This is a genomic window from Komagataeibacter xylinus (genome assembly GCF_004302915.1).
In the GTDB taxonomy this organism is placed as follows: domain Bacteria; phylum Pseudomonadota; class Alphaproteobacteria; order Acetobacterales; family Acetobacteraceae; genus Komagataeibacter; species Komagataeibacter xylinus_C.
In genome coordinates this window covers 114,147-218,545 of sequence record NZ_QQBI01000003.1, presented here as the reverse complement: position 1 = coordinate 218,545, position 104,399 = coordinate 114,147, and the positions used below count along the sequence as shown (strand labels likewise).

Annotated in this window: 105 protein-coding genes, 4 tRNA genes and 1 pseudogene (1 of these 110 only partly in view); 77 read left to right on the top strand and 33 right to left on the bottom strand. The window is 64.9% G+C overall.

The window, feature by feature from the left end; all coding sequences use genetic code 11:
• Window positions 1–128: 128 nt before the first annotated feature.
• Genes DV027_RS03805 through DV027_RS03795 form a run of 3 tightly spaced genes read right to left on the bottom strand, consistent with a single transcriptional unit; the run spans window position 129 to window position 2,466 of the window.
• A complete protein-coding gene (locus DV027_RS03805; protein WP_207303406.1) occupies window positions 129–995 on the bottom strand; it encodes a CDP-alcohol phosphatidyltransferase family protein in 867 nt (288 codons plus the stop codon).
• A gap of 6 nt (window positions 996–1,001) precedes the next feature.
• Window positions 1,002–1,679: a phosphatidylserine decarboxylase gene (locus DV027_RS03800; RefSeq protein ID WP_130730596.1), complete on the bottom strand. Its 678-nt coding sequence runs from the start codon at window positions 1,677–1,679 to the stop codon at window positions 1,002–1,004.
• 34 nt (window positions 1,680–1,713) lie between these two features.
• Window positions 1,714–2,466, bottom strand: a complete 753-nt coding sequence (locus tag DV027_RS03795; RefSeq protein WP_130730606.1) for a methyltransferase domain-containing protein — start codon at window positions 2,464–2,466, stop codon at window positions 1,714–1,716.
• 93 nt (window positions 2,467–2,559) lie between these two features.
• Between DV027_RS03795 and gloB the strand changes: the two genes are divergently transcribed.
• On the top strand, window positions 2,560–3,291 hold the full coding sequence (gloB, locus tag DV027_RS03790; RefSeq protein WP_130730605.1) for a hydroxyacylglutathione hydrolase: 732 nt from the start codon (window positions 2,560–2,562) through the stop codon (window positions 3,289–3,291).
• A gap of 229 nt (window positions 3,292–3,520) precedes the next feature.
• The gene (gene phaR / locus DV027_RS03785; RefSeq protein ID WP_130730595.1) at window positions 3,521–4,057 is read left to right on the top strand and encodes a polyhydroxyalkanoate synthesis repressor PhaR; all 537 of its coding nucleotides are present in this window, start codon (window positions 3,521–3,523) and stop codon (window positions 4,055–4,057) included.
• 17 nt (window positions 4,058–4,074) lie between these two features.
• Here the strand turns inward: phaR and DV027_RS17370 are convergent, their stop codons facing one another.
• The 6 genes from DV027_RS17370 to DV027_RS03760 form a co-directional block, all read right to left on the bottom strand.
• On the bottom strand, window positions 4,075–4,233 hold the full coding sequence (locus DV027_RS17370; RefSeq protein ID WP_165399097.1) for a hypothetical protein: 159 nt from the start codon (window positions 4,231–4,233) through the stop codon (window positions 4,075–4,077).
• A gap of 105 nt (window positions 4,234–4,338) precedes the next feature.
• A complete protein-coding gene (locus DV027_RS03780; protein ID WP_130730594.1) occupies window positions 4,339–5,082 on the bottom strand; it encodes a lysophospholipid acyltransferase family protein in 744 nt (247 codons plus the stop codon).
• A 76-nt stretch (window positions 5,083–5,158) separates the two neighbouring features.
• Window positions 5,159–5,788: a YdcF family protein gene (locus tag DV027_RS03775; RefSeq protein ID WP_130730593.1), complete on the bottom strand. Its 630-nt coding sequence runs from the start codon at window positions 5,786–5,788 to the stop codon at window positions 5,159–5,161.
• The gene (locus DV027_RS03770; protein ID WP_130730592.1) at window positions 5,785–6,729 is read right to left on the bottom strand and encodes a cell division protein FtsX; all 945 of its coding nucleotides are present in this window, start codon (window positions 6,727–6,729) and stop codon (window positions 5,785–5,787) included. Before DV027_RS03770 ends, DV027_RS03775 begins: the two co-directional genes overlap by 4 nt.
• Complete coding sequence (locus DV027_RS03765) at window positions 6,729–7,400, bottom strand: cell division ATP-binding protein FtsE (protein WP_130730591.1); 672 nt, start codon at window positions 7,398–7,400, stop codon at window positions 6,729–6,731. The genes DV027_RS03770 and DV027_RS03765 overlap by 1 nt, the downstream gene beginning before the upstream one ends.
• A gap of 20 nt (window positions 7,401–7,420) precedes the next feature.
• Window positions 7,421–7,828, bottom strand: a complete 408-nt coding sequence (locus DV027_RS03760) for a hypothetical protein (RefSeq protein ID WP_130730590.1) — start codon at window positions 7,826–7,828, stop codon at window positions 7,421–7,423.
• A 133-nt stretch (window positions 7,829–7,961) separates the two neighbouring features.
• Here DV027_RS03760 and DV027_RS03755 point away from each other — a divergent pair, with 133 nt between their 5' ends.
• The 11 genes from DV027_RS03755 to DV027_RS03705 all read left to right on the top strand — a co-directional run bounded on the left by DV027_RS03755 (window position 7,962) and on the right by DV027_RS03705 (window position 21,782).
• Window positions 7,962–8,555, top strand: coding sequence for a chemotaxis protein CheW (locus DV027_RS03755; RefSeq protein ID WP_130730589.1), 594 nt, complete (start codon window positions 7,962–7,964; stop codon window positions 8,553–8,555).
• Window positions 8,552–9,946 (top strand): CheR family methyltransferase, encoded by a 1,395-nt coding sequence (locus DV027_RS03750; RefSeq protein ID WP_130730588.1) that lies wholly within the window; start codon window positions 8,552–8,554, stop codon window positions 9,944–9,946. Before DV027_RS03755 ends, DV027_RS03750 begins: the two co-directional genes overlap by 4 nt.
• Entirely contained in the window at window positions 9,946–10,497 is a 552-nt protein-coding gene (locus tag DV027_RS03745; RefSeq protein ID WP_130730587.1) for a chemotaxis protein CheW, read from the top strand. Before DV027_RS03750 ends, DV027_RS03745 begins: the two co-directional genes overlap by 1 nt.
• 6 nt (window positions 10,498–10,503) lie before the next feature.
• Entirely contained in the window at window positions 10,504–12,186 is a 1,683-nt protein-coding gene (locus tag DV027_RS03740; protein WP_130730586.1) for a methyl-accepting chemotaxis protein, read from the top strand.
• Between the two features lie 11 nt (window positions 12,187–12,197).
• Window positions 12,198–14,300, top strand: a complete 2,103-nt coding sequence (locus DV027_RS03735) for a hybrid sensor histidine kinase/response regulator (protein WP_130730585.1) — start codon at window positions 12,198–12,200, stop codon at window positions 14,298–14,300.
• Window positions 14,297–15,397, top strand: a complete 1,101-nt coding sequence (gene cheB / locus DV027_RS03730; protein ID WP_275100968.1) for a chemotaxis-specific protein-glutamate methyltransferase CheB — start codon at window positions 14,297–14,299, stop codon at window positions 15,395–15,397. Before DV027_RS03735 ends, cheB begins: the two co-directional genes overlap by 4 nt.
• 9 nt (window positions 15,398–15,406) lie before the next feature.
• A complete protein-coding gene (locus DV027_RS03725; protein WP_130730584.1) occupies window positions 15,407–17,269 on the top strand; it encodes a response regulator in 1,863 nt (620 codons plus the stop codon).
• Between the two features lie 38 nt (window positions 17,270–17,307).
• Window positions 17,308–19,269 (top strand): response regulator, encoded by a 1,962-nt coding sequence (locus DV027_RS03720; protein WP_130730583.1) that lies wholly within the window; start codon window positions 17,308–17,310, stop codon window positions 19,267–19,269.
• Between the two features lie 71 nt (window positions 19,270–19,340).
• A complete protein-coding gene (gene hslV, locus DV027_RS03715; RefSeq protein WP_130730582.1) occupies window positions 19,341–19,934 on the top strand; it encodes an ATP-dependent protease subunit HslV in 594 nt (197 codons plus the stop codon).
• Between the two features lie 2 nt (window positions 19,935–19,936).
• Complete coding sequence (hslU, locus tag DV027_RS03710) at window positions 19,937–21,250, top strand: ATP-dependent protease ATPase subunit HslU (protein ID WP_130730581.1); 1,314 nt, start codon at window positions 19,937–19,939, stop codon at window positions 21,248–21,250.
• 85 nt (window positions 21,251–21,335) lie between these two features.
• The gene (locus tag DV027_RS03705) at window positions 21,336–21,782 is read left to right on the top strand and encodes a SufE family protein (RefSeq protein ID WP_130730580.1); all 447 of its coding nucleotides are present in this window, start codon (window positions 21,336–21,338) and stop codon (window positions 21,780–21,782) included.
• Window positions 21,783–21,877: 95 nt separating this feature from the next.
• On the opposite strand, the gene DV027_RS03700 is transcribed toward DV027_RS03705, so the two are convergent.
• Window positions 21,878–22,087 carry a heavy-metal-associated domain-containing protein gene (locus DV027_RS03700; protein WP_130730579.1) on the bottom strand — a complete coding sequence of 70 codons (210 nt, stop codon included), beginning with the start codon at window positions 22,085–22,087 and terminating at the stop codon, window positions 21,878–21,880.
• Window positions 22,088–22,309: 222 nt separating this feature from the next.
• Between DV027_RS03700 and DV027_RS03695 the strand changes: the two genes are divergently transcribed.
• Window positions 22,310–22,570, top strand: a complete 261-nt coding sequence (locus DV027_RS03695) for a hypothetical protein (RefSeq protein ID WP_207303405.1) — start codon at window positions 22,310–22,312, stop codon at window positions 22,568–22,570.
• Window positions 22,571–23,233: 663 nt separating this feature from the next.
• Here the strand turns inward: DV027_RS03695 and hpnR are convergent.
• Complete coding sequence (gene hpnR, locus DV027_RS03690) at window positions 23,234–24,778, bottom strand: hopanoid C-3 methylase HpnR (RefSeq protein ID WP_130730578.1); 1,545 nt, start codon at window positions 24,776–24,778, stop codon at window positions 23,234–23,236.
• Window positions 24,779–25,162: 384 nt separating this feature from the next.
• On the opposite strand from hpnR, the gene DV027_RS03685 reads away from it, so the two are divergent.
• A complete protein-coding gene (locus DV027_RS03685; RefSeq protein ID WP_130730577.1) occupies window positions 25,163–25,477 on the top strand; it encodes a hypothetical protein in 315 nt (104 codons plus the stop codon).
• Between the two features lie 76 nt (window positions 25,478–25,553).
• Here DV027_RS03685 and DV027_RS03680 read toward each other — a convergent pair whose 3' ends face one another.
• Entirely contained in the window at window positions 25,554–26,114 is a 561-nt protein-coding gene (locus tag DV027_RS03680) for an HNH endonuclease (protein ID WP_078524470.1), read from the bottom strand.
• A 223-nt stretch (window positions 26,115–26,337) separates the two neighbouring features.
• Between DV027_RS03680 and gluQRS the strand changes: the two genes are divergently transcribed.
• The 3 genes from gluQRS (at window position 26,338) to DV027_RS03665 (ending at window position 29,718) form a co-directional block, all read left to right on the top strand.
• Window positions 26,338–27,216: a tRNA glutamyl-Q(34) synthetase GluQRS gene (gene gluQRS / locus DV027_RS03675; protein ID WP_130730576.1), complete on the top strand. Its 879-nt coding sequence runs from the start codon at window positions 26,338–26,340 to the stop codon at window positions 27,214–27,216.
• Window positions 27,217–27,277: 61 nt separating this feature from the next.
• Window positions 27,278–28,480, top strand: coding sequence for a pyridoxal phosphate-dependent aminotransferase (locus DV027_RS03670; protein ID WP_130730575.1), 1,203 nt, complete (start codon window positions 27,278–27,280; stop codon window positions 28,478–28,480).
• 11 nt (window positions 28,481–28,491) lie between these two features.
• Entirely contained in the window at window positions 28,492–29,718 is a 1,227-nt protein-coding gene (locus tag DV027_RS03665) for a pyridoxal phosphate-dependent aminotransferase (RefSeq protein WP_130730574.1), read from the top strand.
• A gap of 90 nt (window positions 29,719–29,808) precedes the next feature.
• Here the strand turns inward: DV027_RS03665 and DV027_RS03660 are convergent, their stop codons facing one another.
• A complete protein-coding gene (locus DV027_RS03660; RefSeq protein ID WP_130730573.1) occupies window positions 29,809–30,291 on the bottom strand; it encodes a hypothetical protein in 483 nt (160 codons plus the stop codon).
• A gap of 24 nt (window positions 30,292–30,315) precedes the next feature.
• Window positions 30,316–30,966 (bottom strand): hypothetical protein, encoded by a 651-nt coding sequence (locus DV027_RS03655; protein ID WP_130730572.1) that lies wholly within the window; start codon window positions 30,964–30,966, stop codon window positions 30,316–30,318.
• Between the two features lie 406 nt (window positions 30,967–31,372).
• Here DV027_RS03655 and DV027_RS03650 point away from each other — a divergent pair, with 406 nt between their 5' ends.
• Window positions 31,373–31,948, top strand: coding sequence for a gluconokinase (locus tag DV027_RS03650; protein WP_130730571.1), 576 nt, complete (start codon window positions 31,373–31,375; stop codon window positions 31,946–31,948).
• Between the two features lie 6 nt (window positions 31,949–31,954).
• Here the strand turns inward: DV027_RS03650 and DV027_RS03645 are convergent, their stop codons facing one another.
• Window positions 31,955–32,527 carry a cob(I)yrinic acid a,c-diamide adenosyltransferase gene (locus DV027_RS03645; protein ID WP_130730570.1) on the bottom strand — a complete coding sequence of 191 codons (573 nt, stop codon included), beginning with the start codon at window positions 32,525–32,527 and terminating at the stop codon, window positions 31,955–31,957.
• A gap of 197 nt (window positions 32,528–32,724) precedes the next feature.
• Complete coding sequence (locus tag DV027_RS03640; RefSeq protein WP_130730569.1) at window positions 32,725–33,294, bottom strand: DUF4142 domain-containing protein; 570 nt, start codon at window positions 33,292–33,294, stop codon at window positions 32,725–32,727.
• Window positions 33,295–33,581: 287 nt separating this feature from the next.
• On the opposite strand from DV027_RS03640, the gene DV027_RS03635 reads away from it, so the two are divergent.
• Together DV027_RS03635 and DV027_RS03630 are read left to right on the top strand one after the other, a co-directional pair.
• Window positions 33,582–33,959, top strand: coding sequence for a DUF423 domain-containing protein (locus DV027_RS03635; RefSeq protein ID WP_130730568.1), 378 nt, complete (start codon window positions 33,582–33,584; stop codon window positions 33,957–33,959).
• Window positions 33,956–34,909: an SAM-dependent methyltransferase gene (locus tag DV027_RS03630; protein WP_130730567.1), complete on the top strand. Its 954-nt coding sequence runs from the start codon at window positions 33,956–33,958 to the stop codon at window positions 34,907–34,909. The genes DV027_RS03635 and DV027_RS03630 overlap by 4 nt, the downstream gene beginning before the upstream one ends.
• Here the strand turns inward: DV027_RS03630 and DV027_RS03625 are convergent.
• The 4 genes from DV027_RS03625 to DV027_RS03610 form a co-directional block, all read right to left on the bottom strand.
• The gene (locus DV027_RS03625) at window positions 34,881–35,177 is read right to left on the bottom strand and encodes a hypothetical protein (protein ID WP_130730566.1); all 297 of its coding nucleotides are present in this window, start codon (window positions 35,175–35,177) and stop codon (window positions 34,881–34,883) included. The genes DV027_RS03630 and DV027_RS03625 overlap by 29 nt on opposite strands.
• A 91-nt stretch (window positions 35,178–35,268) precedes the next feature.
• Window positions 35,269–36,942: a M3 family oligoendopeptidase gene (locus DV027_RS03620; protein ID WP_130730565.1), complete on the bottom strand. Its 1,674-nt coding sequence runs from the start codon at window positions 36,940–36,942 to the stop codon at window positions 35,269–35,271.
• Window positions 36,943–36,991: 49 nt separating this feature from the next.
• A complete protein-coding gene (locus tag DV027_RS03615; protein ID WP_130730564.1) occupies window positions 36,992–38,932 on the bottom strand; it encodes an OPT family oligopeptide transporter in 1,941 nt (646 codons plus the stop codon).
• A gap of 10 nt (window positions 38,933–38,942) precedes the next feature.
• Window positions 38,943–39,521 (bottom strand): hypothetical protein, encoded by a 579-nt coding sequence (locus tag DV027_RS03610; RefSeq protein WP_130730563.1) that lies wholly within the window; start codon window positions 39,519–39,521, stop codon window positions 38,943–38,945.
• A 251-nt stretch (window positions 39,522–39,772) separates the two neighbouring features.
• Between DV027_RS03610 and ispH the strand changes: the two genes are divergently transcribed.
• The 18 genes from ispH (at window position 39,773) to leuB (ending at window position 55,707) form a co-directional block, all read left to right on the top strand.
• A complete protein-coding gene (ispH, locus tag DV027_RS03605) occupies window positions 39,773–40,771 on the top strand; it encodes a 4-hydroxy-3-methylbut-2-enyl diphosphate reductase (protein WP_078524456.1) in 999 nt (332 codons plus the stop codon).
• A gap of 13 nt (window positions 40,772–40,784) precedes the next feature.
• A complete protein-coding gene (locus tag DV027_RS03600) occupies window positions 40,785–41,756 on the top strand; it encodes a homoserine kinase (protein ID WP_130730562.1) in 972 nt (323 codons plus the stop codon).
• A complete protein-coding gene (rnhA, locus tag DV027_RS03595) occupies window positions 41,753–42,253 on the top strand; it encodes a ribonuclease HI (RefSeq protein ID WP_130730561.1) in 501 nt (166 codons plus the stop codon). Before DV027_RS03600 ends, rnhA begins: the two co-directional genes overlap by 4 nt.
• Window positions 42,250–42,972 (top strand): ABC transporter ATP-binding protein, encoded by a 723-nt coding sequence (locus tag DV027_RS03590; protein ID WP_130730560.1) that lies wholly within the window; start codon window positions 42,250–42,252, stop codon window positions 42,970–42,972. Before rnhA ends, DV027_RS03590 begins: the two co-directional genes overlap by 4 nt.
• Window positions 42,973–43,200: 228 nt before the next feature.
• The gene (locus tag DV027_RS03585) at window positions 43,201–43,980 is read left to right on the top strand and encodes an ABC transporter permease (RefSeq protein ID WP_130730603.1); all 780 of its coding nucleotides are present in this window, start codon (window positions 43,201–43,203) and stop codon (window positions 43,978–43,980) included.
• A gap of 183 nt (window positions 43,981–44,163) precedes the next feature.
• Window positions 44,164–45,069, top strand: coding sequence for a nucleoside hydrolase (locus DV027_RS03580; protein ID WP_130730559.1), 906 nt, complete (start codon window positions 44,164–44,166; stop codon window positions 45,067–45,069).
• 182 nt (window positions 45,070–45,251) lie between these two features.
• On the top strand, window positions 45,252–46,214 hold the full coding sequence (pstC, locus tag DV027_RS03575; protein WP_130730558.1) for a phosphate ABC transporter permease subunit PstC: 963 nt from the start codon (window positions 45,252–45,254) through the stop codon (window positions 46,212–46,214).
• A gap of 1 nt (window position 46,215) precedes the next feature.
• Window positions 46,216–47,124, top strand: coding sequence for a phosphate ABC transporter permease PstA (gene pstA / locus DV027_RS03570; RefSeq protein WP_130730557.1), 909 nt, complete (start codon window positions 46,216–46,218; stop codon window positions 47,122–47,124).
• Window positions 47,121–47,906 (top strand): phosphate ABC transporter ATP-binding protein PstB, encoded by a 786-nt coding sequence (gene pstB / locus DV027_RS03565; protein WP_078524450.1) that lies wholly within the window; start codon window positions 47,121–47,123, stop codon window positions 47,904–47,906. The genes pstA and pstB overlap by 4 nt, the downstream gene beginning before the upstream one ends.
• A 145-nt stretch (window positions 47,907–48,051) precedes the next feature.
• The gene (locus tag DV027_RS03560) at window positions 48,052–48,588 is read left to right on the top strand and encodes a Spy/CpxP family protein refolding chaperone (protein WP_130730556.1); all 537 of its coding nucleotides are present in this window, start codon (window positions 48,052–48,054) and stop codon (window positions 48,586–48,588) included.
• 197 nt (window positions 48,589–48,785) lie between these two features.
• Window positions 48,786–50,180, top strand: coding sequence for a signal recognition particle protein (gene ffh, locus DV027_RS03555; protein ID WP_061272112.1), 1,395 nt, complete (start codon window positions 48,786–48,788; stop codon window positions 50,178–50,180).
• A 58-nt stretch (window positions 50,181–50,238) separates the two neighbouring features.
• Window positions 50,239–50,583, top strand: coding sequence for a 30S ribosomal protein S16 (gene rpsP / locus DV027_RS03550; RefSeq protein ID WP_010506467.1), 345 nt, complete (start codon window positions 50,239–50,241; stop codon window positions 50,581–50,583).
• A 40-nt stretch (window positions 50,584–50,623) separates the two neighbouring features.
• On the top strand, window positions 50,624–51,175 hold the full coding sequence (gene rimM, locus DV027_RS03545) for a ribosome maturation factor RimM (protein WP_130730555.1): 552 nt from the start codon (window positions 50,624–50,626) through the stop codon (window positions 51,173–51,175).
• Entirely contained in the window at window positions 51,172–51,918 is a 747-nt protein-coding gene (gene trmD / locus DV027_RS03540) for a tRNA (guanosine(37)-N1)-methyltransferase TrmD (protein ID WP_130730554.1), read from the top strand. The genes rimM and trmD overlap by 4 nt, the downstream gene beginning before the upstream one ends.
• Window positions 51,919–51,949: 31 nt before the next feature.
• Complete coding sequence (rplS, locus tag DV027_RS03535; RefSeq protein WP_130730553.1) at window positions 51,950–52,345, top strand: 50S ribosomal protein L19; 396 nt, start codon at window positions 51,950–51,952, stop codon at window positions 52,343–52,345.
• A 137-nt stretch (window positions 52,346–52,482) separates the two neighbouring features.
• Complete coding sequence (gene leuC / locus DV027_RS03530; protein WP_130730552.1) at window positions 52,483–53,886, top strand: 3-isopropylmalate dehydratase large subunit; 1,404 nt, start codon at window positions 52,483–52,485, stop codon at window positions 53,884–53,886.
• A gap of 2 nt (window positions 53,887–53,888) precedes the next feature.
• Window positions 53,889–54,512: a 3-isopropylmalate dehydratase small subunit gene (gene leuD / locus DV027_RS03525; RefSeq protein ID WP_130730551.1), complete on the top strand. Its 624-nt coding sequence runs from the start codon at window positions 53,889–53,891 to the stop codon at window positions 54,510–54,512.
• 76 nt (window positions 54,513–54,588) lie between these two features.
• Window positions 54,589–55,707, top strand: a complete 1,119-nt coding sequence (gene leuB / locus DV027_RS03520) for a 3-isopropylmalate dehydrogenase (protein ID WP_130730550.1) — start codon at window positions 54,589–54,591, stop codon at window positions 55,705–55,707.
• A 153-nt stretch (window positions 55,708–55,860) separates the two neighbouring features.
• Here leuB and DV027_RS03515 read toward each other — a convergent pair whose 3' ends face one another.
• The 4 genes from DV027_RS03515 to def are packed head-to-tail and all read right to left on the bottom strand — an operon-like array spanning window position 55,861 to window position 58,310.
• Entirely contained in the window at window positions 55,861–56,598 is a 738-nt protein-coding gene (locus DV027_RS03515) for a response regulator (RefSeq protein ID WP_130730549.1), read from the bottom strand.
• Window positions 56,595–57,143, bottom strand: a complete 549-nt coding sequence (locus tag DV027_RS03510) for a MarR family winged helix-turn-helix transcriptional regulator (protein WP_165399096.1) — start codon at window positions 57,141–57,143, stop codon at window positions 56,595–56,597. The genes DV027_RS03515 and DV027_RS03510 overlap by 4 nt, the downstream gene beginning before the upstream one ends.
• Window positions 57,144–57,159: 16 nt before the next feature.
• Complete coding sequence (locus DV027_RS03505) at window positions 57,160–57,783, bottom strand: COQ9 family protein (protein WP_130730548.1); 624 nt, start codon at window positions 57,781–57,783, stop codon at window positions 57,160–57,162.
• Window positions 57,780–58,310: a peptide deformylase gene (gene def / locus DV027_RS03500; RefSeq protein WP_130730547.1), complete on the bottom strand. Its 531-nt coding sequence runs from the start codon at window positions 58,308–58,310 to the stop codon at window positions 57,780–57,782. Before def ends, DV027_RS03505 begins: the two co-directional genes overlap by 4 nt.
• Before the next feature lie 239 nt (window positions 58,311–58,549).
• Between def and rpsU the strand changes: the two genes are divergently transcribed.
• Window positions 58,550–58,753, top strand: coding sequence for a 30S ribosomal protein S21 (gene rpsU / locus DV027_RS03495; RefSeq protein WP_010506446.1), 204 nt, complete (start codon window positions 58,550–58,552; stop codon window positions 58,751–58,753).
• 90 nt (window positions 58,754–58,843) lie between these two features.
• A complete protein-coding gene (locus DV027_RS03490) occupies window positions 58,844–60,241 on the top strand; it encodes a sensor histidine kinase (RefSeq protein ID WP_130730546.1) in 1,398 nt (465 codons plus the stop codon).
• Window positions 60,242–60,264: 23 nt separating this feature from the next.
• Here the strand turns inward: DV027_RS03490 and DV027_RS03485 are convergent, their stop codons facing one another.
• On the bottom strand, window positions 60,265–60,834 hold the full coding sequence (locus DV027_RS03485; RefSeq protein WP_130730545.1) for an outer membrane protein assembly factor BamE: 570 nt from the start codon (window positions 60,832–60,834) through the stop codon (window positions 60,265–60,267).
• A 183-nt stretch (window positions 60,835–61,017) separates the two neighbouring features.
• On the opposite strand from DV027_RS03485, the gene DV027_RS03480 reads away from it, so the two are divergent.
• The 7 genes from DV027_RS03480 to DV027_RS03450 all read left to right on the top strand — a co-directional run bounded on the left by DV027_RS03480 (window position 61,018) and on the right by DV027_RS03450 (window position 65,530).
• Window positions 61,018–61,548 carry a YceD family protein gene (locus DV027_RS03480; RefSeq protein ID WP_130730544.1) on the top strand — a complete coding sequence of 177 codons (531 nt, stop codon included), beginning with the start codon at window positions 61,018–61,020 and terminating at the stop codon, window positions 61,546–61,548.
• A 171-nt stretch (window positions 61,549–61,719) separates the two neighbouring features.
• Complete coding sequence (rpmF, locus tag DV027_RS03475; RefSeq protein WP_010506434.1) at window positions 61,720–61,923, top strand: 50S ribosomal protein L32; 204 nt, start codon at window positions 61,720–61,722, stop codon at window positions 61,921–61,923.
• A 166-nt stretch (window positions 61,924–62,089) separates the two neighbouring features.
• Window positions 62,090–63,178 (top strand): phosphate acyltransferase PlsX, encoded by a 1,089-nt coding sequence (plsX, locus tag DV027_RS03470; protein ID WP_110568861.1) that lies wholly within the window; start codon window positions 62,090–62,092, stop codon window positions 63,176–63,178.
• 89 nt (window positions 63,179–63,267) lie between these two features.
• Window positions 63,268–64,239 (top strand): beta-ketoacyl-ACP synthase III, encoded by a 972-nt coding sequence (locus DV027_RS03465; RefSeq protein ID WP_130730543.1) that lies wholly within the window; start codon window positions 63,268–63,270, stop codon window positions 64,237–64,239.
• 99 nt (window positions 64,240–64,338) lie between these two features.
• Window positions 64,339–64,662, top strand: a complete 324-nt coding sequence (locus DV027_RS03460; protein WP_130730542.1) for an integration host factor subunit alpha — start codon at window positions 64,339–64,341, stop codon at window positions 64,660–64,662.
• A complete protein-coding gene (locus DV027_RS03455) occupies window positions 64,659–65,372 on the top strand; it encodes a MerR family transcriptional regulator (protein ID WP_130730541.1) in 714 nt (237 codons plus the stop codon). Before DV027_RS03460 ends, DV027_RS03455 begins: the two co-directional genes overlap by 4 nt.
• An 84-nt stretch (window positions 65,373–65,456) precedes the next feature.
• Window positions 65,457–65,530: transfer RNA gene (locus DV027_RS03450), tRNA-Pro, on the top strand.
• Window positions 65,531–65,622: 92 nt separating this feature from the next.
• Here DV027_RS03450 and DV027_RS03445 read toward each other — a convergent pair.
• The 3 genes from DV027_RS03445 to DV027_RS03435 form a co-directional block, all read right to left on the bottom strand.
• Window positions 65,623–66,768, bottom strand: coding sequence for an AI-2E family transporter (locus DV027_RS03445; protein ID WP_130730540.1), 1,146 nt, complete (start codon window positions 66,766–66,768; stop codon window positions 65,623–65,625).
• Window positions 66,769–66,842: 74 nt separating this feature from the next.
• A complete protein-coding gene (locus DV027_RS03440) occupies window positions 66,843–68,927 on the bottom strand; it encodes a S9 family peptidase (RefSeq protein ID WP_130730539.1) in 2,085 nt (694 codons plus the stop codon).
• A 25-nt stretch (window positions 68,928–68,952) separates the two neighbouring features.
• The gene (locus tag DV027_RS03435; protein ID WP_130730538.1) at window positions 68,953–69,804 is read right to left on the bottom strand and encodes an NUDIX hydrolase; all 852 of its coding nucleotides are present in this window, start codon (window positions 69,802–69,804) and stop codon (window positions 68,953–68,955) included.
• 129 nt (window positions 69,805–69,933) lie between these two features.
• Between DV027_RS03435 and DV027_RS03430 the strand changes: the two genes are divergently transcribed.
• The 5 genes from DV027_RS03430 to DV027_RS17365 all read left to right on the top strand — a co-directional run bounded on the left by DV027_RS03430 (window position 69,934) and on the right by DV027_RS17365 (window position 75,718).
• Complete coding sequence (locus DV027_RS03430) at window positions 69,934–71,757, top strand: ABCB family ABC transporter ATP-binding protein/permease (RefSeq protein ID WP_130730537.1); 1,824 nt, start codon at window positions 69,934–69,936, stop codon at window positions 71,755–71,757.
• 101 nt (window positions 71,758–71,858) lie between these two features.
• Complete coding sequence (locus DV027_RS03425; RefSeq protein ID WP_130730536.1) at window positions 71,859–72,125, top strand: hypothetical protein; 267 nt, start codon at window positions 71,859–71,861, stop codon at window positions 72,123–72,125.
• A 178-nt stretch (window positions 72,126–72,303) separates the two neighbouring features.
• The gene (gene rpmB / locus DV027_RS03420; RefSeq protein WP_061272153.1) at window positions 72,304–72,603 is read left to right on the top strand and encodes a 50S ribosomal protein L28; all 300 of its coding nucleotides are present in this window, start codon (window positions 72,304–72,306) and stop codon (window positions 72,601–72,603) included.
• 206 nt (window positions 72,604–72,809) lie between these two features.
• Entirely contained in the window at window positions 72,810–74,897 is a 2,088-nt protein-coding gene (fusA, locus tag DV027_RS03415) for an elongation factor G (RefSeq protein ID WP_130730535.1), read from the top strand.
• Window positions 74,898–75,547: 650 nt separating this feature from the next.
• Window positions 75,548–75,718 (top strand): hypothetical protein, encoded by a 171-nt coding sequence (locus tag DV027_RS17365; protein ID WP_165399095.1) that lies wholly within the window; start codon window positions 75,548–75,550, stop codon window positions 75,716–75,718.
• A gap of 294 nt (window positions 75,719–76,012) precedes the next feature.
• Here DV027_RS17365 and DV027_RS03410 read toward each other — a convergent pair whose 3' ends face one another.
• Window positions 76,013–76,903: an MBL fold metallo-hydrolase gene (locus tag DV027_RS03410; protein ID WP_130730534.1), complete on the bottom strand. Its 891-nt coding sequence runs from the start codon at window positions 76,901–76,903 to the stop codon at window positions 76,013–76,015.
• Window positions 76,884–79,688, bottom strand: coding sequence for a phosphoenolpyruvate carboxylase (locus DV027_RS03405; protein ID WP_130730533.1), 2,805 nt, complete (start codon window positions 79,686–79,688; stop codon window positions 76,884–76,886). Before DV027_RS03405 ends, DV027_RS03410 begins: the two co-directional genes overlap by 20 nt.
• Before the next feature lie 157 nt (window positions 79,689–79,845).
• Here DV027_RS03405 and DV027_RS03400 point away from each other — a divergent pair, with 157 nt between their 5' ends.
• The 9 genes and pseudogenes from DV027_RS03400 to DV027_RS03360 all read left to right on the top strand — a co-directional run bounded on the left by DV027_RS03400 (window position 79,846) and on the right by DV027_RS03360 (window position 87,845).
• Complete coding sequence (locus DV027_RS03400) at window positions 79,846–81,141, top strand: DUF445 domain-containing protein (protein WP_130730532.1); 1,296 nt, start codon at window positions 79,846–79,848, stop codon at window positions 81,139–81,141.
• Between the two features lie 121 nt (window positions 81,142–81,262).
• A pseudogene (locus DV027_RS03395) lies at window positions 81,263–81,717 on the top strand (SUF system Fe-S cluster assembly regulator).
• 19 nt (window positions 81,718–81,736) lie between these two features.
• Window positions 81,737–83,227: a Fe-S cluster assembly protein SufB gene (gene sufB, locus DV027_RS03390; RefSeq protein WP_110568847.1), complete on the top strand. Its 1,491-nt coding sequence runs from the start codon at window positions 81,737–81,739 to the stop codon at window positions 83,225–83,227.
• Between the two features lie 15 nt (window positions 83,228–83,242).
• Window positions 83,243–84,016 carry a Fe-S cluster assembly ATPase SufC gene (gene sufC, locus DV027_RS03385; protein ID WP_061272166.1) on the top strand — a complete coding sequence of 258 codons (774 nt, stop codon included), beginning with the start codon at window positions 83,243–83,245 and terminating at the stop codon, window positions 84,014–84,016.
• Window positions 84,013–85,287, top strand: coding sequence for a Fe-S cluster assembly protein SufD (gene sufD, locus DV027_RS03380; protein ID WP_130730531.1), 1,275 nt, complete (start codon window positions 84,013–84,015; stop codon window positions 85,285–85,287). The genes sufC and sufD overlap by 4 nt, the downstream gene beginning before the upstream one ends.
• Complete coding sequence (locus DV027_RS03375) at window positions 85,287–86,537, top strand: aminotransferase class V-fold PLP-dependent enzyme (protein WP_130730530.1); 1,251 nt, start codon at window positions 85,287–85,289, stop codon at window positions 86,535–86,537. Before sufD ends, DV027_RS03375 begins: the two co-directional genes overlap by 1 nt.
• Window positions 86,538–86,546: 9 nt before the next feature.
• Entirely contained in the window at window positions 86,547–86,975 is a 429-nt protein-coding gene (sufU, locus tag DV027_RS03370; RefSeq protein WP_130730601.1) for a Fe-S cluster assembly sulfur transfer protein SufU, read from the top strand.
• Window positions 86,976–86,982: 7 nt separating this feature from the next.
• Window positions 86,983–87,444 (top strand): SUF system Fe-S cluster assembly protein, encoded by a 462-nt coding sequence (locus tag DV027_RS03365; RefSeq protein WP_130730529.1) that lies wholly within the window; start codon window positions 86,983–86,985, stop codon window positions 87,442–87,444.
• Between the two features lie 20 nt (window positions 87,445–87,464).
• Entirely contained in the window at window positions 87,465–87,845 is a 381-nt protein-coding gene (locus tag DV027_RS03360; protein ID WP_130730528.1) for a HesB/IscA family protein, read from the top strand.
• 104 nt (window positions 87,846–87,949) lie between these two features.
• Here the strand turns inward: DV027_RS03360 and DV027_RS03355 are convergent, their stop codons facing one another.
• The 3 genes from DV027_RS03355 to DV027_RS03345 form a co-directional block, all read right to left on the bottom strand.
• Window positions 87,950–89,224: a class I SAM-dependent RNA methyltransferase gene (locus DV027_RS03355; protein WP_130730527.1), complete on the bottom strand. Its 1,275-nt coding sequence runs from the start codon at window positions 89,222–89,224 to the stop codon at window positions 87,950–87,952.
• Window positions 89,225–89,235: 11 nt separating this feature from the next.
• Window positions 89,236–90,816, bottom strand: a complete 1,581-nt coding sequence (locus DV027_RS03350) for a DEAD/DEAH box helicase (protein WP_130730526.1) — start codon at window positions 90,814–90,816, stop codon at window positions 89,236–89,238.
• 214 nt (window positions 90,817–91,030) lie between these two features.
• On the bottom strand, window positions 91,031–91,483 hold the full coding sequence (locus tag DV027_RS03345) for a CopD family protein (protein WP_130730525.1): 453 nt from the start codon (window positions 91,481–91,483) through the stop codon (window positions 91,031–91,033).
• Window positions 91,484–91,618: 135 nt separating this feature from the next.
• Here DV027_RS03345 and DV027_RS03340 point away from each other — a divergent pair, with 135 nt between their 5' ends.
• The 15 genes from DV027_RS03340 to nuoF all read left to right on the top strand — a co-directional run.
• Window positions 91,619–93,082 (top strand): NAD(P)H-hydrate dehydratase, encoded by a 1,464-nt coding sequence (locus tag DV027_RS03340; RefSeq protein WP_130730524.1) that lies wholly within the window; start codon window positions 91,619–91,621, stop codon window positions 93,080–93,082.
• A gap of 81 nt (window positions 93,083–93,163) precedes the next feature.
• Window positions 93,164–93,248: transfer RNA gene (locus DV027_RS03335), tRNA-Leu, on the top strand.
• A 97-nt stretch (window positions 93,249–93,345) separates the two neighbouring features.
• On the top strand, window positions 93,346–94,683 hold the full coding sequence (gene tig, locus DV027_RS03330) for a trigger factor (protein WP_130730523.1): 1,338 nt from the start codon (window positions 93,346–93,348) through the stop codon (window positions 94,681–94,683).
• Window positions 94,684–94,947: 264 nt separating this feature from the next.
• The gene (locus tag DV027_RS03325; protein WP_061272180.1) at window positions 94,948–95,583 is read left to right on the top strand and encodes an ATP-dependent Clp protease proteolytic subunit; all 636 of its coding nucleotides are present in this window, start codon (window positions 94,948–94,950) and stop codon (window positions 95,581–95,583) included.
• Window positions 95,584–95,717: 134 nt separating this feature from the next.
• Entirely contained in the window at window positions 95,718–96,977 is a 1,260-nt protein-coding gene (gene clpX, locus DV027_RS03320) for an ATP-dependent Clp protease ATP-binding subunit ClpX (RefSeq protein WP_078524412.1), read from the top strand.
• A 162-nt stretch (window positions 96,978–97,139) separates the two neighbouring features.
• Window positions 97,140–99,635: an endopeptidase La gene (gene lon / locus DV027_RS03315; RefSeq protein WP_130730522.1), complete on the top strand. Its 2,496-nt coding sequence runs from the start codon at window positions 97,140–97,142 to the stop codon at window positions 99,633–99,635.
• Between the two features lie 181 nt (window positions 99,636–99,816).
• Window positions 99,817–100,104: an HU family DNA-binding protein gene (locus DV027_RS03310; protein ID WP_061272185.1), complete on the top strand. Its 288-nt coding sequence runs from the start codon at window positions 99,817–99,819 to the stop codon at window positions 100,102–100,104.
• Between the two features lie 83 nt (window positions 100,105–100,187).
• Window positions 100,188–100,262 (top strand) — tRNA-Val (locus tag DV027_RS03305).
• Between the two features lie 34 nt (window positions 100,263–100,296).
• Window positions 100,297–100,373, top strand: a tRNA-Asp gene (locus DV027_RS03300).
• A 292-nt stretch (window positions 100,374–100,665) separates the two neighbouring features.
• Window positions 100,666–101,031 carry an NADH-quinone oxidoreductase subunit A gene (locus tag DV027_RS03295; RefSeq protein WP_061272187.1) on the top strand — a complete coding sequence of 122 codons (366 nt, stop codon included), beginning with the start codon at window positions 100,666–100,668 and terminating at the stop codon, window positions 101,029–101,031.
• A gap of 23 nt (window positions 101,032–101,054) precedes the next feature.
• Window positions 101,055–101,636, top strand: coding sequence for a NuoB/complex I 20 kDa subunit family protein (locus tag DV027_RS03290; RefSeq protein WP_061272189.1), 582 nt, complete (start codon window positions 101,055–101,057; stop codon window positions 101,634–101,636).
• Window positions 101,637–101,727: 91 nt separating this feature from the next.
• On the top strand, window positions 101,728–102,294 hold the full coding sequence (locus DV027_RS03285; RefSeq protein ID WP_408884446.1) for an NADH-quinone oxidoreductase subunit C: 567 nt from the start codon (window positions 101,728–101,730) through the stop codon (window positions 102,292–102,294).
• A 4-nt stretch (window positions 102,295–102,298) separates the two neighbouring features.
• Window positions 102,299–103,555 carry an NADH-quinone oxidoreductase subunit D gene (locus DV027_RS03280; protein ID WP_130730520.1) on the top strand — a complete coding sequence of 419 codons (1,257 nt, stop codon included), beginning with the start codon at window positions 102,299–102,301 and terminating at the stop codon, window positions 103,553–103,555.
• A gap of 5 nt (window positions 103,556–103,560) precedes the next feature.
• The gene (locus tag DV027_RS03275) at window positions 103,561–104,211 is read left to right on the top strand and encodes a complex I 24 kDa subunit family protein (protein ID WP_130730519.1); all 651 of its coding nucleotides are present in this window, start codon (window positions 103,561–103,563) and stop codon (window positions 104,209–104,211) included.
• A gap of 5 nt (window positions 104,212–104,216) precedes the next feature.
• Window positions 104,217–104,399 carry the 5' portion of an NADH-quinone oxidoreductase subunit NuoF gene (nuoF, locus tag DV027_RS03270; protein WP_130730518.1) on the top strand. 1,143 nt of this gene lie beyond the right edge of the window, so the window shows 183 of its 1,326 coding nt (coding positions 1–183); it begins with the start codon at window positions 104,217–104,219; its stop codon lies off the right edge, out of view.

Sequence of the window (104,399 nt, the reverse complement as noted above, 5' to 3'; positions counted from 1 at the left end):
ACAGACAGATCATTCGCAGCCATGATCCATCTCACCGCCGCAATCATCAATTCACGTTAATTCCCAACAGGCCCCAAAAAGCTTCAGGAAACGCCGCCCTGTTGAAAAAAGGCGGCGCCTTCCCTGTATCAGGCCGGGCTGTGGGGCGCGGGCTCGTCACTTTCCTGCAGGTCTTCCGCTGCGCGGCGCAGGCGGTGAAAGCTGCGCCGGCTGATGGGCAGGAGCAGGAGGTAGATCACGCCTGCCGCAGCCAGCGCACCCCATGGCTCGGCAATCAGGATGGCGGCATAGGCCCCTGTGCCCAGCATGGTGGGCAGGATGAACGGCGAAGGCACCTTGAAGTTCTTGAACGACCACACCGGCAGCGTCGATACCAGCAGGAAGGCCGTGCCGCTGAGCGTCAGCGCGGGCATGAGCGGGTCGCGGGTGAGGTCATACAGCCAGCCAAGGTGCAGGCGCTGCGCCTCCAGCCCCAGAAAGAGCGGAAACAGCGCCAGTCCCGCACCCGCTGGCGCGGGCACGCCGGTAAAGAAATTGGCGGCGTATTTGGGCTGGTTGGCGTCATCATCAAGGCTGGCGTTGAAGCGGGCGAGCCGCAGCGCCATGCAGACCGTGAACATGATGCACGGAATGTAGCCAAACCGCCCCCCCTCGTGCAGTGCCCACAGGTACAGCACGAAGGCGGGTGCCACCCCGAAGCACAGGAAGTCGGACAGGCTGTCGAACTCCGCGCCAAAGCGGCTGGTGCCGCGCAGGAGCCGCGCGATGCGACCGTCAAGCCCGTCGATGCATGCGGCAATCAGGAGGGCCGTGGCCGCGCCGCCAAACCGCCCCTCCAGCCCGAATCGCATGCCCGTCAGCCCCGCGCACAGGCCGAGCATGGTCATGAGGTTGGGGATCATCCGGTTGAACGACAGGCCCCGCACGCGGGGGCGCTGGCGTTTTTTCAGCCTGCGGATGCGGCGTGACCGGTTGGCGGGGGGGGGAACTGCCATAACCGCTTAAAGCCGCGCCATCACGGTCTCGCCGCCGATCATGGTCTGGCCCACCTCGACAAGCGGGGCCACGTCGGCGGGCAGGTACAGGTCGGTGCGCGAGCCAAAGCGGATCAGGCCAAAGCGCTCGCCGGTTTCATACTGCATGCCTTCCTCCGCATCGCACAGGATGCGGCGCGCGATCAGCCCCGCGATCTGCACCACGGCAAGCTGCCGCCCGTCCTTGAGCGTAAGGCGCAGGGCATTGCGCTCATTGAGCTCGGATGCCTTGTCAAGGCTGGCATTGAGGAACTGCCCCGCATGATACGACACGCGCGTGACCGTGCCCGCGATGGGCATGCGGTTCACATGCACGTCAAGCACCGACAGGAAGGTGGCGATGCGCCACACCGGGGCATCGCCCATGTCGAGTTCCGGCGGCGGCGCCACTTTCTCGATCGAGACGATATGCCCATCCGCCGGGGCCACGGCCACGTTGGCTTCGGCCGGGGTGACGCGCTCGGGGTCACGGAAGAAATACAGGCAGAACCCGAAGAACAGGCCACTGGCCGTACCAAGCAGCTTGGTTGCCCGCCACGGCAGCAGCCGCCCGATCACGGCGCCCGCGCCGGACGCGAGCAGGAAGGGGCGCGCAGCCGGGTGCGGCGGGGCAAGGACAAGCTTGAGGGATTGAATTAGCGACATGGGACAATGTTCATGGAGATTCCCGCAAAATTGGTCAAGTATCCTGCGTGTTCCCACCCCGCGGGCGGTGGGCGATGCTGCGTGAAAACAGCCGCGCGGGCCGCAGCCGCAGCCCGGCGGGCATGATCGTGGCCGGGCGGGTGGGCACGCCTGCATAGATGTCCTTCACCGCCTCGATCATGCACACGCCGCCAAGGCGGGGGAAGAGGGTGCGCCCCGTCCATTCCGCCATGGTGGCGGGGCCCGCGGGGCATGGACCGGCGGGGGGAATGTAGAGGGCATCCTCATGGCGCTCGGCGCGGAAGCAGGCATTGGCCAGCCAGCGGTCGATCTGGCGGCGCGAAAAGGGCGTGCCCTGCCCGAAGGGTGAATTGTCCGTATGCGCCCACAGTCCGGCCCGGTTGGGCACGATGAGCAGCAGCGCGCCGTCATCCTTGAGGATCTTCCACACCTGGCGCAGCAGGGTGTTCTTGTCCTCGCTGGTTTCAAGCGCGTGGATCATCAGGATGCGGTCGAATTTCAGGTCATCAAAGGGCAGGCTGTCGCCCCGGGCCACGCAGTCGCGCCCCTGCCACGGCCCGCCCTCGCGCGTGACAGGCGCGTCGAGCCTGGCCGAGAAGCAGGGCTGCCCGGGCCGGTCCCATAGCGGCAGGAAGGGCAGGGCATAGCCAAGCCCGAGCATGTGCCCCCGTGACCCCTCGGGCCAGAATCCGGCCATGCGCTGGCCAAGCAGCCGGGCGGCCATCTGGCCCCGGCGGGAAGCATAAAAGCTTGCGGCGGTGTGCATGTTGGCGCCCATGGGTGTTACACTAACAGGCTGCACGCGGGCATGCCATGCCCATGGCGTGGCAGGAGATCAGGTTACATGGAGGGACATGTCATGGCACGGAAACTCTCGATCAGGGCGATTCCCATCCTGTCGGACAATTACGCCTGGTTCGTGCATGATGGCCCGGCAGGCCCCGCTGGCATGATCGACCCCGCCGAGGAAGCGCCGCTCGTTGCCGCCATTGATGAAGCGGGCGGGCGGCTGGACATGATCTTCCTCACCCACCACCATGCCGACCATATTGCCGCAGCCGAGGCGCTGCGCCAGCGTTATGGTGCGCGGATCGTGGGGGCGGCGGTGGATGCGTACCGCCTGCCGCCGCTCGATATCGCGGTGCGCGATGGCGATGTGGTGGCGTTTGGCACGCAGCAGGTGCAGGTGATTGCAACCCCGGGCCACACGGCGGGCGAGGTATCGTATTATTTCCCCACGGGGCCTGCGCTGTTCTGTGGCGATACGCTGTTCAGCATGGGCTGCGGGCGTCTGTTCGAGGGCACGCCGGCTGACATGTTCGCCTCGCTGCGCCGCATCGATGCCCTGCCCGGTGAAACGCTGTTGTGCTGCGGGCATGAATATACGCAGTCAAATGCGCGTTTCGCCCTGCATGTCGAGCCTGGCAACCCCGCCGTGCAGGCGCGCGCGGCCGAGGTCGCCAGCCTGCGGGCGCGTGGCCTGCCCACCCTGCCTGTCCGGCTCGATGAGGAGCGTGCGACCAATCCCTTCCTGCGCGCGCCCGACGTGGCGACGCTGGGCAGGCTGCGCAAGGAAAAGGACAGTTTCTGACATAATACGTCATGAACGCAATGCGCCGGGCATGGAAAGCCTGTGCGTGGCGCTCCGGCGGGGCAGGACAGGCCGTTTTGTCAGGGCGGAAATGAAGGTTTTATGACACGGCTCATGGTCGGGGCGCGGGTTATGCCCTAAAGGGAAGGGGCACGCCTCACGCCAGGGCGTCCGCGCGGGGCGCCGGGGCCCCTCGGCCCGGTTCCCGCGCCATGTGAAAGGAAGGCATGTGTCGGTCTCTTCTGCTCCCGTCGTCATCAAGAAATATGCCAACCGGCGGCTGTACGATACCGAAGTGTCGGCATACATCACGCTCGAGAACCTGATCGACATGGTCAAGCTCGACCGTGCCTTTGTCATTCTCGACGCCCGCACCGGCGATGACATTACCCGCGGCGTGCTCGCCCAGGTGATGCTCGAGGAGGAAACGCGCGGCCGCGCCATGCTGCCGGTCGCCTTCCTGCGCCAACTCATCCGCTGTTATGGCGACAGCAGGCAGGGCGAGGTATCCGACTACCTCGAGCGCATGATGGGTGAATTCATGGACCGCCAGGCTCCGGATGCGGCAGGCGACGGGCTTGAGGCGCTGGGCCAGGAGCAGGCCGCCGTGGTGCGGCAGGCCATGTCGCTGTTCACCTCGCTTTACGCGGTGGAACGCGCGGGCAACCGCACGGTGGAGAACCTGTTGCAGGAAATCATGGACCTGCGCCAGCAGGTGGAAACATTGCGCGGCCAGCTTGCGGGCAGTTCCCCCACGGCGGACTGATAGGCAGCGGTTCTTTTTTACGCAGCCCCGATCAGCCCGGTCCGGACCATCTGCCGCCGGGCATCCTGCCGTGCTGGCGGGGCGATGATGGTGGAATGCCACGGGCAGCCCTGGGCAATCCATCTGGCGCGAAGCTGCGCGTGCGTGAACCTGGCATCCCCATAACCGAACGGCATGCCGCGGCACGGGCAGATTTCAAACGAGGAACAGCCATACGCATCATAGGCAGGCTTGCTCAGGTCAGGAGAGCCGCAGGCCTGGCCAGGTATGACGTGGCCCTGTCACGCGCTCGTGGTGGCCGGGGAGGCCGCGCTGGGCACGGGCAGCCCGTTCTGCGTGCACAGATCCTGCCACGCGCTGCCAATGGCAGGCAGCAGTTGCGCACGCTTCAGCCCCGCGGGCAGGGGCCTGCCCACCACGATGTGAATGGTGCCCGGCGTCTTGACCAGCGCCTTTGGCCCCCAGTGCAGCCCCGCATCGGTCGCGACCGGAATGACCGGCAGGCCGGTATGCGCCGAGAGGGCGGCAATGCCCGGTTGCAGCTTTATCGCAGCGCCAGGCGGCGTGCGCGTGCCTTCGGGGAAGATGATGATCTGCCGCCCTTCCTTCGCTGCGCGGTCGGCCTCGGCCAGCAGGGCGCGCAGTGCTTTGGCCCCGGCATTACGGTCCACGCCGATCATGCCGGTCAGGCGCAGCATGGGGCCAACGAGCGGAATGCGCTCAAGCTCGCGCTTCATGACATAGGTGGGCAGCGGCACGATGTTCATCCACGCGAATGTGTCGAACATGGACTGGTGCTGGCATGCCAGCAGGCATGGGCCGGGCGGCAGGTGCTCGAGCCCGCTCACCTGTATGTCGATGCGGCAGATGCGTTCCAGCCCGCGCAGGGTCAGCCCGGTCCACAGCTTGGCGTAGGCCAGCGCGTATTTTTTGCCGCACAGCCGGATGGCGAAGGCCGCGATGCCCATCACGAGGGTCAGCACGACAAAATACAGGTTGAACACGAAGGCGCGCAGTACGGTCATGGGGCTAACAGGTCCATCGGGGGTGGTTCAGCGCTACCCTAACACCAGAAAACGCGGCCTGCGACAAGCCGCCCGCTTACCCCATGGGGGCTATGGGCCGCGTGTCGGCATGGTGGAGCAGGCCGTGCAGCGGGCGGGTCAGGCGGGCGATGTCAAGGCAGGCGAGCAGCCATTTGTCATATTCCACCACCATGAGCCGGATCGTGCCGGGGTGCAGCGGGTGGCGCAGGGCAGGCGAGCGGATGGGGTAGCCATACAGGCGCACGCCGGGCACGGTGCGCGCGATCTCGAGCATGGCGCGGCGGATATGGTAGCCTGCGGTGACCACGATCACGCTTTTCATGCCGTATTCATGCACCCATGCGGCGGTTTCATCCGCATTGCCCAGCGTGGAGGCGGCCCGGTGGCCCAGTGTCGTATGCATCCACAGCGCCAGGGGCACGGGAGGGGGCTGGTGGCGCAGGAAATCACCCAGCGTTGCATGCCGGTCCACGCCCGAAATCAGCAGCCGGTCCCCATAGCCCTGCGCCAGTAACTGCAGCGACTGCTCGATGCGGCCCTGCCCGCCGGTCAGCGCCACGATGCCATCGGCATGCGGGGGCACGGCGGCCGGGCGGCGGGCATCGACAATGAACCAGCCCAGCCCCGCGCACCACGCGGCAAGGCCCAGCAGGCCCGGCAGCAGCAGGCGGCGCAGGCGTGTCATGGCAGGCGGCGCAGCCAGGCCCGCACGGTCAGTTGCGTCGTGGCCCAGCCGGTCAGCCCGGCTGCGGGTGGCACGATCACGAGCATCCACAGCAGGGCAGGGGGCAGCAGGGCGCTCCATGCATGCAGGTCGCGCCAGTCGGGGGCGGTAGCGGGCGCATCGCCCATGGCGGTGAAGGGCGCTGCGAGCTGCGACAGGGCCAGCAGCATGGGCAGCGCCAGCACGCTGCCGCACAGCCCGCCCCACAGCGCCAGCAGCCCCACGCGCGTGGCAAACCGGCCCGAGATGTAGCTGTCGGTCGCCCCCAGCGCATGGATCAGCCCGATGGCCTGCCGCCGTGTGAGCAGCCCAGCCCGCGTCGCGGCCATGACCACGCACACAGCCACCGTCATCACCACCAGCACCGCCAGGCCCGCGCAGGCCTGCAGGCTGGCGGCAAGGGCTGCCAGCCGGTCGCTCCATACGCTGTCATGCTCCATCAGCACGCCCGGCGCCTGCGCCTGCAGCCGGGGCAGCAGGCTGGCCGCCACGTCCTGCCCCGGGGCGGTGTGCAGCTCGATCACGGCAGGCAGCGGCAGGCTGGCATCGCCGGTCTGCTCGATCCATGGGGCGAGCAGCGCGCGCAGTTCGGCATCGCTCAGGCGATGGGTGTCGGTAATGCCGGGGGTGGCGGCCAGGATGGCCAGCACTGCGTCGATGCGGGTCGCGGGCATCTGGCCCATGGCGGCCGTGGTGGTGGCGGGATCGGTGGGGCCGGGCACCTGCACGGTGGTCACAGCGCCTGCCCCATGCGTCCAGCGTTGCGAGAGGCTGTGCGCGGCAATGCCGCCCGCCAGCGCGAGTGCGGCAAGAAAAGCCATGCTGCCCACAAGGAATGGCAGGAACCGCCCCGGCAGCGCCTGCCGCAGGGCCAGCCCGTCATGATAGCGCTGGCGGGCCATCAGCCGTGATCCCGCACGAGATGGCCGTGGAGGAGTTCGATGGTGGGCGCAGGGTACTTGGCCACGATGGCATCGTTATGGGTGGCGACCACGATGGTGGTGCCCAGTTCGGCCAGGCGGTGGAACATGCGCATCAGGCGGCCGGCCTGGCGCTCATCAAGGGCATTGGTCGGCTCATCGGCCACCAGCAGGGCCGGGCGGTAGATCACGGCCCGCGCAATGGCCACGCGCTGCTGCTCGCCGCCCGAAAGCTGGGGAGGCAGGGCATCGAGCCTGTGTTCCAGCCCGACCCATTTCATGATGGCATGCACCTCATGCGCAATTTCGGCCTCGGCGCGGTGCTGCAGGCGCAGCGGCAGGGCCACGTTGTCGAACACGCTCATGTCGGGCAGCAGGCCGAAATCCTGCTTCACCGCCCCGATGCGCCGCCGCAGCCGCGCAAGCCCCGCGCGCCGTGTCTGCCTGACCGGCACGCCCAGGATCTCGACCATGCCGGAACTGGCCTGCACCTCCAGCGACAGGATGGACAGCAGCGACGACTTGCCCGCCCCCGACGGCCCCAGCAGCCAGCGGAATTCGCCCTGCGCCACGTCAAGGCTGACATGCGACAGCGCAGCCACGCCGGCCTGGCTGCCGCCATAGGCGTAACTGACATCATGCAGGCGGAACATAGGGCGGGTCCGTCCGTTTGTTACATGGTGCGCGCGGCGATGGTCGACAGCGTTGCGCACAGGGCCGCCAGCGCCATGAGCATCAACCCGTCAAACACCAGCGAGGACGGCGTGAGGAAATGCGATCCCACCTCAAGATGGTCAGGAATGGAGTGGGCCACATGGGCGATCATGTCACGCGCCTGCGGGTCGCTGCCCGCCGCCCCGTTGACGATGCCGATCACATGCGGCAGCGCGCTCCAGCCAATGCCCAGCACCAGCACCAGGGGCGCCACCAGCTCGGAAACCTGCTGCACGAGGTAGAACGCGAAATAGAACACCGCCCACACGCCAATGCGCACGATGCGCGGCCCGTTCAGCCTGCCGGGAGGGGTGGCGTCAGGCGGCAGCGTGCGGTCCTGGGAACGGCTGGAAAAGGAACTGTCCATCAAAACAAGACTCCGGCAAGGGGCGGCTTCCCCGGATTGTAGGAAATGCATTCCTGCCCGAGGTAGCGATGGCTTGTATTAAATGCAAACTTCTGCCTTGTGCATATGGCAAACAGCGAAGGGCGCCGGAGCAATGGATCACACCAGCCCACAGCAGGCCACGGCAACGGGGAGGGCCCGCCCCGAAGCCCCGCCGGTCATGGTCTTTCGGGTGGGGGAGCGGCAGTACGGCCTGCCCGCGGGCCTGGTGGTGCGCGAGTGCATGCCCGTGCCCGCCCTGCGCGCGCCCATGGTGACGGTGCCGCATGTTTCGGGCTGGTTCCGGCTCGGGGGTGCCATGGTGGCGGTGCTTGACCTTGGTGTGCTGCTTGGCGTGCGCGCCCACGCCGTGCGTGCGCCGCTTGATCTGCTCTACCGCCCGCTGCTTTTGTGCAACCAGCCCGGCGGTGGCTGTGTCGCGCTGCTGGTCGATGCGGCCCTTGATGTCATGCACCCCCCAAAGGGCAGCCCCGCCATGGTTGACGCAGGCGCCACGGAAGCAGAGGGTGCGGGGCAGGAACTTGAACTGGGGGATGGCAGCACTGCCTTCATGTTGCGCATGACCGACATCCTGGACGACGGTGAACGCATGCGGCTCGACAGCCTGCTCGAGCGCACCCGCGCGCGCGCGGCCCTTTGGGCGCAGACGGACCCCGGCGCCACCACGGCAGCGGATGGTGCGCCGTGAGCGGATCGGCCGCCTTTCCGCCAGCGGGGTTTCGCAGGCTCGTCAATGCCGTGACCCGGCGCACCGGCCTGCATTACTACGTGGACAAGGCCGACCTGCTTGAAGAGGTGGTGGGCGCGCGCATGCGCCTGCATGGCTGCCGCACCTGCCATGACTACCTGGCCCTGCTGGCCGACGGCACGCATGGCGATGCGGAATGGCGCGAGCTGGAATCGGTCATCACCATCGGGGAGACCTTCTTCTTCCGCTATGCCGAGCAGTTCGCGGCCCTTGAGCGCACCATCCTGCCCCGGCTGATCCGCAGGGCGCAGGCCACGCGGCACCTGCGGATCTGGAGCGTGGGCTGCGCCAACGGGGCCGAGCCCTATTCCATCGCCATCGTGCTGGCGCGCCTGCTCGATGAGGCAGGCCAGAAACTGGCGGACTGGCGGATCGACATCCTGGGCACCGACATCAGCACCCGCGCCCTTGACCAGGCGCGCGAGGCCGCGTTCAGCGCATGGAGCCTGCGTGATATTGCGCCTGCGCAGCGCGCGGAATGGTTCACCCCCGTCAGCGCGCGCCTGTGGCGGCTGCATGAGGGGTACCGGCGCATGGTCACCTTCCGCTACAGCAACATCCTTGACCTGTTGCGCCCCGATGGCGGCCCCGCCGGTCCGTTCGACCTCATCCTGTGCCGTAATGTGCTGATCTATTTCGCGCAGGCGCAGGCGGTGGGGTTGGTGCACGCCATGGCGGGGCGCCTCGTGCCCGAGGGCTGGCTGCTTTTGGGGCATTCGGAGCCGGTTTCCGATTTCAGGCCGTTTCTCGAGACCGTGCGCCTGCCCGGCACGCTGGCGTTCCGCGCGCCATGCGTGGGGGGCGCGCAGGCGGCACTGGCCGCAACGCGGCCGCCGCCCGCGCCCCGCATCCCGCGTGCCACGCCCCCTGCGTCGTTGCCCGACAGCACGCCCGTGGCCGCCGCCATCCGCCGCGTGGCCGATGGCGGGCACGTGGCGCGCGCCATGCAGATGTGCCGCGACCATCTGGCCCGCCACCCGGTTGACGTGCGCATCCATTTCCTGTTCGCCGTGCTGGCATGGGGGCACGGCAACCTGCTGCAGGCCGAGGAATCGTTCCGCCGGGTCATCTATCTGTGCCGCGACCACGTCATGGCGCGCTGCTACCTCGCCCGCCTGCTTGAAGATGCGGGCGGCCATGCGCAGGCCGCGCGCATCCGCGCGCAGATGACGGAACTCGCCAGCCGCTGCCCGCCCGATGCCCCCCTGCCTGATGGCGATGGCCTGACCGCGGGCGGGCTGCTGCGGCTGGTGCGCCAGCTTGATGAGCCGCCCGGTGCGCCGTCTGGCGCGCGCCAGGCCATGGCCCGCGCCCAGCAGGTGCCGTCCTGATGGTGCGTTTTTTCGGCCCGCCGCCTGCCGCCCCCCCCCTTGCGGGGCGCGAGGCCTTTGCGCGGCGCGTGCTGGCCGACCGCGCGCGCATCATGGCCGCCCGCGCCGACACCGAAGGCCCCGGCGTGCCCGCGCGCCCGCTGGTCCTGCTCGACCTTGCGGGCCAGTGCTGCGGGGTGGACCTGCATGCCGTGCTGCGCGTGACCGACCCGGTGTGGAGCGACATGCCGCGCAGGCCCGACTGCCCGCCCGGCGTGCGCGGCGTGCATGGCTATCAGGGTGACCTTTATACCGTGTTCGACCTGTCGGTGCTGCTTGGGGGCGCTGCACTGGCGCAGCCCGGTGTCATGCTACTGCTGCGCTCGGTGTCGAGCATTCCGCTCGGGCGCATCGCCCTGCTGGCCAGCAGGGCGGGCGGCACGGTGGACATTACCGCAACACCCACCCCCCTTACGCCCTCGGGCTTTCCGCAGGCCAGGCTGGCCGATGGGCGCAGCATGACGGTCATCGATCCCGCGCGCCTGTTTTCTTCCCGTTATGTCGGAGTGTGAAGTGCCGTGACTATCGCCAATCGCCTGCTGTTCGGTTTCATGGTCGGTGTCCTGCTCATGGTCTCGCTGGGTATCTATGCGCTGGGGCAGATACGCGACGTGCGCGACGAGATGACCATCATCGTCACGCGTGACCTGTCGGTCTATCGTGAACTGACCCATATCCGCGCCAACGAGAACGACCTCGTCGCCCGCAGGCTCGCCATCCTGGCGCATTACTACGCCCATGATTTCGAGACTGCGCCCGCCGTGCTCGAAGATGCCATTGCCAGCTGGGATGAAAAGGCCCGCGAGGCCGACAGCCTGCTCGCTGGCGTGCTTTCCCGTGCCGAGGAAGGCGGCCGCCTTGCGCGCAGCAACGACCAGCGCGAGATGTTCAGTACCGTGGCCAGCCAGCTGCGTGATATTTCCAGCCAGTTCCAGATGGATACACGCGGCGCGGGGCTCCTGTTCCAGGCCATCCGTGCGGGCAATGATGCCAGCGTGCGCGAGCAGGCCTCGCGCATAGACAGCCGCGAGCAGTCGATCGACCTGCTCGTGGGCCGCGCCGCCTCGCTGCTCGACCACGGGGTGCAGGTGGCCGAAACCCAGGGTGCGGCCTCCTATGACTACAGCCGCCGCTCGCTGGCCATTGGCATGGTGCTCGCCGTGGTGGTGGCGCTGATCGTGACCTTCTGGACGCGGCGCTCGATCATGGAGCCGATCTCGTCCATCATGCACGTGATGGAGCGCGTGGGGCAGGGCGACCTTGCCACCCGCGCCAAGGTGGGCAGCATGGGCGAGGAGCGCGATGAGGTCGCCCGCCTTGCCGCCGGGCTCAACCGCATGATCGACGGCCTGCGCGAGATTGCCCGCCAGAGCGGCGAGGTGACGCAGAACCTCGATGCCGCCGTGGCCGAGATCCGCGCCTCCACCCAGCAGCAGGCCGCAAGTGTTGAGGAACAGTTTGCCGCAGTCCAGGAAACGGCTGCCACGGTGGACGAGATCACCCATTCCGGTGCCCAGATCAGCAAGCGCGCGCGTGAGGTGATTTCATCCGCCGAGGTGATCGTGCACAGCTCGGCCAGCGGGCTTGAGGCCGTGGAGGAAACCGCGCGCGCCATGGCCCACACCCATGATGGCGCCGAGGCCGTGGCCTCGAACATCGTGGCGCTGTCCGAGCGCACCGAGGCGATCAGCGAGATCATTGCCTCGGTCAATGACCTGTCGGAGCGTTCGCACCTGCTCGCTCTCAATGCCGCCATCGAGGCGGCGGCGGCAGGCGAGCATGGCCGTTCGTTCGCCGTGGTGGCCGCCGAGATGAAGATCCTCGCCGACCAGTCGCGTGATGCCACCCAGAACGTGCGCGCCATACTGGGCGACATCCAGCGCGGCATCAACACCTCCGTCATGCTGACGGAGGAGGCGGTCAAGCGCGTCTCGGCGGGCAAGGAACGCACCGACATCGCCTACCGCACCATCGAGCGCATGACCGGCGGCATCCAGGAGGGCGTGAATGCCTTCCAGCAGATCGTGGCCTCGACCAACCAGCAGCAGATCGGCATCGAGCAGGTCATGACCGCGCTGCAGAGCATCCGCCAGGCCAGCCAGCAGACATCGGGCGGCACGCGCAACCTTGAGGTCTCGGCCAGCAACCTCGGCAAGCTGTCCAAGCAGCTGCTCACCATTTCCGCGCGTTACCGGACCTGACGGGCCAGCCCGTGGATAACCTGAGGGACGAACTGCTGGCGGTGTTCGATGCCGAATACCGCGACCACCTGCGGGCCATCCGCGCCATCGTGGCGGCGGGCTGCCCGGATGCGCAGGGCCTTGCGGAGATCTTCCGCCGCGTCCATTCGCTTAAGGGTGCGGCGCGCGCGGTGGAACTGCCGGTGGTCGAGGGCGTGGCCCATGCGCTCGAGAACCGCCTCTCGGCCCTGCTCTCGGCCCATGCGCTGCCCGACGCGGCCGATCTTGCTGCCATTACCGATACGCTCGACGAGATCGACCTGCTCATGACCGCAACGCCCCCGGATGCGCCCGCCGCACCCGATGAGGCGGCGACGCAGGTGGAAAACCCGGCCTATGTGCAGGTGCCCGTGGCCCGGCTCGATGCGCTGGCCGCCGCCGTGCATGACCTCATGGCCGTGGCCGACCGGCATGAGCGGCTATGGGCGCAGGTGATGGACCTGCTGGGTGATGCGCGCGCCGTCATGCACGCGCCCGAGCGCATGCGCGCCGACCCGGTGGCCGAATTCGCGCGCATGACGCGCCGGCTGATGGGGGTGGGGCGTGAGCGTGAGCTCATGGCGGGCCAGATCGACCGTGCCCTGCTGCGCCTGGGCGAGGAAGTGCATGCCGTAACCCTCGTGCCCGCCGAGAGCGTGTTCGGCTCGCTGGCCGCCATGGCGCGGCGCATCGCGCGCGAGCATGGCGGGCCGGAGGCAGGCGTCGAGGTGCACATGACCGGCATGAACGTGCAGACTGAGCGCCGCGTGATGCAGGCATTGCGCGACCCGGTTATCCATCTCGTGCGCAACGCCATCGTGCATGGGCATGAAACCCGTGCCGAGCGGCTGGCGGCGGGCAAGTCGGAAGACCTCAACATCACCATCGCCGTGACCATGACCGGGGTGCGGCTGCAGGTCGCGGTGAGCGATGACGGGCGCGGCCCCGACCTGCGTGCCATCGCCGCCCGCGCGGCAGGGCAGGGGCTGGTCCATGCCGATGCCCCGCTCGATGCACGGCAGTTGCTGGCGCGCGTGTTCGAGCCGGGTTTTTCCACCCGTGGCAAGGCCGACAGCCTGGCCGGGCGCGGGGTGGGGCTTTCCGTGGTGGCGGAGGCGGCGCGCGCGCTCCATGGCAGCGTGCGCATGGAGCAGCGCCAGCCCGCGGGCACCACCGTCATCCTGACCGTGCCGGTGTCGCAGCGCCAGCGCACCGTGCTGCTGGTGGAAAACGAAGGCCAGTCCCTCGGCCTGCCCGGCCGGGTGATCCGCCACCTGCTGCGCGTGCGGCGTGACGAGATCCGCCTGGTGGGCGGCATGCCGTTTGCCGTGGTGCCCCACCCGCCCAATGGCGCGGGTGTGGCAGACGAACGGCGCGAGGAGGAACTGGTGCCGCTCGCCCCGCTGCGCGCCTTCGTGGGCGATGAAAACGCGCCGCTGCCGGTGCGCGATGGCGCGGTGAGTGTGGTGGTGATGGAGGTCGATGGCGTGCGCTGCGGCTTTGCCGTCGAGCGCATGGTCGATGTGCGCACGCTCCTGGTGTCGGACGCCACCGCCGTGGGGCTGGACAGCGAGCTCGTGCCCGGCATTGCCTGGCCGCGCGAGGACCAGCCGGTGTTCGTGCTCAGCCCCGACCGGCTGTTTGCGCGCTGGCGCGAGCGCGGCAATGGGGGTGGGGCGCATTTCAGCGATGTGGACAGCGCCGCCCCCGTGGTGCCCGTGCGCCACGCGCCGCTGGTGATGGTGGTCGATGACTCGATCACGACCCGGACATTGCAGAAAACGATCCTCCAGTCCCACGGTTATGACGTGTGCCTTGCGGTGGATGGGGAGGAGGCGCTGGCCATGCTCCAGCAATCCTCGCGGCATGTGGATGTGGTGGTGACGGATGTGGAAATGCCGCGCATGGATGGCCTGGCCCTGCTCGCGGCCATGCAGGGGGATGTGCATCTGGCCCATATTCCCGTCGTGCTCATGACCTCGCGCGATGATGGCGAGGATATCCGTCGCGGCATGGAAGGCGGCGCGCGGGCCTACCTGACCAAGCAGCGTTTCGACCAGGGCGAACTGATCGACACCATAAGGGGGCTTTTGTGAACGCAGTCCTGCCCCAGCCGGTCCAGCCGCCAAGACGCGTGCTGATCGTGGAGGATTCGGCGGTATTGCGCCACCTGCTCATGCGCGTGGTGGCCGATGACCCGCGCCTTGAACTGGCCGAGGCGGTGGAAACGGCGGAGGAGGCCCTGCGCCTCGTGCCGCGCCTGCGGCCGGACGTGATCTCGATGGATATCTGCCTGCCCGGCATGGACGGGCTTGAGGCCACGCGGCAGATCATGGCGCATTTTCCCACCCCCATCGTCATCGTGAGCGACACGCTGGGCGGCCAGGCCACGCAGGTCTCGATGAACGCGCTGCGCTCGGGGGCGCTGTCGGTGATCGAGAAGCCGCAGGGGCTTACGGGCAGCGCGGGGGCCGCCGTGGCGCAGGGCATTGCCACCCAGCTCTACATCATGAGCCAGGTGCCGGTCATCCGGCGCAGGCTCATGCAGGCGGAGCCCTTTCGCCACAAGGGCATGTGGTCGCGCCCGCTTGTCATCCACCCCCGCATCCTCGCCATGGCCGCCTCCACCGGGGGGCCGACCGCTTTTGCCCGCGTGCTGGGTGACCTGCCGCCCGATTTCGCGCTGCCGGTGGTGCTGGTGCAGCATATGGGGCAAAGCTTCATGGAAGGTTTTGCCCAGTGGCTGGACCAGCAGGTGGCGCTGCCGGTCAGGCTGGCGCAGCATGGCATGCCACTCGCGCGCGGGCAGGTGCTCGTGGCGCCGGGTAACCGGCACATGACGGTGGGCCCGCGCGGCGAGGTGCTGCTGCACGACGCAGCCCCGGTGCAGGGGCAGCGCCCCTCGGCTGACGTGCTGTTTTCCTCCGTGGCAAGGGTTTTTGGCGCCGACGGGCTTGGCGTGCTGCTGACCGGCATGGGCGAGGACGGCGTGGAGGGGCTGGGCCGCCTGCGCGCGCGCGGAGGCTACACGGTGGTGGAGGACCGCAGCACCGCCGTCATTCACGGCATGCCGGGCGCTGCCGAGCGCACGGGGGCGGCATGCATCAGCCTGCCGGTGCATGAAATCGCCCCCCATATTCTCCGGGCCATGGCGGGCGGCCCTGTTCCCTCCCAAGACCCCCTGGCTGGATAAGACGACCCCATGGTGCTGACCGACCGCGAAGCCATTGCCGACACCCTGCTGCTGGTGGAGGATTCGGACACGCAGGCCCTGCGCATCCGCCGTATGCTGGAAAGCCACGGCTTTCACGTCCATCGCGTGGCCAGCGGGGAGGAGGCGCTCGATACGCTCGATGTGCGCCTGCCGGGGCTGGTGATCGCCGATTATCACCTGCCGGGCATGAATGGCGGCCAGCTTGCCCGCCAGCTGCGCATGAACGCGGTCACGCGCACCATACCCGTGCTGATCCTGACCGAGGGGATCGAGCCGGGGCTGGAGCGCGAGGGGCTGGAAAGCGGGGCGGATGCCTATATCCCCAAATCCTCGGACCCGGCGCTGATCGTCTTCCGCATCCGCGCGCTGCTGCGCGAGCACGCGGCGCATGCGCCCTCGCTCGTGCCGCAGCGCGTGTTCCGGCGCGCGCGCATCATGGTCATCGCCCCCGAGCCCGAACACAGGCGCGCCGTGCCCGAACTGCTCGACCAGCTGCGGCGCGACGGGCACATCGTCACCCTGTGGCATGACCCCTCCCGCCTCGTGCCCGCCCTGCTGCATGACCCTGAGCACATGCCCGACTGCGTGGTGATCGACCTTGCGTGCCGGGAGTTCGACGGGCTTGAAGTCTGCCGCAAGCTTGATGAATGGCGGCAGGAGGACCTGCTCTCGGGCAACGTGCCGCCGCGCATACTCGGCGTGGATGGCGCCCCCCGGCCCGATGCCAAGGAGTTCTCGGCCCGCGTGTTCGAGGCGGGGATCGATGATCTCGTCTCGCGCGATGTGGGGCCTGCGGCGCTGGCGCTGCGCATTCGCGTGCTGGTGCGCCGCAAGCTGTTGCAGGATGACGTGCGCCGCATCGAGGTGGAGCGGCAGGCGCGCGAGATCGCGGTCAAGAGTGCGCGCGCGGAGGCGGCGGCCATTGCATCGAAGGCGTCGCTGGCCGAGGCGCTGGAGCAGGCCAACCGCGAACTGGCCGACGCCAACCGCAAGCTGATCGAGACCCAGGGCAAGCTGGTGCAGACCGCCAAGATGGCATCCCTGGGTGAGCTGGTGGCGGGCATCGCGCACGAGATCAACAACCCGCTGGCCTTCATCCTGGCGCACAAGGACACGGTGGCGCGCGGGCTGGACCGGCTTGCGGCGATGGAAGACGCCACCACAGATGCCGACCACGACCAGCGGGGCGCGATCCTGGCCAAGTGCCGCGACCGGGTGGGGTCGATGAACATGGGGTTGCGGCGCATCCAGAACCTTGTGCTGAACCTGCGCAAATTCTCGCGGCTTGATGAAGGGCTGTTCCAGCTTATCGACGTGCCCGAGGCGCTGGAAACGGTCATGGCGCTGCTGACCCAGAAACTGGGCAGCGGCATTGCGGTCAGGCGCCAGTATGAGGCGCCTGACCGGCTGTACTGCCAGGCGGCGCTGCTCAATCAGGTCATCATGAATATTATCAGCAATGCGGCGGATGCAATTCTTGCCGCCCAGCATGATGATATGTCTGGTCAGGGCGGCATGGCGGTGGGCGAGATCGGGATCCACACCTACCTCGCCCATAATGACAGCGGGCCCGACAGTTACGTCTTTGTCATTACCGATAGTGGCCCCGGCATTGCGCCCGATGTGCAGGAGCGCATTTTCGAGCCGTTCTTCACCACCAAGCCGGTCGGGGCGGGCACGGGGCTGGGGCTGGCCATTGCCTACAGCGTGGTGCAGGCGCATCACGGCAGCCTGTCGGTGGGGCGGGCGCCACAGGGTGGGGCGCGCTTCACCATTTCCGTACCGTGGCATCCGGAGCAGGGAAGTGAAAGCCCGCCACCGGCCGCCATATCATCCGGGCGCATGGCCTGACCATGCCCACAGCCCGCGTGCAGGGAGAGACCATGCCCATGAACACAGATCCTGCCGCGCAGGCGCGCCCCGTCGTGCTGCTGGTCGATGACGAGGCGGAGATCCTCGTTGCCCTGACCGACCTGCTGGAAGACACGTTTACCGTCCTGTCCACCACATCGCCCACCGAGGCGCTGCAGATCCTTTCCGCCCGCAACGACGTGGACGTGATCGTGTCCGACCAGCGCATGCCCGAGATGGGCGGCGACGTGATGCTGGCCCGTGCCCGCGCCCATAGCGATGCCCAGGCCATCCTGCTCACCGGCTATGCCGATATCGGCGCGGTGGCGGCGGCACTCAACCAGGGGCGCATCTCGTTCTATTCCCACAAGCCATGGGACCCCGACGCCCTGCGCGCCATGATCGTGCAGGCGGCGGATTACCACCGCCTCGAGCGTGAACTGCGCACCGAGCGCATGCTGCTGCACGGGCTGCTTGACAACCTGCGCTCGGGCCTTGGCTTCAAGGATGCGCAGGGGCGCTTCATCCGCATCAACCAGCAGGCGGCCGATTTCTATGGCCGGGACATCAATGCCTGCCTTGGCCACACGGAGGAGGAACTGTGCGATGCCGACCTCCTGCCCATCATCCGGGCAGCGCAGGCGCGCCTGCAGGCGGAAGGGCGGGATGAGGAAGCGCTCGAACTGCCTGCCCATATCCGGGGTGCGGCACAGGGGCGGTGGCGCGAGATCACGCGCGTGGTTCTGGGCGCGCTGGGCGATGGCTCGGCCGGCTCGGTCGTGATCAACCGCGACATCACCCGCCAGCAGGAAATGGCGGCCCGCCTGCGCCAGGCGGAAAAGATGCAGGCACTCGGCACGCTGGCAGGCGGCATCGCGCATGACTTCAACAACCTGCTTACCGCAGTGCTGGGCTCGCTCGAACTCGTGCGCGACATGGGGCCGGAGGAAGGGCCGATGGCCCGCCTGCTCGACAACGCCGCCGCCGCCGCCCAGCGTGGCGCCTCGCTCACGCGCAGGCTGCTCAATTTCAGCCGCCCGCGCGACCTGAGCCTCGAGCCGGTGGACGTGAACGCCCTGCTGCATGGCATGAAGGACCTGCTGGCCCAGACCGTGGTCTCGCGCCAGGGCAAGGGGGCCCGCGGGCAGCCCTGTTCCATCGTGGTCGATACCGCTGCATCCGACGGGGGGCTGCCGCCTGTGTGCACCGATGCGGGCCAGCTTGAGCTCGCCGTGCTCAACCTGTGCATCAACGCCGTCGATGCCATGCCCGGCGGTGGCATGATCGTGGTCTCGACCGCCCTCAAGCAGGTGAAGGAGATCGTGGCGGGCACCAACCTCGTGCCGGGTGATTACGTGATGGTCTCGGTCACCGACCAGGGGGTGGGCATGTCGCCCGATACGCTGGCGCGCGTGTTCGAGCCCTTTTTCACCACCAAGGATGTGGGGCGCGGCACGGGGCTGGGCCTGTCCATGATCTATGGGTTCATCCGTCATGTGGGTGGCGAGGTGCAGGTGCGCAGCCAGCCGGGTGAGGGCACGCGCGTGGATCTGTGCCTGCCGGTGCAGGGGGGCATCAGGGCGCAGGACCCGGCCCGGCCCGTGGCCAGCCTGCAGGCGGGGGCACAAAATGGCCGCGCGCTGCATGTGATGGTGGTGGATGACGAGCCGGGCGTGCGGGCGGTCACGGCAGGCTTTCTGCGCGCGCGCGGGCATGAGGTGCTTGAATATTCCTCCGGCACGGCGGCGGTGGAGGCGATGAAGGCGGGGCTCGGCCCGATCGACCTCGTGATCATGGACGTGATGATGCCTGGCATGGGCGGGCTCGAGACGGTGCACCACCTCCAGGCCCTGCGCCCCGGCCTGCGCGTGCTGTACCTGACCGGCTACGCCAGCGCGGGCGCGCTGCCCGCGGGCAGCGCCAATGTCATGCACAAGCCCTTCACGCAGGCGGACCTTGCCGCCCATATCGACCGGATCATGCAGCGCCCGCCTGACTGAAATGCGGCCCGCGCCCGGCAGCGGGCGCGTTGCCCCTTGTGCTGGCGCAGGAAGGTTTTATCTGTAGGACCATGCAAGATCATCATTCCTCATCCCATGACCCTGTCGGGTGGCATGGTACGACCATTTTGTGTGTGCGCCGCGGCGGGCGTGTCGCCATGGCGGGCGACGGGCAGGTGACGCTGGGGGCCACCGTGATCAAGGGCAATGCTCGCAAGGTGCGCCGCATCGGGCCGACGGGGCAGATCCTGGCAGGCTTCGCGGGGGCGACGGCGGATGCCTTCACCCTGCTCGAGCGGCTGGAAAACAAGCTCGAGCGCTACCCCAACCAGCTCGAGCGCGCCTGCGTGGAACTGGCCAAGGACTGGCGCACCGACCGCTACCTGCGCCGGCTCGAGGCCATGATGGCCGTGGCCGATGCCGAGCGTTCCTTCACGCTTACGGGCAATGGCGATGTGCTTGAACCCGAGGATGGCATCATCGCCATTGGCTCGGGCGGCAATTACGCGCTCTCGGCCGCGCGCGCCCTGCTGGGCATTGACGGGCTGGGTGCCGAGGAAATCGCACGCCGTTCGATGAAGATTGCCGGTGATATCTGTGTCTATACCAACCACTGCGTCATTGTGGAGACACTGGGCGCGGATGCGCATGAAGGGGCGGCCTGATAATGGAAATACCCAATCATACCCCGCGTGAGATCGTCTCCGAACTTGACCGCTTCATCATCGGGCAGGGCGATGCCAAGCGCGCCGTGGCCATTGCGCTGCGCAACCGCTGGCGGCGCGCCCAGCTGCCCGATGCGATGCGCGAGGAGGTTGTGCCCAAGAACATCCTGATGATCGGGCCGACCGGCTGCGGCAAGACCGAGATCGCCCGCCGCCTCGCCAAACTCGCGCAGGCGCCGTTCCTCAAGGTCGAGGCCACCAAATTCACCGAAGTGGGCTATGTGGGCCGCGATGTGGAGAGCATCATCCGCGACCTGATCGAGGTCTCGATCAACATGCTGCGCGACCTGCGGCGCAGGGATGTCGAGGCCAATGCAGGGGAAGCGGCCGAGAAGCTCCTGCTCGATGCGCTGGTGGGCGAGGGGGCTTCAGCCGAGACCCGCAACAAGTTCCGCCGCATGCTGCGCGCAGGCGAGCTCGAGCACAAGGAAGTCGAGATATCGATTGCCGAGGGCGGCAACCCGACCCAGTCCGACATGCCGAACATGACGCCGGGCACCGTCATCAACTTCTCGGATATGATGAAGGGCTTCATGAACCGCGTGCCGCAGCAAAAGCGCATGACGGTGGCCGCCGCCCGTGCCGCCCTGATCCGGCAGGAAGCGGACCGGATGCTCGATACCGAGGCCCTGACGCGCGAGGCCGTGGCCCATGCGCAGGATCATGGCATCGTTTTCCTCGACGAGATCGACAAGGTCTGCGCCCGAGCCGCCGAAGGGGGCGCGCGGGGCGGCGATGTCTCGCGTGAGGGCGTGCAGCGCGACCTGTTGCCGCTGATCGAGGGGACCACCGTCTCGACCAAATACGGCCCGGTGCGCACCGATCATATCCTGTTCATTGCATCGGGCGCGTTCCATATTGCCAAGCCGTCCGATCTGTTGCCCGAGTTGCAGGGGCGGTTGCCCATCCGGGTGGAACTGGCCTCGCTTACGCGCGAGGACCTGCGCCGCATCCTGACCGAGCCGGAGCATTCGCTGCTCAAGCAGTATGTTGCCCTGCTGGGCACGGAGGATGTGAAACTGTCGTTCAGCGACGGGGCGATTGACGCGCTGGCGGAGCTTGCGGCGGATATTAACGAGCGGGTTGAAAATATCGGCGCGCGGCGTCTGGCCACCGTGCTCGAGCGCCTTCTGGAGGATGTGTCCTTTACCGCAGCCGACCGCAAGGGCGAGGCTGTGCTGATCGAGGCCGCCGACGTGCAGGCCAAGGTGGCGCCGCTGGCCCGCAAGGGTGATCTGAGCCGCTTTATCCTGTAGGGCATGATCAGACCCGCAGGGGGCCGTGCCGCAGGGCGCGGCCTTTTGCATTCTGACCGATTTGATGGCCACCAATGCTGGAAAGATGATGACCGACCCGTTTGTAAAGCCCGAGGACGATACCGCCGCCGACGCCATTGCCGAGATTGGCGAGGAACTGGCCCTGTTTGATGACTGGATGCAGCGCTACCAGTACATCATCGAACTCGGGCGCAAGCTGCCGCCTTTTCCGCCCGCGTGGCAGGATGACGCCCATCGCGTGCCGGGCTGCCAGAGCCAGGTCTGGATGGAGGTGCAGCCGCGCGATGGCGTGCTCTACCTTGCAGGTGCGTCGGATGCCGCCATCGTGTCGGGTCTGGTGGCGCTGCTGCTGCGGGTCTATTCCGGCCGCAGCCGGCAGGAGATACTCGATACCGACCCAGCCTTCCTGCGCGAACTGGGGCTGGTGCAGGCGCTCTCCACCAACCGGGGCAATGGGGTGGAGGCCATGGCGCAGGCCATTCGCAAGGCGGCTGCCGCCCTGCCGGCCTAAAAACGCAAGAAAGTTTTTGGTGAAGCTTTTTTCAAAAAGCTTCAGAAACGGCTGCCTTTTGGGAAAAAAAGGCAGCGCGTGGACTATTCCAGCCTTCAGTAACCCGCATCAAATCCTGCGTCATCCACGGCGGCGTACAGGTCTTCGGGGTTGGTGGAGCGGGCATCGTAGGTGATAAAGGCCTTGCCCTGCTCGAGCGAGACTTCCACCATCGAGACGCCATCCACCCCTTCGAGCGCGCGCTGCACCTTGGCGGCACAGCCATCACAGGTCATACCCTGTATGTTCAGTGTCATTTTTTCCATGGTCTGGCTACCTTCTGCTGTCGCACGCCCGCAGTGGCTGCGTTGGGTTGATCCGTCAAATCATTACAATGGAACAGGGCGCTGCACCATGACCTCTTCCACAGTGCTCCCCCCGTGGCGCGGGACGCAAACCGGATTGCGGTGCGCCGGATAGAGAGAGATCACCCCATTATAGGATATATTGTATATATTGGGGCATGGTGAAAATGGAGGCCGGATGCCTTGAGTTATGATCTTATGGTTTTTGATCCCGTTACCGCCCCGCGTGACAGGACGGAATTCCTTGCCTGGTATCGCCAGCAGATGGAAGACGCGGGTGAAGGCAGTGCCACAACGCCGGCACTGAGCGCATGGTACAGGGACATGTGCCGCACATTTCTGGACATGGGCAGCGCAGAACTGGATGCGTCAGATGATGCCGGTCCTTATTTGACTGATTATTCAACCGTCAGCCCACACATGATCTACGCGGCTTTTGCATAGTCGGTGGCTGAAGAGGCGTATGCCCTGACGCGTGAACTGGCTATCCGGCATCGGATCGGTTTTTTTGATGTCAGCGCAACGGATGGGGAAATCCTGTTCCCCGGCTGATGGCTCAGGGCCTATTTGAAAAAGCAGCCCGGATGACATCCTGAAATTATAAAATTTTTTGATGAAGCTTTTTTCGAGACGCTTTGGAAGATGTCGCCTTTTTTAAAAAAGGCGACATCTTCCAAAGACTTTTCTTAATTTTTAAAAGTCATTTCTGGAGTGGCCTGCGCTTGCAGGCTGGCGCGCCTTTTGCATGGTCAGTATCATGAATGATATTATCGATCATAATAAAAATAGAAACCTGCCCATTCCATGCCCGAACAGGAAGCGGTCGCGATCCTAGCGTGTTCATGTGGCATCATGGAATGGAAAACTGTCTGTAGCGCACAGGGCGAATGCGTGACTGCTTGGGAATAGTGCATTGATAAAAAAAGGATAAAATTTTGGGCACTGCCTTTTTTAAAGGCGGCGTGCTTGAAAGCCTTGCCTGAAGATCACAGGCGTTTTCCCAGGTGACTGGCGCCCGGGCACCGTGTGCGGAGGGGGGATGCAAAAAGGGCCGGTGCTTGCGCAACCGGCCCTTGCATGGACGAGATGATTGACGTGGCGCGCGCGTCAGTCAACCGTGCTCATGCGGGTTTCATCAACGAACTTTTCGGTATCGTCATCGATCTTGCGTGACTTGCGGCCAGCGGGGCCATGCACGTACAGCGTCTTGCGGTCGATCTTCTGGTCAGAGCCCTGCGGCTTGAGCGGCATTTCATATTCTGGCTTCTGCGCATGGTCGGCCATCTGCAGCTCGGGGTTGAACACCGAGTTGAACTTCCAGATCATGGTCAGGAAGTTGGTCTGCCCCCGCAGGGCCAGGCGCAGGGCGATGCCCAGCGTGTCCTTGATCGCACTCCAGCCCAGATGCTTGTTGTTGAGGATCTGCTGGGTCTTGACCAGTTCCTCATAGAACTCGCGCAGCGGCAGGGTGGTGGGCATGACCGCGTGCTGGATGTCGAACAGGCGGTAGTCGCGCGTGGTCAGCTTGCGGGACTCGCTCTCCCAGATCTCGGTGCCGGGGTAGGGGGTCGTGACCGAGATGTTCACGATATCCGGGATCTCGAGGCACCACTGGCGGATGACCTCGAAGCGCTCGCGGTCCCATGACGGATCGGCAATCAGGTTGATGGCCACGATCAGGTCGAGCGAGCGGGCATATTCCAGCGCCTCGAAGTTGCGGTCCATCGACACGCGCTTGCGGAAGCGCTTCAGCCCTTCGGAATCCACCGCCTCAAGCCCGATGAAGATGTAGCTCAGCCCGATCTCTTTCCAGACCGCGAACACTTCCTTGTTGCGCATCAGCACGTCGGCGCGCGTCTCGAGGTAGTATTCTTTCTGGATGTTGCGGCGCTTGATCTCGTCGGCAATGGCCATGCCGTGCTCGGCATGCACGAAGGCCACGTCATCGACGATGAAGATGCCGGGCTCCTTGATCTCCTGCAGTTCCTCGCCAATCACCTTGGCGCTCGCCGTGCGGTAGGAGCGGCCATAGAACGTCCACGCACTGCAGAAGGTGCAGTCCCACGGGCAGCCACGGGCGAACTCGATGGAGGCGGCAGGGTCGAGGGTGCCGATAAAGTATTTGCGGCGGTGGCGCAGCAGGTCGCGCGCGGGGCGCACCTCATCGAGCGATTCGATGAAGATGGGCGGCGGGCCTTCGCCATCCATGGTCACCACGCCGGGCACGGTGGTCAGGTCCTTGCCCTGTTCCCAGGCCTCGAGCAGCAGGCCGACGGTGGCGTCACCCTCACCCTTGAGCACGCAGTTGATGGCGCCATCGGACAGGGCCAGCACGTCACGCGCGATGAACGAGATGGAATGCCCGCCAATGAACAGGAACACGTTGGGCAGGCGCTTGCGCGTTTCCTTGCACAGGTCGATGATCTCGGGAACATTGGCCAGGTAATTGCCCGAGAAGCAGATGGCATGCGGGCGGAATTCCTCGATGCGCTGCCAGTAATCGGGGTGTTTCTCGACCTGCAGGTCGAGGATCTGCACGTCATGCCCCTTGTTGCGCGCGGCACCGGCAACCAGTTCAAGCCCCAGCGGTTCAAGACGCAGGAAGACCTTCGTGTACATGAGCGAGCTTGGATGAACGGCCAGTAATCTCATTCTTTTACCTCAGGCATCGATGGGGACGGTGACAACGCGCGACAGCCATACGCAATCTGGTAACAAATTTACAGCCGGTCCGGTGCTGTATTTGCAATTTTTATATATCACGTATGATTTAAAAAAAATCAGAATAATGACAGAGGGTGGCAATATAAGGCCCGCCTGTCACCAAGATCACGGTAATATCACCTATGCATTCAGATGATACCACCATCCGGCTTCATCATATCTTCTTGGCAGGTATGCTTTGTGTTCATGTCCGGCATTGCCGGTAGGGCACCTATGCATTGCCCACGCGGCACCGCCCATGGGGCGTCTTGTCCTCTATCGCGGGCAGCGCTTTCGTGGCAGTCTTGCCACCGCTTAAGCGACGGGGTCGAAATGAAGCTGAAGATTGTGGAAAAACTGCCCGCCCGCCTCGGGCTGCTGGCATGTGGGCTGGTGGTGCTTGGTGGCTGCACGGCCGAGATCGGGCGCAAGCCGTTCGAGAGTGATGTAAAATGCCTGCGCGAGCAGCTGGGCACCACCATGCAGCTCAGCTTTCCCATCGCGGCGAATACCTGCCAGCGCATGAGCGACCATAACTTCATCTTCGGTTCAAAGAAGAAGAAGGCCGTGCCGCTGCCGCTCAACCTGCGTGGCGCGCCCGACCTGCAGAAGATGGCCGATGAATACGGCTATAGCTACACAAAATAGCGTGTCCGCCCGGTAAGGGAACCCTGGCCGCCCCGGTGTGTTGCGCCCGCGTCGCGCTGGTCGGGGCGGGGTGGCTTCAGTTTTCGAGTTCGGTATCCCAGTACAGGTAGTCGCGCCAGCTTTCGTGCAGGTAGTTGGGCGGGAAGGCACGGCCATTTTCCTGCAACCTGCGGCTTGAGGGCCGCGCGGGCGTGCGGGCGGGGTACATGCGGATCTGGTGCGGCATGTAGGAGCCCTTGATCAGGTTGCACGGGCTGCATGCGGTCACCACGTTCTCCCAGCTCGTGCGGCCCCCCTTGCTGCGGGGAATGACGTGGTCGAAGGTCAGTTCCTGCGTGGGGAAGCGGGTGTTGCAGTACTGGCAGGAAAAATTGTCGCGCAGGAAGACATTGAACCGCGTGAAGGCAGGCTTGCGGGCGGTGGGGATATAGTCTTTCAGCGCAATCACGCTGGGCAGGCGCAGGCTCTGGGTGGGGGAGTGGACAACTGTGTCATATTCGCTCAGCACCGATACGCGGTCGAGCCACACGGCGCGGATGGCATCTTGCCATGACCACAGCGAAAGCGGGAAATAGGAGAGCGGCCTGAAATCGGCATTCAGGACGAGAGCTGGCAGGTATTGACTGTCACAGGGCACGGACGCATTCCTTTCCGAATGCCGCCGCACAAAGTTCAGGCGTACTCTGTTCCGAAGCGAACGCCTTATGGATGTGCGTCGTCGTCAGGTAACTGTCGAATCTATTGCAGACCCCGCATGGCGTGGCAACCCCATGCCCGCGCGGGCGCAGGAGTTGATCCATCAACGCAGCAGGGCAGGGTGGGGGCGCATTTTTTCGCCATAACCCTGATTTGACTTGATAATGGCTGAAATTACCCGTTTTGCGCCCAGCCCCACGGGGCACCTGCACCTGGGGCATGTGGCCTCGGTGCTGCACGGCTGGCGCGCGGCCACGGAGTCGGGGGGGCGCTTCATCCTGCGGGTGGAGGATATCGACACCACGCGTTGCCGCCCCGAGTTCATTGCCGACCTGTATGCCGACCTCGCCTGGCTCGGCCTGTCCTGGCCGCAGCCGGTGCGCCGCCAGTCAGAACATATGGCCGATTATCGCGCCGTGCTTGACTATCTGGCGGCGCATGGCCTGCTTTACCCGTGCTTCTGCACCCGGCGCGATATTGCCGAGGCCGCGGGCGCGCCCCATCACGCGCCCGATGGCGCCCTGGTCTATCCCGGCACCTGCCGCCATATGGACCCGGGCCTGCGGGCGGCAAGACTTGCGGCCCGCACCCCCCATGCCCTGCGGCTGGACATGGCGCGCGCCCTGCAATGGCCCGGCGCCAATACGCTGACATGGCACGAACTGGGCGAAGGCCCGCAACCCGCCGATGCGGCCGCATTTGGCGATGTGGTGCTGGCGCGGCGCGATGTGCCTGCCTCCTATCATCTATGCGTCACCCATGATGATGCGTTGCAGGGCATCACCCTTGTCACGCGCGGGGCGGACCTGCGACCAGCAACCGGGCTGCACCGGCTGTTGCAGCACATCATGGGCTGGCCCGCGCCGCGCTACAGCCACCATGCGCTGCTGTGCGATGCCGCGGGCAGGCGGCTGGCCAAGCGCGATGGCGCGCCCTCCATCCGCGCCATGCGGGCAGGGGGCATGACGCCGCAGCAGGTGATGGAAGCCGCCGGGGGCGGGCATCACATATCTGCTGTTTCCTCGGGCACGGGTTCGCTCTAGGCTACGGCCGCCCCGGTCACGTGCCGGATGTGTCCTTTCACTGTTGATGGATCTTGATACCATGGATCTTACCGCCGCCCGGCTGGCCCGGATCAGCCCGAGCCAGACGATTGCCATCTCGACCAAGGCGCGTGAACTCAAGGCGGCGGGAAAGGACATCATCAGCCTTTCCGCCGGCGAGCCGGATTTCGATACGCCGGACAGCATCAAGAAAGCCGCCATCCGCGCAATCGAGGCGGGCGAGACCAAATACACCGATGTTGCGGGCACGCCGGCCCTGCGCCGCGCCATTGCCGCGCGCTTCCGCGCCGATAACGGGCTGGACTATACCTGGGATGAAGTGATCGTTGCCAATGGCGGCAAGCAGATCATCTATAACGCCATGGTCGCCACCATCAATCCGGGTGACGAGGCGATCATTCCCGCGCCGTGCTGGGTATCGTATCCCGATATCGTGGCGCTGGCCGAGGGCACGCCCGTCATCGTGCCGTGCAGCGTGGAGAACGGCTTCAAGCTCCAGCCCGCCGAACTCGAGGCCGCGATCACGCCGCGAACCAAGTGGCTGCTGCTCAACTCGCCCAACAACCCCACCGGGGCGGCCTATTCCTTTGAGGAGATGCGCGGCCTGTGCGATGTGCTGCTGCGCCACCCCGATGTGTGGATCCTGACCGACGACATCTATAACAAGCTGGTCTATGACGGCTTCCGCGCGCCCACCGTGGTCGAGGTCGAGCCCCGCCTGCGCGACCGCACCGTTACGATGAACGGCGTGTCGAAGGCCTATGCCATGACCGGCTGGCGCATTGGCTATTCCGCAGCCCCCGTGCAGATGACGCGGGCCATGAACAAGCTGCAGGGCCAGTCCACCTCCGGTCCCGGCTCGGTCAGCCAGGCCGCGGCGGTGGAAGCACTGACCGGCCCGCAGGACTTCATCGGCACCATGGTCAGCACCTATCAGGCGCGGCGTGACCTCGTGGTGGGCATGCTCAACGAGGCGAAGGGCCTGCACTGCCCGGTGCCCGAGGGGGCATTCTATGTGTTTCCCTCGCTCGTCGGCTGCCTGGGCAAGACCAGCGCGGGCGGCACGCTGATCGATACCGATGAAGCCTTCGTCACCGCCCTGCTCGATGAGGAAGGCGTTGCCGCCGTGCATGGCAGCGCGTTCATGTTTGCCGGGCATTTCCGCATCTCCTACGCCACCGACACGGCCAGCCTGAAGGAGGCGTGCCTGCGCATCCAGCGTTTCTGCGCAGCCCTGCGTTAAGGGGCGCTGCCATGAACAGGAATGAAGGACTGGCCTATCCGCTGTTTGCGCAGCGGATGGAGCGGCTGAGCGTGCCCGCCACCATTGCCATGGCGCAGCGCGCGCGTGAACTGCGCGCGAAGGGCGGGAAAGTGCTCTCGCTCGCATTGGGCGAGCCCGATTTTGCCACGCCGCCCGCCGTAATCGAGGCGGCCCACCGCGCGGCGCTGGACGGGCAGACCAAATACCCCCCCGTTGATGGCACGCCTGCGCTCAAGGCCGCGATCGCGCGCAAATTCGCGCGCGAGAACGCGCTGGACTACGCGCCGGGTGAGATCATGGTCTCGAACGGGGGCAAGCAGGTCATCTTCAATGCGTTCATGGCCACCGTTCAGCCGGGCGATGAAGTGGTCATTCCGCGCCCGTACTGGGTCAGCTACCCGCTGATTGTCGAGATGTTTGGCGGCACGCCGGTCTATGCCGACTGCCATGAGGCCGATGATTTCCGCCTCAGGCCCGAGGTGCTGGAGGCCGCGATCACGTCACGCACCAAGTGGCTGGTGCTCAATTTCCCCAACAACCCCACGGGCGGCACCATGGGGGAGGCGGATCTCGCGACTGTTGCGGAAGTGCTGCGCCGCCACCCGCATGTGCATGTGCTCAGTGACGAGATATACGAGCACCTGCTCTATGACGGGCAGCGCCACGCCTCGCTTGCCGCCGTGGCGCCAGACCTCAAGGGCCGTATCCTGACCCTGAACGGCGTGTCGAAAGCCTATGCCATGACCGGCTGGCGGATAGGTTACGTGGGTGGCCCCACGCCGCTCATCCGCGCCATGACCGCCATACAGGGCAGCTCGACTTCAGGTATCTGTTCCATCAGCCAGGCCGCCGCCGCTGCGGCGCTTGACGGGCCGCCCGACATTATCGCGCAGATGTGCGCGGTCTATGCCCGCCGGCGCGAGATGGTGGTCTCGGCCCTGCGTGCCATTCCCGGCCTGACCTGCGCCATGCCGCACGGGGCGTTTTATGCCTATCCCGGCATTGCGGGCTGCATCGGGCGCAGGACAGCAGGGGGGCGGATGCTGAATACGGACGAGGATTTCGCCATCGCCCTGCTGGCCGAGCAGCATGTGGCCGTGGTGCATGGCTCGGCCTTCGGGCAAGGGCCTTACCTGCGCCTGTCCTATGCCACGAGCGATGATATTCTTACGGAATGCTGCACGCGCCTTGCGCGGTTTGTGGATGGGTTGTCCTGAAGGGACTATCAGGGCGTTCGGGTGCCGCCTGTTCTCGCGAAAGGCGGCATTCTAAAGCTTCACCACGAACGTCTTTATGTTCTGCCGCGTTCAGTCCGGATCGGGCGAGGGCGGGTTGAGCAGGAACACCCCCTCGGTCAGGATGGCGGGCAGGAGCGGGGTTGCCAGTGGCAGGCCCGACAGCACGATCGCCCCCGCCGAGGCCGCGCAGGCCCCCATGTAGCCGGTGCGCCCGCCCAGGCGCTCGGCAATGACAAACAGGAAGACCGCGACAAGTTCCAGCACCGCGGCCCCCCCGAGCCGGAGTGGGTGCAGCTGCGTCTGCAATCCCATATCCGACAGCAGGCGCAGCAGCGCGGGTGACTGTTCCTGCGTGCCGCTTCCTAGCCCGAACATGAAAGAAAAAGGCAGGATCAGCACGCCCAGTATGTCGCGCAACAGGTTGATCAACCCGCTGACCAGCGGCAGCAGCACCATGATGGCAAGGCTCATGCTGGTGCAGGTGGCGACAATGATCAGCCCGATCTGCCTCTGCCGGGCCGCGGGGTTGGGCGGCGGCTCATCGGGTTCCATGGGCATGGCGGCCTGAGGCTGGCGTTACCACCATTTTACGGGTTCGGGCTCATTGGGGTCAGTCGCGTCATCGTCCGCCTGGGGGGGGCGGGCTGGCGCCATCCGGTTTTCCGCCACGCGGCTTCTGGCCTTGAGGCGGCTGGCTTCCTCACGCAGGCGGTCGGCTTCTTCGCGGGCAGCATAGATTTCAGCGCGCAGGCTCAGTATTTCAGCATCGCGTTCGGCGAGTCTGGTCTTGTTCTCGGCGGCGATGACATCGGCATGGCCGATGCGGGTGGTCAGGGAGCGGATCTGCGCCTGCGCTTCCGAAAGGCGGAGTTCAGCCTCCTCGCGCAGCTTCTGCTCGAACTGGATCTTGTGGCGCAGCTGCTCCGCCTCGCCCCGGTCTTCAGGCTGGGCATGCAGCACGCGCGGCGAGGCGCGGCCGGTGGTCAGCGAATGATGTTCGACACGTACATCGCCATCCTGCACGAATTTGCGGCGGCGCTGGGTGGGGTCGGCCTGGCGCACGGGGCGCGCCTTGGCCTGCGGGGCCTTGGGCGCGGCGGGGCCGCGCGGCTTGCCCTTGCCAAGGCGCTCAAGCGCCTGGCGGAAGGCGGTTTCATTGACTTCTTCGCGTTGGGGGCTCTGGTCTTCTTCCTTCGAAAAGGAAAGAAAATCGTTATAAGATGACACAGCAGAACTCTCGATAACTCAATGCACCATGCGAGATGTTGAAAGGGCCATATTTAGGAAAATATTCCTCTGACCGGGATGCCGATGGTGTCTGTTTTTAAGTGATTGATCGAGTATATAAAGCCTTAGGGGCGACCTGCGCAAGAGGTATGAAGATAAATATAATAATGAATGACATAATTATTATGTCATAATATATATTAACAAAATTCAAATAAATGAAGAAGAAATAATAATATAAATTAATAATATTTTTTTATTTATAAACAAAAAAACGGCAGATTTCATAATGAAATGCCCTGTATTGGTATTTCTGCGTAGCAGCAGTCACTTGCGTTTTGAGACCTGTTTGGGCCAGATAAGGCGCGATAACGTCTTTTTTTCGTAATATCCGGCAGGATGCAGTATGTGTGACAATGGGCAAAACGCTGTAGCGGTCTCTCTCTCGCGCAGGCTCGGGCAGGCGGCGCGCCCGCGCGTGCTGGTGGTGATGGGGGTATCGGGGTGTGGCAAGAGCACCGTGGCTCAGCTCATGGCCGCGCGCATGGGCTGGCCTGTCATTGAAGGCGACGACCTGCATCCGCCCGCCAATATCGCGCGCATGAGCAACGGCATTCCCCTGACCGACGCGGATCGCGCCCCCTGGCTCGACCGCATTGCCGCGGCCATCCTGGCATGGCGTGAGCAGGGGCAGTGCGGCATCGTGACCTGTTCATCGCTGCGGCGCGCCTATCGCGAGCGGATCGGGGCGGGCCATGCGGATGTGTGCTTTGTCTACCTCAAGGGCAGCCGGGAAGACATTGCCCCGCGCCTGCGCCAGCGCACGGGGCATTTCATGCCGGTTGGCATGCTCGACAGCCAGTTCGCCACACTGGAGGAACCCGACATGCACCATGAGGTGGTCATGACGCTCGATGTCAACGCCCCGCAGGCCCATCTGGCCGAGCAGGCCTGCCTGCATCTGGAGCGCCTGCCGGGCTGAGCGCCCTCATCCAGCCGTGGGCGGCGGGGCGGCGGGGGTCCATGTCAGGTCACCGGCCCCGTTATCATTGAGGTGGCGCCCCAGCACGAACAGGTAATCGGACAGGCGGTTCATGCAGGCGGGAATATCGGGGCCGAGGTCTTCGCTTCGCGCCAGCGTGGCCAGCCGTCGCTCCGCCCGCCGCACCACGGTGCGCGCCAGATGGGCATGGGCCGCGGCCATCGTGCCGCCGGGCAGGACAAAGCTGGTCAGCGGCGGGATATGTGCGCGCAGGTGCTCCACCTCGTCTTCCATGGCCCTGACCGCCACGGCGCCCTGCGCCAGCGGGCGGGGCGGCCTGCCGGGCATGCACACCACGCCGCCAATATCGAACACAAGCCCCTGCAGCCAGGCAATGAAACGGGCGTTCCGGCCTGCGGGCAGGCTCGCGCGCAGCAGCCCGATTACGGCATTGGCTTCATCAAGGGCGCCAAGGGCCTCGATGCGCACCGAGTCCTTGGCCACGCGCGTGCCATTGCCCAGCGCGGTCTGTCCTGTGTCGCCGCCACGGGTCACGACCCGGTCGATGCGAATGCTCATGGATTGATCCGTTTGTCATGAGGAAAGTAATAAAAATATCTTCAGGTCAAACCGTTATATATAAATAAACCCCAAGAAATATATATTCTGTAAATCAAAAGTTTTTGGTGAAGCTTTTTTCAAAAAGCTTCAAAAAACGCCATCTGTTTGAAAAAAGAAGTATACAGAAATTTTTACCAGTAATGCGGCAGCGCTTTTTAGCGTGAAGGCTTGGCCGCGCCCAGCTTCAGGGAATCGTTGAGCAGGGTCTGCAACGTGTCTGCCGTGGTGGAGGCATAGGTCTTGAGCTCGGGGTCGGCAGCGGATTCCGCCTCGTTCTGGAACATGGCCAGAGCATCGCTTGCAGCCTGCGCCTGCAGGTCGAGGTAATCACGCTCGAATTTGGCGCCGGTTTCGGTCTTGAGCTGGGCTGCGACTTCATCCTCGTCCGGGCTCATCTCCTTGTGCAGGGTCAGCCCGTGCTTGAGGGTGAGGGTGGAGAGGGCAGTCTCGTTGGCGGTGTGCAGCTTGACCGAGCGCGCGGCGAATTCCTGCACCTTCCGCCGCTTGGCCTCCGTCGTGGCCATTTTGGAGATGGTGATCTCGAATGCATTCAGGGCCGACACGTTTTCAGCAAAGGTGGAATCGGATTCCGTAAGCGGCGGCAGGCTCGGCGCGGGCGCCGCTGCAGGGGGGGCTGCGGGTGGCGTGGCAGGACGGGCCGCAAGGCCTGCTGCGGGAAGAAGGCTGACAGACGCGCAAAGAAACCAGACGGCGTAATTTTTCATGCTTTCATCTTCCCAACGTGTAAAATTCAGGCGGCTTTACTGAACGTCTTCATAGTTTATCAGTTTTGGGCCGCCATACAAAGCCAGCAGGCCACAATACCAGCCCCTTGCGGCAGGTGAAGGCGGCAGGGCAGGCCAGAGGAAAACTTTCCTACCGTCCTGATCCGGTCTGCCGGGTGGTGGCCGCCCTTCATGCCGGGCTGGCCTATACGATGCGCCCACGGCGGGAGTAGGGTGTGCCTGCCCGCGTCGTGTGCGGGTCGTCACCCTGTTTGCGGATATGCTGAATGCCTACTGTTGTCCGGTTCCTGTTGTGTTTTGCGGCGCTGGCCGCGTTTTCCGCCGTGATGGGCGGAGCGCTCACCGCCCATCTGCCCGATCGTTTCTTTGCCGAGGGCGGGCGTGACATGGCCCGGCAGGCCATACAGATGCAGATGTGGCATGCGCTGGCCATGATCGGCATTGCGGTGCTGTTGATCCAGCAGGGGTGCCGCGCGCTCATTTCCCTGTCCGGCTGCCTCATGGCGGTGGGCACGGTCCTTTTCAGCGTAGGCGTGGCGCTGACGGCGTTCTGGGGCGTTCATCCCGGTCCGGTGGCGCCCACGGGGGGCAGCATTCTCATGGGGGCATGGCTTTTGCTGGCGGTGGGGGTCATGCGCGCATGACCGTCCAGCCCGAAACATATACGCAGCCCGCCTGGCCCGTGCGCAGCGCCTATCTGGCGGCCCCCGGATTTGAAGAAGTTCTGGAACAGGAACTGACGCGCAAGGGGGCGGGAGCACTGTGCTGGCATGGGCGGCTGGCGCTGTCAGCCGCACTGCCCGTGGCCAGCCTGTGGGCGATTGACGTATGGGATGCGCCTCAACTGCATGCGGTGCCCTCCATCAAGGGGGCGGCGCGGATCATGCGCGGCCTGCAACGCAACTGGGCAGGTTATGCGCCCACGCTCCACCGCCGCAGCGCCCTGATTACCGATGCTCTGCCGCCGGTGCGGCCGAAGCCGGTCAGCTTTCCCGCCATGCCGCCTGATGCCCATCTGGGCGGCTGGACGCTGCTGGCGCCAGATCAGTTGCTGCTCTCGCCCACCAAGTCCGCGCCGTTCATCAATGGCGAGGTGGCTTTTGTCGAGAACCGTACCGACCCGCCTTCACGCGCCTATCTCAAGTTGTGGGAGGCCCTGTTCCGCCTTGGCCGGTGGCCCGTGGCGGGCGAGACCTGCATCGACCTTGGCGCCTGTCCCGGCGGGTGGACATGGGTTGCGGCCAGCCAGGGCGCGCAGGTCACGGCCATTGACCGCGCGCCGCTGGCCGAGAGTATTGCCGCCCTGCCCAACGTGACATGCCGCTATGAAAGCGCCTTCGGCCTGGACCCCGCCACCTGCGAACCCGTGGACTGGCTGTTTTCCGACATCATCGCCTATCCCGCCCGCCTGCTTGCGCTGGCGCAGCGGTGGATTGCTTCAGGCCGGGCTGCGCGGATTGTCATGACCATCAAATTCCAGGGCGAGACCGACCACGACACGGCGGAGGCCTTCGCTGCCATTCCCGGCGGGCGCGTGCTGCACCTGTGGCACAACAAGCATGAACTCACCTTTTTCTGGCAGCGCGGCGCATGAGCAGCCGGTCGGCAATCTCGACCACGCCGATGGCAAGCACGCAGCACACAAGGGCCACCGCCATCACGATCAGCCGTTCCTGCTCGGTCTCATCGGTGGCCCCGGCAAGGCGGTAGACGGACAGCCACAGGTCGGTGCCCGCAATGCGGTCGACCAGGCCGGCCACGGTGGTGCTCAGGCGCAGGCTGAGCATGAACAGCACTGTCAGCCCGAGCACGGCCAGCGTCTTGTACAGCGTGCGGGTAACCGTAGGCGTGGTGGTGGGCATGCATTCCCCGAAATATGGATAAGAGACAAAAGTTTTTGGTGAAGCTTTTTTTTTAAAGCTTCAGGACGCACCCAAAAACGGCCTTCCGTTTTCAGTCATCCAGCAGGGCGCGGGCGGTGCGCACCACATCGGCCAGCGTGCCGGGCTGGAAGGGAGACTGAAGCCCGGCAGAACGCACGAGCCGGGTGAAGGGTTGCGCCCCACCCTGCGCGCACAGGTCCACATAGGCCTTCAGTGCGCCCGGCATGTCGTCGCGGCTGCGGATCCAGAACTGCATGGCGCAGCACAGGGCCAGCGCGTAATCGATGTAATAGAACGGCGAGCGGTAGATATGCCCCTGTGCCTGCCACCGCCCCCCCATGGTGGGGTGGGGCAGGCCGCCATAGTCGCGCCAGGGCAGGTAGCGCTGCTCGAGCGCGCGCCACACGGCATGGCGCTCGGCGGGGGTCATGTCGGGGCGGGCATAGACCTCGTGCTGGAAGTGATCGACACACACGCCGTAAGGCAGGAAGGCGAGCGACGAGATGAGGTGCATGCGCCGGTAGCGCTCGCCCTGACCGGGCTCGACCATCAGGTCGATATGCGGCCAGGTGAGGAATTCCAGCGCCATCGAGTTGATCTCGGCGGCGTCCATGGTTGGCCACAGCAGGTCGATGGCGGGCAGCTTGCGGCTTTTCCAGTTCTGGTAGGCATGGCCCATCTCGTGCGTGAACACGTTGATGTCGTGCTGCGTGCCATTGAAGTTGGCGAAGATGAACGGCATGCCCACCGTGGGGAAGGACGTGCAGAACCCGCCCCCCGCCTTGCCCGGCCGGTTGATGAGGTCGAGATAGCCGTTCTCGCGCATCTGGGCAAAGAAGGGGCCGAGATCGCCGCCCATGCGGTCGAACATGGCCTGCGCGCGGGCCATGAGCACGTCATGCCCGCCTGCCGGGCGGGGGTTGCCCAGCGGGTCGACCAGCGGTTCATCCCATGAATACAGCACCTCCCACCCCATGGTGGTGGTGCGTTTGCGCACGATGTCATGCACCAGCGGCACGACATGGGTGCGCACGTCCTCGCGAAAGCGGGCGACATCGGCAGGCCCGTAATCCACGCGGCGCATGCGGCGGTAGGCCAGCGGAATGTAGCTGTCATAACCCAGCGTGCGCGCCATGCCATCGCGCAGGTGCACCATGTCGTCAAACAGGGTGTCGAGCCGGGTCGCGTTTTTGGCAAAGAACGCCCAGCGCACCTGTTCGGCCTGCTGGCGCACGGCGCGGTCGGTGCTCTCGGCATAGGGGGCGAGGCCGGACAGGTTGACCTGCTGGCCGCCAATCTCCACCCGCGCGCTGGCCAGCAGGGCGGTGTATTCACCGCTCAGGCGGGCTTCCTCCTCCAGCGCATCGGCAATGCGGGGGTCGAAGGTGGTGATGTCGGTGCGCCACAGTTCCAGCGTGTGGGGCGTTACCACCTGGGCCACCGCCGTGGGGTCGGGGTATTCGAGCAGCCTGCGCTTGAGGGTGACTTCATGCGCGGTGACATACGGACCCAGCCCATCGGCGTAGTCACGGTCGGCCTTGGCGGCCGGGCTGGTGGTGTCCTGTGCGAAGCGCAGGTCGACCAGGGCGGACCAGCTTTCATAATCGCGGCGGATCGTATCGAACAGGCCTGCGGCATCGGCCACGCGACCCTGATCGAGCAGGGTCGAGACCTGGCCGAAGCGCAGGGCCAGCGCATCACGCGCGGGGCGGGGAAAGGCGAGGCTGTCAAAAGGGCGGGACATGCAGGCAGGGTGCCATGGAAAGCGGGCCTGCGTCCATGCCCCCAGCGGGTTATTGGCCCGCGCCACGCCGTTGCGCGCGACCAAACCACAGGCACAGGGCGCAGAAGGCCGCAAGCCCCGCCAGTTCGGGCAGCGTGCCGCCCATGCCCGCGGGGCGCAGCGAAAGCGGCGCGTCACGCCCGCTTGCAGCCGACAGGCAGGCCAGCACCACCCCGGTCAGGCTCTCGCCCACGATCAGTCCCGAGGCGACCATGGTGCCCTGATGGCGGCCCGCCCCTTTGGTCAGCCGGGTCATGACATGGCCAAGCAGGGCGCCCACGGCCAGCGTCATGGAAATGCTCATGGGCAGGTAGATGCCAATGCCCACTGCCAGTGGCGGCAACGCGCCGCGCCCGCTGCGGCGCAGGGCACCATCGAGCGCAATCAGCCCGCAGCCCGTGGCCACCCCCAGCCCCAGCATGCTCCAGTCAAGCTGATGCAGGAAAATGCCCGATGTGATCATGAGCAGGAGTGCTGGCTGCGGGGCGGCCAGTGCCTGCGCGGGGTCCATGCCCGCATGCGGCATGGCACCCACGAAGCCGTAGGTCTGGTACAGCACGTTGAGCACGGGCGGAATGACCATGCCCCCGGTCACGCAGCCGATCAGCAGCGCGATTTCCTGTCGCCACGGCGTGGCATTCACCATGCGGCCGGTTTTAAGGTCCTGCAGGTTGTCATTGGCAATGGCGGCGGAGGCGGTGATGGCGGTCAGCGCATACAGGCAGAACCCGATTGCGAAATGCTGCCCCTGCGCCCCAGCGAACAGCCCCACCGCGCGTAGCGCCACAAACACGCAGGCCAGGCACATCGCCGCAAGGATGATAACGCCCGACAGCGGCGAGGAGGATGACCCCACCAGCCCCGCCATGTAGCCGCATGCCGCCGCCACGAACAGCCCCAGCCCCAGGCAGCACGCAAGCCCCGCCAGCGCCGCCACCAGCGCCGATACAGGCCCGGCGGATGCGGAAAAGGCCATGAACATGCCGCCAATCGTCACGGTCACCAGCCCGGCCACGGCCAGCATGGCGCGGGGCGGGAGGTCGGTATCGGTGCGCTCGGGCCGGGCCGCCGTGGCGGGCTGGCGCGCCAGCAGCGTGCGCATGCTGCCCAGCAGCGGACGGCCCATGCGCAGCACGGTCCAGATGGCGGCGACGCCAATCAGCCCTACGCCGATGAAACGCGCCTTGTCCTTCCATATCCGGGTTGCGAAATCACCCGCACCCAGCCCCGGCGGGTGCGGCAGCAGGTGCGCCATGACGGGAATGGCGACCTCCCATGTCAGCAGCGCGCCGAGCAGCATGGCCAGTCCGCCTTCCAGCCCCACGAGATACCCCGCGCCGAGCAGCGCGGGCGAAAAGCCGATCGAGAACCGGAAGGCCGAAAGCCCATAGGCAAGCGAGGCCGTCATCCCATCGCCCAGCAGCCGCAGCCCCGCCGTGGCGAAGGTGAGGCAGCCTGCAAGAATGCCGCCCTGCACCAGCGCGCGCAGGCCGCCGGGGCTTTCGCCATGGTGGCCCGCGCGCAGGATCTCGGCCGCCGCCACCCCTTCGGGGAAGGGCAGGGTGGGGTCGGCCAGCATGACCCGGCGCAGCGGGATGGTGAACAGCACGCCCGTCATGCCGCCCGCCGCCGTGAGCAGGGCTGTCTGGAGGAAGGGGAAGCGCTGCCAGAACCCGGCCATGACCAGCGCGGGCAGGCTGGCGAACACGCATGACAGCGTGCCCGCCGCCGAGGCCTGGGTCTGGACGAGGTTGTTCTCGAGGATCGTGCCGCCGCCCAGCGCGCGCAGCACCGCCATGGAAATGACGGCGGCGGGGATGGAGGTCGCCACCGTCAGCCCCACCCGCAGGCCCAGATAGACATTGGACGCGGTGAAGACGACCGTGATCAGCGCGCCGATCACCACGCCGCGCCAGGTCAGTTCCCTCGTATCTGCTGCGCGGTCGGGCATGGGGGCGGCCTTACATCTTGTGGAAGGTGGGCATGACAAGATGGGCGCGGTTGAAGTCAAGCTGCGCCTTGGTGAGCTGGAAGCCGATCTCGATATGGTACTGGTCGCTGTGGATATGGCGCGACACCGGCAGCGTGATGGGAATGTTGCGGGTGTGGGTCAGGTCCTGCATGCGCCCGTCATCAAACGAGACATGGGCCACGAATTCCTTCTTGCTCTTGATCTCGCCATTGAACACCACGGCCACGAAATACGGGATGTTGACGAAATTGACCCCCGAGGCCGGCCCGCGCTCGACATGCAGGCCGATCTGCATGTTGGTCATGACCGTGCGGTGCTGGCCTTCCTCGCACGAGCCGACCACGCGTGTCAGGCCGGCGCGCGCCACGAGGTGGGTAATGTCATGGTCATTGCCGGTGTACTGGTAGTAATCCGCCGCCTCGCCCGGAATTTCCACCACCGGGCAGGCCGGGGCGAAATCGATCGAATCGGATTCGCCCTCGCACGCGCCCAGCAGGGACAGGCCCGCGACCGTGCAGATTTTCAGGGCATTGCGCCACAGGCGCGGCGACACAGGGGCAGGGATCATGCGGGTGTTCCGGCTAGGTCAGGTGTGGATGTAGCCCCACGGCACGGGCATGGCACGGGGCGGGATGTGCAGGCGGCAGGACGTGGGGGGAGGACAGGCATGGCAGAATACGTTAGGATGAACGGGAAAATGGCTTGCGCCATTGCCGTGGTTTGCGTAGGGCCGGGTCCATCGCTCGGGATGCCGGCGCCGCAACTGTAGCAGATCGCGGCCCGTATCCTATACCGCCCGCCGGATGTTTGGGGAACACCATGCCCGACCAGATGATTCATACGCCCGATAATACCGCCGCCGATGCCCCGCCCCGCGTGCTCAAGGTGCTGCTCGCAGGCCCCCGCGGCTTCTGCGCCGGTGTCGATCGTGCCATCCGCGTGGTGGAGGAAGCAATCCGCCGTTACGGCGCGCCGGTCTATGTCCGCCACGAGATCGTGCATAACCGCACCGTGGTCGAGGCGCTCGAGGCGCAGGGCGCGATCTTTGTCGAGGAACTCGATGAAGTTCCCGCCGATGGCCAGGTCGTGTTCTCGGCCCATGGCGTGCCCAAGACCGTGCCGGCCGAGGCCATGCGCCGCAACCTGCTTTACCTGGATGCCACCTGCCCGCTGGTCTCGAAAGTGCACCGTGAGGCCGAGCGCCACTTCGCCGATGGTGGCCCGGAAAGCCGCCATATCCTGATGATCGGCCATGCCGGCCACCCCGAAGTGGTGGGCACCATGGGCCAGCTGCCCGTGGGGGCCGTCACGCTGATCAACGATGCCGAGGAAGCCCGCACCGTCCAGCCCGCCGACCCCTCGCGGCTTGCCTTCATCACCCAGACCACGCTCTCGGTTGATGACACGGCGGAGATCGTGGACATCCTGCGCGACCGCTTTCCGCTGATCGAAGGCCCGCGCCGCGAGGATATCTGCTACGCCACCACCAACCGGCAGGAAGCGGTCAAGGCCATCGCGCCGGGCTGTGACCTGGTGATCGTGATCGGCTCGCCCAACTCGTCGAACTCGCAGCGCCTGCGCGAGGTGGCCGAGCGCTCGGGCGCGCCGCGCGCCCTGCTGGTGCCGCGCCTGAACGCGCTGGACTGGTCGGCGCTCGATGGCGTGTCCACGCTGGGCATTACCGCTGGCGCCTCCGCCCCGGAATCGCTGGTGCAGGAAATGGTGGCCGCCCTTGCCAAGCGCTTCACGCTCGAGATCGAGGAAATTACCGTGAAGGAAGAAAACGTGGCCTTCCGCCTGCCGGCGCCGCTGGGCTGATCCGTACCGTCACATGGCAGTCTATACCGAAGTGCCGGACGATGCGCTGGCTGCGTTTCTCGAAGGCTATGACATCGGCAGGCCCGTCGCCTGCCACGGCATTGCGGAAGGGGTGGAGAACAGCAATTTCCTGCTGAAGACCACCGAGGCCACCTTTATCCTGACGCTCTATGAGCGCCGGGTGAACCCCGGGGAACTGCCATGGTTCCTCGGGCTGATGCAGTATCTGGCCGCGCGCGGGCTGTCCTGCCCGCTGCCGGTAGCCGACCGCCACGGCCGCACGCTGCGTGAACTGTGCGGCAGGCCTGCCGCCATCACCACCTTCCTGCCCGGCAAGGGGGCCGTGGCGGTGGATGTGGATATGTGCGCGCAGGTGGGCACCGCCATGGCGCGGCTGCACCTGCTGGGCGAGGGGTTTGTTGCCGAGCGCCCCAACTCTATGGGGCCGCAGGCCTGGACCGGGCTGCTGGATGCCTGCCGCGCGCGCGGTGATGAACTGCGCGCGGGGCTCGTGCGCGATATCGGGGCGGTGCTGGCCCGCGTGCTGCCCGCATGGCCGGGGGTGGGCAACAACCCCACCCTGCCGCGTGGGCAGATCCATGCCGACCTGTTCCCCGATAACGTGTTTTTCCGTGACGGGGTGCTTTCGGGCATCATCGATTTCTATTTCGCCTGCACCGACTGGTATGCCTATGACCTGGCCATTACCATCAATGCCTGGTGTTTCGATGCCGACCATCGCTTCATGCCCGCGCGGGCGGCGGCCATGATTGCGGCCTACCGCCACGTGCGCCCGCTGGAAGAAGCGGAAGACGCGGCCCTGACCACGCTGGCCACGGGGGCGGCCATCCGCTTTACGCTCACCCGGCTGTATGACTGGATCAACACCCCGCCCGATGCGCTGGTCACGCGCAAGAACCCGCTTGATTATCTGGCGCGCATGGAATTCTTTGCCGCCCATCTGGGTCAGGAATTCCCCGCATGAGCGACGACACATCTCCGGCCGGCGTGGCGCAGCCCACGACCGATCTGGTGGAAATCTGGACCGATGGCGGCTGCAAGCCCAATCCCGGCCCCGGTGGCTGGGGGGCGCTCCTGTGCTTTCGCGGGCAGGAGCGTGAGCTTTCGGGCGGGGAGGCGGAGACCACCAACAACCGCATGGAACTCACTGCCGCCGCCGAGGCGCTCGAGGCCCTCAAGCGCCCCTGCCGCGTGGTGCTGCATACCGACAGCGAATACGTGCGCAACGGCATCACGCGCTGGAGCACCGGCTGGGTGCGGCGCAAGTGGCGCAATGCGGCGGGCGACCCGGTGGCCAACATGGACCTGTGGCGGCGGCTGCTCGATATCAGCGCAAGGCACGAGATCGAGTGGAAATGGGTGCGCGGGCATTCGGGCGATGTAAATAACGAGCGCGTGGACCAGATGGCCACCGCCGCGCGTGATGCGCTGGGCATCGCCTACCCCAAACGTAAAAAATGACGCCGCCCCCCGGCATCCGGCTTGAAGGCGTCGGGCTGGACTTTGGTAGCGCCCCGCTGTTTCGCGGGCTGGACCTGCTTCTGGCCGCCGGGCACATGACCGTGCTGCTCGGCGCAAGCGGGGTGGGCAAGACCTCGCTGCTGCGCATGATTGGCGGGCTGGCCGTGCCGGATTACGGGCATATTGTCGCTGATGATGGCCTGCCCCTTGCGGGCAGGGTGGCGTGGATGGGCCAGCAGGACCTGCTGCTGCCCTGGGCCAGCGTGATTGATAACGTGACACTGGGCGCGCGCCTGCGTGGCGGGCGGCCTGACCGCGCCCGCGCGCGCCACCTGCTGGGCTGCGTGGGGCTGGCCGATCAGGCGGGCATGCTGCCTGCCGCCCTGTCTGGTGGCATGCGCCAGCGCGCGGCCCTTGCGCGGGTGCTGTATGAAGATCGCCCCGTGGTGCTGATGGATGAACCCTTTTCCGCGCTCGACAGCGTCACGCGCGCGCGCATGCAGGATCTGGCCGGGCGCATGCTGGCCCAGCGCACCGTGGTGCTGATTACCCATGACCCGCTCGAGGCCTGCCGCCTGGCTGATACCATGCTGCTCATGGCAGGCAACCCCGCCACCCTTACCCGCATGGACGTGCCCGAGGGCGCCGTGCCGCGCCCGGTCGATGCCCCGGCGGTGCTGCGCGCGCAGGCGGGCCTGCTGCGGCGGATGATGCAATGACACCCCCCATCCGTTCCTGTGCCCTGACGGTGGCCCGTGCGCAGCCACACCGGCTGCGGTGGGGGGCGCAATGAGAGGCCGCATTTTCCCTTCGGTAGAGACGGCGTGCGCAGTCGTATTGGCGGGGAGGGCCATGACAGGCTTCAGCTCTCCCCATGTCATGAAAGCGCGGTGCCCGGTATCTGGTGTGTCGGTGCCGCCCACGCGGTCATGCTGGTGGCGGGGGCGATGACCCGGCCCGCTTCCCATCGCGCCATGGCGGTGCTGCGCCCGGTGCTGACCTGTGCCGGGCTGGTGGCCCTGTGGGGGGCGCTGGCGCGGTGGGGGCATGTGCCGCCCTACATGCTGCCTGCGCCGGATGCCGTGGCGCGCGCCCTGTGGTCGGGCCGCGCCCAGCTTGAACCTGCGGCCCTGACCACGCTGGAGGAAACCCTGCTTGGCCTTGGCATCGGCATCGGGGCGGGCAGTGCGCTTGCCATCGCCATGGCGCTGTGGGCGCCCCTGCGGCGTTGGGTCATGCCGATGGTGCTGCTCAGTCAGGCGGTGCCGGTTTTCGCACTCGCGCCGCTGCTGGTGCTGTGGTTCGGATTCGGCATGGCATCCAAGGTAGTGATGGCGGTGCTGGTCATCTTCTTTCCCGTTACATCAGCACTTGGCGATGGCCTGCGCCAGACCGAGGCGGGGTGGATGGACCTGGCCCGCACCATGGGGGCCACGCGCTGGCGCGTGCTGGTGCATATACGCCTGCCCGCCGCCATGCCCGCCTTTGCCACCGGCGTGCGCATGGCCACGGCCATTGCCCCCATCGGGGCGGTGGTGGGGGAGTGGGTGGGGGCATCCTCCGGCCTTGGCTTTCTCATGCAGACGGCGAATACCCGCTTCCAGACCGACCTCATGTTTGCAGCCCTTACCGTGCTGGCCGCCATGACCGTGCTGCTGTGGTGGGGGGTGGACAGGCTTCTGGCGCGGGCGCTGTACTGGCGGCCAGCCCATGCGGATATTGATTAAGGTATTGTTTTAAAAAGGGTAAAAGTTTTTTTCTGCCGCCCTTGTTTCAAAAAGGCGGCGTTCCCTGAAGTTTTTTGCACAAAGCTTCACCAAAAACTTTCTCATGTTTGCGCCGTGGTTGACGGAACTGTTGTAACAGGCCACCACCAACACACCGCGCAACCCATGCAGGACAGGATGCCCATGACACGCCCCATCATTCTTGATCTGACACCCGGCGCGCAGGCAGCGGCAACCCTGCTGGCCGCCCTCCAGTTGCCCACGCATGTGCGGCTGGCGGGCGTGCTGTTCAGCGGTGAGGCCACGGAGGTCGGGGTTGCCATGGCCCATGCGCGCGACATGCTCGACCAGTATGGCCTGGCGGATGTGGGCGTCTACGCAGGTGCGCCCGGCCCGATGGTGCCTCCCTATGGCGCGGGGCGCAGCCTGCCTGCGGGCCATGACGGGCTGGGGGCGGCCGCGCTGGTGCAGGCCATACGCGCCTGCCCGCCCGATAGCGTGAGCGTGTGCTGTAGTGGCCCGCTGAGCACGCTGGCCCTTGCCATGGTGCAGGCCCCCGATCTGGCGGGACACCTGCATGGCGTGGTCATTGCGGGCGGCGCCTTTCATGTGCCGGGCAATATGACGACGGTGGCCGAGCGCAATATCGCAGCCGACACCGAGGCCGCATCCGTCGTGCTGGGGATGGACGTGCCGGTCACGCTCGTGCCGCTCGACTGCACCTCCCGCTTCGTGGCCGATGCGGTGTGGATGGAACAGCTCGCCCCGATGGGCCGCGACCCGGCCTCGGTCGCGGGCCGGGTGCATGCCGATCTGGTGGCCGCCCGCATGGGCCGCGGCGGTGGCAACGGGGCCGACCTTGCGCTGGCGCCCGCCGCCCCCCTGCTGGCACTGGTGGCGCCTACCCTGTTCAGCGGGCATCTGGCACATGTGGAGGTGGAATGCTGCGGCACGTTCACCCGGGGCATGACCGTGATCGAGCCGCTCGGGCCTTCGGGCGGCCTGCCCAATGCCCTCGTGCTCGAGCGCATGTCGGTTGATGCGGCGCGTGGCGTGCTGCGCGAGCTGCTGTTGGCCGCGGTGCAGTGACGCGGGGCACACGCCGCCGGAATTGCACAAAAATACAACGATATGATGCAAACTTTGCCCTTGGGCGATCATGACGGTTGCAGAACCGCCATCCGGTCCAGTATTGGTCCCGGCATTCCGGTGTGCCTGCGGGCGCGAATGTTGAGAACTTTGATGCGTGTGGCGGCACGGAGGTCTTCTGTATGGAGCGGTCTGCAACATCCCCTTCGGCCCTGACCGGGGCGGCAAAGGGAAACGGGGATGCCGTATTCGCCGCCATTGTCCGCTGTAGCGCAGCCCTGATCCTGCTGGGGCTGGGTGGCATGGTTGCCGTCATGGCCTGGGGGGCGCGCGGCGCGTTTGCCAGATTCGGGCCGGGCTTCGTGTTCGACAAGGCGTGGAATCCCGTCACCCAGCATTTTGGTGCGGCCGCCCCCATGTTCGGCACGGTCATCACCGCGCTGCTGGCCATTCTTCTCGCCGTGCCGCTGGCCTTCGGCATTGCCGTGTGGCTGACCGAGATCGCCTCGGCGCGGATCGCGGGCGTGATCGGCACGCTCATCCAGCTTCTGGCCGCCGTGCCGTCCATCATCTTCGGCATGTGGGGCTTTGCGGTGCTGGTGCCGTTCATGGCGCATTATGTCGAGCCGCTGGCCAGCCACACGCTGGGCCGGGTGCCAGGCATCGGCACGCTGTTCCGTGGCGCGCCCTACGGCACCGGCTTCCTGACCGGCGGCATGATCCTCGCGGTCATGATCACGCCCTTCATCTGCGCGGTGATGCGCGATGTGTTCCTGTCCATCCCCGCCGTGCTGAAGGAAAGCGCCTACGGGCTGGGCATGACGCGGTGGGAGGTGGTGCGCCGCATCATCCTGCCATGGTCGCGCTCCTCGGTGGTGGGGGGCGTGATGCTGGGGCTGGGTCGCGCGCTGGGCGAGACGATGGCCATCACCTTCGTGATCGGCAACGCCAACCATATCGGCTGGTCGCTGTTCTCGCCGGGCAACACGATCGCCTCGCTCATCGCCCTCGAATTTCCCGAAAGTGCGGTGGGCAGCCTCAAATTTTCCTCCCTCATGGCGGCAGGGTTCCTGCTCATGCTGATCTCCCTGGGCACGCTGGTCTGTTCGCGGCTGCTCCTGCGCACCAAAGCGGCGGGCCGCTGACATGACCACCCATCCGACCACCCCAGCCGCACAGGCAGCCCCCTGCGCCGGCGCGCGCTGGCAGGGCAACAGCGTGTCCGACATCCGCCGCCGCATGGTGGACCGCGTGGCCACCGCCCTGTGCTGGGCAGCGACCGTGCTGGTGCTGCTCATGCTGTTTTCCATCCTGTTCGTGCTGGTGCGCAACGGGGTGGGTGGCCTGCGCTGGGTCACGTTCGTGCATGTGACCCTGCCGCCGGGGCAGGCGGGGGGGCTGGCCAACGCCATCGTGGGCAGCCTGATCCAGACCGGGCTGGCCGTGCTGATCGGAGCGCCTGTAGGGCTGTTGGTGGGCATCTACCTTGCCGAGTTTACGGCCACTGACGGGAAGCTGATCAATTTCGTCCGCTTTGTCTCCGACCTGCTGCTTTCGGCCCCGTCCATTCTGGTGGGGCTGTTCATCTACATGATCGTGGTGGTGCCGAGCGGGCATTTCTCTGGGCTTGCGGGGGCGCTGGCGCTGTCCATGCTGGTGGTGCCGGTGGTGGTGCGCACCACCGAGGACATGCTGCGCCTGGTGCCGCTGGCCATGCGCGAGGCGGCGATTGCGCTGGGCGCGCCACGGTGGCGGATGATCCTGTTCGTGTGCCTGCGCGCCGCGCGCGAGGGGGTGGCGACGGGCATCCTGCTGGCGCTGGCCCGCGTATCGGGCGAGACGGCGCCGCTGCTGTTCACCTCGCTGGGCAACATGAACTGGTCGATGGCCCCCGGCAAACCCATGGCCAGCCTGCCGGTCACCATCTACCAGTATGCGGGTGCAGCCTATGCGGACTGGACCGCGCTGGCCTGGACCGGCGCGCTGCTGATTACGGCGGCCATCCTGATGATCAACATAACCGTGCGGCTGGGGCTGGGACGTAACAGGAAATGAACATGACAGTCGCGCAGAATGATGCCGCGCCCGCAGCGATCTCGGTGCGGAACCTCGATTTCTATTACGGCGCGCACCATGCGCTCAAGAATATCTCCATCGACTTCCCGCAAGGGCAGGTGACGGGCATGATCGGGCCTTCAGGCTGCGGCAAGTCCACGCTGCTGCGCGTGCTCAACCGCATGTACGACCTCTACCCAGGCCAGCGCGCCACGGGCGAGGTGATCTTTGATGGCTGCAACATCATCGGCCCGAAGGTGAACCTCAACGTGCTGCGCTCGCGCGTGGGCATGGTGTTCCAGAAGCCCACGCCATTCCCCATGTCGATCTATGACAACATCGCCTTTGGCGTGCGCCTGCATGAGCGGCTCGACCGCGCGGCGATGGAGGCGCGGGTGGAAGACGTGCTCAGGCGCGTGGCCCTGTGGCCCGAGGTGCGCGACCGGCTGCGCGATTCGGCGGCGGCCCTTTCGGGTGGGCAGCAGCAGCGCCTGTGCATTGCGCGCACCATCGCCACCCGCCCCGAGGTGGTGCTGCTTGATGAGCCGACCAGTGCGCTCGACCCGGTCTCGACCGCGCGCATCGAGGAACTGCTCGATGAGCTGAAGGCCGATTTCACCATCGCCATCGTCACCCACAATTTGCAGCAGGCCGCGCGCTGCGCCGACCAGGTGGCGTTCTTCTACATGGGCGAGGTGGTGGAGGTGGACAGCGCCGACCGCATGTTCACCACGCCCCGTGAAAAGCGCACGCAGGATTACATTACCGGGCGCTTTGGCTAGCTGTGCCCGGACCTTACATTTTGTAGCAAGTTTGTCCCTATTGAACCGGGCGGGGTGATGTAGCGTTGCGTTTACAGGCCTTGTGTCAGCCGCAGGCTGCATGCAGGGTATGAAGCAGGTTATAACAGGAGTAGACTTGGTTCCCATGATGAAGAAACTGATTCTCGCTGCCACGATCGTCGGCGGTATGGCAACCGGCCTTTCCGGTCAGGCTTTTGCAAAGCATCACCATGGCCCGCCGCCGCCGCCGGGTGGTGGCTGCGGCATGATGGCTGGCCCGATGGGCGGCCCGGGTGGCGGTGGCTACGGCATGCCGTTCCTTGGCAACGTGCAGCTGACCTCGGCCCAGCACAAGAAGCTGCAGGCGATCCTGAAGGACAGCCACCCCGATTTCCGCGCCGACATGGAGCAGGAGCACGGGCTGCACAAGCAGATCCAGACCCTGCTCGTGGCACCGGGCAAGGTTGACGAAGCGCAGATCGTCAGCCTGCAGCAGCAGATCACGGCCATTCATCAGCGCCATGAAGCCGCCCGCCTGCAGACAGCCATCCGCATCCACGATATCCTGACGGCCGACCAGCTGAACCAGATCCGCACGACGCAGGACAAGATCGACAGCCTGCACGAGCAGCTGCGCGCGCTGACCGCGCCCCCGCAGCCGCCGGAAGATGCGAAGAAATAAGACCGCCCTGCCTGCCCCGCGCAGGTGAGGCCTAAAAGAAGCGGCTGCCCGGCTCCGTGCCCGGCAGCCGTTTTTTATTGCGGATTCCCGGCAATGCTTGACAGGCAGGGGCAGGGCGCGATACATCCGCCCGACTAATCAGGCACGTCACTTCGCGAGGGTTCGCGCAGTGGCGCGTCTTCTTTTGGGGAAATACGTTGTTCGAGACGCTGTCAGGCAAGCTTTCCGGTGTGTTCGATGGTCTTGCCAAGCGCGGGGCCCTGTCGGAAGCAGATGTTACGGAAGCAATGCGCGAAGTGCGTCTGGCCATGCTGGATGCCGACGTGGCGCTGCCTGTCGTCAAGGATTTCGTCAACAAGGTGCGTGAACGTGCCGTGGGCCATGAGGTGCTCGACAGCATCTCGCCCGGCCAGGCCGTTGCCAAGATCGTCAACGATGCGCTGATCGATGCCCTTGGCGGCGCCGGTGCGGTTCCCCTCAACCTCAATGCCGCCCCGCCGGTGCCGATCCTGATGGTCGGCCTGCAGGGCTCGGGCAAGACCACCACATCGGGCAAGATCGCCCGCCGCCTCGCCCAGCGCGAGCGCAAGAAGGTGCTGCTCGCGAGCCTCGATACCCAGCGCCCCGCCGCCCAGTTGCAGCTCGCCCAGCTGGCCGAGCGCGCGGGTGTGACCTCGCTGCCCATCATCGCGGGCCAGACGCCGGTGCAGATTGCCGAGCGCGCCATGGATACGGGCCGCCGCGAGGGGTATGACATCGTCATCCTAGATACCGCTGGCCGCCTGTCCATCGATGAAGCGCTGATGGACGAGGTCCGCGCCATCCGTGCCGCGACCGATCCGGCGGAGACGCTGCTCGTCGTCGATGCCATGACCGGGCAGGACGCGGTCAACACCGCCAAGGCGTTCAACGAGGCCGTGGGGGTGACCGGCGTGGTCATGACCCGCATGGATGGCGATGCCCGTGGTGGTGCCGCCCTGTCCATGCGCGCGATCACGGGCGCGCCGATCAAGCTGACCGGCTCGGGCGAGAAGCTCGACGCCCTGGAGGAATTCCACCCCGAGCGTGTTGCCGGCCGTATCCTCGGCCTTGGCGACATCGCGGGCCTGGTGGAAAAGGCCGCCGATACCCTTGATCATGAGGAGAGCGAGAAGCTCGCCCTCAAGATGATGCAGGGCAAGTTCGATCTGGATGACTACGCCGCCCAGATCCGCCAGATCAACAAGATGGGGTCCATTTCCGGCATTCTGGGCATGCTGCCGGGCATGGGCAAGCTGAAGGACGCGCTGGGCGACAAGGAGCTTGATACCTCCGTGCTCAAGCGCCATCAGGCCATCATTTCATCCATGACCCGCAAGGAGCGGCGCACGCCCTCCATCATCAAGGCCTCGCGCAAGAAGCGCATCGCCAGCGGGTCCGGTACGACCGTGCAGGAGATCAACCGTCTGCTCAAGCAGTATGACGCCATGGCCTCCATGATGAAGCGGTTCAGCAAGTTGGGCGTGAAGGGACTGATGCGTCAGGGTCTGTCCGCACTCATGCCAAACGGGGGTCGCCCCCCGGGCGGCGGCGGGCGGCCACCTTTTGGCTGAGCCTGAGCGTCGTTCCCGTTTTTTCTTTTTGTCTTTCTACTGTCTGGAGAAATCTTAAATGAGCCTCAAGATCCGTCTCGCCCGCGCCGGTGCGAAGAAGCGCCCCTACTACCACATTGTCGTGGCTGACAGCCGCTCCCCGCGTGATGGCCGCTTCATCGAGCGCGTGGGTTCGTACAACCCGATGCTGCCGTCCGACCACGCCGACCGCGTGCGCCTGGTGGCCGAGCGCATCACGCACTGGCTGTCCAACGGCGCGCTGCCGACCGACCGCGTGGCCCGTTTCCTGGGCAACGCTGGCCTGGCGCCGAAGCCGACCTGGAACGAGCAGCCCAAGAAGTCCGCGCCCAAGAAGCGCGCGCAGGAGCGTGCCGCCGCCGCTGCCGAAGCAGCCGCAGCGTAACTGACGCGATAGACAGGCAGGAAAGGCAGGCAGTCATTCCATGAACCGCGATCAGGTCCTGATGGGTGTGGTGGGTCGTCCGCATGGCGTGCGGGGGCTTGTGCATGTGCACAGCTACACCGCCGTGGCGGAAGACCTGGCCACCTATGACGGGCTGGTCGATGATCTGGGCCGCCCGTGGCGGCTGACATGGCATGGCAATGGCATCGCCCGGCTGCATGATGCGGCAGGCAATACCATTGATAGCCGTGAGGCCGCCCAGCAGATGGTCAACCGCAAGCTGTACGTGCCGCGCACCAGCCTGCCCGAACCCGATGCGGATGAATTCTACTTCGCCGATCTGGTCGGGCTGGAGGCGCGCGAGCAGGGCAGCGGGTGGGTGATCGGCCGCGTGATGGCCGTGCATGACTATGGCGCGGGCACCAGCCTTGAAATCGATGGGGCAGGGGGCAACCTCCTGCTGCCGTTCACCGAAGGTTGCGTGCCGGTGGTGAATGTGCGCGCGGGCTGGATTGAAGTCTGCCTGCCCGACGAGATCGAGGTTCCGGTCGAATGCTTTCCCGGCACGGCCAGCGCGGATGATGCGCCATGACGTGGCAGGCAACGGCACTGACGCTGTTCCCCGCCATGTTCCCCGGCACGCTGGGGCAGTCACTGGCCGGGCGTGCGCTCGAGCGTGGCATCTGGTCAATGGATGCGCGCGACATGCGTGACTACGGGCTGGGCCGCCACCGGGTGGTGGATGACACGCCCTTTGGCGGTGGCGCGGGCATGGTCATGCGGCCTGACGTGGTGGCTGCGGCCATTGCCGATATCGACCGCGCCGGTCGCCCGCTGGTGTATCCCACGCCACGCGGTCGCCCGCTGGCGCAGGCCGATATCCGCCGCTATGCGGCGGGGCCGGGCGTTGTGGTGCTGTGTGGCCGCTACGAAGGGGTAGATGAGCGCGTGCTCGAAGCCTCTGGCGCCGAACAGGTCTCGATCGGGGATTACATCCTCTCGGGCGGGGAGGTGGCGGCAACGGTGCTGCTTGATGCCTGCGTGCGGCTGCTGCCGGGCGTGATGGGATCGGGCGAGAGCGCGGTTGAGGAAAGCTTTGCCGACGGCCTGCTTGAATATCCGCTTTATACCAAGCCGGCGCAATGGGACGGGCGCGACGTGCCCGAGGTCCTGCTGTCCGGTCATCATGCCGCGATCGCCAAATGGCGCCGCGCGGCATCCGAGACGGTGACGCAGGCGCGTCGGCCGGACCTGTGGGCGGCCTACCAGGCCCGCACGGGTCAAGACACTCCCCGGACTACAGGCCCCCGTGCCGATGTGGACCGGCTGAACTGAACATGAAATCCTATCGAACGAGGACCGGATCATGAATGTTATCCAGAAGTACGAGGCGGAAGAGATCGCCCGCCTGACCGCCATCCGCGCGGTGCCCGAATTCGCGCCGGGTGACACCGTGCGCGTGGGTGTGGAAGTGGTTGAAGGCACCCGCAAGCGCGTGCAGAACTACGAAGGCGTGGTCATCGCCCGCTCCAACAAGGGCCTGAACAGCAACTTCACCGTGCGCAAGATTTCCAACGGTGAAGGCGTGGAGCGTGTGTTCCCGCTGTATTCCCCCACCATTGCCGAGATCGCCGTGGTGCGCCGTGGCGTTGTGCGCCGCGCGAAGCTGTATTACCTGCGTGGCCGTCGCGGCAAGTCCGCCCGTATTGCCGAGCGCAAGCGCGAAGTGGCAGCACCCGCCGCGACCGCGGCAGCCGAGTAATACACCGACCCTTCGCCCGTTTCCTGCCGCATGGTGGAAACGGGCGAACCGTTTCATGCAAGATTTTCCGGCTGCCTGTTGCGTGCGTCGTTTGCGCGTGATGGCGGCCTGTTTCCGTCCGGGAGAGGATAAGCAAGATGGCCCCGCGCACATTGTTCGACAAGATATGGGACAGCCATGTGGTCGAAACCCTTCCGGACAAGACGGCCATCCTCTACATCGATCGCCATCTCGTGCACGAGGTCACGAGCCCGCAGGCGTTTGAAGGCCTGCGCCTGAGCGGCCGCCGCCTGCGCCACCCGGATGCGACGATTGCGGTGGTGGACCACAACGTGCCCACATCCGACCGCACCCAGCCGATCGAGGAGGCGGAGAGCCGCAACCAGATCGAAACGCTCGAGCGCAACGTGAAGGAATTCGGCGTGCCGTATTTCCCGCTGCTCTCGGCGCGGCAGGGCATCGTGCATGTGGTGGGCCCCGAGCAGGGCATCTCGCTGCCGGGCATGACCATCGTGTGCGGCGATAGCCATACCTCCACCCATGGCGCGATGGGCGCCCTGGCATTCGGCATCGGCACGTCCGAGGTCGAGCATGTGATGGCGACCCAGACCATCCTGCAAAAGCCGGCCAAGAACATGAAGGTGGTGGTCGAGGGGCAGGTTGGCCCCGGTGTGACCGCCAAGGACATCATGCTCGCCATCATCGGCCATATCGGCACGGCGGGTGGCACGGGGCATGTGATCGAATTCGCGGGCTCGGCCATCCGCGAGCTCGACATGGCGGGCCGCATGACGATCTGCAACATGTCGATCGAGGCCGGTGCCCGCGCGGGGCTGGTGGCCCCTGACGAGACCACGTTCGAATACGTGCGCGGCCGCCCCTTTGCGCCGAAGGGCGAGGCGTTTGACGCGGCCGTGGCCTATTGGAAGACGCTGGCCGCCGATGAGGGTGCCCATTACGACCGCGTGGTCGAGCTCCGCGCCGAGGACATCACGCCGGTGCTGACCTGGGGCACCAGCCCCGAGACGGTCATCCCCGTTACCGGCACCGTGCCCGACCCGGCAGCCGAGGCCGACCCCGGCAAGCGTGCCCAGATGCAGCGCATGCTGGACTACATGGGGCTTGAAGCGGGCCAGAAGATTGCGGGCACGCCGGTTGATGTCGTGTTCATCGGCTCATGCACCAACAGCCGCATAGAGGACCTGCGCGCTGCCGCTGCCGTTGCAGCAGGCCGCAAGGTGGCTGAGGGCGTGCGGGCGATGATCGTGCCCGGATCGGGCATCGTGAAGGCGCAGGCGGAAGAGGAAGGGCTGGACAAGGTGTTCCTTGAAGCCGGGTTCGAATGGCGCGAGGCCGGGTGCTCCATGTGCCTTGGCATGAACCCCGACCGGCTGACGCCGGGGCAGCGCTGTGCCTCCACGTCCAATCGTAATTTTGAGGGCAGGCAGGGCCCCGGCGGGCGCACGCACCTGCTCTCGCCCGCCATGGCGGCCGCTGCTGCCGTGACCGGATGCCTGACCGATGTGCGGGAGCTGATCTGAAAATGGATAAATTCACTGTTCTCTCGGCCGTGGCGGCCCCGCTGCCTGAAGAAAACATCGACACCGACAAGATCATTCCCGCGCGCTTTCTCAAGACCACCAAGCGCACCGGTCTTGGCGTGCATGCGTTTGACAGCATGCGCTATCGGGCGGATGGATCGGAGAACCCGGATTTCGTGCTGAACCAGGAGCCTTACCGCAAGGCGGAGATCCTGATCACGTATGACAATCTGGGCTGTGGTTCCTCGCGCGAGCATGCGCCGTGGGCGCTGCTGGATTTTGGCATCCGCTGCGTGATCGCGCCGTCATTCGCCGATATCTTCCATAACAACTGCTTCAAGAACGGCATCCTGCCCATCGTCCTGCCGCATGATGTCTGCACGCAGTTGATGGAAGATGCCCGCATGGGCGGCAATGCGCGCCTGACCATCGACCTGCCCCGGCAGGTGGTGGTGCGGCCCGATGGCACCGAGGTGCCGTTCGCTGTCGACCCGCTGCGCAAGAAGCTGCTGCTCGAAGGGCTGGACGATATTGGCCAGACGCTGCAGCACGAGAAGGAAATCACCTCTTTTGAGGAACGCCGCGCGAAGGCGCAGCCGTGGATTCCGCGCATCGTGCTCGATTGAGCGGGCAGGGCGCCCGCCTGCAGCCGCACGGCAAAGAGCATTTGACAAACCTGATTGAAACCGGATGGGAAACCTCATGTCCGCACCCAAGAAGCTGCTGATCCTGCCTGGCGATGGCATTGGCCCCGAGATCATGAACGAAGTCCGCCGCATCATGGACTGGATGGCGCAGGCACGCGGCATCCGCTTTGATGTGAGCGAGGACCTCGTGGGTGGCGCATCGCTTGCGGTGCATGGCCAGCCGATTACGCAGGAGGTGATCGATGCGGCGCGGGCGGCGGATGCGGTGCTGTTCGGCTCGGTGGGTGACCCGAAATGGGCTTCCGCCGGGTTTGACCGCCGGCCCGAGATTGCGATTCTCAAGCTGCGGCAGGAACTTGGCCTGTTCGCCAACCTGCGCCCGGCCAAGGTGTTCGACTCGCTGGCCGATGCCAGCACCCTCAAGCCCGACGTGGTGCGCGGCCTCGACATCATGATCGTGCGCGAGACGGTGGGCGGCATCTATTTCGGCAACCCCCGTGGCATCGAGACCCTGGCCGATGGCACGCGCCGTGGCATCAACACCGAGGTTTACACCACGCCGGAAATCGAGCGCGTGGCCCGCGTGGCATTTGAACTGGCCCGCAAGCGCGATAACCGCGTGTGCTCGGTCGAGAAATGCAACGTGATGGAAAGCGGCCTGCTGTGGAAAGAGGTCGTGACCGACCTGCATGCGCGCGAATACCCCGATGTGCAGCTCACCCACATGCTGGCCGATAACTGCGCCATGCAGCTTGTACGCAACCCGCGGCAGTTTGATGTGATCGTGACCGGCAACCTGTTTGGCGACCTGCTGTCCGACCTGGCCTCGATGCTGACCGGCAGCCTGGGCATGCTGCCTTCGGCCACGCTGGGTGCGAAGGGCGAGGATGGCCGCATGCCCGCGCTGTATGAGCCGATCCATGGCAGCGCGCCCGACATTGCGGGGCAGGGCAAGGCCAACCCGCTGGCGCAGATCCTCTCGTTTGCCATGCTGCTGCGCTATTCGTTCGACATGCAGGACGATGCAGCCCTGATCGAGCAGGCGGTCTCCAACGTGCTGGACCGTGGCCTGCGCACGCCTGACATCATGAGTGCGGGCAAGACGGAAGTGAACACGGCAGGCATGGGCACCGCCGTGGTGGAAGAACTGGCGCGGCTGAATAAGGCGGGCTGATTAAACCCCCCTTACCAGGAAGCCCGGCATGATGTTCATGCCGGGCTTTTTATTTGGAATAACGAATGGAAGTTTTTGGTGAAGCTTTTTTCAAAAAGCTTCAAGGAACGCAGCCTTTTTGAAAAAGGGCTGCACCCAAAAACTTTTACCTTTTCACAATCCTGGCTTGAGCACGTAGCCCTTGCCGCGCACGGTCTGCAAAAAGCGGGGCTCCTTGGGGTCGGGCTCGATGCGGCGGCGCAGGCGGGTTACCTGCACATCCACGGCACGCTCGCCAATTTCCTCCATGTCCAGCGTGCTGGCGATGGCGGTGCGCGACAGGATCTCGTTGGGGTGGCGGGCCAGCACCGAGAGCAGTGCCGATTCGCCGCCTGTCAGGTGCACGATTCCCTCCGCATTCGACAAAAGCCCCCGCACGGGGTCGAACTCCAGCTCGCCCAGCCGCACGATGCGCAGGTTGCTGCTTGGTGCGGGCGGCACGAAGCGGCGCAGATGCGCCTTGAGCCGCAGCAGCAGCTCACGCGGCTCGAACGGCTTGGCCAGATAGTCATCGGCCCCGGCTTCGAGGCCGATGATCCGGTCTTCCGGCTCGCCGCGTGCGGTGAGCAGCAGGATGGGAAAGTTCAGGTTGTCGCGCCGCAGCTCGCGCGTCAGTTCCAGCCCGTTTTCCCCCGGCATGGTAATGTCGAGCACCAGCGCATCAGGCTGCATGAAGCCCAGCACCTGCCGCGCCTCCTGCGCCGAGCACGCGGCGCTGACCCGAAAGCCCTGCTCGCTGAGGTAACGGTGCAGCAGGCGGCGCAGGCGGGGGTCATCATCCACCACCACTACATGGGCATCCATGATCATGCTGTCGTGGGGGAGGGCGGAATCGCAGGCCGTCTGGATCATGAAGAACTCCGGTCAGGAGGGTGAAAGGCATCGGTGGATACGCCGGGCGTGGCCGATTCGTCTATCAGGCCGCGCATGACGCGGCGAAAACCGTCAACCGCCCGCCCCCCCGCATTGCGGTACACCCGTAGCAGCACTTCACGTTGCAGCGAAAAGAGTCGGGTTTCAATCTCCGCCCCGCGCGCGCTCAGGTAAAGGCAGCGCCGCCTGCGGTCCTGTGGCGTGGTTTCGTGGCGCAGCAGGCCATGGGCCACCAGTTCGCCCAGCGTGCGGCTCATGCTCTGCTTGGTAATGCCCAGCACATCAAGCAGCGCGCCCACGGCAATGCCCGGCTGCAGCGCCACGGTCTGCATGATGCGGTAATGCGCGTGGCCCAGCCCGTATTCCTGCAGGGCCGGGTCGATCACGTTGCCAAAGGCGCGGCAGGCCAGCAGCAGCAGTTCCTGCGCCTGGCGCATGTCCTCATCGCGCAGGAACAGGAGTTCCACGCCCGCGCCCGCCACAGGGGCAGGGCGCGCAGCAGGCGGCCGGGGCGGGGTGGTCATGGCAGGCGGCTGGGCGTCAGGCGATGCGGCCGGCCAGCCGGTTGCGCAGGCGGGTGATGCGCCCGATCTCGGCAAGCCTGCGGTCAAGGAATTCCTCCACCGAGGCCGGGTTGCCCCCGCGCGTGAGCCAGAACAGCAGGGTGGCGACATAGACCCCGCTCAGGCTCAGCCGCTTGGTCATGTAGGTGAAGCCGGTGGAGGAATCACCCGCCGCCTCCCATATCGCATTGACGCTGCGGCCCAGCACATGGGCCAGGCTGCGGGCATGGGTGGGCACCAGCAGCACCGCCAGCGCCTGCCTTATGGCCGCGCGGTGGGGGGCGGCGCGTTCCAGCCGGAACAGGATGGCCGCGCGCACCCGGCGGCTGATCTTGCGGCTGCGGAAGGTGTGGGCATGGCCCAGCATGTCGCGGTCCATCAGGTCGAAGCAGGCCGCGGCCAGTTCCGCCATGCCACCGGGAAACAGCAGGTCCGAATCCGGCCCGGCGCATTGCCGCAGCAGCGCCGGTGTCCAGGCGTGGGCGCCTGCGCGCGAATCGGCCAGGAAACGGTGGAGCAGCGCATCACCTTGTGGTGAATGCGTTATGGCGGGCGGATGCAGGCACGCCGCCGCGCGGGCAACCAGGGCGGAAGGGTTCATGGGCGCTCTCCATAACGGGCCATTTCGCTGTCAAAGCCCATGCGGCCAAGGTTGGTCATGCGCATGGGGTAGAGGATTCCGTTCAGGTGGTCGTATTCATGCTGCAATACATTGGCCAGAAAGCCCGATGCAACGCCTTGCACCACGTGCCCGTGCGCATCCAGTCCCCTGTAGGCCACGCGGGCATGGCGCGGCACCCAGCCCCGCAGGCCGGGAATGGACAGGCAGCCTTCCAGCCGGTCCACCATCTCATCGCCCACCGGCTCCAGCACGGGGTTGATCAGGGCGGAAGGCGGCCGCGGCGGGTCATCCTCGCCCGTGCTGCGGGCCAGCGGCACATGGTAGACGAACAGCGCCAGCCCGTGATGCACCTGTGGCGCCGCGAGTCCCGCGCCCCCTGCATCGAGCATCGTCTCGATCATGTCGGCTACCAGCGTGCGGATGGCGGGGGCCTGCGTATCGGCTACCGGCTGTGTTGGTTGCAGCAGCACCGGATGGCCCATGCGGGCGATCTTGAGCAGCGTCATGCAGCGAAAGGCCTTCCTGTTTTGGGGAACATGTATATGACAGCGTTGGTGCGCAAAGCGCAGCACCAAAATTCATGCGCCCCGATATGCGGGAATGATTTGTGTTGCGCAGCGCGAGTGTGATATAGGTGCGGCCCGTTTGGGAATCGCACGAAGGGAATGGCCTCGGGCGGACGTTCCCCAAGTTTCAGTTTCATGGATCATCCATACCGGATGGCAGATCAGGAGTTGACGACCCAGTGCAGGTTCTCGTTCGTGACAACAATGTTGATCAGGCCCTCAAGGCCCTCAAGAAAAAAATGCAGCGTGAAGGCATCTTCCGCGAAATGAAGCTGCGTCGCCACTATGAAAAGCCGTCCGAGCGCAAGGCGCGCGAGGCAGCCGAAGCCGTGCGCCGCGCCCGCAAGATGGAGCGCAAGCGCCTTGAGCGTGAAGGCTTCTGATCCTTCGCGTATCGGAATACGGGTCATGACCCACAGAAAGCCGGCTTCTGCAAGGAAGCCGGTTTTTTTGTGTCTGGAGAGGGAAAAGCCATGAGCACGGAATCCGCACCCGGCGCTGAATACGCGCCCGAGGCCCCCGCAGGCTGGGCGCGGTGGCGAGCGCGGCTGGCGCGTCGCGTCCTGCCACGCTCCCTGCTGGGGCGGATGCTGCTGATCGGGTTCATCCCGCTGCTGGCCACGCAGGCCATCTCGCTCGAACTGTTTTATGGCAACTACCTGCAGATCGTCTCGCGCCGCCTGTCATCTGACATGGCCACAACCATCTCCATGACGCTGGACATGCTCGAGCGCTATCCTTCCCCCGCCGACCGCAAGTGGATTCTGGAGGATGCCGGCCATCGCGCCGGGCTGGTCATGACCCTGCATGAGGGGGAGAGCCTGGAAAGGCGCGGCTCGAACCACGTGCTCGGCCCCATTGACGAGGACCTGGCCCGTGACCTGCAGGCCAGCGTGCGCTGGCCCACCTTTGTCGACTGGAAAAAGGCCCGCCGTCGTGTCGTGATCCTGGTGCAGACGCCTATTGGCGTGCTGCAGGTCGTAGCCCTGCGCAAGCGGCTCGACGTGGCGCCAGTGTGGCTGTTCGTGGCGTGGGCCTCGGGCAGTGCGCTGCTTCTGTTCCTGATTGCGGCGCTGTTCATGCGCAATCAGGTGCGCGCCATCCGCAGGCTGGCGCGGGCGGCGGAACTGTTCGGGCTGGGGCGTGATACGGTGCCCATCGTGCCCGAAGGCGCGCAGGAAATCCGCAAGGCCGCCGTGGCCTTCAACCGCATGCGCGACCGCATCAACCGCTTTGTGGAGCAGCGCACCACCGTGCTTGCCGGCGTCTCGCATGACCTGCGCACCCCGCTCACCCGCCTGCGGCTTTCACTGGCCATGTTTCCGCGCACCGGCATGGTCCGTGCGGAGGACCTTCAGCCCGATATTGCCGACATGATCGGTGATATCGTGGAGATGGAGCATATGATCGAGGGGTATCTGTCATTTGCACGCGGGGAAGGGGCGGAAACGCCCACGGTCATCCGGGTGGAAGACCTGTTCGAGGAAAGCGTTGCCGCCCTGCGCCGCGTGGGCGCGCAGGCGTGCATCGGGTTCGTCAATCCGCCCGATCTGAGCATCACCGGGCGCAGCAATGCCCTGCGCCGCGTGCTGAACAACGTGGTGGAAAACGCGCGGCATTACGCCACCCGGATCGAGCTTTCAGCCGAGCGCGGGCGCAAGCAGGTGTTCGTGTATATCGATGATAACGGCTGCGGGGTGGAGGAAGCCCGGCGCGAGAGCGTGTTCCGCGCCTTCGAGAGCGACAAGGAAGGCGGCACCGGGCTTGGCCTGGCCATCGCGCGTGACATCATCCATGCCCATGGCGGCCATATCGGGCTGGAGGCGGGGCCGCTTGGCGGTGCGCGGGTCAGGATCGAGCTGCCTGCCTGAGCGTGGCCCTGGCAGGCACGGCATCAGGGCAGGGTATTGCCCGCGCCACCATGGCCGGGGCCACCGTTCATGCTGTTCATGGGGCCTGTGCTGCCGCCATAGGTGCTGCTCATCTGGCTGAGCGGGTTGTAGCGGCCCACATTGCCCAGGATCTGCTGCATGATGTTGATCTTGGTGCCCGGCGTGGGGGTCCTGCCCGGCATCATGGTCACGTAGCGGGCGTCATCCTTGTGCAGCGTGCGCAGGTTGCGTAGCACGCCATCCTGGTCGAAGGTCAGCACCACCACTTCCTGCTTTTCCACCTGCGGGAAGCTGATGGGCGCCAGCACCTGCTTCATGGAAACATAGAGCCATGTATTGTCATCAAACGTGGCATGGCCGGTGGGCGAGCCGAGCGCGTCCATCACGTCCGAGCGTGAGGTCTCGCCTATCTTGAGCTTGTTGTAGTCATCCGCCTCGACCAGCGAGCCGCGCTGCATGGTGCTTGGCTTGAAAACGCTGCATCCGGACAGCGCGATCCCCGCCCCGATGACAGCGCACGAAAACACGCGTAATGAACGGGAGCGGAGCTGGTTGTCCTTGGGTGACCTCATGGTCGGAAAAATATCCTGAAATGGGGCAGGGCGCAAAGCGGTTCGTCTTCCCGGTGCCCCATCGGGTAAATGAAGTCAATCGCAGATCGCCCTGGTGGTGGAAAAACACCCCGCCAGCCCCATGTTTTTACCATCGTCGCAACACGGGGGCCCCCCGTGGTCACATGTGCAGGAGTTAACGAGATGGATGCAGAATTTTCCCGCCCGCTTGCCGTGGGCCGCATCCCGGTCCAGGGCATGGAAACGGTGATCGAGGCGAAAGACACCGAATGCCGCGCGCTGGCCCGCCGCTTCGGCATTCCCGGCCTGCGCAACCTGTCGTGCCGCTACCGGCTCAAGCCGGGGCAGGACGGGGAGGTGCTGGCCGAGGGCTGGCTGACCGCCCATGTCACGCAGGAATGCGTGGTCAGCCTCGAGCCGTTCGAGGATGTGATGGCGGAATCGTTCACCGTGCGCTGCATCCCTGCCGCGCGTTTCAGGGAGGACGACGAGGTCGACCCGTTCTCGATTGATGAAGTGCCCTACGAGCGCGATACCATCGACCTTGGCGAACTCGCGGCGGAGGAGGTTTCGCTCGCGCTCGATCCCTATCCGCACAAGCCCGGCTGCGAAATTCCGGCCGAATTTGCGGGCACCGAAGAGGGGGCTCCGGAAGAAACCCCGCGCAGGCAGCCTTTTTCCGCTCTGGCCGAGTTGAAAAAAAAGCAGAACTGACGCAAAGGAGAGGCGCGAGCGGGGGTGTCTCGCCATGGCTCATGCACATAATCCCTTGTGCAAGTGCAAATGGTCTGCTAGAGCGCCCCCCTCAATTATTGATAACTGACCGGTGTAACGCCACGAGGGTGTGCCTGCCGGTTGTGATCCAGATCGGAGGGGCCCGGGCCCATGGCTGTACCCAAGAGAAAAACCTCGCCGTCCCGTCGTGGCATGCGTCGCAGCCACGCTGCGCTGAGTGTTCCGGCGCATGCGGAATGCTCCAACTGTGGCGAACTCAAGCGCCCGCATCACGTCTGCAGCCACTGCGGGCATTATGATGGCCGCGAAGTCGCTTCCGCCGGCAAGGCGCTGAAGACGGCGGTCCGCGCCTGATAACACGACGCCACAGGCGTCATTACCCGGTAACGGCGCGGCCCTGCTTGGTCGCGCCGGCGGGCTGGCCTCGGGCCGTCCTGTCCGGGTCGCGCGGGGAATATGATCTTTTCAAAGTGTATTCCCCGATCTTGCGCGTTCCTTTCTTACCCGGCACAAGACGAGCATGAGCGAGACAGGTTCCTCCTTTTCCGAGACTGGGCCTTACACCCTTGCCATTGATGGCATGGGCGGGGATGGTGGTCCGGAAGTTGTAGTGGCCGGACTGGCGATTGCGGCAGACCGACATCCTTCAGCCAGGATTCTTCTGGTTGGCGATGAGGCGACGTTGTCCGGCCTTCTGGCCCGCCATCCGCGCGCGGCCGCCATCTGCACAATCCGTCCGGCCAATTCGGCCATTCCCATGGACATGAAGCCCACCGCAGCCCTGCGCGTGCGCGATTCCTCCATGCGGCTGGCCATGGATGCGGTATCACAGGGCGAGGCGCAGGGCGTCGTTTCCGCTGGCAACAGTGGCGCGATGCTGGCGCTGGCCAAGATTGTGGTCAAAACCCTTCCCGGCATTACCCGCCCGGCCATGGCCGCCATCAGCCCCACCACGCGGGGTGACGTGGTCATGCTCGACCTTGGCGCCAACGTCTCGTGCGACTGGCGCAACCTGGTCGAGTTCGCCATCATGGGCGAGGCCTTCGCCAAGGCGGTGCTCGGCCTGCCCGCGCCCACCATCGGGCTGCTCAATGTCGGCTCCGAGGAGCTCAAGGGCGACGAGCGCCTGCGCCAGGCGGCGGAAGTGCTGCGCAACAGTTCGCTTGCCCGCCAGTTCCACGGCTTTGTGGAAGGCCATGACATCACCGCCGGCACGACCGATGTGGTGGTGACGGACGGCTTTACCGGCAATGTCGCGCTGAAAACGGGCGAGGGCGCGCTGAAAATGGCGTTCACGCTGCTGCGGCAGGTCTTCACCTCCAGCCTGCTGGGCCGGATCGGTTACCTGCTGGTGCGCCCCGGGCTTGAGCGGATGAAGGAATGGCTCGACCCGCGCCGCTATAATGGCGCGGTATTCGTGGGGCTGAACGGGGTTGTGGTCAAGTCGCATGGCGGCACGGATGCCGAAGGCTTTGCCGCGGCGGTTGACGTGGCGATGGACATGGTCACCCACCGCTTTACCGACAGCATCCGCGAGCGCCTCGGGCACATGGAAAGCCTCACCGCCGTCAAGGCGTCCGACCCGTCGCAGACGGTCCCTGCATCCTGATGCGGCAATAACAGCCGGAGCGGGGTCAGCAGGTTGCACCTGCCTGCGCCCGCCCGTGCATATGAAATGATAGTGGTGGAAAAACAGGCATGACGGCGAAACGCTCGCTTCTGTCCGGTTTTGGCGGTTACCTGCCCGAGCGGATCGTTACCAACGATGAACTGGCCACCTGGCTCGATACATCGGATGAATGGATTCGCGCCCGCACGGGAATCGCCCAGCGCCACATGGCGGGCGAGAACGATACCGCCGTTTCCATGGCCGCCCAGGCCGCCCGGCAGGCGCTGGATTATGCCGGTGCCACGCCTGATGATGTCGATGCCGTCATTGTCGCGACCAGCACGCCCGACCAGGCCTTCCCCTCTACTGCCGTGCGGGTGCAGGCCGAACTGGGCATGACCGGCGGCTTTGGCTTTGACCTTGCCGCTGCGTGCTCGGGCTTCATCTATGCGCTGTCCATGGCCGATTCGCTCATTCGCAGCGGGCAGGCGCGTTCGGCACTGGTCATTGGCAGCGAAGTCTATTCCCGCATTCTCGATAAAACAGACCGGGGCACCTACGTGCTGTTCGGCGATGGGGCAGGGGCGGTATTCCTGACCGGCGCGGATGACGCGGCGGGGGAGGCGGGCATCCTGTCCACCCACCTGCATTCCGATGGCCGCTATGGCGACCTGCTTTTTGTCGATGGCGCGACGGGCCAGCATGACAAACCCGCCCACCTGCGCATGAACGGGCGCGAGGTGTTCCGCCATGCGGTGGGCAAGCTGTCTTCCTCGGTGGATGAGGCGCTGGCCGCCAATGGCCTGAGCCATGCGGATGTGAACTGGCTGGTGCCGCACCAGGCCAACCTGCGCATTATTGATGGCGTGGCCCGCAAGCTGGCCCTGCCGCCCGAGCGCGTGGTGGTGACGGTGGACCGGCATGCCAATACATCCGCCGCCTCCATTCCGCTGGCCCTGAACGAGGCCGTGCGCGACGGACGCATCAACAGGGGCGACCTGGTGCTGATGGAAGCCCTGGGTGGTGGACTGACATGGGGGTCGGCGCTGGCGCGGCTGTAATGTCGTTTCGGTACCACATTGAAACGGGCACGAAACAAACCGCCCGCAGGCCTACGACATTCAATTGACGATACGCACGCACATGCATAACTTTTACGCATGAGCACCGTCACGCGCGCCACTCTGGCAGAACACATATACGATCAGGTTGGCCTGTCCCGCCATGAATCCGCCGATATTCTGGAAGATATCCTTGAGCGGATGGCACGGACCCTTGAGGCTGGCGATACCCTTAAAATAAGCGGGTTTGGCACGTTTTCTGTCCGGCAGAAGGGGCAGCGCACGGGCCGCAACCCCAAAACCGGCGTGGAAGTACCGATTCTGCCACGCTCCGTTCTGGTGTTTCGCCCCAGCCAGCTGCTTCGTGCCCATGTCAACGGACAGTCCGCCGGGCAGGCCCCGCCGGAAGGAGACGAGGAATGACCACGGAGCACGCTCCAGCCAGCACGCTTGAGCCAGGCACGGACTGCCTGCCGATCTATGAGGTCGCGCGCGAGCTTGGCCTTGCGCAGCATGTCATGCGTATGTGGGAGGCCAGCTTTCCGCAGCTCCAGCCGCTGCGCGGGCCGGTCGGGCGGCGTTACTACCGCCCGCAGGACATCATCGTGCTGCGCGAGATTGCCGACCTGCTTTATGTGCGCAAGCTGTCGGTGGCGCAGGCGCAGGCTGAACTAGCGCGGAAGGCTCTTGCCGCACCCGAATCCGGCGGCGAGGCCGTAACCCCGCCCGGCGAACCGCCCGTGGCGCAGGCCCTCGTGGCGCCGGACGCGCCGGTGGAAGCCGCTCCCCCCGCTGCCGAGGAAGCGGCAACCGATGCCGTGCAGGTGACGGTGATCGAGGAAGTGGTGGAAACCGTGGTTGCCTGCGACATGCCGCCCACGGTGGCCCCGCCCGTGCCTGAGGCGCCCGCAGTGGTGGAAGACGCCGCAACCGGGGCTGATGCTGCCCCTGAGCCCGAAATCGTGGCGGAGACGGCAGCGCAGGAGCCTGTGGACGAGCCGGAACAGCCGCCGCTTGAGCAGATTGTCATGATCGAGGTTGAGCGCCTGCAGGCGGAAAATACGGTGCTGCGCGACAGCCTGCGCGGCGTGCTGGTCGAGTTGCAGGCCCTGCGGCAGATGGTGCCGGTCTGAGCCAGGCATTTTTTTTCGTTTTGGTTCATTACATGGGTTGCAGTTCCCCCGGGTGGCTGCTACACCCTGCGCATCGCAGACAGGCGGGCAGTAGCGCAGCCTGGTAGCGCATCAGTCTGGGGGACTGGGGGTCGTGGGTTCGAATCCCGCCTGCCCGATATCCCTGTCTGCGATAAGAATACCAAGCAAGCAAGGCATCCTGAAAAGGGTGCTTTTTTTGTATCTGGCGCCCGGAAGCCAGAGGCCCGGCTCAGTAGCGGGCCCGGCTCCAGTTCAGCCACAGCATGTGCAGCACCGCCATGATGGCAGGCCCCATGAACAGCCCGAGCAGGCTCCAGCTTTCAGCCCCGCCCAGTATGCCCGCCAGCACCCACAGGAAGGGCAGCTGCGTCGAGCCGCCAATCAGGGCCGGGCGCACGAGGTGGTCCGCCAGGAAGATGACGGCCATGCCCAGCAGGATGATGGCCATGGCGCCGAACAGCGCGCCGGTCTTGATGAGCAGCATGAGGGCGACGGCGCTGATGGCGATGAAGGCGCAGAACGGGATCATCGCGGCGATGGCCGTCACCACCCCGAACAGGAAGGGATGCGGCGCACCTGCGATCAGATAGGCCACGGCCATCAGCATGCCTTCGCCAATGCCCACGAGCACCAGCCCCGATACCGAGCCATGCACCGAGGCGATCATCTGCAACGCGATCCGCTCGCCCCGCTTGCCAAAGGCGCGGCGCGAAACGTTGAGCGACTGGCGGATGACGGAATCGCCATCCTTGAGCAGGAAAAACAGCGTGAGGATGGCAAAGGCGAACAGCAGCACGCGGTGCAGCACCTGCGAGCCAAGCTGCTGCGTGACCTTGACGCTCTGCCCGATATTCATCGTGCCGAGCAGGGCGGACACATCCGCCGGGTTCTTCAGGTGCTCGTTCCACCATGCGGTGATCGCGGCCTGCCCATAAGGCAGGTGGCTGAGCCATTCCGGCACGGGAATGCCCGACCGACGGGCTTCGTTGAGGAAGCGCAGCACGCCTTCCGCCTCGCGCCCCGCCTCCAGCCCGAACAGTGCGAGCGGCCCGATGAAGATGAAGGCGATGGCCAGTGTAAACAGCAGCGGCAGCAGCGTTTTATGTGCCCGCCCGTTCCACCGCCGCCGCGCACGCGCGTAAAGCGGCCAGGAGGCGATGGCGAACACGCAGCCCCATATCAGCGAGGGCAGGAAGCCGCGCACCGTGTAAAGCCCCAGCAGCACGAAAAACAGCGCCAGCATCGCGCGCGCGATGCGCTGCGTGCGCTGGGTCTCGCGGAATGAACGGAAGGTTCGCATCGTGGAGGGATCGACCTCGCGCCCTGTCATGGGGGCGGGAAAGCCATCCTGATCCGCGTTGTGGGGATCCGTCATTCTTGTTCCTCTGGGATGTGCGGGCTCTGCTGTAAGGGGCTACTTATGCTAACGCGCCCGTGTGCGGAAAGACATTAATCCTGTCTGGCGGGTGCCGTATCGATCGCCCACAGGGCAAAGGCGTGGATCAGGGCGGCTTCCTTGAGGGAGTCGAAGCGCCCCGTGGCCCCCCTGTGCCCGGCCTCCATGTTGGTGCGCAGCATGATGGGGCGCTCCGAGCGGTTATTGGCGCGCAGGCGGGCCACCCATTTGGCGGGCTCCCAGTAGGTTACGCGCGGGTCGGTCAGGCCGCCCATGGCCAGTATGGCGGGGTAGGCGCGCGGGGCGACCTGCTCATAGGCGGCGTAGCTGGCAATCAGGTCATAGGCTGCCACATCTTCCAAAGGGTTGCCCCATTCGGGCCATTCCGGCGGCGTCAGCGGCAGCGATGCGTCAGACATGGTGTTGAGTTCATCCACAAACGGCACCACGGCCACGATGCCCGCAAACAGGTCGGGCCGCATGTTGGCGATGGCCCCCATTACCATTCCACCAGCGGAACGTCCATCAGCCACGATGCGGCCGGTCGCGCCAAAGCCCTCGGCCACAAGGGTTTCGGCACAGGCGATGAAATCGCTGAACGTGTTGGGCTTGTTGCGCCCGCGCCCGCCAAGGAACCAGTTCCAGCCTTTTTCCGAGCCGCCGCGCACATGGGCAATGGCGTAGAACCAGCCGCGATCGACAAGGCTGAGCGTGCGGGTGGAAAAGACCGGGTCGATGGCATGGCCATAGGCGCCATAGCCATACAGCAGCAGCGGGGCGGAGCCATCAATGGGCGTGTCATGGCGGCCCAGCACGGTTACCGGCACCAACTCGCCATCCGCTGCCCGCGCCATGAGCCGCCAGCAGCGGTACTGCGCCGGGTCGTGGCCTGATGGTACCTCCTGCCGTTTGAGCAGGGTCTCGGCCCCGCTCACCATGTCACGCGCATGCCATGCGCGCGGGGTGGTGGGGGACTGGTAGATGTAGCGCAGCTCGGTGGTGTCGTATTCGTACCCGCCCACCAGTGTCAGGTCATAGGCGGCTTCATCGGGTTCAAGGGCCTCGGTTGAGCCATCCACACTGCGGATGATGATGCGCGTATTGGCATCGCGTCGCTCGCGCCAGGCGAGGTGGCCCGACCAGACCATGCACTCCGTGATGTAGCGGCCCGGCTCATGGGCCACGAGGTCGCGCCAGTTGGCGCGCGCAGGTGCCGCATCGGGCGTGGTCATGAGCTTGAAGTCATACGCGCCATCGGCATTGGTCAGGATGATGAAATCCGTGCCCTGATGGTACAGCCCGTACATCAGCCCCGTCTCGCGCACGCTGGCGCAGCGTGGTGCCGCCTGCGGGTCGTGGCCGGGGATGAGCCAGGATTCGGAGGTGTCGTGGTTGCCGCTGGAGATGATGATCCACCCGCCCGAGCGCGTGGTCTCCACGCCCACGAAAAAGCCGGGATCGGCTTCCTCATACACCAGCGTGTCGCGCTCCTCGCCAATGCGGCGGCGATAGACGCGGGCCGGGCGGCCATGGCTGTCGCGCCAGACCCAGAACAGGAAGGCGCTGTCGGGCGAGAACACGAACGCCCCGCTACAGTTCTCGACCGGGGGCAGGGGCGCGCCGTCACCACTCAGCCTGCGGATGTGGATGCGGTAGATTTCCGAGCCCTGCGTGTCCTCCGCATGGGCGAACAGGCTGTGATCAGGGCTGTGGGCGGCGGCGGCTACGGCGTAATATTCATGCCCCCTGGCCGCTTCATTCACGTCCAGCAGCACTTCCTCCGCTGCCGGGGTGGCGGTGGGGTAGCGTTTATAGACCGGGTACTGCGCGCCGGCCGTGTAGCTGGTCTGGTAGCAGTAGGGGCCATGCGGGGTGGGCGGATAGGTGTCATCCGCCTGCATGCGGCCCTTCATCTCGGCCACCAGCGTGTCCTGCAACGCGTCCGTGCCGGACAGGACGGACTGCGTATAGGCGTTTTCCGCCCGCAGGTGCCCGGCAATATCGGGGCGCAGCAGCGTGGGGTCGCGCAGCACCTCCTGCCAGTTATCATCCTTCATCCACGCATATTCATCGTGCCGGGTGCGGCCAAGCTGCGTGATGGCGTGGGGGATCTGGCGGGCAATGGGGGGCGTGGTCATCGCATGGTCCTCGGGGAGCAGGGGTTCAGGCTGAGCGGGGGGCGTGCCAGCCGGTCAGGCCCTGGCGCAGGCGCTGGCCTTCGGGGCTGGCGGCATCGATCATACCCGTGCGCAGGAACAGGTCGATCAGCACGAGGTTGACGTTGAACTTGAACGCATCCGTGTCACGCACCAGCGTATAGGCTTCCTCGATCGGGATCAGGCGGAATTCCTCCACTTCCCCATCGGCGGGAGTGGGCACGAAGTCGGGCGGCAGTTCGAGTTCGAAGCAGTGCAGCACGTCGCGCCGCAATCCCTCGGGGCGGTCGAGCGCGTAGCGGATATCGGCAGTGGGGCGGGCGCGCTGCACCAGTTCTGCTGGCAGGCTGGCTTCCTCCGCCGCTTCCTTGAACAGGGCTTCGGCCGCCGTATGGCCTGCCGGTATGCCGCCCGCCACGAGGTGGTCGAGCTTGCCGGGGTCGAGGCGCTTGGTCATGGAGCGCCGCGCGATCCACAGATGCAGCCCGTGGGGTAGCCTGACCAGTCCATTGAGGTGCACGCCCGCTGCCATCAGTCCAAACAGCGGCAGCGCGCCCCGGTCGATGCGGGCCACGGGGGGCAGGGCCATGTCGGTCCAGACATCGAACAGCTCATGGTGCGAGCGGTACACGCCTGCCTGCGCCATGGCCTCGCCAATGGCTTCAAGCCGGGCGGGGTCGGCAAGGGTGACGGTGTCGCCCGCATGGGTCATGCCGTGTTCAAGCAGCACCGGCAGCAGGGCGGGCTGCACCCAGCCCGCGGGGGCATGCCCCAGCCGGAACTCCAGCCGCCCGCCGGGCAGCACCGCCGTGTTGCAGGCGGCGATATGACGAAAGAAACCTTCAAGGCTGCGTGACATGTTCCATCCCTGTCCTTCGGGTTGAGGGTGGCATAACGGCTGCCCCCCGGCCTGACAATGCCACCCCGCGCCATGGCCGGGTGGGAATATGGGTTGCAAAACAGGCGGCGTGTGCCACATGCCGGTGCTATGGCTGTTTCCCCCACGGCCCGGCCCGACATGCCGGAGCGCTCCGCCGCCGCCACCCTGCGCGGCCTGTTACCCTATCTGTGGCCGCGCCATGACCTGCGCACCCGCCTGCGCGTGGTGGGCGTGTGCGTGCTGCTGGTCGCGGCCAAGGTGGCCACCATTGGCGTGCCCTATGCCTATAGCCGCGTGATCGATGCGCTCCAGCCGCATGCGGGGGGCGTTGCCATGATGCCGCTCCTGCTGATCGTGGGCTATGGCCTGCTGCGCATGGCCGCCGCCGGACTGGGCGAACTGCGTGATGCCCTGTTCGCCCCGCTGCGCTACCGTATCAGCCGGGTTGCCGCCATGCAGAGCTTTACGCACATGCACAGGCTCTCGCTGCGCTTTCACCTCAACCGCCAGTCGGGCGGGGTAACGCGGGCGATTGCGCGCGGCACGGAAGCCATCGAGACGCTGCTGCGCGTGGGCGTGTTCAACGTGGTGCCCACGCTGATCGAGGCGCTGATGGTCATCCTCGTGATCTGGAGGTTGTTCGACTGGCGCTATGCCGTGGTGATGCTGGCGGCGGTGGCGGCCTATGTGGCGTTTACCATCAAGTTCACCTCATGGCGCATCGGCCTGCGCCGCCAGATGAACGAGATCAACAGCGAGGCGAGCTGGAAGGCGCTCGACAGCCTGCTCAACTACGAGACCGTCAAATATTTCGGTAACGAGGAACACGAGCGCCAGCGCTACGAGGATGCCCAGGCCCGCTACGAGCAGGCCGCCATCCGCACCCAGATCTCGCTCAACGGGCTCAATTTCGGGCAGGCGGCGATCATTGCCGTGGCCCTGATCGCGGTCATGCTCATGGCCGGGCGCGATGTGGAGGCAGGCCGCATGACGGTGGGGCACTTCGTGCTGGTCAATACCTACCTCATGCAGCTTTACCTGCCGCTCAACTTCCTGGGCAGCGTGTACACCTCGCTGCGCAATTCACTGGTCGACCTCGAGCACATGTTCGGCCTGATGGATGAACGCGCCGACATTACCGATTCCGCGCACGCCCTGAGCCTGCCCGCACGGCTGGACGAGGCGCCGGCCGCCGATATCCGCTTCGAGGACGTGCATTTCAGCTATCGCCCCGACCGCGAGATCCTGCGGGGCATCAGCTTCCATGTGCCCGCGGGCCACCGGGTGGCCATCGTGGGGCCGACGGGGGCGGGCAAGTCCACCATCAGCCGCCTGCTGTTCCGCTTCTATGACGTCACGGTGGGCCGCATCGTGGTCGATGGCCACGACATACGCGACTACACGCAGGCCGCCCTGCGCGGGGCCATTGGCGTGGTGCCGCAGGATACCATCCTGTTCAACGACACCATCGGCTACAACATCGCCTATGGCCGCCTTGGCGCCACGCAGGCGGAGGTGGAGCAGGCGGCAAGGCTCGCCTGCATCCATGACTTCATCATGAGCCTGCCCGAAGGCTACGCGACAAGGGTGGGCGAGCGGGGGCTCAAGCTCTCGGGTGGCGAGAAGCAGCGCGTGGCCATTGCGCGCACCATCCTCAAGAACCCGCGCGTGCTGCTGCTTGACGAGGCGACGAGCGCGCTCGACACCGGCACCGAGCACGAAATCCAGACCGCCCTGCGCGCGGTGGCCGCCAACCGCACCACGCTCATCATCGCCCACCGGCTCTCCACCATCGTGGACGTGGATGAAATCCTTGTGATGGGACATGGCCAGATCCTCGAGCGCGGCACGCATCGCGCCCTGCTTGAGTGCGGCGGCCTGTATGCAGGCATGTGGGCGGCCCAGGCGGAGGAGGATGCCGAGCGCGGGTGAAGCCCCTCACGCAGGCTTGTGACCCCTTTCATGCCCGCCCCGCACTGGTCAGGGGCGGCAAGGCGGTACATATCAGGGATAACGCGAAAAGGAGCCGTGACATGACGGACAAGACCAACACGCCCCCCGAGGGCGACGCCATCCCCCCCGAACTGAGCCATTGCGGCGCGGTGGTGGACAAGGCCATCGAATACATGCTGGGCGAGAACCTGCCGCCCATGGCCATAGCCTCCGCCCTGCTGGGCGGCTCGCTGGGCCTGCTGTCGCGCACCATGGGGCGCGAGGCCATGCAGGGCCTGCTTGAAAACGCGCTGCACAGCGTGCAGGCGGGCGAACTGCACCCCGACCATGAAGGCGGGGCGGCCTGAACAGGAGCCACGAAAGGGCTGGAACGGGGTCGTTTCAGCCCTTTTGCACACAAAATATGCCGAATCATGCTTATGCGTCTTGACGGATGGCGGTGGTTTGGCGATAAGCCGCGCCTAATCTAGACGATCCTTGCCGGGCATTTATGCCTCGGCCAAAGTTATATCCGAGGATGATAAAATGTCTCGCCGCTGCCAGATCACAGGCAAGGGCGTGCTGACCGGTAACAACGTCAGCCACGCCAACAACAAGTCCCGCCGCCGCTTCCTGCCCAACCTGCAGGAAACCTCGCTGCTGTCCGATATCCTCGGCACGGCCGTTCCCCTGCGCATGACCACCAACGGGCTGCGCACGGTCGAGCACAATGGCGGGCTGGACTCGTTCCTGCTGTCCACCCCGAACCGCAAACTGACGCCGGAAGCCATGACGGTGAAGCGCCGCATCCTGCGCGTTCAGGAAAAGAAGGCCGCCGTGGCCTGACACGTTCCGGGCTGCTTCCCCGCCATTGCGGGGAAATGGCCCGGCGCTGTCAAAAAGCCTGACTGAAGTCTGGCGCATTGTTCCGCTGTGCCGGTCTGCGTCGTCCAGGTTGAAAGAGACTGAGGGCGGAAGCAGCTTACGGTTCCGGCAGGCGCGAAAGGGAAAGGTTCCCCTTCGCGCCCGTGTTGTCTTGTGGAGGTTCTCCCGTGTCCGCCAAGTCTGATCTGTCCCTGATTCGCAATATCGGTATTACCGCGCACATCGATGCCGGCAAGACCACCACCACCGAGCGTATCCTGTATTACACCGGTGTGTCCCACAAGATCGGTGAGGTGCACGAAGGCAACACCACCACCGACTACATGGCGCAGGAGCGTGAGCGTGGCATCACGATCACCTCGGCTGCCGTGACGTGTGAGTGGGAAGGCCACCGCATCAACATCATCGACACCCCGGGCCACATTGACTTCAACATCGAAGTCAACCGCTCGCTGCGCGTGCTCGATGGCGCGATCTTCATCATCGAAGGCGTTGCCGGCGTGCAGCCGCAGTCCGAGACCAACTGGCGTCTGGCTGACCGGTACAACGTGCCGCGCATCATCTTCATCAACAAGCTCGACCGTACGGGTGCCAACTTCTACAACGCGTTCGACACGCTGAAGGAGAAGCTGGACATCGTGGCGATTCCGCTGCAGCTGCCCATCGGCGCGGAAGAGAACTTCGTTGGCGTGGTCGACCTGATCGAAATGCGCGCCATCGTGTGGGAAGGCGGCGAGCTTGGCGCGAAGTTCCACTACGAGGAAATTCCTGCCGACCTGAAGGAAAAGGCCGCCGAAGCGCGCCAGAACCTGCTCGACACCGCGCTGTCCGTTGATGACGCCGCGATGGAAGAATACTTCGACAAGGGCGACGTGGACGTTGCAACGCTCAAGCGCTGCATCAAGAAGGGCACCATTGCCGGTGACTTCCGCCCCGTGCTGTGCGGCACCGCCTTCAAGAACAAGGGCGTGCAGCCCCTGCTCGATGCCGTGATCGACTTCCTGCCCGCGCCGAACGACGTGGAAGGCATCCGCATCGCTCCGCCGGAAGACGAGGAAGTTGACGAGAACAAGCTGCCGATCATCCCGGTTGACCCCGATGGCAAGTTTGCTGGCCTCGCCTTCAAGATCATCAACGACAAATACGGCACGCTGACCTTCGTGCGTGTTTACCGTGGCGTGCTCAAGACCGGTGATACGGTGCTGAACACGACCAAGGGCCACAAGGAGCGTATCGGCCGCATCTACCAGATGCATGCCGACAAGCGCGAGGAACTGTCTGAAGTGCACGCAGGCGACATCGCCGCCTTCGTGGGCCTCAAGGACAGCCAGACCGGTGACACGCTTGCCGACCCGGCCGACCCCGTGGTGCTCGAGCGCATGACCTTCCCGATCCCGGTCATCGACATCTCGGTCGAGCCGAAGACGAAGGACGGCGTGGAGAAGATGACGCTGGCGCTGCAGAAGCTGTCTGGCGAAGATCCCTCCCTGCGCCTGAAGACCGACCAGGAAACCGGCCAGACCATCCTGTCCGGCATGGGCGAGCTGCATCTCGACATCATCATCGACCGCCTGCGCCGCGAATATGGCGTGGATGCGAACATCGGCGCGCCGCAGGTGGCGTATCGTGAAACGATCACCAAGCCGCATGTCGAGACCTACACCCACAAGAAGCAGTCGGGTGGTTCGGGCCAGTTCGCGGAAGTGAAGATCGAGTTCGCGCCGGTCGAGCGTAACGAAGGCATCTCCTTCGAGAACAAGGTTGTTGGCGGCACGGTGCCCAAGGAATACATCCCGGCGGTGGACAAGGGCATCCAGGCTCAGGCCACGACCGGCGTGCTCGCGGGCTTCCCCACGGTGGACTTCAAGTTCACGCTGCTCGACGGCAAGTACCATGATGTCGACTCCTCGGCGCTGGCGTTCGAAATCGCAGCCAAGGCCTGCTTCCGTGAAGGCATGAAGAAGGCCGGTCCGGTCATTCTCGAGCCGATCATGGATGTGGAAGTGACCACGCCGAACGATCACGTGGGTGACGTGGTGGGTGACCTCAACCGCCGCCGTGGCATGATCCAGAGCCAGGAAACCGCAGGGTCCACCGTCATGGTCCGCGCTTCCGTGCCGCTGAAGGAAATGTTCGGCTACATCTCGCACCTGCGCTCCATGACCAAGGGTCGTGCATCCTTCACCATGCAGTTCCACCACTACGATCCGGTGCCCCGCAATGTTGCGGAAGAGATCATGGCGCAGTCCGCCTGATCTTTCTCGAAAGAGAGTGCCTGAAAAAAACCGGCCCCTGCGAGGGGGCCGGTTTTTTTGTATGAAAAACAGGGCTTGGAGAGGCATGGCCCTTTAAGGGCAGCACGCACCGTTGGGCGCAGATAAATGTCAGGTGCTGGGCAGGCTGGCAGGTTTTTTCGGCCGGATCTGGTGTCCTGCCATGAAGCAGGTTCAGGAATGCTCACAGTTAACCGATACGCACCAGATTAGTGAGGGGGACGCCTGCACGCCCAATGAACATTGAAGATATTACTGGACGACAAGAGTGACGACGCGAATTTTAAGGTGAAAATGGCCACAAATTATTTTTTATTCGTATTTTTTAAATAAAAAGAATTAATTTTATTATTTTGTTCAGATTATTATATGTGAATATTGATAGATGTGCGGGAGAGATAGAAAAACCTGAATACAAATATTTTATAAATATGAAAGAATAAAAAATATAGTAAAATACGATGGTTTTTACGCATTATTGGTTAAAGGTGGAAGTTATAAGCCAAAAAAAATCTTTATGATAATGGTTAAAGCTATGATCAATTCGAAGTATTCATGGTAAACACTATAATACTTTTATATGCAGTCATTTCAAAAGCACAAAATAAAAAATCTATTATCTTGGTGTATCCATGGATGTTGGCGGAAATTCTTATCATCACATGGAATATACGGTGAATGGAGAGAAAAAATATACCAATGTGGTCGATGTTGATGACGGAACACGCTGCTATGAGAAAATATTAATGCCGGGCGCCCAACCCCAAGCTGTAATTATAAAACAAATGCAGCGTTTCCATTAAGCCTGAACCAGCCATCCAAAATAGTGTTCGTTTCCGACCCCTTCTGTAATACAATTCAACGATGTTATCGTGCCTACGGAAGCCCATGCATTACTTGATCGTGTGTGGCAGGAAGTGGCGCCTGAACCCAGCAGCAGAAGCACAGCCGGACGCCCAGGCGCAATAAATTCACCATGACCGCCCCAGGCGGCAGCCCGAAGCAGTCAGAACGGCCCGAAGCGTGATCCACCGTCACGCGGGGTGGGGATCAGTATCGCGCTCCAGCGACCGGGATGTCCCGCTCCGGCCACATCCTCAACCCTTTATATGCATACCTTGCTGCGGGGGTATTCTGGTCCACAGCTTCTCCTGTAGCCGGACCTTCCCGTCTTCAAGCAGTTTTTCAAGGTGCGCCTGCAGGTTCAGCCGTGCCGCCCGGTGCAGGGCAGGGCGCAGGTTGTGGTACAGGCTGTCCACGATTTCATCGAGCGTGCTCGGCCGGGCTGGCAGCAGCGCCATGATGCTGTCCTCGCGCGCCATGCGGTGGGCCACAAGCCCGTCAATGCAGGCTTCCACCCGGGTTATGGCGGGGCCATGCGCAGGCAGCAGCAGGCGGGCGTTACGGGTGCGTACAGAGTCCATGCTGCGCAGGAACTGCCGCACCGAGCCATAGGGTGCGGGCGGGATCATGGTGGTGGACCAGCCCATGATATGGTCGCCGGTAAAGATGATGCCATCCGCCGTTTCAAGGCAGATATGGTCGCTGGCATGGCCGGGCGTGTACAGCACCCGCAGGCCCGCAATCCGGTCGCCATCGCGCAGGCCGATATCGGGTGTGAAATCCGGGTCTTCGCTGGCATGGAACCCACAGACCGGAATGCCCAGGCGCTGCCCCAGCGGGCGGGCGCCATCAAAGTGGTCATGATGGGTATGGGTCAGGATGATGTGGGTCAGCGGCCGCTCACCCGCCGCCGCCACAAGGGCGTCCAGATGCGCGGGCTCCGCGCTGCCGGGGTCTATGAGCGCGCAGCCGCCATCATGTTTCACCAGCCAGCTATTGGTGCCATTGCCGGTCATGGGGCCGGGATTATGGGCGACCACCCGCCTTATGGCGGGTGTCTGGGGCAGGGGGGTCTCATAGGGTGGGGGCGGTTCGCTGACCCGCCACCCGTTGCGCGGCGCAGGCTTAGCCAAATGCGCCAACATGGTGCATCACGCCGGTGCTGATTTCACGCACCATCTGGAACAGGCGCTGCATCGGTTCGAATATTTCGGTGTATTCGCGGCTGTAGGTACCTTCCTGCCGGGGGCCGTGCGGCTCGTGGAAATCGAGGTCGAAGCTGCCATCGGAGCGGTAGGGGAAGATCTGCTCCAGTTCCTTGAGCACGGCGGGCACTTCAAGGCACAGCACCTTCAGCGTCATGACATCACGCGAGAAGGCATGCCGGGGCGAGAAGTAGGGCACGCGGGTGGAAAGCAGCCAGATCTGCTCGATCAGCGCGATGCGGATGGCGTGCAGCAGCAGCTCATCGGGCTGCATGCGCGGGGCTTCGGGCCAGGCGCGGCGCAGGGCGAGATGGTCGGACTGGATGCGGCGAAACATGGCCTGCGTGGACGCCCAGAAATCAAGCTGCTCCAGCCCGTGCATCAGGGTCAGGCAGGCTTCCTGCGCGCCCGCGTCGCGCTGGGCGGTGGCGCGTTCCAGCCACATGTCGGGGTCAAGCAGGCGGATCACGCCGCGCAGCACCCCGTGGTCGGAATGGGCCAGGCCGTGGGCTGCGAAATCCATCGCGCGGCGGAAGCGCGGGCTCTCGGCCAGGTATTTCTCGAAGGTTTCGGGGTGGCGGGCCGCCGCCGTGCCCAGCCCCTGCAGCGTGTTCGCGCACCAGGCCAGCTGTTGCAGGATGGCGTTGTTGGGAATGGCGCGAAGCTGACTGGGGTGCTTGATGCGCGTGACCGTGGAGGCGGCATCGCTCTGCCGCGCCGAGGGGCGCGAGCCGGTCTTGTCGATCAGCGAGGGGCCGAAGGCGCCGAGCAGGGCGGCATAGCCGGGGTCTTCCACCAGCCCGGTCATGCCATTGGCGATGGTGGAGAAGAAATCGGCCGAGAAATCCGGCTCGTCATACACCGGGTCGCGGTCAAGCGCGCTTGTGGCAAAGGCATGCTCGGCAATGATGCTGACCGTGGCATCGGCCAGGGTCTGGGTACCGAACAGAAGGTAGCCATCCCCGCCCTGGAAGGCGGTTTCCTCACGGAGCTGGATGCCTGCGCGGGTGTAGCGGGCACGCGCATGCGGCGGCGAGAGATAGTCGAAGCGGTCGGCCAGCCGGTAGGGATGCGCGCCACGGCCGATGCTCTCGCCATGCGTGTCGAACAGGATCACCTCGACAAAGGCGAGATCCCACTTGCGCAGCAGGTCGCATACCTTGATGCGCAGCCGCTCGATCAGGTAGGTCGCGGCCAGCTGCCCCACATACCGCCCGGAATCGGAGAAGCCGAACTGCAGGCTCAGCTTGCGCGTGCGCTGCAGGTAGGCGCGCCAGTGCGGCGAGCGCAGGGCCTCCTCAATGATCTGTTCGCCGTTTTCCAGCGCATCCTGCGTCTCGAACAGGGGCGAGATCTCGATCATGTCCTCCACGCCATACAGCCGCGCCAGCCACAGCGCGGTAAGCAGGGTGTAGCCGGTCTCGGTCTCGGCAATGAGGAAGCGGATGGGGCTGGTGCGGTCGATATGGCGCAGGATCTGGCGCACCGTCATCATCAGCCGGCCCGCGCTGGCCTGTTCCATCAGCAGCGAGCCGAAATCGATCTCGACCGGCTCCACCGTGTCCAGCGCCTCGTTCATGCGGCTGATCAGCGCGCGGCGCTGGGCGGGAATGTCGGGGTTGTCGGTAATGTGGAGGCGCTGGCGGGCGATGTTGTGCAGCTGTGTCGCGTTGAGGCGCGTATGGGTATGCGCGGCGGAAAGCCCGTGCGCCATGAAGCCCGCGCGGGCGACCGTCAGCGGCATCTTGTCCTCGGCGGTGGCGGCGTCGATCGCCTCACTGAAGGTCGCGCGCAGGTCGTTGCTGCTGGTCAGGGCCTCCGTGCTGCGGTTGATCAGCACATCGGCAAAGCGCGACACGCCTTCGGGCTCGGGGCCGGTGGGGCAGGCGGCGATCTGGGCGGCCACGGCCTCAAGGGCCGTGGCCACGCGGGCCTGCAGGTCGTTTGAGCACGAGGCGACGGGCTCGAGCTGGGCCTGCAGGCGGCCCAGCTGCAGCTGCTTCATGCGCAGGCGCAGGCGCAGCGTGTCCCACCAGCCGATATCGGTGCGGCCATCGGTGTCGTAGCCTACCCAGCTGGTCATGATGATGGGGCGCGGCACCAGCGTGGACCACAGCTGCGGCCAGTGGGTGCGCGCCTCTGACAGCAAGATGGTGTTGAGCCGGTCGAGCGCGTTGCGCCCGCGCAGTATGGCCTGGGTGGCGAGCGTGAACTCCTCATCCAGCGTGGGCGGCCCTACGCGGCGATGCGTGAGGAAGGCGGGAACGTGGTCGGGCGCGGTCGCGGGGTTGGTGGAGGCCAGGTCGGCCAGCGCCTCATAGACCGGGTTGGCCAGCGCGAAGGTGGGGTGCGCGGTAAACACGGCGGCAAAGCGGCTGCGCTCGATGGCGGCGCGGAAGCGCGCGATGGGTACCGGGCTGTCAGTGGGGTCGGGCTGCACGATGTGGCGGGCGACGTTGCGCATGCGCGTGGTCACGGCCTGTTCATCCGGCCCGTCGAGGTAGGTGGCAATGTGGTGGGCGCGGCCGGCAAAGGCGCGGTCGCGCAGCAGGCGCACGATGTCCTCCACCGTGCCCATCGGCAGGGCGCCGCTGGTCATCTGCCTGCCAATCTGGCGGGCAAGCGCCATGACAGGACTGCCCGATGCGGTCTCATCGTGGCTTTCGATCAGCTGTCTGGCCTGCTGGAGCAGGTCGGACACATTCCGCGCGGCGGCTTCGGTCATCGGGTTGTCCTGTCATGAAAGGTCGTCATGGTTCTGCCTTCCAAATCCCATGTTCGGCGGCGGGCCGCAATGTCCCGCATGGCTTATTCATGTCTATTTGAGGCGTTATATCGAGTGTTGCTTGGGCTGGCGGGGAGACAATGGTATCAGTGGCTTCATGAATGGTATTCCACAAACGGACCAGGATGCGCGGCGCACCCTGCTGCGCTACAAGCGGTCCGCAACGGGCCTGCTGGTCGGCATGGCGGGGCTTACGGTGGCAGGCTACGCCCTGCCGCAGATGGGCTGGCTGGCCGATCGGCCCTGGCTCGAGATCCTGCGCTCGGGCACCAAGGCGGGCGTGGTGGGTGGCCTGGCGGACTGGTTTGCCGTGACCGCGCTGTTCCGCAGGCCGATGGGGCTGCCGATTCCGCACACCGCCATCCTGCCCGCCCAGAAGGAGCGGCTGGCGCAGGCGCTCGGGCGCTTTGTTTCCAACAACGTGTTTACGGAAAAGGAAGTGGGAGCCGCCTTCAGCCGCATCGACCTGCCTTCGCTCATTGGCAATATCCTCCAGGAGCCCGAAACCGCCGAGATGGTCAATCGCGCCGTGCTCGGTTCCGTGCCCCACGTGCTCGACCGGCTGGAGGATGGGCGCGCGAGTTCCGCCATCGCCAGCCTGCTGCCCACCCTGCTGGGTGGCGAGGAGATCGCTCCCATCGTGACCCGCAGCCTGCGCGCGATGGTGGATGGCGACTGCCATCAGGAGGTGCTGTCCTTCCTGCTCTCAAGGCTCAAGGAAGGGATCAAGGCCAAGGAGCCCGCCCTGCGCATGATGATCGAGGACCGCGTGCGCGAGCAGGGCGGCCGCGTGCTGGGCTGGGCCATTGGCGGCTCGATCGCGACCAAGGTGCTGCTGGCCGCCAGCCAGGAACTCGACCGCATCGATCCGCAGAACTCCGAGCTGCGCGAAGGCTTTACCACATGGGTGCGTACCGAGATCGACCGGATCGAACTCGACCCCGTGCGGCGCGGCGAGATTACGGATGCGGTGATGGGCGTGCTGAGCCATGACAGCGTGCGCGGCTGGAGCAGCGATGTCTGGCGCCGCCTGCGCGGCGTGATTGAAGAGGACATGAACAAGGGCGAGGCCAGCTGGGTCGCTACCCTGGTGCGCGACGCCCTGCAGCGCCTGGCCGACCAGATGTACAATGACGCCGCCATGCGCAAGCGCGTGGAAGACGCCGCGCGCAACATGATCGTGGGCAGCCTGCCCTTCCTGCGCGATCGCATGTCGCGTTTTATTTACTCGGTCGTGAATGGCTGGGATGCAGAAAGCCTGAGCGACCGGCTGGAACTGCGCGTGGGCAAGGATCTACAGTATATCCGGCTTAACGGCACGCTGGTCGGTTTTCTGGCGGGGTGTGGCCTGTCCGTGTTATTACAGCTGATATTCGGAACCGGGATCGGCTAGGGCATGCCTGTGTTACGATTGGACTTGACGGCGCCCGGCTGGTAGCCCATCTGAAACTTCAGGAAACAGTACTGTTCTGGTCCAATTATGGATGCAGGCTCAGGACGTACGGGAGAGCGGAATGCTGAAACTGTCGAAACTGACCGATTACGCCGTGGTGGCTCTGGTCCGGCTGGGGCAGAAGAGCGAGGTCACCACCTCGCCTGTCCTGTCGCGTTCGACCGGCATTCCCGAACCCACGGTGGCGAAGGTGCTCAAGATTCTGGCGACACAGGGCATCGTGACCTCGCAGCGCGGCGCGCGCGGTGGTTACAGGCTGGCCCAGCCGCTTGAGGACATCTCGATCGCGGCCGTGATCCAGGCCATTGATGGCCCCATATCGCTCACCACCTGCGTTGATGGCGGCGATTGCGACGCGCGCTCCACCTGCGGGCTGGGCGGGCAGTGGGATATGGTCAATGCCGCCATGCGCTTTCAGCCATTACGCTGGCAGACATGAAGAACCATACAGTAACCGACAGACTGGGCGGCCTGCACGTGCCGCCCATGCCCGACGGGCCCGAGGCCACGGCCTGATACAGGGGAGGAAAGACACATGCCGGCAGTAGCCGAAACCCGCAAGACGGTCGAAACCCTGGGCCAGAACACCTATAAATGGGGGTTCGAGACCGATATCGAGATGGATATCGCCCCCAAGGGCCTGAACGAGGACACGATCCGCCTCATCTCCAGCCGCAAGAACGAGCCTGAATGGCTGCTGGAATGGCGCCTGAAGGCCTACCGTTCGTGGCTGGAAATGCGCGAGCCGACCTGGGCCAAGGTCCATTACCCGCCCATCGACTACCAGGACGTGCATTACTACGCCGCCCCCCGCAAGAAGCCGGGCCCCAAGTCGCTTGAGGAAGTCGACCCCGAGCTGCTGCGCACCTACGAGAAGCTGGGCATCCCGCTGCACGAGCAGGCGATGCTGGCCGGCGTGGAATTGCCCGAAGGCGAGGAAGCCCGGCCGCCGGTCGCGGTCGACGCGGTGTTTGACAGCGTGTCCGTCGCCACCACCTTCCGCAAGACATTGCAGGAAGCGGGCGTGATCTTCTGCCCGATTTCGGAGGCTGTGCAGGAGCACCCCGAACTCGTGCGCAAATATCTCGGCTCGGTCGTGCCGGTGACGGATAATTTCTACGCTGCGCTGAACGCCGCCGTGTTTACCGATGGCTCCTTCGTGTTCGTGCCCAAGGGCGTGCGCTGCCCGATGGAACTCTCGACCTATTTCCGCATCAATGCCCGCAACACCGGGCAGTTCGAGCGCACGCTGATCATTGTGGAGGACGGCGCGTCCGTCTCCTACCTCGAGGGCTGCACCGCGCCGATGCGTGACGAGAACCAGCTCCATGCCGCCGTGGTCGAACTGGTGGCGATGGAAGATGCCTCGATCAAGTATTCCACCGTGCAGAACTGGTACCCCGGCGATGAGAACGGCCGCGGCGGCATCTACAACTTCGTGACCAAGCGCGGGGCGTGCCGTGGCGCGCGCTCCAAGATTTCATGGACGCAGGTTGAAACCGGCTCGGCCATTACGTGGAAGTATCCGTCGTGCATCCTGCAGGGCGAAGGCTCGGTGGGCGAGTTCTACTCGGTGGCCGTGACCAACAACCACCAGCAGGCCGATACCGGCACCAAGATGATCCATATCGGGCGCAATACGCGCTCGACCATCATTGCCAAGACCATCAGCGCGGGCCAGTCGGACAGCACCTATCGCGGGCTGGTGCGGATGATGCCCAAGGCCTCGGGCAGCCGCAACTTCACCCAGTGCGACAGCCTGCTGATCGGCGATCGCTGCGGGGCACATACCGTGCCCTATATCGAGAACCGCAACATGTCCGCGCGCGTGGAGCATGAGGCAACAACCTCCAAGATATCGGAAGACCAGCTGTTCTACTGCCGCCAGCGCGGCCTGTCGGAAGAAGATGCGGTTGGGCTGATCGTCAACGGATTCTGCAAGGACGTTCTGAAGGAACTGCCGATGGAATTCGCCGTGGAAGCCCAGAAGCTTCTGCAGATCAGCCTAGAAGGCAGCGTGGGCTAACAGGGATTCAAAGACGTGAGCAAGCAATTCGTAAGCATCAATGGCCTGTGCGCCCGCATCGATGATGGGGAAGCCCACAAGGAAATCCTGCGCGGGGTCGACCTCGAGATTCCGGCAGGCGAGGTCCATGCCATCATGGGGCCGAACGGCTCGGGCAAGTCCACCCTGTCCTATGTGCTGGCCGGGCGCGAGGATTATGAGGTGACCGGCGGGTCCGCCACCTTCAAGGGGCAGGACCTGCTCGCACTCGAGCCCGAAGAGCGCGCGGCCCTTGGCCTGTTCCTTGCATTCCAGACACCGGTGGAACTGCCGGGCGTGAACAACGCCAACTTCCTGCGCACCGCCGTCAACGCCGTGCGCCGCGCGCGCGGCATGGACGAGCTTGATGCCGTGGCCTTCCTCAAGGCCGTGCGCAAGGAGACCAAGCATCTGTCCATGTCTGACGAGATGCTCAAGCGCAACGTGAATGTCGGCTTCTCGGGTGGCGAGAAGAAGCGCAACGAGGTGCTGCAGATGCGCATGCTCCAGCCGTCCTTCGCCATCCTTGACGAGACCGATAGCGGGCTGGACATCGACGCCCTGCGCATCGTGGCCGAGGGCGTGAACTCGCTGCGCTCGCCCGATTTCTCGGCGCTGGTCATCACCCATCACCAGCGCCTGCTGGACTATATCGTGCCCGACCGCATCCATGTTATGGCCAAGGGCCGCATCATCCACAGCGGTGGGCCGGAACTGGCCAAGCAGCTTGAGGCGCAGGGTTACGCCCAGTTCCTCTCGGAGGCGGCGTGAACGCCATCGCACCGGTCGGGATCAATCCTTCCGCCTTTCTCGACCGGGGTGAAGGTGCGGGCAATGCCGCGCGGCGCAAGGCCGCCGATTACCTGCGCACGGTGGGCCTGCCGCGCGCGGGCGTGGAGGCGTGGAAATACACCTCGCTGCGCGCGCTGGCCGATGTGTCGTTTACTGATGCACCGCGCGATGTCGATGCCGGCGCGGTCGATACGCTCCTGGCCGAGGTCGAGACCATCTCGGGCCTTGGGGCCGGGGCCAGTCGCGCCGTGTTCGTCAATGGCCGTTTCGATGCCGGGCGCTCGCGCCTGCCCCAGGGGGTGAAGGTTGCAGCCTTTGACCCGGCAAGCGAGCTCCGTGATGGAATCGACCCGGCAGGCGACGTGACCACCGCGCTCAACACCGTGCTGGCGGATGACGGGCTGGCGCTGGTCGTGCCCGCAGGGGTTGATGCAGGCTGCCTGCTGCTGGTCAGCATTGGCCTTGCAGGCGAGGATGCGCCGGTTTCCTTTCACCCGCAGCACCGCATTGTGGTGGAAAAGGGCGGCAGGCTGGCCGTGCTCGATGCCGCCGTGGGCAGGGGCTATTACCTGCATAACCCGCTCTATGACATCACGGTGGAAGAGGGCGGCTACCTGTCGCATGCCCGCATCCAGGCTGAGGGCAAAAAGGCGCTGCACCTTGCGGTCAGCCACGCCCGCGTTGCCAGCCGAGGGGTGTATGACAGCTTTACGCTCACGCTTGGCGCCAGCCTGTCGCGCCATGAGGTGCATGCGGGGCTGAATGCGCCGGGGGCCAGCGTGCATGTCAACGGCGCGCAGCTTCTGGCGGGCCACCAGCATGGCGACCTGACCAGCGTGATCACCCATGCCGCACCGGACTGCATCTCGCGCCAGACGGTCAAGAACGTGCTGGCCGACCATGCGCGCGGCGTGTTCCAGGGCAAGATCCATGTCGAGCGGATTGCCCAGAAAACCGATGGCTACCAGATGAACCAGGCGCTGCTGCTGTCGGACACGGCCGAGATCGATGCCAAGCCCGAACTCGAGATCTATGCTGACGACGTCAAATGCAGCCATGGCGCCACCGTGGGCGCGCTTGATGATGACCAGCTTTTCTACCTGCGCAGCCGTGGCATCCCGAATGAGGCGGCCCGTTCCATCCTGATCCGCGCCTTTTTGCATGACGTAGTGGACCAGATCGACGATGCGCGGTTGAAAGACAGCCTGAACCTTGCGGTGGAAGCCTGGTGGAAGCGGGAGGTCGCCTGATGGACCAGAGCGTCATCACGCCCACGGATGCCGCAGGCAGCCTGCGCCATGTCCGCGCCGACTTTCCCATCCTGAGCCAGAAGGTGCATGGCAAGGATCTGGTGTTCCTTGACAGCGCCGCCTCGGCCCAGAAGCCCCGGCAGGTGATCGACTGCATGGCCGACACCATGCGCACCCAGTACGCCAACATCCATCGTGGCCTGTACTGGATGAGCGAGCGCACCACCGAGGCGTATGAGGCCGTGCGCGACCAGGTGGCACGCTTCCTGGGGGCCGCCGCGCGGGAGGAAATCGTCTTCACCCGCAACAGCACCGAGGCCATCAACCTCGTGGCCCATTCCTATGGCGGGCTGCTGAAGCCGGGGCAGGTTGTGCTGGTGTCCGAGATGGAGCACCACGCCAACCTCGTGCCGTGGCAGATGCTGCGTGACCGCGGGGGCATTGAACTGCGCATCACCCCCATCACCGATGACGGGGCGCTGGACATGGAGGCGCTGGAGGCCAACCTGGCCGATGGCAGGGTGGCGCTGGTGGCGATCACCCACATGTCGAACGTGCTGGGCACCATTACCGATGCCCGCGCCATCATCGACATGGCGCATGCGGCGGGGGCAAAGGTGCTGCTTGATGGCAGCCAGCTTGCCGTGCACCGCCGGGTGAACGTGCAGGAACTGGGTGCTGATTTCTATGTCGTGACCGGGCACAAGCTGTATGGCCCCACCGGCATTGGCGTGCTGTGGGCGCGACGTGAGCTGCTGGAGGCGATGCCGCCTTTCCTTGGCGGTGGCGACATGATCTCCACCGTGTCGTTCGAGCGCTCGACCTGGGCGAACGTGCCGCATAAATTCGAGGCGGGCACGCCTGCCATCATCGAGACCATTGGATTGGGTGCGGCCCTTGCCTATATCGAGTCCATCGGGTTTGACGCGATTGGTGCGCATGAGGATGCGCTGACGGCCTACGCGCTTGAGGCGCTGGGCAACGTCAACGGGCTGAAGGTGATTGGCACGGCACCGCAACGTGGTGGGGTGATCTCGTTCATCATGAAGGATGTCCATCCGCATGATATCGCCACCCTGCTTGACCGCAATGGCATTGCGGTGCGGGCGGGCCATCACTGCGCCGAGCCGCTCATGCGCAGGCTGGGTGTGACGGCCACGGCGCGGGCGAGTTTTGGCATCTACACCACGCCGGAGGAAATCGACTTTCTGGCCGCAACGCTGGAACAGATCCGTGGCTTTTTTGTCTGATGGCAGATGATGGCGCAGGATGATCTGTACCGCACCGTGGTGCTGGAGCGGGCCAGGGCACCGCAGCATGCCGGAGCACTCCCTGCGGCCACGCTGAACGGGCAGGGGTCCAACCCGTTGTGTGGCGACCGGGTGCAGTTGCATGCGGTGCTGGACGGGCAGGGGCGGATCGAGGCGATCCGGCATGAAACGCGGGGCTGCGCCATCTGCGCTGCCTCCGCCGACCTCATGGCCGGGCGTGTAACGGGCCAGGACCGCGCGCATGTGGGTAGGCTGCACGCGGAACTGGTCGAGGCGGTTGAAACCGGCACGGCCCCGGCGGGCCTGGGCGAGCTTGCGGCCTTTGCGCCGCTACACCAGCACCGCTCGCGCAGGCGTTGCGCCCTGCTGCCGTGGTCGGCACTGATTGATATGCTCAATGATGATAAAGACAGGTGAAAGTCTCATGGACGAGAAAAATCAGGTAGAGCCTGCCATCGGCATGGCGGAAGAGACCGGGCATTTTTCCCTTGAGGCCAGCGATGCGCCTGCCCCGAAAGCGGCCCCCGTATCGGCCTGGACACCGGATGGCGAGCCGCCCGCTGCCCCCGCAGGCAAGGCGGCCATGCCCGATGAGGACTCGGTGATCGAGGCCATCGCCACGGTGTATGACCCCGAAATTCCAGTCAATATTTACGAACTTGGCCTGATTTACGCCATTGACCTGCATGAGGATGGATCGGTCAAGGTCGAGATGACGCTCACGGCCCCCAACTGCCCCAGCGCGCAGGAACTGCCCGTGCAGGTGAAGGAAGCCGTGGAAAAGATCGAGACGGTGACCACTGCCACGGTCGAGATCGTGTGGGAGCCGCCATGGGACATGTCGCGCATGAGCGAAGATGCCCGCCTTGCCCTGAACATGTTCTGAACCCTCAAGGGGACTGTGCCATGACCGAACACCAGACAGCCACACCCGCAAAAGCCCCCGCCCGCCGCGCCCTGCCGCCGCTCATGACATTGACGGACCGGGCCGCCGCCCGGCTGGAAAAACTCTACCAGACCAAGAACGCAGGCCACCTGCTGCGCATCGCGGTTTCAACCAAGGGCTGTTCGGGCCATGCCTATGACATGAGCTTTGTGGAAAAGGCTGGCCCCGGTGATGAAGTGGTGGTGGACAAGGGCGTGACCCTGCTGGTGGACCGCAAGGCCACGCTGTTCCTGATCGGCTCGGTCATGGATTACGAGGTCAAGCAGCTTGAATCCGGCTTTACCTTCACCAACCCGAACGAAAAAGGCCGCTGTGGCTGCGGGGAAAGCTTTCACGTCTGATTGCCGCAGATAGAAATGTGAGTTTTTGGGTGCCGCCTTTTTGCAAAAAGGCGGCATTTTTTTAAGCTTTTTGAAAAAAGCTTCACCAAAAACTTTTGCCTGTTTTAGCGCCGGTGATTTTTGCCCGTACCCGGCAGCTTGAGCACACACACGGCCTCGACCTCGGTTGACCACAGGAACTGGTCGATCACCGTCAGGTGCTCCACCTGGTAGCCGATCTGTTGCAGCGGCGTCAGGTCGCGCTGCAGGGCAACCGGATTACAACTGACATAAATGAGATGACGCGGCCTGCCCGCCACGACCTGCGCCATCTGCGCGCCTGCGCCCGCATGGGGCGGATCAAGCACAATGGCCGCGGCCTTGGCCAGTTCGGCCGCCATGACCGGCTGGCGGTTCAGGTCGCGCAGAGCGGGCAGCACCCGGGTGCCACCACTGGCCTGCTTGAGGCAGGCGAGCGCCGCCCGGTCCCCTTCATAGGCCAGCACCTTGGCATGGGCGGCGAGCGCGAAGGACAGCGTGCCACAGCCAGCATAAAGCTCGATGATGCCTGCTTTCAGCCCCTTGGTGGGGAGTGCGGCCAGCACGGCTTGCCTGATGGCATCCTCGCCAGCGCGGGCAGGCTGGAGAAAGGCACCGGGCGGCGGTGTGACGCGCACGCCATCAAAATGATGAAAGACCGGCCCGTTCAGCGCCAGCGTTTCAGGCGGCGAGCCACCCAGCGAGATGCGCGGTATGCCATGCGCCTTGCTGAACTGGGCCAGAATGCGCCGGTCATTGGCATCCGGCTTGCCATCCATCGTAACCAGCAGGTCCGGCCCGCTATCGAGCAGGTTGATCTGCAGGTCGCCACCCGCATGCACGCCGGGCAGCGAATGCAGCATGTCGCGCAGCGGCGAGAGCAGGGCGAACAGGGCGGGGTCAAGCAGGGTGCACGCGGTCATGTCCACCACATCGCCCCGACGGCGATGCAGCCCGAGCACGATGCGCCTGCCTTCGCGGCGGAAGGCCAGGTCAACACGCCGCCGCTCCTGCGGGGCAACCTGCACGGTGGCAGGCGTGGGAATGGTACCAAAGCCCGCGCGATGTAGCGCCCCGGTTACGCGCCCCGCCTTCCATGCCAGCAGGGCGGGCAGTGTCATCTGCTGCACGCGGCAGCCACCGCACTGGCCAAACAGGGCGCAGGGCGGCGTGACCCGGTCCGGGCTGGGGGTAATGATGCGCTCAAGGGCCGCGTGACTGCCCTGAATTGCGCCAAGCGCCACCTCATCGCCCGGCACGGCGCCGGGGATGAATATCCGTCCTGCCGGGGTCTCGGCTATGCCATCCCCGTCATTGCCAAGCGCCACCACCTTGGTGGCGCCGGCCAAGTCGTGTTCCATGCTGGCGCTGTTTATTCGTCAGCCGGGACGACGGGCTTTTCCCGGCGCGGCAACTGCATGAAGGCCGGGACATCATCGCCAAACCCGATAATGGCATGGTCAGGGGCCGCTGGCAGCAGGCCCTGATCGCGGCGGCCCGCACCCGTGGCAGGCGCGGAACGGCTGCGCGAAGGCTTGGGCGCGGGTGCGGCTTCCTCAACCGGGGCAGCAGACGCAGCCGATGCGGGTGCCGGGGCCGGGGTGGCCGCGTTGCTCTTGCGGCGCGACCCGCCTTCCGTGCGGGATTTGCGACGACCGCCCGCGGGGCGTGGCTCATCCGACCATTCAAGGTTATCCACGCCTTTGACCTCAATTCGGGGTATGGGTTTGCCCGTCAGTTTCTCGATGGCCTGGGCCAGCGCTTCCTCGTCGGGGGTGGCGAGGCTGTAGGCATGGCCGGTGCGGCCCGCACGACCGGTACGGCCGATTCGGTGCACGTAGTCCTCGGCATGGAACGGCAGGTCGAAGTTGAACACATGCGACAGCCCGCCAATGTCGATGCCGCGTGCCGCGATGTCGGAGCAGACGAGGATTTGCAGTGCGCCCGACTTGAACGCCTCAAGGGTGGAGAACCGGACCGACTGCGGCAGGTCGCCATGCAGCGCGCCGGCTGAAAAACCATGCTTGATCAGCGATTTGCACAGCACATCCACATCGCGCTTGCGGTTGCAGAACACGATGGCGTTCTGCATGTCCGCCTCACGCAGCAGCTTGCGCAGCGCGCGGCGCTTGTCCGCCGCATCGACAATGGCAAGCCCGGTCTCGATGGTGGACGCCACGGAGGAGGGGCGGCTGACCGTAATCTCCTTGGGGTTGCTCAGGAACGCATCGGCCAGGCGGCGGATTTCAGGCGCCATGGTGGCCGAGAAGAACAGCGTCTGGCGCAGCGGCGAGAGCATGCCCACGATCTTCTCGATATCGGGGATGAACCCCATGTCGAGCATGCGGTCGGCCTCGTCGATCACCAGCAGCTTGGTCTGGGTCAGCAGCAGCCCGCCGCGCTCGAACAGGTCGATCAGGCGGCCCGGCGTTGCAATCAGCACGTCCACGCCGCGGTTGAGCACTTCCTTCTGCTCGGCCATGCTCTCGCCACCAATCAGCAGCGCATGGGTCAGCTTGAGGTGCTTGCCGTAATTGACGAAATTCTCGGCAACCTGCAGTGCGAGTTCGCGCGTGGGCTCAAGGATCAGCGAGCGCGGCATGCGTGCCCGGGCGCGTGAACCCTGAAGGATCTCGAGCATGGGCAGGGTAAACGACGCCGTCTTGCCCGTGCCGGTCTGGGCCACGCCCAGCACGTCGCGGCCCATCAGCACATAGGGGATGGCCTGTGCCTGGATGGGGGTGGGATGACGGTATCCCATTTCATCAATGGCGCGCTGGATGGGCTCGGACAGGCCGAGTTCCGAAAACAGGGGCAGCGCCTCTTCCTGCGCCGGAGTGGCCTGTTCTGGCGCGTCAGGCGGCAGGGCGGCATCCGTGCTGGTGGCGGGAGCCGGGGCTGCCGCCTTCTTTGCGGAACGGGTCGGGGCGGGGGACGTTTTTTTGGCGCTCAAATTACTCTCGAACGTATCAGCAGATGAATATGGCCCCGTCCGATTGCCACCGTGTCGCGCTGTATCAGGCTGCCGTCCCTGATGTACCTGCAGCAATGCAGGGAAGGGGAGTGTGACACGCAACGGGGATAAACCCCTCAAAGCGCCACATTCCCTGTGCGTATCGAGATTTGCAATGGAAATCAAGGGGGCGTGAGGTTGCACCCCATATTTGTCAGAAAGGATGGGCCAGGCAGGCGGTGATGATGGTCAGGATGCCGATGCCGGTGTTGAGCAGCACCAGCGAGCGGATCGAGTCGAACTGCCCCGGCTGCGGGCGCAGGGCGCGGCGGGCCTTCTGGTAGGGGCCGAAATAGATGCGCGCGAATATGCCCGCCATGATCAGGCCGAACAGCTGCATGAGGTTGATCTGCCACGGCACGACCGCAAACCCGCCTTCATGCCAGATCATGAGCCAGCCGCTCACCAGCACCATGGGCATGGTGTGCCACACGATGCGGAAGAAGCGGTTCAGCGTCTGCAGATGCACCGAGGCGCGCTGTGTTGCATCAAGCAGGTTCAGGCTGGGCTTGAGCACGAAGGCCGCATACATCATGCCGCCAACCCAGGCCGCCATGCCTGTAATATGGAGTGCGAGCACAAGGCTCCAGACAATGGAAAGGGACATGAAGCCTCCTTGCGGGGGTAAGGAATAAGGAAAACGCTCACCTGCATAAAGCAGGATGCGGGATGCTTGTTTCCTCATTCCTGTATCATGTGCAAGGCCAGTGCGGCAGCCAATTGCCGGGAAAGGGAAAAGAACATGCCCGCGAACGAACAGATACAAGCTTCTCAGGCCGCCCGCCTGGTGCTGCCCACGCCGGCGCAGATGGGCCAGATCGACGCCGCCGCCGCCCGTAGCGTGCCGGTGTCAACGCTTATGGAAAACGCGGGCCGCGCCGTGGCCCGCGCCATACGCCAGCACATGCGTCCGTGCCGGGTGCTGGTGCTGTGCGGGCCGGGCAATAATGGCGGCGATGGGTACGTTGCCGCCCGCAGGCTGGCCGAGCAGGGCTGGCCGGTTTCCGTAGCCGCCCTTGCCATGCCGCGCCCCGGCGGGGACGAGGCGGCCGCCGCCGCCCTGTGGCATGGGCCGATGGTGCCGTTTGCGCCCGAGAGCGCAGCAGCCTTCGACCTGGTGGTGGACGCAGTGTTCGGCGCGGGGCTGAGCCGCGATGTGGCGCCCGATGTGGTGGCCGTGCTCGGGGCTGCGCGGCGCATCGTGGCCATCGACATGCCCAGCGGCGTGGATGGGGCGACGGGTGGCGTGCGCGGTGACGCGGTGCAGGCCGAGATGACCGTGACCTTCTGCCGCCTCAAGCCCGGCCACCTGCTGCTGCCCGGCCGCACGCTGTGCGGGCGCACCGTGCTGGCCGATATCGGCATTCCCGAATCCGCAATCGGGGATGTGCCGATTCGCACCTGGCGCAATGAACCCGGCCTGTGGCGCACGCCGGCCTGCACGGTCAGTTCCTATAAATACAGCCGCGGCGTGGTCAGCATCTGTGGTGGGCGCGAGATGCCGGGGGCGGCCCGGCTTTCCGCCGCGGGCGCGCGCGCGGCGGGGGCGGGGCTGGTGCGGCTGGCCGTGGGCGACAGCGCGGAGGTCTACCGCATGACCGCGCCTGCGGGCCTGATCGTGGATTCCGACCCGCTGGAAACCCTGCTGCAAGACGGGCGCCGCCATGTGTGGGTGTGTGGCCCCGGCCTTTCGGTGGCGGAGGTGGCGGCGGTCTTTCCCGCCCTGGTGGGGGCAGGGCGCGCGGTGATTGCCGATGCCGGGGCCTTCAGCATGGCGGCAGGCCACCCGGAGCGGCTGAAGGGGGCGGCGATCATCACGCCGCATATCGGCGAATTCGCGCGCGTGTTCGGCAAGCCGGGTGCCGACCGGGTGGATGCCGCGCGCAGGGCCGCCTGCGAGACGGGTGCCGTAACGGTGCTCAAGGGGCCCGATACCATCATTGCCGCGCCCGATGGCCGCGTGGCGATCAATGAACACGCCACCCCCATGCTGGGTACGGCAGGCTCGGGCGATACGCTGACCGGCATCATCGCCGCCATGCTCGCCGCCGGCATGCCCGCGTGGGAGGCGGCGTGCGCGGGGGTGTGGCTGCATGGCGATGCGGCGCTGCATGCCGGCGAATGGCCGCTGGCCGAGGATTTCGACCGCCATATCGGCGCCGCCCGCCACCGGGCGGAGGGCATGGCGAAAAAAGTTTTTGGCTGAAAAGCCCAATCCTTTTTCCTTCGCGTCTTGCCCCATGGCCTGTGGTGCGCTAAAGCCGCGCGCTTACAGGCTGGGCACTGTGCGGGCGTGGTGGAATTGGTAGACACGCCAGATTTAGGTTCTGGTGGCGCAAGCCGTGGGGGTTCAAGTCCCTCCGCCCGTACCAATGATCCCGGCAAGTCGCGTTATGCGAGCAGACGTGGTGGCCCCAACCGGCTTCTTGCGTTCTTTGACACGTTCTGACCGAGAGGATGGCCTGGCAGATGCAGGTTACTGAAACGCTTTCCGATGGCCTGAAGCGCGGTTTCACCGTTACGGTGCCCGCAGCAGAAATCGAGAGCAAGCGCACCGCGCGCCTGAAAGAAGTTGGACAGTCCATGAAGCTGCCGGGTTTCCGCCCGGGCAAGGTGCCGATGAGCATCCTGCAGCAGCGTTATGGCGAATCCGTGCAGGGTGAGGTGATGGAGCAGGTCGTAAGCGACGCGACCCGCACCCTGCTTGACGAGCGCGGCCTGCGCCCTGCCATGCAGCCGAAGGTTGACCTCGTTTCGGGCAGCGAGCCAGGCAGCAAGGAAGACCTGAAGTTCACGGTCGAATTCGAGCTCCTGCCCGAGATCACCATTCCCGACCTGTCCACCCTGTCGCTCGTGCGCCTCAAGTCCGAGGTGAATGCCGAGACGGTGGACAAGGCGCTCAAGGAAATTGCGAGCCGCCAGCGCGAGTTCGAGAAGGTCGAGGAAGACCGCCCCGCCGCCGATGGCGACGTGGTGACGGTGGACTTCGTGGGCAAGGTTGACGGCACGGCCTTTGAAGGCGGCTCCGCTGACGACGTGAATGTCGAACTCGGCGGCGCGGGCTTCATTCCCGGTTTTGCCGAGCAGATCGTGGGCATGAAGGCCGGTGAAGAAAAAGTGATCACCGTCACCTTCCCCGCCGATTACGGCGCGGAGCACCTTGCGGGCAAGGAAGCCACCTTCGACATCAAGGTCAAGGAGCTCAAGCGCCCGATTGAAGCCAAGATCGACGACGAGCTGGCCAAGAAGCTCGGCTTCGAGGGGCTGGAGCAGGTGCGCGAGCTGATTACGCAGCAGGTCACGCAGGAATATGACCAGCTGTCCCGCCTGCGCCTCAAGCGCGAGCTGCTCGACAAGCTGGCCGAAAAGACCGACTTCCAGGCGCCTCCGGGCATGGTCGAGGCCGAGTTCGGCCAGATCTGGGCCCGCATCGAGGAAGACCGCAAGGCCGGCCGCCTCGATGAGGAAGACAAGGACAAGGACGAGGACACCCTGCGCGCCGACTATCGCAAGATTGCCGAGCGCCGCGTGAAGCTCGGCCTGCTGCTGGCTGAAATCGGTCGTGTGAACAACATCACCGTGACCCAGGAAGAAATCGTTCACGCCGTCCGGGCCGAAGCCGCGCGCTATCCGGGCCAGGAACAGGCCGTGTTCGAATATTTCAGCAAGAACCCGCAGGCGATCGATGGCCTGCGTGGCCCGATCTTCGAGAACAAGGTCATCGACTACATCGTCGAGCTGGCCAAGGTCGAGGACAAGGTCGTGACGCCGGAAGAACTGGCCGAAATGCCGGAAGCTGACGTCTGATCCGCTCTGGCGGCATAGGTAACGCCTGCGGCGCGCGGAAGGGGACTTCCGCGCGCCGTATGTGTTTGTGGATAGGGGAACACGCCCCGATTGTGCGGCCCGTTTCTGGCAAAATGACAGGGGTGGGGTGGTATCTGGCGTGTTTGTCTCTATTTTGTCATAAGTAACCGGGAAGGGTCCGGCTGCGCCTGCGCTGTCCGTGCCTCCTGCACCGGGCGGGTAACGTGGAACGGGCCCTTGCTTTTCAGGATCGGGAATATGGCTATGAGGGATCGGGATCCCGTAGAGATCTTCAATAACGCTCTGGTACCGATGGTGGTCGAGCAGACCTCCCGCGGGGAACGGGCATTCGACATCTATTCCCGCCTTCTGCAGGAACGGATCATCTTTCTTACCGGGCCGGTCTATGACCAGGTCTCGGCGCTGGTTTCCGCGCAGCTGCTTTATCTGGAAAGCGTGAACCCCAGCAAGGAAATCTCGTTCTACATCAACAGCCCCGGCGGCGTGGTGTCGGCGGGGCTCGCCATCTATGACACCATGCAGTACATCCGCTGCCCCGTCAGCACGGTGTGCATCGGGCAGGCGGCCTCGATGGGGTCGCTGCTGCTGGCAGGCGGCGAGAAGGGGCGGCGATTCGCGCTGCCCAACTCGCGCGTCATGGTGCACCAGCCTTCAGGCGGGGCGCAGGGCCAGGCCAGCGACATCGAGATCCAGGCGCAGGAAATCCTGACCATTCGCCAGCGCCTGAACGAGATCTACAAGGAGCACACCGGCCGCACGCTCGAGGAGATCGAGCAGAAGCTGGAGCGCGACAGCTACATGTCCGCCGAAGAGGCGCAGGCATTCGGTATTGTGGATGAAGTGGTCCGTCGTAACGTTGCATCAAAACCTGCAGAGTAATCTGCATCAGGGGGCGCGTTCGCAGGCGCGCTCCCGGCCCCGGTGGGGAAGGATTGCCTGCGGCGGTCCAGGCAGCGTTTTTTGCCCGGTCGCAAGGTATGGAGAAGTTCCCCCAGGCGGGAATAGGAGCGGTTATGAATAACAAGTCCGGCGATTCCAAGAATACGCTTTACTGCTCGTTCTGCGGCAAGTCGCAGCATGAGGTCCGCAAACTGATCGCCGGTCCCACCGTGTTCATTTGCGATGAATGCGTCGAATTGTGCATGGATATCATCCGTGAGGAACACAAGACGCATCTGGTCAAGTCGCGCGACGGGGTGCCTACGCCGCGTGAGATCTGCAAGATTCTCGATGATTACGTCATCGGGCAGGGCCATGCGAAGAAGGTGCTGTCGGTTGCGGTGCATAACCACTACAAGCGCCTCGCCCATGCCCAGAAGAACAATGATGTCGAGATTGCAAAATCCAACATCATGCTCATCGGCCCCACCGGCTCGGGCAAGACCCTGCTGGCCCAGACGCTGGCCCGCATCCTTGACGTGCCCTTCACCATGGCCGACGCCACCACCCTGACCGAAGCGGGCTACGTGGGCGAGGATGTGGAGAACATCATCCTCAAGCTTTTGCAGGCGGCCGACTACAATGTGGAGAAGGCCCAGCGCGGTATTGTCTATATCGACGAGATCGACAAGATCTCGCGCAAGTCGGACAACCCTTCCATCACGCGCGACGTGAGCGGCGAGGGCGTGCAGCAGGCGCTGCTCAAGATCATGGAAGGCACCGTGGCCTCCGTGCCGCCGCAGGGCGGGCGCAAGCATCCGCAGCAGGAATTCCTGCAGGTGGACACCACCAACATGCTGTTCATCTGCGGTGGCGCGTTCGCGGGGCTGGACAAGATCATCAGCGCGCGCGGCAAGGGTTCGGGCATCGGCTTTGGCGCCGATGTGCAGTCGCCCGACGAGCGGCGCATGGGCGCCGTGCTGCGCGAGGTGGAGCCCGAGGACCTGCTGAAATTCGGCCTGATCCCCGAGTTCATCGGTCGCCTGCCCGTGGTCGCCACGCTCGAGGACCTTGATGAGGCAGCCCTGATCGAGATCCTGACCAAGCCCAAGAACGCGCTCGTCAAGCAGTATGCCCGCCTGTTCCAGATGGAGGACGTGCAGCTCACCTTTACCGAGGATGCGCTGCGCCAGGTGGCCCAGCGCGCCATTGCGCGGCGCACGGGCGCCCGTGGCCTGCGCGCCATTCTCGAGAGCATCCTGCTGTCGACCATGTTCGACCTTCCTGGCCTGAAGAATGTCGAGGAAGTGGTGGTCAACAAGGAAGTGGCCGAGGGCAAGGCGCAGCCCGTCTATGTGTATGGCAAGAACCAGCCGGCCGAACAGTCCGCCTGACGGTCTGGCCGCTTTACGCCGAATTGTCGCCACCGGGCTTGTGGTGGTGGCGCGTCGTGACAACATTGAAGTGAGGTTGTCGCATATGCGGCGCAACGGATGGGCAGGCCACATGGTTGGGTGCCCATCCGGGATCGTCCATCAGGAGGTCAAAAAAACAATATGTCTGAAACTGACAGACTGACTCCCGTGCCTGAAGGCACGGAAACCACCGAGACCAATACGGGCGGCACCCCCGTCGCCACCACGCGTGGCGTGGAGGAGGCTGAAGACGACACGACGCGTGACACGATTGCTGTCTTGCCCCTGCGCGATATTGTCGTCTTTCCGCACATGATCGTGCCTCTGTTCGTGGGGCGCGAGAAGTCCGTCCGCGCACTTGAGGCGGTGACGCGCAGCGACAAGCAGATCCTGCTCGTGGCCCAGAAAAACGCGGCGCAGGATGACCCGACGCCCGATGACATCTATCGCTACGGCACGGTCTCCACCATCCTGCAGCTGCTCAAGCTGCCCGATGGCACGGTGAAGGTGCTTGTTGAAGGCGGCAGGCGCGCCCACATCACCGCGCTGCACGAAGTCGATGGCCACTTCGAGGCCGAGATCGAGGACGTGCCCGAGCAGGAAACCGACGGCAAGGAAGCCGAGGCCATCGGCCGCACGCTGATCGGCCAGTTCGAGCAGTACATCAAGCTGAACAAGAAGATCGCGCCCGAGGTGCTGGTCTCGCTCAACCAGATTGATGACCTGTCGAAGCTGGCGGACACCATTGCCAGCCACCTGAACCTGAAGATTCCCGAAAAGCAGGAAATCCTCGAGATCCAGGACGTGAATGCACGCCTGGAGCGGGTTTTTGCGCATATGGAAGCCGAGATCGGCGTGCTCCAGGTGGAAAAGCGCATCCGGAACCGCGTGAAGCGGCAGATGGAAAAGACCCAGCGCGAGTACTACCTCAACGAGCAGCTCAAGGCGATCCAGAAGGAACTGGGCGAAGGCGAGGACGGCAAGGACGAGACCGCCGAGCTTGAGGAAAAGATCGCCAAGACCAAGCTGAGCAAGGAAGCGCGCGAAAAGGCCCTGGCCGAGCTGAAGAAGCTGCGGAGCATGAGCCCGATGTCCGCCGAGTCGACGGTGGTGCGCAACTATCTCGACTGGATTCTGGGCATTCCGTGGAAGAAGCGCTCGAAGGTCCGCCATGACCTGTCCGAGGCCCAGAAGGTGCTCGACACCGACCATTACGGGCTGGAGAAGGTCAAGGAACGCATCATCGAGTACCTGGCCGTGCAGAGTCGCGCCCAGAAGCTCAAGGGGCCGATCCTGTGCCTTGTGGGGCCGCCGGGCGTGGGCAAGACCTCGCTTGCCAAGTCCATCGCCAAGGCAACGGGGCGGCAGTATGTGCGCATGTCGCTTGGTGGCATGCGCGACGAGGCCGAGATCCGTGGCCACCGCCGCACCTATATCGGCTCCATGCCCGGCAAGATCATCCAGGGTATGAAGAAGGCCAAGACCTCGAATCCGCTCTTCCTGCTTGATGAGATCGACAAGCTCGGTGCCGACTGGCGCGGCGATCCATCTTCCGCCCTGCTCGAAGTGCTGGACCCCGAGCAGAATTCGACCTTTGGCGATCACTATCTCGAGGTCGATTATGACCTGTCGGATGTGATGTTCATCACCACCGCCAACAGCCTGAACATGCCCCAGCCGCTGCTGGACCGCATGGAGATCATCCGCCTGTCGGGCTACACGGAGGACGAGAAGGTCGAGATTGCCAAGCGCCACCTGCTGGGCAAGCAGACGGAGGCCAACAACCTCAAGCCGGGCGAGTGGTCGGTGTCCGATGATGCCCTGCGCGAACTGATTCGCAGCTACACGCGTGAAGCGGGCGTGCGTAACCTCGAGCGCGAAATCGCGACATTGGCCCGCAAGGCCGTGACCGAGATCGTGACCGGCAAGGCCAAGACCGTGGCGATCACGGCCGAGAACCTTGAAAAATACGCAGGCGTGAAGCGATTCCGCCATGGCGAGACCGAGTCGGAAGACATGGTCGGAGTCGTGACCGGGCTGGCCTGGACCGAAGTGGGCGGGGAAATCCTGACCATCGAAAGCGTGATGGTGCCCGGCAAGGGCAACGTCAAGCTGACCGGCAAGCTCGGCGATGTGATGAAGGAAAGTGTCGCGGCTGCATTGTCCTATGTGCGTAGCCGTGCGGTGACCTTCGGCATCAGCCCTGACCTGTTTGAAAAGCGCGACCTGCACGTGCACGTGCCCGAGGGGGCCACGCCCAAGGATGGCCCTTCGGCCGGTATCGCCATGGCCACCTCGATCGTGAGCGTGATGACGGGCATCCCCGTGCGGCGCGACGTGGGCATGACCGGCGAAATCACGCTGCGTGGCCGCGTGCTGCCGATTGGCGGCCTGAAGGAAAAGCTGCTGGCCGCCCACCGCGCGGGGCTCAGGACCATTTTCATCCCCAAGGATAACGAGAAGGACCTGGTGGACATCCCCACGGTGGTGACCGAGGCGCTGACCATCCTGCCGGTCTCGCATGTGGATGAAGTGATTGGCCAGGCGCTGGTGGAAAAGCCCGAGCCGATCGAGTGGACGGAGCCGGTGGCCGCTCCTTCCACCGAAGGGGCCGCAACACCTGCATTGACGCATTGAGCGCCGTAGGGCAGGGGTGCGTGGTCGCAAAAATGTCATGATGGAGGGGAATGACGGTTTTCTCTGTCATTCCCCGAATTCTGTTGGTTGACGTGAGAAAAAACAGCGGCATAGTGCGAGCAGAAATGCGGCGCGATGTTTGAACGATTGCGTAAGCGCACAGTACAAAGAAAGGCGTAAAATGGAGAAGCCACTTAACAAGCAGGAACTGGTTGCTGCGGTAGCCGAGGAAGCCGATCTGGCCAAAGCCAAGGCTGGCGAAGTGGTTGATGCGGTTTTCGGTGCAATCGAAAAGGCGCTGGCAAACAATCAGGAAGTTCGCCTGGTCGGTTTCGGCACGTTCGTTACGGCGACCCGCAAGGCCGCCAAGGGCCGCAACCCCCGCACGGGTGAACCGCTGGACATTCCGGAATCCACGTCCGTGCGTTTCAAGCCGGGCAAGAACCTGAAGGAAGCGGTCAGCAAGTAAGACCGCCTGTTTTCAGGAAAAAAAAGAGGGGGCAATCCATTTTCCGGGTTGCCCCCTTTTTTGTAATCCCTTACTAGGGGCGCGGGCGATTAGCTTAGCGGTAGAGCATCTCGTTTACACCGAGAGGGTCGGCGGTTCGATCCCGTCATCGCCCACCATGTCTTCTCGTGTCAGCACGGGAACATGCCCCATGCGGGTGTAGCTCAGTTGGTTAGAGCGCCGGCCTGTCACGCCGGAGGTCGCGGGTTCGAGCCCCGTCACTCGCGCCATTATGGCGCACAGCCCATCATCATGTTCTGCACCACGCCAGATGCCATTGCACTGGCGTTTTTTTATGCCCGTTTTTCCACACGGAAAAATGAGAACAATAAATCGTGCTATTATGGTCATGACGGAATAGTGTTGACGGAAGCGTTACTGTATTCATCTTCACGGTAATGTTCATGACTGCACACGGTTAAGTAACTGTTCCCCCCACGGTGTTGGGTCTAGCATCCCTTCAGCCACACATAAGTCGATAAAGACACCGGGCGGCGTATTAACAGGTTGGGAACACGGAAGATGCATTCCGTTATCGCTGATTATTTACCCGTACTGATATTCGGGTGCATTGCTGTGGTGATCGCGGGGGCCATGCTGGGCAGTTCGCTGCTTTTTGGCCACCAGAAACCCTATGCCGAGAAAACGTCGGCCTATGAATGTGGTTTCGAGGCATTTGACAATGCCCGCCGCCGTTTTGACGTGCGGTTCTATCTGGTGGCGATCCTGTTCATCATTTTCGACCTTGAGGTCGCTTTCCTCTTTCCCTGGGCGCTCAGCCTGTCGCGCATCGGCTGGTTCGGCTTTGCTTCCATGATGGGTTTCCTCGGCGTTCTGGTGGTCGGCTTCATTTACGAATGGAGCAAGGGCGCGCTGGACTGGGATTGAGCATGACAAGGGGAGGCGCCCCAATGGGCAACGACGATACATCAGGGCCAGGCCGGCCCGCTGACAGCATTGCCTGGAACCGCGAGATGCTGCCCCCGGGGCCGGAGCAGGATGCGGTGATAAAGGGCATCACTGGCGAGATGACGGAAAAGGGCTTTGTCGTCGCCAGTCTCGACAAGCTGGTCAACTGGGGGCGCACGGGCAGCCTGTGGCCCATGTCGTTCGGGCTGGCCTGCTGCGCGGTGGAGATGATCCACGCCTACATGCCGCGCTATGACCTCGACCGCATGGGCATCATTCCGCGTGGCTCGCCACGCCAGTCCGATGTGATGATCGTGGCGGGCACGCTGACCAACAAGATGGCCCCGGCCCTGCGCCGCGTGTACGACCAGATGGCCGAGCCACGCTGGGTCATCTCGATGGGGTCATGCGCCAATGGGGGCGGGTATTACCATTATTCCTACTCCGTCGTGCGCGGGTGTGACCGGATCGTGCCGGTGGATGTGTACGTGCCCGGCTGCCCGCCCACGGCGGAGGCGCTGATCTACGGCATCCTGCAACTGCAGAAGAAGATCCGCAGGACAGGGACAATCCGCCGTGGCTGAGGCACAGAACCTTCCCGCAGGCCAGCCACGTGGGGTCACGGGCAGCCTGGGGGCCATCAGCTTCCGGCTTTCCACCACCGTGCCGGGCATCATGTCCGCCGGCATCGAAAAAGGCGAGCTGGTGGTGCGCACCACGCGTGACCGCCTGCTTTCGCTCATGACCATGCTGCGCGATGACCCGCTTTATGCCTGCCAGCAGGTGATGGACATATGTGGCGTGGATTTTCCCGACCGGGCCGAGCGGTTCGAGGTGGTCTACAACCTGCTCTCGGTTACCCATAACCACCGCATCCGCGTGATCGTGACCACGGACGAGACCCATCCCGTGCCGTCGGTGCACCAGCTCTGGCCCGCCGCCACATGGTGGGAGCGCGAGGCGTATGACCTGTTCGGCATCCTGTTCACCGACCAGCCGGACCTGCGCCGCATCCTGACCGATTACGGCTTCGAGGGGCATCCGCTGCGCAAGGACTTCCCGCTGACCGGCTATGTCGAGATGCGGTACGACGAGGAACGGCGGCAGGTGGTCTATGAGCCGGTCGATCTGGTGCAGGACTTCCGCAATTTCGAATTTGAATCGCCATGGGAAGGCATCCTGACCCTGCCGGGCGATGAAAAGGCGCATGCCGACCGCCACGACATCAAGCGAAAGGGCTGAGCCGATGAGCGATGTCACCCTGCGTAGCGATACGGACATTCCCGACAGCCTGCTGCCAGAAGAACCCGATGGCGAGGTGAAGCGCCATGTGGTGGAGATCGACTCCCACGCGCTGAACTTCGGCCCCCAGCACCCCTCCGCCCACGGCGTGCTGCGGCTGGTGCTGGAGATGGAGGGCGAGGTCGTGGCCCGCGCCATCCCGCATGTGGGGCTTTTGCATCGCGGCACGGAAAAGCTGATCGAATACAAGACCTACCCCAAGGCGCTGCCGTATTTCGACCGGCTCGATTACGTCTCGCCCATGTGCGAGGAGCAGGCCTTCGCGCTGGCGGTGGAAAAGCTGCTCGACATCGAGGCCCCGGACCGTGCGAAGTGGATTCGGGTGATGTTTGCCGAGATCACGCGTATCCTCAACCATATCCTTAACCTGACCTCCTTCGGGCTGGATTGTGGCGCGTTGACGCCCGCGCTGTGGGGATATGAGGAACGCGAGAAGCTCATCGAGTTCTATGAGGCCGCATCCGGCGCGCGCTTCCATGCCAATTACGTCCGCCCCGGCGGCGTGGCGCAGGACCTGCCCGCCGGGCTGGAGGAACGCATCGCCAACTGGGCGCGCACCTTCCCGCAATGGATTGATGACCTTGAAAGCCTGCTGACCAGCAACCGCATCTGGAAGCAGCGCACGGTGGGCATTGGCGTGTTCACCACCGAGCAGGCGCTGGCCTGGGGCTTCAGCGGGCCGTGCCTGCGGGCCTCCGGCGTGCCATGGGACCTGCGCCGCAGCCAGCCCTATGATAATTACGACAAGGTGCAGTTCAACGTGCCCGTAGGCCGCCAGGGCGACTGCTATGACCGCTACCTCGTGCGCGTAGCTGAGATGCGCGAGAGCGTGAAGATCATCAACCAGTGCCTCGAGCAGATCCGCCCCGGCCCGGTCAAGGTGCTCGACCACAAGATCACGCCCCCGCCACGGCGCGAGATGAAGCGCTCGATGGAGGCGCTGATCCATCATTTCAAGCTGTTTACCGAAGGCTATCACGTGCCTCCGGGCGCCACCTACACGGTGACCGAAACGCCCAAGGGCGAGTTTGGCGTGTATCTGGTGGCCGATGGTAGCAACCGGCCGTATCGCTGCAAGATCCGGCCCACGGGTTTTTCCCATCTCCAGGCAATCGACGAGATGTCGCGCCGGCACATGCTGGCGGATGCCGTAGCCATCATCGGGTCGCTCGACCTGGTGTTTGGCGAGATTGACAGGTGACCGACATGTCCACCCAGCCCACTGCGCCCACGGGCGCGGAACCGACCCATTTCGCATTTGATGCCGAGAGTGAGCAGCAGATCGCGGTGATCCTTGCCAAATACCCGCCCGAGCGCAAGGCAAGCGGCGTGCTGCCGCTGCTTTACGTGGTGCAGAAGCAGATGGGCCGCCAGACCGGCAGCGCGTGGATACCGCGCATTGCCATGGATGTGGTGGCCGAGCGCCTCGAGATGGCGCCGATCCGGGTGTACGAGGTCGCAACCTTCTACCTCATGTTCAACACGAAGCCGATCGGCCGCTATCACCTGCAGGTCTGCACCACCACATCATGCTGGCTGCGCGGGTCGGATGATGTGACGGCGGCGTGCAAGAAGGCCACCGGCATCAGGGCGTTTGGCGAGACCAGCACGGACGGGCTGTTCACCCTGACGGAGGTGGAATGCCTCGGCGCCTGCGCCAATGCGCCGATTTTGCAGGTTGATGATGATTACTACGAGGATCTCGATGGTCCGCGCACGCTTGAGCTGATCGAGGCGCTGAAGCGCGGCGAGCGCCCCACGCCCGGCCCCACCATCGACCGCCTCAATTCAGCCCCGGCAGGCGGGCGCAGGGTGCTGGTGGATGAGACGGCGGCCAAGCCGCAGGGACAGGGGTAAGGCGCATGTTGCAAGACAAGGACCGCATCTTCACCAACCTGTATGGCCAGGGTGACTGGACGCTGGCCGGGGCCCGCGCCCGGGGCGACTGGGATGGCACGGCGGAAATCCTGGCGCGCGGGCGCGATGCCATCATTGGCGAGATGAAGGCATCCGGCCTGCGCGGGCGCGGCGGCGCGGGCTTTCCC

Excerpts from the sequence above, each read along its gene's own strand:
- DV027_RS03805 (WP_207303406.1), bottom strand. The coding sequence starts at position 995 with ATGGCAGTTCCCCCCCCCGCCAACCGGTCACGCCGCATCCGCAGGCTG.
- DV027_RS03800 (WP_130730596.1), bottom strand. The coding sequence starts at position 1,679 with ATGTCGCTAATTCAATCCCTCAAGCTTGTCCTTGCCCCGCCGCACCCG.
- DV027_RS03795 (WP_130730606.1), bottom strand. The coding sequence starts at position 2,466 with ATGCACACCGCCGCAAGCTTTTATGCTTCCCGCCGGGGCCAGATGGCC.
- gloB (WP_130730605.1), top strand. The coding sequence starts at position 2,560 with ATGGCACGGAAACTCTCGATCAGGGCGATTCCCATCCTGTCGGACAAT.
- DV027_RS17370 (WP_165399097.1), bottom strand. The coding sequence starts at position 4,233 with ATGCCGTTCGGTTATGGGGATGCCAGGTTCACGCACGCGCAGCTTCGC.
- DV027_RS03780 (WP_130730594.1), bottom strand. The coding sequence starts at position 5,082 with ATGACCGTACTGCGCGCCTTCGTGTTCAACCTGTATTTTGTCGTGCTG.
- DV027_RS03775 (WP_130730593.1), bottom strand. The coding sequence starts at position 5,788 with ATGACACGCCTGCGCCGCCTGCTGCTGCCGGGCCTGCTGGGCCTTGCC.
- DV027_RS03770 (WP_130730592.1), bottom strand. The coding sequence starts at position 6,729 with ATGGCCCGCCAGCGCTATCATGACGGGCTGGCCCTGCGGCAGGCGCTG.
- DV027_RS03765 (WP_130730591.1), bottom strand. The coding sequence starts at position 7,400 with ATGTTCCGCCTGCATGATGTCAGTTACGCCTATGGCGGCAGCCAGGCC.
- DV027_RS03760 (WP_130730590.1), bottom strand. The coding sequence starts at position 7,828 with ATGGACAGTTCCTTTTCCAGCCGTTCCCAGGACCGCACGCTGCCGCCT.
- DV027_RS03755 (WP_130730589.1), top strand. The coding sequence starts at position 7,962 with ATGGATCACACCAGCCCACAGCAGGCCACGGCAACGGGGAGGGCCCGC.
- DV027_RS03745 (WP_130730587.1), top strand. The coding sequence starts at position 9,946 with ATGGTGCGTTTTTTCGGCCCGCCGCCTGCCGCCCCCCCCCTTGCGGGG.
- DV027_RS03725 (WP_130730584.1), top strand. The coding sequence starts at position 15,407 with ATGGTGCTGACCGACCGCGAAGCCATTGCCGACACCCTGCTGCTGGTG.
- DV027_RS03720 (WP_130730583.1), top strand. The coding sequence starts at position 17,308 with ATGAACACAGATCCTGCCGCGCAGGCGCGCCCCGTCGTGCTGCTGGTC.
- hslV (WP_130730582.1), top strand. The coding sequence starts at position 19,341 with ATGCAAGATCATCATTCCTCATCCCATGACCCTGTCGGGTGGCATGGT.
- hslU (WP_130730581.1), top strand. The coding sequence starts at position 19,937 with ATGGAAATACCCAATCATACCCCGCGTGAGATCGTCTCCGAACTTGAC.
- DV027_RS03705 (WP_130730580.1), top strand. The coding sequence starts at position 21,336 with ATGATGACCGACCCGTTTGTAAAGCCCGAGGACGATACCGCCGCCGAC.
- DV027_RS03700 (WP_130730579.1), bottom strand. The coding sequence starts at position 22,087 with ATGGAAAAAATGACACTGAACATACAGGGTATGACCTGTGATGGCTGT.
- hpnR (WP_130730578.1), bottom strand. The coding sequence starts at position 24,778 with ATGAGATTACTGGCCGTTCATCCAAGCTCGCTCATGTACACGAAGGTC.
- DV027_RS03685 (WP_130730577.1), top strand. The coding sequence starts at position 25,163 with ATGAAGCTGAAGATTGTGGAAAAACTGCCCGCCCGCCTCGGGCTGCTG.
- gluQRS (WP_130730576.1), top strand. The coding sequence starts at position 26,338 with ATGGCTGAAATTACCCGTTTTGCGCCCAGCCCCACGGGGCACCTGCAC.
- DV027_RS03670 (WP_130730575.1), top strand. The coding sequence starts at position 27,278 with ATGGATCTTACCGCCGCCCGGCTGGCCCGGATCAGCCCGAGCCAGACG.
- DV027_RS03665 (WP_130730574.1), top strand. The coding sequence starts at position 28,492 with ATGAACAGGAATGAAGGACTGGCCTATCCGCTGTTTGCGCAGCGGATG.
- DV027_RS03660 (WP_130730573.1), bottom strand. The coding sequence starts at position 30,291 with ATGGAACCCGATGAGCCGCCGCCCAACCCCGCGGCCCGGCAGAGGCAG.
- DV027_RS03650 (WP_130730571.1), top strand. The coding sequence starts at position 31,373 with ATGTGTGACAATGGGCAAAACGCTGTAGCGGTCTCTCTCTCGCGCAGG.
- DV027_RS03645 (WP_130730570.1), bottom strand. The coding sequence starts at position 32,527 with ATGAGCATTCGCATCGACCGGGTCGTGACCCGTGGCGGCGACACAGGA.
- DV027_RS03640 (WP_130730569.1), bottom strand. The coding sequence starts at position 33,294 with ATGAAAAATTACGCCGTCTGGTTTCTTTGCGCGTCTGTCAGCCTTCTT.
- DV027_RS03635 (WP_130730568.1), top strand. The coding sequence starts at position 33,582 with ATGCCTACTGTTGTCCGGTTCCTGTTGTGTTTTGCGGCGCTGGCCGCG.
- DV027_RS03630 (WP_130730567.1), top strand. The coding sequence starts at position 33,956 with ATGACCGTCCAGCCCGAAACATATACGCAGCCCGCCTGGCCCGTGCGC.
- DV027_RS03625 (WP_130730566.1), bottom strand. The coding sequence starts at position 35,177 with ATGCCCACCACCACGCCTACGGTTACCCGCACGCTGTACAAGACGCTG.
- DV027_RS03620 (WP_130730565.1), bottom strand. The coding sequence starts at position 36,942 with ATGTCCCGCCCTTTTGACAGCCTCGCCTTTCCCCGCCCCGCGCGTGAT.
- DV027_RS03615 (WP_130730564.1), bottom strand. The coding sequence starts at position 38,932 with ATGCCCGACCGCGCAGCAGATACGAGGGAACTGACCTGGCGCGGCGTG.
- DV027_RS03610 (WP_130730563.1), bottom strand. The coding sequence starts at position 39,521 with ATGATCCCTGCCCCTGTGTCGCCGCGCCTGTGGCGCAATGCCCTGAAA.
- ispH (WP_078524456.1), top strand. The coding sequence starts at position 39,773 with ATGCCCGACCAGATGATTCATACGCCCGATAATACCGCCGCCGATGCC.
- DV027_RS03600 (WP_130730562.1), top strand. The coding sequence starts at position 40,785 with ATGGCAGTCTATACCGAAGTGCCGGACGATGCGCTGGCTGCGTTTCTC.
- rnhA (WP_130730561.1), top strand. The coding sequence starts at position 41,753 with ATGAGCGACGACACATCTCCGGCCGGCGTGGCGCAGCCCACGACCGAT.
- DV027_RS03590 (WP_130730560.1), top strand. The coding sequence starts at position 42,250 with ATGACGCCGCCCCCCGGCATCCGGCTTGAAGGCGTCGGGCTGGACTTT.
- DV027_RS03585 (WP_130730603.1), top strand. The coding sequence starts at position 43,201 with ATGACCCGGCCCGCTTCCCATCGCGCCATGGCGGTGCTGCGCCCGGTG.
- DV027_RS03580 (WP_130730559.1), top strand. The coding sequence starts at position 44,164 with ATGACACGCCCCATCATTCTTGATCTGACACCCGGCGCGCAGGCAGCG.
- pstC (WP_130730558.1), top strand. The coding sequence starts at position 45,252 with ATGGAGCGGTCTGCAACATCCCCTTCGGCCCTGACCGGGGCGGCAAAG.
- pstA (WP_130730557.1), top strand. The coding sequence starts at position 46,216 with ATGACCACCCATCCGACCACCCCAGCCGCACAGGCAGCCCCCTGCGCC.
- pstB (WP_078524450.1), top strand. The coding sequence starts at position 47,121 with ATGAACATGACAGTCGCGCAGAATGATGCCGCGCCCGCAGCGATCTCG.
- DV027_RS03560 (WP_130730556.1), top strand. The coding sequence starts at position 48,052 with ATGATGAAGAAACTGATTCTCGCTGCCACGATCGTCGGCGGTATGGCA.
- rpsP (WP_010506467.1), top strand. The coding sequence starts at position 50,239 with ATGAGCCTCAAGATCCGTCTCGCCCGCGCCGGTGCGAAGAAGCGCCCC.
- rimM (WP_130730555.1), top strand. The coding sequence starts at position 50,624 with ATGAACCGCGATCAGGTCCTGATGGGTGTGGTGGGTCGTCCGCATGGC.
- trmD (WP_130730554.1), top strand. The coding sequence starts at position 51,172 with ATGACGTGGCAGGCAACGGCACTGACGCTGTTCCCCGCCATGTTCCCC.
- rplS (WP_130730553.1), top strand. The coding sequence starts at position 51,950 with ATGAATGTTATCCAGAAGTACGAGGCGGAAGAGATCGCCCGCCTGACC.
- leuC (WP_130730552.1), top strand. The coding sequence starts at position 52,483 with ATGGCCCCGCGCACATTGTTCGACAAGATATGGGACAGCCATGTGGTC.
- leuD (WP_130730551.1), top strand. The coding sequence starts at position 53,889 with ATGGATAAATTCACTGTTCTCTCGGCCGTGGCGGCCCCGCTGCCTGAA.
- leuB (WP_130730550.1), top strand. The coding sequence starts at position 54,589 with ATGTCCGCACCCAAGAAGCTGCTGATCCTGCCTGGCGATGGCATTGGC.
- DV027_RS03515 (WP_130730549.1), bottom strand. The coding sequence starts at position 56,598 with ATGATCCAGACGGCCTGCGATTCCGCCCTCCCCCACGACAGCATGATC.
- DV027_RS03510 (WP_165399096.1), bottom strand. The coding sequence starts at position 57,143 with ATGACCACCCCGCCCCGGCCGCCTGCTGCGCGCCCTGCCCCTGTGGCG.
- DV027_RS03505 (WP_130730548.1), bottom strand. The coding sequence starts at position 57,783 with ATGAACCCTTCCGCCCTGGTTGCCCGCGCGGCGGCGTGCCTGCATCCG.
- def (WP_130730547.1), bottom strand. The coding sequence starts at position 58,310 with ATGACGCTGCTCAAGATCGCCCGCATGGGCCATCCGGTGCTGCTGCAA.
- DV027_RS03490 (WP_130730546.1), top strand. The coding sequence starts at position 58,844 with ATGAGCACGGAATCCGCACCCGGCGCTGAATACGCGCCCGAGGCCCCC.
- DV027_RS03485 (WP_130730545.1), bottom strand. The coding sequence starts at position 60,834 with ATGAGGTCACCCAAGGACAACCAGCTCCGCTCCCGTTCATTACGCGTG.
- DV027_RS03480 (WP_130730544.1), top strand. The coding sequence starts at position 61,018 with ATGGATGCAGAATTTTCCCGCCCGCTTGCCGTGGGCCGCATCCCGGTC.
- rpmF (WP_010506434.1), top strand. The coding sequence starts at position 61,720 with ATGGCTGTACCCAAGAGAAAAACCTCGCCGTCCCGTCGTGGCATGCGT.
- plsX (WP_110568861.1), top strand. The coding sequence starts at position 62,090 with ATGAGCGAGACAGGTTCCTCCTTTTCCGAGACTGGGCCTTACACCCTT.
- DV027_RS03465 (WP_130730543.1), top strand. The coding sequence starts at position 63,268 with ATGACGGCGAAACGCTCGCTTCTGTCCGGTTTTGGCGGTTACCTGCCC.
- DV027_RS03460 (WP_130730542.1), top strand. The coding sequence starts at position 64,339 with ATGAGCACCGTCACGCGCGCCACTCTGGCAGAACACATATACGATCAG.
- DV027_RS03455 (WP_130730541.1), top strand. The coding sequence starts at position 64,659 with ATGACCACGGAGCACGCTCCAGCCAGCACGCTTGAGCCAGGCACGGAC.
- DV027_RS03445 (WP_130730540.1), bottom strand. The coding sequence starts at position 66,768 with ATGACGGATCCCCACAACGCGGATCAGGATGGCTTTCCCGCCCCCATG.
- DV027_RS03440 (WP_130730539.1), bottom strand. The coding sequence starts at position 68,927 with ATGACCACGCCCCCCATTGCCCGCCAGATCCCCCACGCCATCACGCAG.
- DV027_RS03435 (WP_130730538.1), bottom strand. The coding sequence starts at position 69,804 with ATGTCACGCAGCCTTGAAGGTTTCTTTCGTCATATCGCCGCCTGCAAC.
- DV027_RS03430 (WP_130730537.1), top strand. The coding sequence starts at position 69,934 with ATGGCTGTTTCCCCCACGGCCCGGCCCGACATGCCGGAGCGCTCCGCC.
- DV027_RS03425 (WP_130730536.1), top strand. The coding sequence starts at position 71,859 with ATGACGGACAAGACCAACACGCCCCCCGAGGGCGACGCCATCCCCCCC.
- rpmB (WP_061272153.1), top strand. The coding sequence starts at position 72,304 with ATGTCTCGCCGCTGCCAGATCACAGGCAAGGGCGTGCTGACCGGTAAC.
- DV027_RS17365 (WP_165399095.1), top strand. The coding sequence starts at position 75,548 with ATGGATGTTGGCGGAAATTCTTATCATCACATGGAATATACGGTGAAT.
- DV027_RS03410 (WP_130730534.1), bottom strand. The coding sequence starts at position 76,903 with ATGTTGGCGCATTTGGCTAAGCCTGCGCCGCGCAACGGGTGGCGGGTC.
- DV027_RS03405 (WP_130730533.1), bottom strand. The coding sequence starts at position 79,688 with ATGACCGAAGCCGCCGCGCGGAATGTGTCCGACCTGCTCCAGCAGGCC.
- DV027_RS03400 (WP_130730532.1), top strand. The coding sequence starts at position 79,846 with ATGAATGGTATTCCACAAACGGACCAGGATGCGCGGCGCACCCTGCTG.
- sufB (WP_110568847.1), top strand. The coding sequence starts at position 81,737 with ATGCCGGCAGTAGCCGAAACCCGCAAGACGGTCGAAACCCTGGGCCAG.
- DV027_RS03375 (WP_130730530.1), top strand. The coding sequence starts at position 85,287 with ATGGACCAGAGCGTCATCACGCCCACGGATGCCGCAGGCAGCCTGCGC.
- sufU (WP_130730601.1), top strand. The coding sequence starts at position 86,547 with ATGGCGCAGGATGATCTGTACCGCACCGTGGTGCTGGAGCGGGCCAGG.
- DV027_RS03365 (WP_130730529.1), top strand. The coding sequence starts at position 86,983 with ATGGACGAGAAAAATCAGGTAGAGCCTGCCATCGGCATGGCGGAAGAG.
- DV027_RS03360 (WP_130730528.1), top strand. The coding sequence starts at position 87,465 with ATGACCGAACACCAGACAGCCACACCCGCAAAAGCCCCCGCCCGCCGC.
- DV027_RS03355 (WP_130730527.1), bottom strand. The coding sequence starts at position 89,224 with ATGGAACACGACTTGGCCGGCGCCACCAAGGTGGTGGCGCTTGGCAAT.
- DV027_RS03345 (WP_130730525.1), bottom strand. The coding sequence starts at position 91,483 with ATGTCCCTTTCCATTGTCTGGAGCCTTGTGCTCGCACTCCATATTACA.
- DV027_RS03340 (WP_130730524.1), top strand. The coding sequence starts at position 91,619 with ATGCCCGCGAACGAACAGATACAAGCTTCTCAGGCCGCCCGCCTGGTG.
- tig (WP_130730523.1), top strand. The coding sequence starts at position 93,346 with ATGCAGGTTACTGAAACGCTTTCCGATGGCCTGAAGCGCGGTTTCACC.
- DV027_RS03325 (WP_061272180.1), top strand. The coding sequence starts at position 94,948 with ATGAGGGATCGGGATCCCGTAGAGATCTTCAATAACGCTCTGGTACCG.
- clpX (WP_078524412.1), top strand. The coding sequence starts at position 95,718 with ATGAATAACAAGTCCGGCGATTCCAAGAATACGCTTTACTGCTCGTTC.
- lon (WP_130730522.1), top strand. The coding sequence starts at position 97,140 with ATGTCTGAAACTGACAGACTGACTCCCGTGCCTGAAGGCACGGAAACC.
- DV027_RS03310 (WP_061272185.1), top strand. The coding sequence starts at position 99,817 with ATGGAGAAGCCACTTAACAAGCAGGAACTGGTTGCTGCGGTAGCCGAG.
- DV027_RS03295 (WP_061272187.1), top strand. The coding sequence starts at position 100,666 with ATGCATTCCGTTATCGCTGATTATTTACCCGTACTGATATTCGGGTGC.
- DV027_RS03290 (WP_061272189.1), top strand. The coding sequence starts at position 101,055 with ATGGGCAACGACGATACATCAGGGCCAGGCCGGCCCGCTGACAGCATT.
- DV027_RS03285 (WP_408884446.1), top strand. The coding sequence starts at position 101,728 with ATGTCCGCCGGCATCGAAAAAGGCGAGCTGGTGGTGCGCACCACGCGT.
- DV027_RS03280 (WP_130730520.1), top strand. The coding sequence starts at position 102,299 with ATGAGCGATGTCACCCTGCGTAGCGATACGGACATTCCCGACAGCCTG.
- DV027_RS03275 (WP_130730519.1), top strand. The coding sequence starts at position 103,561 with ATGTCCACCCAGCCCACTGCGCCCACGGGCGCGGAACCGACCCATTTC.